103 protein-coding genes (1 of these 103 running past the window's edge) are annotated in these 114,893 nt (G+C 68.0%); 65 read left to right on the plus strand and 38 right to left on the minus strand.

Annotation, left to right across the window (positions count from 1 at the left end):
• From RWN05_RS02980 to RWN05_RS02995, 4 genes are all read right to left on the minus strand, one after another.
• Positions 1-1,549, minus strand: partial view of a DUF6049 family protein gene (locus tag RWN05_RS02980; RefSeq protein WP_314138408.1) — the 5' portion only. Its footprint begins 791 nt before the window's first position; 1,549 of the gene's 2,340 nt are visible here — the first part of the coding sequence; the start codon lies at positions 1,547-1,549; its stop codon lies off the left edge, out of view.
• A 134-nt stretch (positions 1,550-1,683) separates the two neighbouring features.
• A complete protein-coding gene (locus tag RWN05_RS02985; protein WP_314138410.1) occupies positions 1,684-3,363 on the minus strand; it encodes a DHA2 family efflux MFS transporter permease subunit in 1,680 nt (559 codons plus the stop codon).
• A gap of 76 nt (positions 3,364-3,439) precedes the next feature.
• Positions 3,440-4,165: an IclR family transcriptional regulator gene (locus RWN05_RS02990; protein WP_071262006.1), complete on the minus strand. Its 726-nt coding sequence runs from the start codon at positions 4,163-4,165 to the stop codon at positions 3,440-3,442.
• Complete coding sequence (locus tag RWN05_RS02995; RefSeq protein ID WP_314138415.1) at positions 4,162-5,652, minus strand: APC family permease; 1,491 nt, start codon at positions 5,650-5,652, stop codon at positions 4,162-4,164. The genes RWN05_RS02990 and RWN05_RS02995 overlap by 4 nt, the downstream gene beginning before the upstream one ends.
• Positions 5,653-5,864: 212 nt before the next feature.
• Here RWN05_RS02995 and RWN05_RS03000 point away from each other — a divergent pair, with 212 nt between their 5' ends.
• The 3 genes from RWN05_RS03000 to RWN05_RS03010 all read left to right on the plus strand — a co-directional run bounded on the left by RWN05_RS03000 (position 5,865) and on the right by RWN05_RS03010 (position 10,029).
• Complete coding sequence (locus tag RWN05_RS03000) at positions 5,865-7,343, plus strand: APC family permease (RefSeq protein WP_079003754.1); 1,479 nt, start codon at positions 5,865-5,867, stop codon at positions 7,341-7,343.
• Positions 7,344-7,404: 61 nt separating this feature from the next.
• Positions 7,405-9,447: a primary-amine oxidase gene (locus RWN05_RS03005; RefSeq protein ID WP_314138417.1), complete on the plus strand. Its 2,043-nt coding sequence runs from the start codon at positions 7,405-7,407 to the stop codon at positions 9,445-9,447.
• Positions 9,448-9,456: 9 nt separating this feature from the next.
• A complete protein-coding gene (locus RWN05_RS03010) occupies positions 9,457-10,029 on the plus strand; it encodes a hypothetical protein (RefSeq protein ID WP_314138420.1) in 573 nt (190 codons plus the stop codon).
• Positions 10,030-10,048: 19 nt separating this feature from the next.
• Here RWN05_RS03010 and RWN05_RS03015 read toward each other — a convergent pair whose 3' ends face one another.
• Positions 10,049-10,429 carry a hypothetical protein gene (locus RWN05_RS03015; protein ID WP_064294055.1) on the minus strand — a complete coding sequence of 127 codons (381 nt, stop codon included), beginning with the start codon at positions 10,427-10,429 and terminating at the stop codon, positions 10,049-10,051.
• Between the two features lie 255 nt (positions 10,430-10,684).
• Between RWN05_RS03015 and RWN05_RS03020 the strand changes: the two genes are divergently transcribed.
• Both RWN05_RS03020 and RWN05_RS03025 read left to right on the plus strand, forming a co-directional pair.
• The gene (locus RWN05_RS03020; RefSeq protein WP_314138430.1) at positions 10,685-14,275 is read left to right on the plus strand and encodes an efflux RND transporter permease subunit; all 3,591 of its coding nucleotides are present in this window, start codon (positions 10,685-10,687) and stop codon (positions 14,273-14,275) included.
• Complete coding sequence (locus RWN05_RS03025; RefSeq protein WP_399542855.1) at positions 14,238-15,863, plus strand: methyltransferase; 1,626 nt, start codon at positions 14,238-14,240, stop codon at positions 15,861-15,863. Before RWN05_RS03020 ends, RWN05_RS03025 begins: the two co-directional genes overlap by 38 nt.
• Positions 15,864-15,883: 20 nt before the next feature.
• Here RWN05_RS03025 and RWN05_RS03030 read toward each other — a convergent pair whose 3' ends face one another.
• Complete coding sequence (locus RWN05_RS03030; protein WP_314138435.1) at positions 15,884-16,051, minus strand: hypothetical protein; 168 nt, start codon at positions 16,049-16,051, stop codon at positions 15,884-15,886.
• Between the two features lie 5 nt (positions 16,052-16,056).
• On the opposite strand from RWN05_RS03030, the gene RWN05_RS03035 reads away from it, so the two are divergent.
• The 3 genes from RWN05_RS03035 to RWN05_RS03045 all read left to right on the plus strand — a co-directional run bounded on the left by RWN05_RS03035 (position 16,057) and on the right by RWN05_RS03045 (position 18,692).
• Positions 16,057-17,001 (plus strand): DnaJ domain-containing protein, encoded by a 945-nt coding sequence (locus RWN05_RS03035; RefSeq protein ID WP_314138437.1) that lies wholly within the window; start codon positions 16,057-16,059, stop codon positions 16,999-17,001.
• A gap of 88 nt (positions 17,002-17,089) precedes the next feature.
• The gene (locus RWN05_RS03040) at positions 17,090-18,031 is read left to right on the plus strand and encodes a G5 domain-containing protein (protein WP_314138439.1); all 942 of its coding nucleotides are present in this window, start codon (positions 17,090-17,092) and stop codon (positions 18,029-18,031) included.
• A 109-nt stretch (positions 18,032-18,140) separates the two neighbouring features.
• On the plus strand, positions 18,141-18,692 hold the full coding sequence (locus RWN05_RS03045) for a type 1 glutamine amidotransferase domain-containing protein (protein WP_079003748.1): 552 nt from the start codon (positions 18,141-18,143) through the stop codon (positions 18,690-18,692).
• Positions 18,693-18,987: 295 nt separating this feature from the next.
• Here the strand turns inward: RWN05_RS03045 and RWN05_RS03050 are convergent, their stop codons facing one another.
• Positions 18,988-19,251 carry a GlsB/YeaQ/YmgE family stress response membrane protein gene (locus tag RWN05_RS03050; protein WP_079003747.1) on the minus strand — a complete coding sequence of 88 codons (264 nt, stop codon included), beginning with the start codon at positions 19,249-19,251 and terminating at the stop codon, positions 18,988-18,990.
• 96 nt (positions 19,252-19,347) lie between these two features.
• A complete protein-coding gene (locus RWN05_RS03055; protein WP_064294062.1) occupies positions 19,348-19,521 on the minus strand; it encodes a CsbD family protein in 174 nt (57 codons plus the stop codon).
• Between the two features lie 194 nt (positions 19,522-19,715).
• Here RWN05_RS03055 and RWN05_RS03060 point away from each other — a divergent pair, with 194 nt between their 5' ends.
• The gene (locus RWN05_RS03060) at positions 19,716-20,798 is read left to right on the plus strand and encodes an alpha/beta hydrolase (protein ID WP_175116600.1); all 1,083 of its coding nucleotides are present in this window, start codon (positions 19,716-19,718) and stop codon (positions 20,796-20,798) included.
• Positions 20,799-20,808: 10 nt separating this feature from the next.
• Here RWN05_RS03060 and RWN05_RS03065 read toward each other — a convergent pair whose 3' ends face one another.
• Together RWN05_RS03065 and RWN05_RS03070 are read right to left on the minus strand one after the other, a co-directional pair.
• On the minus strand, positions 20,809-21,729 hold the full coding sequence (locus tag RWN05_RS03065; RefSeq protein ID WP_314138443.1) for a hypothetical protein: 921 nt from the start codon (positions 21,727-21,729) through the stop codon (positions 20,809-20,811).
• Between the two features lie 111 nt (positions 21,730-21,840).
• On the minus strand, positions 21,841-22,614 hold the full coding sequence (locus tag RWN05_RS03070) for a 1-acyl-sn-glycerol-3-phosphate acyltransferase (RefSeq protein WP_079003744.1): 774 nt from the start codon (positions 22,612-22,614) through the stop codon (positions 21,841-21,843).
• Positions 22,615-22,708: 94 nt separating this feature from the next.
• On the opposite strand from RWN05_RS03070, the gene RWN05_RS03075 reads away from it, so the two are divergent.
• The 3 genes from RWN05_RS03075 (at position 22,709) to RWN05_RS03085 (ending at position 25,497) form a co-directional block, all read left to right on the plus strand.
• Positions 22,709-23,320, plus strand: coding sequence for a TetR/AcrR family transcriptional regulator (locus RWN05_RS03075; RefSeq protein WP_153303561.1), 612 nt, complete (start codon positions 22,709-22,711; stop codon positions 23,318-23,320).
• A gap of 157 nt (positions 23,321-23,477) precedes the next feature.
• Entirely contained in the window at positions 23,478-23,924 is a 447-nt protein-coding gene (locus tag RWN05_RS03080; RefSeq protein WP_079003742.1) for a Fur family transcriptional regulator, read from the plus strand.
• Positions 23,925-24,039: 115 nt separating this feature from the next.
• On the plus strand, positions 24,040-25,497 hold the full coding sequence (locus RWN05_RS03085; protein ID WP_314138448.1) for a catalase: 1,458 nt from the start codon (positions 24,040-24,042) through the stop codon (positions 25,495-25,497).
• A gap of 72 nt (positions 25,498-25,569) precedes the next feature.
• Here the strand turns inward: RWN05_RS03085 and RWN05_RS03090 are convergent, their stop codons facing one another.
• Both RWN05_RS03090 and RWN05_RS03095 read right to left on the minus strand, forming a co-directional pair.
• Positions 25,570-25,782, minus strand: a complete 213-nt coding sequence (locus RWN05_RS03090; protein ID WP_079003740.1) for a hypothetical protein — start codon at positions 25,780-25,782, stop codon at positions 25,570-25,572.
• A 98-nt stretch (positions 25,783-25,880) separates the two neighbouring features.
• Positions 25,881-26,516, minus strand: coding sequence for a uracil-DNA glycosylase (locus RWN05_RS03095; protein ID WP_158596626.1), 636 nt, complete (start codon positions 26,514-26,516; stop codon positions 25,881-25,883).
• Positions 26,517-26,652: 136 nt separating this feature from the next.
• Between RWN05_RS03095 and RWN05_RS03100 the strand changes: the two genes are divergently transcribed.
• The 3 genes from RWN05_RS03100 (at position 26,653) to RWN05_RS03110 (ending at position 30,013) form a co-directional block, all read left to right on the plus strand.
• The gene (locus tag RWN05_RS03100) at positions 26,653-28,131 is read left to right on the plus strand and encodes an MFS transporter (RefSeq protein ID WP_079003739.1); all 1,479 of its coding nucleotides are present in this window, start codon (positions 26,653-26,655) and stop codon (positions 28,129-28,131) included.
• Positions 28,132-28,194: 63 nt separating this feature from the next.
• Positions 28,195-29,028 (plus strand): siderophore-interacting protein, encoded by an 834-nt coding sequence (locus RWN05_RS03105; protein WP_314138452.1) that lies wholly within the window; start codon positions 28,195-28,197, stop codon positions 29,026-29,028.
• 109 nt (positions 29,029-29,137) lie between these two features.
• Positions 29,138-30,013, plus strand: coding sequence for a hypothetical protein (locus tag RWN05_RS03110; protein WP_079003737.1), 876 nt, complete (start codon positions 29,138-29,140; stop codon positions 30,011-30,013).
• 18 nt (positions 30,014-30,031) lie between these two features.
• On the opposite strand, the gene RWN05_RS03115 is transcribed toward RWN05_RS03110, so the two are convergent.
• On the minus strand, positions 30,032-30,424 hold the full coding sequence (locus RWN05_RS03115) for a (deoxy)nucleoside triphosphate pyrophosphohydrolase (protein ID WP_079004075.1): 393 nt from the start codon (positions 30,422-30,424) through the stop codon (positions 30,032-30,034).
• A gap of 212 nt (positions 30,425-30,636) precedes the next feature.
• Here RWN05_RS03115 and RWN05_RS03120 point away from each other — a divergent pair, with 212 nt between their 5' ends.
• Positions 30,637-34,170 (plus strand): TM0106 family RecB-like putative nuclease, encoded by a 3,534-nt coding sequence (locus RWN05_RS03120; protein ID WP_314138456.1) that lies wholly within the window; start codon positions 30,637-30,639, stop codon positions 34,168-34,170.
• On the opposite strand, the gene RWN05_RS03125 is transcribed toward RWN05_RS03120, so the two are convergent.
• Complete coding sequence (locus tag RWN05_RS03125; RefSeq protein ID WP_314138458.1) at positions 34,145-34,768, minus strand: NAD(P)H-dependent oxidoreductase; 624 nt, start codon at positions 34,766-34,768, stop codon at positions 34,145-34,147. The genes RWN05_RS03120 and RWN05_RS03125 overlap by 26 nt on opposite strands.
• 93 nt (positions 34,769-34,861) lie before the next feature.
• Between RWN05_RS03125 and RWN05_RS03130 the strand changes: the two genes are divergently transcribed.
• The 3 genes from RWN05_RS03130 (at position 34,862) to RWN05_RS03140 (ending at position 38,477) form a co-directional block, all read left to right on the plus strand.
• Positions 34,862-35,443 (plus strand): TetR/AcrR family transcriptional regulator, encoded by a 582-nt coding sequence (locus RWN05_RS03130; RefSeq protein WP_314138460.1) that lies wholly within the window; start codon positions 34,862-34,864, stop codon positions 35,441-35,443.
• Between the two features lie 143 nt (positions 35,444-35,586).
• Positions 35,587-37,134 (plus strand): trypsin-like peptidase domain-containing protein, encoded by a 1,548-nt coding sequence (locus tag RWN05_RS03135; protein WP_314138462.1) that lies wholly within the window; start codon positions 35,587-35,589, stop codon positions 37,132-37,134.
• Between the two features lie 125 nt (positions 37,135-37,259).
• Positions 37,260-38,477: a DUF429 domain-containing protein gene (locus RWN05_RS03140; protein ID WP_314138464.1), complete on the plus strand. Its 1,218-nt coding sequence runs from the start codon at positions 37,260-37,262 to the stop codon at positions 38,475-38,477.
• Positions 38,478-38,485: 8 nt separating this feature from the next.
• On the opposite strand, the gene RWN05_RS03145 is transcribed toward RWN05_RS03140, so the two are convergent.
• Together RWN05_RS03145 and RWN05_RS03150 are read right to left on the minus strand one after the other, a co-directional pair.
• Positions 38,486-38,983: a DUF2809 domain-containing protein gene (locus RWN05_RS03145; RefSeq protein WP_079003732.1), complete on the minus strand. Its 498-nt coding sequence runs from the start codon at positions 38,981-38,983 to the stop codon at positions 38,486-38,488.
• The gene (locus RWN05_RS03150; RefSeq protein ID WP_314138467.1) at positions 38,980-40,344 is read right to left on the minus strand and encodes an LssY C-terminal domain-containing protein; all 1,365 of its coding nucleotides are present in this window, start codon (positions 40,342-40,344) and stop codon (positions 38,980-38,982) included. The genes RWN05_RS03145 and RWN05_RS03150 overlap by 4 nt, the downstream gene beginning before the upstream one ends.
• Positions 40,345-40,407: 63 nt before the next feature.
• On the opposite strand from RWN05_RS03150, the gene RWN05_RS03155 reads away from it, so the two are divergent.
• Positions 40,408-41,691 (plus strand): M18 family aminopeptidase, encoded by a 1,284-nt coding sequence (locus RWN05_RS03155; RefSeq protein ID WP_314138469.1) that lies wholly within the window; start codon positions 40,408-40,410, stop codon positions 41,689-41,691.
• Positions 41,692-41,782: 91 nt separating this feature from the next.
• Here RWN05_RS03155 and RWN05_RS03160 read toward each other — a convergent pair whose 3' ends face one another.
• Positions 41,783-42,865, minus strand: coding sequence for an NYN domain-containing protein (locus RWN05_RS03160; protein WP_314138471.1), 1,083 nt, complete (start codon positions 42,863-42,865; stop codon positions 41,783-41,785).
• Between the two features lie 201 nt (positions 42,866-43,066).
• Between RWN05_RS03160 and RWN05_RS03165 the strand changes: the two genes are divergently transcribed.
• Positions 43,067-43,324, plus strand: coding sequence for a CopG family ribbon-helix-helix protein (locus RWN05_RS03165; RefSeq protein ID WP_079003729.1), 258 nt, complete (start codon positions 43,067-43,069; stop codon positions 43,322-43,324).
• Complete coding sequence (locus RWN05_RS03170) at positions 43,321-43,665, plus strand: type II toxin-antitoxin system PemK/MazF family toxin (protein WP_274498837.1); 345 nt, start codon at positions 43,321-43,323, stop codon at positions 43,663-43,665. The genes RWN05_RS03165 and RWN05_RS03170 overlap by 4 nt, the downstream gene beginning before the upstream one ends.
• A 21-nt stretch (positions 43,666-43,686) precedes the next feature.
• Here the strand turns inward: RWN05_RS03170 and RWN05_RS03175 are convergent, their stop codons facing one another.
• Together RWN05_RS03175 and RWN05_RS03180 are read right to left on the minus strand one after the other, a co-directional pair.
• A complete protein-coding gene (locus RWN05_RS03175; protein ID WP_314138590.1) occupies positions 43,687-45,165 on the minus strand; it encodes a SulP family inorganic anion transporter in 1,479 nt (492 codons plus the stop codon).
• A gap of 131 nt (positions 45,166-45,296) precedes the next feature.
• Positions 45,297-46,715, minus strand: coding sequence for a Xaa-Pro aminopeptidase (locus tag RWN05_RS03180; protein ID WP_314138475.1), 1,419 nt, complete (start codon positions 46,713-46,715; stop codon positions 45,297-45,299).
• 175 nt (positions 46,716-46,890) lie between these two features.
• On the opposite strand from RWN05_RS03180, the gene RWN05_RS03185 reads away from it, so the two are divergent.
• On the plus strand, positions 46,891-47,274 hold the full coding sequence (locus tag RWN05_RS03185; protein ID WP_082915870.1) for a hypothetical protein: 384 nt from the start codon (positions 46,891-46,893) through the stop codon (positions 47,272-47,274).
• A gap of 33 nt (positions 47,275-47,307) precedes the next feature.
• Here the strand turns inward: RWN05_RS03185 and RWN05_RS03190 are convergent, their stop codons facing one another.
• Positions 47,308-47,868, minus strand: a complete 561-nt coding sequence (locus tag RWN05_RS03190) for an Lrp/AsnC family transcriptional regulator (RefSeq protein WP_079003723.1) — start codon at positions 47,866-47,868, stop codon at positions 47,308-47,310.
• 174 nt (positions 47,869-48,042) lie between these two features.
• Between RWN05_RS03190 and RWN05_RS03195 the strand changes: the two genes are divergently transcribed.
• The 5 genes from RWN05_RS03195 to RWN05_RS03215 are packed head-to-tail and all read left to right on the plus strand — an operon-like array spanning position 48,043 to position 53,191.
• The gene (locus tag RWN05_RS03195; protein WP_217635013.1) at positions 48,043-49,626 is read left to right on the plus strand and encodes an ABC transporter substrate-binding protein; all 1,584 of its coding nucleotides are present in this window, start codon (positions 48,043-48,045) and stop codon (positions 49,624-49,626) included.
• Positions 49,610-50,683, plus strand: coding sequence for an ABC transporter permease (locus RWN05_RS03200; RefSeq protein WP_071262045.1), 1,074 nt, complete (start codon positions 49,610-49,612; stop codon positions 50,681-50,683). Before RWN05_RS03195 ends, RWN05_RS03200 begins: the two co-directional genes overlap by 17 nt.
• Positions 50,680-51,561: an ABC transporter permease gene (locus RWN05_RS03205; protein ID WP_314138483.1), complete on the plus strand. Its 882-nt coding sequence runs from the start codon at positions 50,680-50,682 to the stop codon at positions 51,559-51,561. Before RWN05_RS03200 ends, RWN05_RS03205 begins: the two co-directional genes overlap by 4 nt.
• 38 nt (positions 51,562-51,599) lie before the next feature.
• Positions 51,600-52,415, plus strand: a complete 816-nt coding sequence (locus tag RWN05_RS03210; RefSeq protein WP_121293230.1) for an ABC transporter ATP-binding protein — start codon at positions 51,600-51,602, stop codon at positions 52,413-52,415.
• Positions 52,412-53,191: an ABC transporter ATP-binding protein gene (locus tag RWN05_RS03215; RefSeq protein WP_079003721.1), complete on the plus strand. Its 780-nt coding sequence runs from the start codon at positions 52,412-52,414 to the stop codon at positions 53,189-53,191. Before RWN05_RS03210 ends, RWN05_RS03215 begins: the two co-directional genes overlap by 4 nt.
• A gap of 94 nt (positions 53,192-53,285) precedes the next feature.
• Here the strand turns inward: RWN05_RS03215 and RWN05_RS03220 are convergent, their stop codons facing one another.
• A complete protein-coding gene (locus RWN05_RS03220; protein WP_079003720.1) occupies positions 53,286-54,053 on the minus strand; it encodes a DUF1353 domain-containing protein in 768 nt (255 codons plus the stop codon).
• 179 nt (positions 54,054-54,232) lie between these two features.
• Between RWN05_RS03220 and RWN05_RS03225 the strand changes: the two genes are divergently transcribed.
• Positions 54,233-55,171, plus strand: coding sequence for a phosphodiesterase (locus RWN05_RS03225; protein ID WP_240555602.1), 939 nt, complete (start codon positions 54,233-54,235; stop codon positions 55,169-55,171).
• A gap of 130 nt (positions 55,172-55,301) precedes the next feature.
• Positions 55,302-56,381, plus strand: a complete 1,080-nt coding sequence (locus RWN05_RS03230) for an SDR family oxidoreductase (RefSeq protein ID WP_079003717.1) — start codon at positions 55,302-55,304, stop codon at positions 56,379-56,381.
• A 45-nt stretch (positions 56,382-56,426) separates the two neighbouring features.
• Here RWN05_RS03230 and RWN05_RS03235 read toward each other — a convergent pair whose 3' ends face one another.
• Positions 56,427-58,067 (minus strand): stealth family protein, encoded by a 1,641-nt coding sequence (locus tag RWN05_RS03235; protein WP_399542858.1) that lies wholly within the window; start codon positions 58,065-58,067, stop codon positions 56,427-56,429.
• Between the two features lie 188 nt (positions 58,068-58,255).
• Between RWN05_RS03235 and RWN05_RS03240 the strand changes: the two genes are divergently transcribed.
• Both RWN05_RS03240 and RWN05_RS03245 read left to right on the plus strand, forming a co-directional pair.
• Positions 58,256-59,707 carry a CCA tRNA nucleotidyltransferase gene (locus tag RWN05_RS03240; RefSeq protein WP_079003716.1) on the plus strand — a complete coding sequence of 484 codons (1,452 nt, stop codon included), beginning with the start codon at positions 58,256-58,258 and terminating at the stop codon, positions 59,705-59,707.
• A 129-nt stretch (positions 59,708-59,836) separates the two neighbouring features.
• Entirely contained in the window at positions 59,837-61,153 is a 1,317-nt protein-coding gene (locus RWN05_RS03245) for a sugar ABC transporter substrate-binding protein (RefSeq protein WP_064294091.1), read from the plus strand.
• A 65-nt stretch (positions 61,154-61,218) separates the two neighbouring features.
• Here the strand turns inward: RWN05_RS03245 and RWN05_RS03250 are convergent, their stop codons facing one another.
• The gene (locus RWN05_RS03250; protein WP_064294092.1) at positions 61,219-61,917 is read right to left on the minus strand and encodes a GntR family transcriptional regulator; all 699 of its coding nucleotides are present in this window, start codon (positions 61,915-61,917) and stop codon (positions 61,219-61,221) included.
• A gap of 143 nt (positions 61,918-62,060) precedes the next feature.
• On the opposite strand from RWN05_RS03250, the gene RWN05_RS03255 reads away from it, so the two are divergent.
• The 11 genes from RWN05_RS03255 (at position 62,061) to RWN05_RS03305 (ending at position 74,828) form a co-directional block, all read left to right on the plus strand.
• Complete coding sequence (locus RWN05_RS03255; protein ID WP_079003715.1) at positions 62,061-63,686, plus strand: ABC transporter substrate-binding protein; 1,626 nt, start codon at positions 62,061-62,063, stop codon at positions 63,684-63,686.
• A gap of 120 nt (positions 63,687-63,806) precedes the next feature.
• Positions 63,807-64,820, plus strand: a complete 1,014-nt coding sequence (locus RWN05_RS03260) for an ABC transporter ATP-binding protein (protein WP_064294094.1) — start codon at positions 63,807-63,809, stop codon at positions 64,818-64,820.
• Positions 64,817-65,884 carry an ABC transporter ATP-binding protein gene (locus RWN05_RS03265; protein WP_079003714.1) on the plus strand — a complete coding sequence of 356 codons (1,068 nt, stop codon included), beginning with the start codon at positions 64,817-64,819 and terminating at the stop codon, positions 65,882-65,884. Before RWN05_RS03260 ends, RWN05_RS03265 begins: the two co-directional genes overlap by 4 nt.
• Positions 65,881-66,813 carry an ABC transporter permease gene (locus tag RWN05_RS03270; protein ID WP_197478999.1) on the plus strand — a complete coding sequence of 311 codons (933 nt, stop codon included), beginning with the start codon at positions 65,881-65,883 and terminating at the stop codon, positions 66,811-66,813. Before RWN05_RS03265 ends, RWN05_RS03270 begins: the two co-directional genes overlap by 4 nt.
• 3 nt (positions 66,814-66,816) lie before the next feature.
• Positions 66,817-67,752, plus strand: a complete 936-nt coding sequence (locus tag RWN05_RS03275) for an ABC transporter permease (RefSeq protein WP_071262055.1) — start codon at positions 66,817-66,819, stop codon at positions 67,750-67,752.
• A gap of 72 nt (positions 67,753-67,824) precedes the next feature.
• Positions 67,825-68,991: a Gfo/Idh/MocA family protein gene (locus tag RWN05_RS03280; protein WP_064294097.1), complete on the plus strand. Its 1,167-nt coding sequence runs from the start codon at positions 67,825-67,827 to the stop codon at positions 68,989-68,991.
• Entirely contained in the window at positions 68,988-70,514 is a 1,527-nt protein-coding gene (locus tag RWN05_RS03285) for a TldD/PmbA family protein (RefSeq protein ID WP_205847553.1), read from the plus strand. Before RWN05_RS03280 ends, RWN05_RS03285 begins: the two co-directional genes overlap by 4 nt.
• Entirely contained in the window at positions 70,511-71,950 is a 1,440-nt protein-coding gene (locus RWN05_RS03290) for a metallopeptidase TldD-related protein (protein ID WP_314138495.1), read from the plus strand. The genes RWN05_RS03285 and RWN05_RS03290 overlap by 4 nt, the downstream gene beginning before the upstream one ends.
• A complete protein-coding gene (locus RWN05_RS03295; protein WP_079003710.1) occupies positions 71,947-72,855 on the plus strand; it encodes a DUF4438 domain-containing protein in 909 nt (302 codons plus the stop codon). The genes RWN05_RS03290 and RWN05_RS03295 overlap by 4 nt, the downstream gene beginning before the upstream one ends.
• Positions 72,852-73,736, plus strand: coding sequence for a DUF4438 domain-containing protein (locus tag RWN05_RS03300; RefSeq protein ID WP_314138496.1), 885 nt, complete (start codon positions 72,852-72,854; stop codon positions 73,734-73,736). The genes RWN05_RS03295 and RWN05_RS03300 overlap by 4 nt, the downstream gene beginning before the upstream one ends.
• Positions 73,737-73,808: 72 nt before the next feature.
• The gene (locus RWN05_RS03305) at positions 73,809-74,828 is read left to right on the plus strand and encodes a D-2-hydroxyacid dehydrogenase (protein ID WP_314138498.1); all 1,020 of its coding nucleotides are present in this window, start codon (positions 73,809-73,811) and stop codon (positions 74,826-74,828) included.
• A 15-nt stretch (positions 74,829-74,843) separates the two neighbouring features.
• Here RWN05_RS03305 and RWN05_RS03310 read toward each other — a convergent pair whose 3' ends face one another.
• Genes RWN05_RS03310 through RWN05_RS03320 form a run of 3 tightly spaced genes read right to left on the minus strand, consistent with a single transcriptional unit; the run spans position 74,844 to position 76,928 of the window.
• The gene (locus tag RWN05_RS03310) at positions 74,844-75,149 is read right to left on the minus strand and encodes a hypothetical protein (RefSeq protein ID WP_139205474.1); all 306 of its coding nucleotides are present in this window, start codon (positions 75,147-75,149) and stop codon (positions 74,844-74,846) included.
• A gap of 40 nt (positions 75,150-75,189) precedes the next feature.
• Complete coding sequence (locus RWN05_RS03315) at positions 75,190-75,642, minus strand: RidA family protein (RefSeq protein WP_314138499.1); 453 nt, start codon at positions 75,640-75,642, stop codon at positions 75,190-75,192.
• The gene (locus tag RWN05_RS03320) at positions 75,639-76,928 is read right to left on the minus strand and encodes an aminotransferase class I/II-fold pyridoxal phosphate-dependent enzyme (RefSeq protein WP_314138501.1); all 1,290 of its coding nucleotides are present in this window, start codon (positions 76,926-76,928) and stop codon (positions 75,639-75,641) included. Before RWN05_RS03320 ends, RWN05_RS03315 begins: the two co-directional genes overlap by 4 nt.
• 305 nt (positions 76,929-77,233) lie before the next feature.
• Between RWN05_RS03320 and RWN05_RS03325 the strand changes: the two genes are divergently transcribed.
• The 4 genes from RWN05_RS03325 to RWN05_RS03340 all read left to right on the plus strand — a co-directional run bounded on the left by RWN05_RS03325 (position 77,234) and on the right by RWN05_RS03340 (position 82,908).
• Entirely contained in the window at positions 77,234-78,865 is a 1,632-nt protein-coding gene (locus tag RWN05_RS03325) for an ABC transporter substrate-binding protein (RefSeq protein ID WP_064294102.1), read from the plus strand.
• A gap of 124 nt (positions 78,866-78,989) precedes the next feature.
• Positions 78,990-80,063 (plus strand): ABC transporter permease, encoded by a 1,074-nt coding sequence (locus RWN05_RS03330; RefSeq protein WP_314138503.1) that lies wholly within the window; start codon positions 78,990-78,992, stop codon positions 80,061-80,063.
• A gap of 2 nt (positions 80,064-80,065) precedes the next feature.
• The gene (locus RWN05_RS03335; RefSeq protein ID WP_314138504.1) at positions 80,066-81,190 is read left to right on the plus strand and encodes an ABC transporter permease; all 1,125 of its coding nucleotides are present in this window, start codon (positions 80,066-80,068) and stop codon (positions 81,188-81,190) included.
• Positions 81,187-82,908, plus strand: a complete 1,722-nt coding sequence (locus tag RWN05_RS03340; RefSeq protein ID WP_314138506.1) for an ABC transporter ATP-binding protein — start codon at positions 81,187-81,189, stop codon at positions 82,906-82,908. Before RWN05_RS03335 ends, RWN05_RS03340 begins: the two co-directional genes overlap by 4 nt.
• A 91-nt stretch (positions 82,909-82,999) precedes the next feature.
• Here RWN05_RS03340 and RWN05_RS03345 read toward each other — a convergent pair whose 3' ends face one another.
• Entirely contained in the window at positions 83,000-83,314 is a 315-nt protein-coding gene (locus tag RWN05_RS03345; protein ID WP_064294105.1) for a YbjQ family protein, read from the minus strand.
• A gap of 163 nt (positions 83,315-83,477) precedes the next feature.
• Here RWN05_RS03345 and RWN05_RS03350 point away from each other — a divergent pair, with 163 nt between their 5' ends.
• The 3 genes from RWN05_RS03350 to RWN05_RS03360 all read left to right on the plus strand — a co-directional run bounded on the left by RWN05_RS03350 (position 83,478) and on the right by RWN05_RS03360 (position 86,218).
• Entirely contained in the window at positions 83,478-84,119 is a 642-nt protein-coding gene (locus RWN05_RS03350; RefSeq protein WP_314138509.1) for a hypothetical protein, read from the plus strand.
• Positions 84,112-84,324: a hypothetical protein gene (locus RWN05_RS03355; protein ID WP_157583294.1), complete on the plus strand. Its 213-nt coding sequence runs from the start codon at positions 84,112-84,114 to the stop codon at positions 84,322-84,324. The genes RWN05_RS03350 and RWN05_RS03355 overlap by 8 nt, the downstream gene beginning before the upstream one ends.
• Positions 84,325-84,499: 175 nt before the next feature.
• Positions 84,500-86,218 carry a bifunctional 3'-5' exonuclease/DNA polymerase gene (locus tag RWN05_RS03360; RefSeq protein WP_314138513.1) on the plus strand — a complete coding sequence of 573 codons (1,719 nt, stop codon included), beginning with the start codon at positions 84,500-84,502 and terminating at the stop codon, positions 86,216-86,218.
• A gap of 79 nt (positions 86,219-86,297) precedes the next feature.
• Here the strand turns inward: RWN05_RS03360 and RWN05_RS03365 are convergent, their stop codons facing one another.
• Positions 86,298-87,401, minus strand: coding sequence for a hypothetical protein (locus RWN05_RS03365; protein ID WP_314138515.1), 1,104 nt, complete (start codon positions 87,399-87,401; stop codon positions 86,298-86,300).
• Complete coding sequence (locus RWN05_RS03370) at positions 87,398-88,699, minus strand: heparan-alpha-glucosaminide N-acetyltransferase domain-containing protein (protein ID WP_314138517.1); 1,302 nt, start codon at positions 88,697-88,699, stop codon at positions 87,398-87,400. The genes RWN05_RS03365 and RWN05_RS03370 overlap by 4 nt, the downstream gene beginning before the upstream one ends.
• Before the next feature lie 204 nt (positions 88,700-88,903).
• On the opposite strand from RWN05_RS03370, the gene rpsF reads away from it, so the two are divergent.
• The 5 genes from rpsF (at position 88,904) to dnaB (ending at position 92,581) form a co-directional block, all read left to right on the plus strand.
• On the plus strand, positions 88,904-89,311 hold the full coding sequence (gene rpsF / locus RWN05_RS03375) for a 30S ribosomal protein S6 (protein ID WP_217485263.1): 408 nt from the start codon (positions 88,904-88,906) through the stop codon (positions 89,309-89,311).
• A gap of 5 nt (positions 89,312-89,316) precedes the next feature.
• Positions 89,317-89,838 (plus strand): single-stranded DNA-binding protein, encoded by a 522-nt coding sequence (locus RWN05_RS03380; RefSeq protein ID WP_064295656.1) that lies wholly within the window; start codon positions 89,317-89,319, stop codon positions 89,836-89,838.
• A 65-nt stretch (positions 89,839-89,903) separates the two neighbouring features.
• Entirely contained in the window at positions 89,904-90,167 is a 264-nt protein-coding gene (gene rpsR / locus RWN05_RS03385; protein WP_056010351.1) for a 30S ribosomal protein S18, read from the plus strand.
• 12 nt (positions 90,168-90,179) lie between these two features.
• Positions 90,180-90,632, plus strand: coding sequence for a 50S ribosomal protein L9 (rplI, locus tag RWN05_RS03390; RefSeq protein ID WP_056780635.1), 453 nt, complete (start codon positions 90,180-90,182; stop codon positions 90,630-90,632).
• A gap of 575 nt (positions 90,633-91,207) precedes the next feature.
• Positions 91,208-92,581 (plus strand): replicative DNA helicase, encoded by a 1,374-nt coding sequence (gene dnaB, locus RWN05_RS03395; RefSeq protein ID WP_369808454.1) that lies wholly within the window; start codon positions 91,208-91,210, stop codon positions 92,579-92,581.
• Positions 92,582-92,696: 115 nt separating this feature from the next.
• On the opposite strand, the gene RWN05_RS03400 is transcribed toward dnaB, so the two are convergent.
• Both RWN05_RS03400 and RWN05_RS03405 read right to left on the minus strand, forming a co-directional pair.
• Positions 92,697-92,912, minus strand: coding sequence for a hypothetical protein (locus RWN05_RS03400; protein ID WP_085511557.1), 216 nt, complete (start codon positions 92,910-92,912; stop codon positions 92,697-92,699).
• A gap of 236 nt (positions 92,913-93,148) precedes the next feature.
• A complete protein-coding gene (locus tag RWN05_RS03405) occupies positions 93,149-94,219 on the minus strand; it encodes a hypothetical protein (protein WP_314138518.1) in 1,071 nt (356 codons plus the stop codon).
• A gap of 353 nt (positions 94,220-94,572) precedes the next feature.
• On the opposite strand from RWN05_RS03405, the gene RWN05_RS03410 reads away from it, so the two are divergent.
• The 5 genes from RWN05_RS03410 to RWN05_RS03430 are packed head-to-tail and all read left to right on the plus strand — an operon-like array spanning position 94,573 to position 101,473.
• Entirely contained in the window at positions 94,573-95,571 is a 999-nt protein-coding gene (locus RWN05_RS03410; protein ID WP_314138519.1) for a hypothetical protein, read from the plus strand.
• A gap of 53 nt (positions 95,572-95,624) precedes the next feature.
• Positions 95,625-97,733 (plus strand): Mu transposase C-terminal domain-containing protein, encoded by a 2,109-nt coding sequence (locus RWN05_RS03415; protein ID WP_314138520.1) that lies wholly within the window; start codon positions 95,625-95,627, stop codon positions 97,731-97,733.
• The gene (locus RWN05_RS03420; RefSeq protein ID WP_314138521.1) at positions 97,730-98,887 is read left to right on the plus strand and encodes an ATP-binding protein; all 1,158 of its coding nucleotides are present in this window, start codon (positions 97,730-97,732) and stop codon (positions 98,885-98,887) included. The genes RWN05_RS03415 and RWN05_RS03420 overlap by 4 nt, the downstream gene beginning before the upstream one ends.
• Positions 98,884-100,911 carry a TniQ family protein gene (locus tag RWN05_RS03425; RefSeq protein WP_314138523.1) on the plus strand — a complete coding sequence of 676 codons (2,028 nt, stop codon included), beginning with the start codon at positions 98,884-98,886 and terminating at the stop codon, positions 100,909-100,911. The genes RWN05_RS03420 and RWN05_RS03425 overlap by 4 nt, the downstream gene beginning before the upstream one ends.
• A gap of 46 nt (positions 100,912-100,957) precedes the next feature.
• The gene (locus tag RWN05_RS03430) at positions 100,958-101,473 is read left to right on the plus strand and encodes a hypothetical protein (protein ID WP_314138525.1); all 516 of its coding nucleotides are present in this window, start codon (positions 100,958-100,960) and stop codon (positions 101,471-101,473) included.
• Between the two features lie 120 nt (positions 101,474-101,593).
• Here the strand turns inward: RWN05_RS03430 and RWN05_RS03435 are convergent, their stop codons facing one another.
• The 3 genes from RWN05_RS03435 to RWN05_RS03445 all read right to left on the minus strand — a co-directional run bounded on the left by RWN05_RS03435 (position 101,594) and on the right by RWN05_RS03445 (position 105,415).
• Positions 101,594-102,721, minus strand: coding sequence for an XRE family transcriptional regulator (locus RWN05_RS03435; RefSeq protein WP_314138527.1), 1,128 nt, complete (start codon positions 102,719-102,721; stop codon positions 101,594-101,596).
• Positions 102,711-103,427, minus strand: a complete 717-nt coding sequence (locus RWN05_RS03440; RefSeq protein WP_314138531.1) for a hypothetical protein — start codon at positions 103,425-103,427, stop codon at positions 102,711-102,713. The genes RWN05_RS03435 and RWN05_RS03440 overlap by 11 nt, the downstream gene beginning before the upstream one ends.
• Positions 103,428-103,858: 431 nt before the next feature.
• Entirely contained in the window at positions 103,859-105,415 is a 1,557-nt protein-coding gene (locus RWN05_RS03445; protein ID WP_314138533.1) for a dGTP triphosphohydrolase, read from the minus strand.
• 404 nt (positions 105,416-105,819) lie between these two features.
• On the opposite strand from RWN05_RS03445, the gene RWN05_RS03450 reads away from it, so the two are divergent.
• From RWN05_RS03450 to RWN05_RS03465, 4 genes are read left to right on the plus strand one after another with little or no spacing between them, the layout of a single operon-like run.
• Positions 105,820-107,157, plus strand: a complete 1,338-nt coding sequence (locus RWN05_RS03450) for a DNA methyltransferase (protein WP_314138535.1) — start codon at positions 105,820-105,822, stop codon at positions 107,155-107,157.
• Positions 107,154-108,137 carry a hypothetical protein gene (locus RWN05_RS03455; protein ID WP_314138537.1) on the plus strand — a complete coding sequence of 328 codons (984 nt, stop codon included), beginning with the start codon at positions 107,154-107,156 and terminating at the stop codon, positions 108,135-108,137. Before RWN05_RS03450 ends, RWN05_RS03455 begins: the two co-directional genes overlap by 4 nt.
• A 17-nt stretch (positions 108,138-108,154) precedes the next feature.
• A complete protein-coding gene (locus RWN05_RS03460) occupies positions 108,155-110,113 on the plus strand; it encodes a hypothetical protein (RefSeq protein WP_314138538.1) in 1,959 nt (652 codons plus the stop codon).
• A complete protein-coding gene (locus tag RWN05_RS03465) occupies positions 110,113-111,105 on the plus strand; it encodes a hypothetical protein (RefSeq protein WP_314138540.1) in 993 nt (330 codons plus the stop codon). Before RWN05_RS03460 ends, RWN05_RS03465 begins: the two co-directional genes overlap by 1 nt.
• Positions 111,106-111,778: 673 nt before the next feature.
• Here the strand turns inward: RWN05_RS03465 and RWN05_RS03470 are convergent.
• Together RWN05_RS03470 and RWN05_RS03475 are read right to left on the minus strand one after the other, a co-directional pair.
• A complete protein-coding gene (locus RWN05_RS03470) occupies positions 111,779-112,450 on the minus strand; it encodes a type II CAAX endopeptidase family protein (RefSeq protein ID WP_314138542.1) in 672 nt (223 codons plus the stop codon).
• Positions 112,451-112,704: 254 nt separating this feature from the next.
• Positions 112,705-113,532 carry a MerR family transcriptional regulator gene (locus tag RWN05_RS03475; RefSeq protein WP_314138544.1) on the minus strand — a complete coding sequence of 276 codons (828 nt, stop codon included), beginning with the start codon at positions 113,530-113,532 and terminating at the stop codon, positions 112,705-112,707.
• 16 nt (positions 113,533-113,548) lie between these two features.
• Here RWN05_RS03475 and RWN05_RS03480 point away from each other — a divergent pair, with 16 nt between their 5' ends.
• Positions 113,549-113,794 carry a hypothetical protein gene (locus RWN05_RS03480; protein WP_079003685.1) on the plus strand — a complete coding sequence of 82 codons (246 nt, stop codon included), beginning with the start codon at positions 113,549-113,551 and terminating at the stop codon, positions 113,792-113,794.
• A gap of 111 nt (positions 113,795-113,905) precedes the next feature.
• On the opposite strand, the gene RWN05_RS03485 is transcribed toward RWN05_RS03480, so the two are convergent.
• Together RWN05_RS03485 and RWN05_RS03490 are read right to left on the minus strand one after the other, a co-directional pair.
• Positions 113,906-114,355 (minus strand): hypothetical protein, encoded by a 450-nt coding sequence (locus tag RWN05_RS03485; protein WP_079003684.1) that lies wholly within the window; start codon positions 114,353-114,355, stop codon positions 113,906-113,908.
• Entirely contained in the window at positions 114,333-114,830 is a 498-nt protein-coding gene (locus RWN05_RS03490; RefSeq protein WP_314138545.1) for a CGNR zinc finger domain-containing protein, read from the minus strand. The genes RWN05_RS03485 and RWN05_RS03490 overlap by 23 nt, the downstream gene beginning before the upstream one ends.
• Positions 114,831-114,893 lie beyond the last annotated feature (63 nt).

Raw genomic sequence — 114,893 nt, forward strand, 5'->3', positions numbered from 1 at the left:
GCGCCGTGGCCGGCAGGGAGCGGAGCGCGTTCACGGTGTCGGCGAGGGCCGGCAGGGTCGCGTCCACTCCCCGAGGCAGCACGGCGACGACCGTTCCGCCGGACGAACCCTCCGTGCCGATGGCGGCCGCCCGGGCGTTCACGTCGGCGATGGCGCTCTCGAACGCGGCGTCCGTCGTGGCGGCGGCGGCGTCGCCCAGCGACTCGGCGAGGCCGTGGTCGGCCAGCAGCGTCCGCGCTGTGCCGACCGTCGCCGAGGCGCGCACGGACTGTCCGGTGTCGGTCGTGTTCGCGGAGTCGAGCATCGTGACCGTTCCGCCCGACGCGGCGAAGACGGCGAGATCCGCATCGGTCACCGCGCCTCCCGCCCACACGATGCTGGGGAGCGAGTAACTCCACCTGAGGAGTTCGTCCATCGTCGGAACGGTCGGCACCGCCTGGCCGGGCGTCTCGGACGGGCTCGGTGTGGGTGTCGGTTCCTCCGAGGGAGTGGCTGCCGCCGATGAGTCGGAGGACGTGGCCGTCGGGGAGCCGGCCTGCGGCGTCGGCTGGACGTCGTCGGGCCCGGTGGTCGGCGACCCGGTCGGGGTGGGCGTCTCGGTCGGCTGCACGACGGGGAAGTCGGCGACGTTCAGGGCGAAGGAGAACGAGCTCGGGGTCAGTAGTCGATCGAGGCCGGCCTCGGCCTGCACGGCGGGTTCGGCGTCGCCGTACTGGAGCGCGAAGGTCTCGTTGGGTGCGGCCTCGAGGCGGGCGAGCCAGGCGACGGCGCTCTCCGGGGCACGCGTGCCGAGCGCGCGGACGGACGCGATGATGCGAGGGTCGATCCCGAGCGCGATCTGCTCGCCGAAGAGTGCGTCGAGCTGCGTCGTGAGCGCACCGTCGTCGGCCGTGAGCTCGGTGAGTTCGTCCGCATCGAGGAGTCCGCCGTAGCTGAGCGGCACGGTGAGCGGGGCCACGAGCGCGACGGTGGCGGACGTGGGCTGGCCCTGCGCCCGCCAGACGAGCGCCGTCCGACCTCCGGCCGCCGTGTCGCCCGCGACGTAGCCGGCTGAGACGCCGTAGGAGCCCCACGCGTCTGTGTCGTCGAACCCCAACGCCGGAGGAGTGAAGTCGAGCCCGCTGACGACGTACTGCTGTCCGGCGATGAGCTCGGGGATGTCGATCGTCCGCACCACGGTGGTACCGGCGGGGGTCGCGGCCGCGTCCGCCCCGGTCGTGTCGAGCCACGCGTCGAGCGCCGCCGTGCCGGTGATCCTCGCAGTGGTGACCGCCACGGACACGGAGCCGGCGGGGAGATCGGCGTCGGTGCCGTTCGTGAGCGTGATGCCGAACGAGGTGAGGGACGAGGGTTCGACCGCTCCCCCGTCGCTCGGGCTCACCTCGACGGACACGAGGCCGTCGGGAGTCGATGCCGTGTTCGCGCTCAGCTCGGGCGAGGCGATCGCACTGGAACCCGTGGACCAACCGCCGGCGGACACCACGGCGAACGACAGCGCGGCTGCTGCGAGGGCGCTGAGGAGGCGTGGGCGGTGGCGGTGGCGTGTCATGGGCGGTGGGGACGGTCCGCTCGGGCGGAGCCGTCCGGTGACGATTGTACGGGGGCCTCCCAGTCGAACCTGGGTGCTGGTGTCCTGGGAGACGCCGTTGCGCCGCCGGCGGAGGTGTGAGGGGGCCTCGCGCCCTACGCCCGCGGGGCCGGGTCGGACGTCTCGGACGAGTCCGTCCCGCCTGCTCGTGCTCCGGCGTCGCCCGGTCGATCCTCTCGGCGCCCGGACCCGAGCGACAGGGTGGCGAGGAAGCCGACCGCCAGGAATCCTGCGGCGGCGAACGCCGCGGAGCGGGTGCCGCCCGACAGGGCGATCCTGGCGTCCTCGGCCACCGTCGCGGTCGCCGGGTTCGCGTCGAGACCGGCGATGGCGGCGCCCGAGCTGTCGACGACGCTCGTCACGAGGGCGTCGCGCTGTTCGGTCGGTACACCGGCGTCCTCGAGTCGTCCGTCGAGGACCGACGCCGTGCTGACGAAGAGGATGGTCCCGAGGACGGCGATACCGAGTGCCGAGCCGATCTGTCTCGCCGTGCTCTGCGTCCCGGAGCCCTGGCCGCTCTGCTCGACGGGTACGTCCTTCAGGACGACGCCCGTCAGCTGTGCGGTGGCGAGACCGACGCCGAAGCCGTAGACGAACAGGAACGGCACGATCGCGAACCATTCGGTCGCCGGCCCGACGACCAGCCCGATGCCCGCGACGCCGATGATCTCCGCGGCGATGCCGACGCGGACGATGAGGACGGGCGCGACCCGGTTGCCGAACGCGCCGGCGAACCCGCTCGCAACGAAGGAGCCGATCGCGAGGGCCAGGAGGATCAGACCGGTCTGCAGTGCGCTGTAGCCGAGGACGAACTGAAGCCAGATCGGCAGCGAGAGGATGATGCCGAACTCCCCCAGCGAGACGATGAGGGCGGCGATGTTGCCGTTCCGGAACGACGGCAGCGAGAACAGGGAGAACGCGATGATCGTGCTGCGCCCCTGCCGCATCCGGTGGCGTCCCCAGAGGACGAACGCGACGCCTGCGACGACCGTGACCATGAGGGCCACGGGTACCGGGGAGAGCCTGAACGGCCAGGTCCAGTCCCCGATGACGAGCGGGTTCTCCGTGAGCCACCACCCGAGACTCCGGCCCTCGATGAGTCCGTAGACGAGGGACGCGCTCGTCAGGATGGACAGGACGGCACCGACCACGTCGATGCGGTCGGTCGCGGGTTCCCGTGACTCCCCCACGAACAGGAGGAGTCCGACGATGATGAGGACACCGAGCGGCACGTTGATCCCGAACGCCCAGCGCCAGGAGAAGTCGGTGGTGAGCCAGCCGCCGAGGAGCGGACCGACCGCCACCATGCCCCCGATCGTGGAGCCCCACACCGCGAAGGCGATCGCACGGTCGCGGCCTCGGAAGGTCGCGTTGATGATCGAGAGGGTCGTCGGCAGGATCATCGCGCCGCCGACGCCCTGGATGACCCGGGACAGGATCAGGAGGTCGCCCGTCGGCGCGACGGCGGCGAAGACGGAGGCTCCGCCGAAGACCACGACGCCGACGAACAGCATCCGACGACGGCCGAACCGGTCGGCGAGCGTACCGAACACGATGAGCAGGGCGGCGAAGACGAGCGTGTAGGACTCCTGGACCCACTGCACCTGGGTCGAGGAGATCCCGAGGTCGTCGACGATCGACGGGATCGCCACGTTGACGATCGTCGAGTCGACGATGATGAGGGCCACGGCGATGCTGATGACGACGAGGCCGAACCATTTGCGACGGTCCGACGGCGAGCGCTCAGGCTTCGCGGAGGGCGTGGACTCCGTCATGCGCGGAAACGATCAGCTGGCTGCATATTCTGATTATGCGCCTTCTCGAGGCTGATGTCACACGGACGTCCGGCGGTCAGACCAGGAGCGGCTGCAGCTGGCGCGAGCCGTCGATCAAGAGGTCGAGGAGCGCGGCGGGGCGCTCGATCCGCTCACTCGGTGCCGAGAGCGACAGCCCCGCGACGAGACCGCCGCGGTCGTCCCGGATCGGGACCACGAGGCAACCGTGACCTGGCGTCACCTCACCCACCTGTCGTGCGTACCCGAGTCGTTCGACGTCGTGGATCAAGGGCTCGGCGTCTCGGAACGGCCGCTGGACGAGTCCTGACCAGTCGTATCCACCGTGAGCGAGCTCGTGCAGGAGCAGACGCCCGATCGCGGAGGTGTCGAGGCGCCTGACGATCCGCTGCTCGTCACTCAACGGGAAGTCGGGATCCGCATCCGCGATCCTGATGCGTTCGCCCTCGTACCGCACGAGGTGCACCCCGCCTCGCACGCTCGACCGCAATCGTCCGATCACCTCGCGCGCAGCGAGCGGGGGTGGTGCCGGAGCGACGAGGTGGGCGAGCTCGACGACCTTCCGCCCGAGTGCGAATCCGCGCAGGTCGGGCATACGGACGAGGTACTCGTCCTGGACGAGGAGGTTGAGGAGTCGGTACGTGGTCGCCCTCGGCATGTCGAGTCCGGCCGAGACCTCCTGCGCCGTCACACCTGCACCGCATCGCGCGACCTCTTCGAGCACCGTGAGCGCGCTGTGCACGGCCTTCGGCTGTCGGGCGCGGAGCTCGCCCGCGCCGCTCACCGGTGCTCCGCGGACGGTCCGCCGAGCACGTCGGCGCTCACCGTCTCGTCGTAGACCCCCACGGTCGAACTCAGCCACGGTCGGCGTCGATGCCGGATCGCCCAGATCGAGATGCCGAGCGCCATCGTGACGAGGAACACCCAGACGCCGACGCCCCGCTCGCCGGCGCTCTCGACGACCAGGTAGACGACGAGCGCGACGGACAGCAACACCCCGGCCACCACCGCTCGCAGGAGCGGCCAGAGCGTCAGTTCTCCGATCCGCCAGAGGAAGGCCGGGGCTGCGATGCAGACGAGGACGTAGGCGGTGATGTACCCGGCCGCGGCCACGACGATGAGGACCTGCATCGCCGCCCAGGCTCCTCCGGTCAGCACGAGCGCGAGCACCGAGACGGGCGTGACGATCGCCAGAGCCGCGATGATCGCCACATGGGGCGTACGGAACCGGCCGTGCGTGGTCCCGAGGCGCGACGGGAGGACGCCCTCTCGACCCATCGAGAACACGACCCGCGAGAACGCCGTGATGGAGGCGATCGCACAGGCGAGGAACGACGCCGCGACGGACAGGTCGAGCAGCAGCCCCATCCATTCGACGCCGAAGGCCAGCGCCAGATCGTTGATGGGCGTCCGCGTCGCGGTGATGTCCTCCCCCAACGCCGCGAAGCCCGCCAGCTGACTGTATGAGGTGATGAGGAAGAGGAGACCCGCACCGACGACGGTCCAGACCAGGGACCGGGGGATGCTCGCGAACGGCCGACGGGCTTCGACGCCGAGCGTCGAGGAGCTCTCGAATCCGACGAAGGCGGTGACGGCGAGGACCGATCCGACCGCGAGGTGCTCCGGGGAGGCGTCCAGCCCGAGCACGGCCCAATCGGGCGTCGGTCCGAGCTGCGACAGGAGCACGCCCACGAGGATGAGGATGGTCGCGACCGAGGCGCTCTCCACGATCAGGGTCACCCGGGTGGACAGATGGATCCCGCGGACGAGCACGACGACGCAGACGACGGCCATGCACACGAGGAGTGCGGACACGACACCCGTCGAACTCGGCATGCCGGGCCAGAACCGGTGCAGCAGGATCGACAGGTAGTACCCGGCACCGGCCAGGGCGAACATGGCGATGAAGCCGTACCCGATGAGCAGCGCGACGCCCGTGACGAAGGCTGCACCCGTTCCGAGCCCTTTGGAGACGAAGGTGTACAGCGAGCCGGTGGCGGCGATGCGCTTCGCGAACACGTTCACGGTGGTGGCGACGAGCAACGACAGCAGCATCGCGATGGCGAGCGACCACATGGTCGCCCCGCCCGCGGTCACGGTGACGATCAACGGGATCGTCGTCGCAGCGGCGGACGGCGCCACCGCCGAGACGGACTGGGCGAACACGTCGATGAACCCGACACTGCGCCGCTGGAGGCCGTCGACCGGTGACCGGGACTCGAGACCACGGACGCTCGGAGGATTGCTGATCGCGCGTTCCAGAGCCGTCACGTCCCTCACCTCCTCCTCGTCGTTCAGGCTAGGCGCGTCCCGTTGCACCGGCGTGGCGGGCGTGTTTCGGCTTCATGACCGTCAAATGAGACAGCGGTTTCGACCGGTCTCATTCGGTGCCGAGCAGGTGTTACGGCGACGAGACGAGGCGGCAACAGGAGACCGGGATGCTGGCCTCGTCCCGATACCGCCGCATTGCTCGAGGAGTGTCCATGACCGTCACGAAAGGTCCGGCCACCGATGCCGGACAGCCCACCCGGTCCCTGAAGGGATCGCTCGGCGTCACCGCCATCGTCTTCATGGTCGTCGCCGCGGCGTCGCCGTTGACCGTCGTCGGTGGAGCCGCACCGCTCGGCATCCTGCTCGGCAACGGGGTCGGCTTCCCGAGCATGTATGTCGTGTCCGCGGTGATCCTCCTGCTGTTCGCCGTCGGACTCTCGGCCATGACCCGGCATGTGCCCAAGCCGGGTGCCTTCTTCACCTTCGTCGGATACGGGCTCGGCAAACCGGCCGGCCTCGCGTCGGCGTTCCTCGCCCTCCTGACCTACACGACCATCCAGGTGTCGGTGTACGGCTACATCGGCTACCTGTTGAGCGTGACCTTCGCCGGTCTCGGCGCTCCGGAGATCCCCTGGTACCTCTACTCGCTCGCGTCGATCGCCGTGGTCGGTCTGCTCGGCTACCGCCACATCGACCTCAGCTCGAAGGTCCTCGGCGTCCTGCTCGTGGCGGAGGTCGGGATCGTCCTCGTCCTCGCCGGGGCGGTCATCGTGACCGGCGGTGCCGACGGGCTGTCGGCCGAGCCGTTCGTGCCAGAGCAGGTGTTCTCCGGGTCGCCCGGTGTCGGACTGATGTTCGCGATCGCTGCGTTCATCGGGTTCGAGGCGACCGCGATCTTCCGCGACGAGGCGAAGGACCCGTCCCGCACGATCCCACGGGCGACCTACATCGCGGTCATCGGGATCGGCCTGTTCTACACCCTGGCCTCCTGGGCGCTCGTCATGGCCTGGGGCCCGGACGACGTCCTCGCCGTGGCCGGTGAGGATCCCGGCGCGATGATCCTCCGCACCACCCTGCTCTACCTCGGCCCGGTGGGAGAGCTCGTCATCAACGTCCTCCTCATCACGAGCATGTTCGCCTGCGTCCTCTCCTTCCACAACGTCATCACCCGGTACCAGCACACGATGTCGAACGCCGGCGTCCTGCCGGGCCGGCTCGGCGGCGTCCACCCCAGGCACCTCTCGCCGCACACCTCGTCGCTCGTCCAAAGCGCCACCGCGGCGATCCTGATCGTCGTCTTCGCCGTGCTCGGTCTCGACCCCGTCCTGCAGGTGTTCACGTGGTTCGCCGGCGTCGCGACCCTCGCGATCGCGATCCTGATGGCGGTCACGAGCCTCGCGGTGATCGTGTACTTCGCCCGCACGAAGCAGGATCGGCGGGTGTGGAACACGGTCGTCGCACCCGGCCTCGGGTTCATCGGACTCGTCGGTTCGGCCGTCGTGATCGTCGTCTACTTCCCGATGCTCGTCGGAGACGTGGATGCGGGCGGCAACCCCGTGTTCGGAACCGTGAGCGCCGTCCTCCTCGCCCTCATCGTGGTCTGCCCCGTCGTCGGCCTCGTGCAGGCCGCGTACCTGCGTCGTCGTCGCCCGGCCGCCTACGCCGACGTCATGGACGCCATCGGCGGTTGACCATCCGACCCTTCCCCTCGCATTCCGAGACCAGCCGCATCACCGAACCAGGAGCCTCACGATGACCATCACCGACCCCACCACCCTGCGCAGCACCGGCGGCGACACGCCCGTCCAGCACCCGCTCGCCAGCCTGTCCGCGCCGGAGTTCGACCGCATCCGCGACATCGTCACCGGCTTCGACGACTTCACCGAGACGACCCGGTTCGCCTACGTCGGCCTCGAGGAGCCCCACAAGCGGGCGGTGCTCGCCTGGCAGGCCGGCGACGGTCCCCTGCCGGAACGCCTCGCCCGCGTGATGCTGCTCGACATGGCCACGGGTCGATCGACGGACAACGTGGTGTCCATCGACAGCGGGTCCCTGCTCAGCACGGTCGTCCTGGACGGTTCCCGCGGCCAGCTGCCGATCCTCATCGAGGAGTTCGACGCCATCGCGGAGATCGTGGCGGAGGACGAGGGGTGGGTCGCCGCCCTCGCCGCCCGTGGCTGCACGGTCGACGAGGTGAAGGTCGTCCCGCTGTCGGCCGGCTTCTACGACTATCCCGAGGAGGTCGGGCGTCGGATCGTCCGGGTCCTCGCGTTCCGCCAGGACTACCCGGCCGACCACCCGTGGGCCCACCCCGTCGACGGACTGAGCGCCTATGTCGACACCGCGGCACGACGGATCACCCGCCTGATCGACGCGACAGCCCTGGCGATTCCGGCGGAGCCCGGGAACTTCGACGACCCGGCGGTCCAGGGCGCTCCGCTCTCCTCGCTCAAGCCGATCGTCATCACCCAGCCGGAGGGTCCGAGCTTCCAGGTCGACGGCGAGTTCGTCGAGTGGGGCAACTGGCGGTTCCAGGTCGGGTTCGACGTCCGTGAGGGCCTCGTCCTCCGTCAGCTCTCGTTCGACGATGCCGGCGAGGAACGACCGATCATCTACCGGGCGTCGATCAACGAGATGCTGGTGCCCTACGGCGACCCCTCCCCCGTGCGCTTCTGGCAGAACTACTTCGACACCGGCGAGTACCTGTTCGGCCGGTTCACGAACTCCTTGGCGCTCGGGTGCGACTGTGTGGGCGAGATCAAGTACTTCGACGCGGTGCTCGCCGATGAACTCGGCAACCCGTTCACGATCGAGAACGGGATCTGCATGCACGAGGAGGACTTCGGCACCCTCTGGAAGCACTCAGACCTGTACACCGGCTCCAACGAGGTCCGGCGGTCGCGTCGGCTGGTCATCTCCTTCTTCACGACCGTCGGCAACTACGACTACGGGTTCTACTGGTACCTGTACCTCGACGGCACCATCGAGTGCGAGTCGAAGCTGACGGGCATCCTCTTCACCTCCGCGTACCCCGGGCTCGACGCGGAGGGCGCCGACTACCCGTACGCCTCGGAGGTCGCGCCCGGGCTCGGTGGGCCGTACCACCAGCACCTCTTCTCGGCCCGACTGGACATGATGGTCGACGGTCTGTCGAACGCGGTCGAGGAGGTGGACGCGGTCCGGGTGCCGATCGGGCCGGGGAACGAGCACGGCAACGCCTTCACGAAGCGGGTCACGCGGCTCAGCACGGAAGCGGGGTCCGGACGCGTGGCGGACGGCTCGGCCGCTCGAGCCTGGCACATCGTCAACACGGAGAAGACGAACCGGATGGGACGCCCGACGGGGTACGTGCTGTACCCGCAGGAGTCGCCGACGCTCATGGCCGACGCGTCGTCGTCGATCGCCAAGCGGGCGGAGTTCGCGACGAAGCACCTCTTCGTCACGAAGTACGACCCGGCTGAACGATACGCGGCGGGCGACTTCGTCCACCAGAACCCGGGTGGCGACGGGATCACGCGGTTCATCGAGGGCGACGAGTCGATCGACGGCGAGGACATCGTGCTCTGGCACACCTTCGGACCGACGCACTTCCCCCGTCCGGAGGACTGGCCGGTCATGCCGATGGACTACGCCCGGTTCACGCTCAAGCCCTACGGCTTCTTCGGCAAGAACCCGACCCTGAACGTCCCGCCGAACGAAGCGGTCGGGCACTGTTCGCACGACACCGGCGCCGCGCACGTGGGACACGGCGGTCACGACCAGGGTGCCGAGGAGCACTGTGGCCACGGGCACTAGGTCGCGGCGATGAGCGAGGTCCTCCACCTCGGGGCGCTCGTCCCGGCCGCCGTCGGCGCCTGTTGCACCGTCGGCGGCCGACGCGGACCCCTCGACCTCGTGGCCGCGATCGTCATGCTCGCGGCGATGCTCGACCTGGCGACCGGTGCCGGGATGCTGCATCCGTTGCTCTGGGCGGTCGTCCTGATCGTCCTCGCCGTCGCCTCGGCGGTCCGGCTTCGGTCCGTCGCCGGGCTGCCGGCTCCGGTCGAGAACGCTGTGGCGCTCGCCGTCACACACCACCGTGCGGCGATGACCGTGCACACCTCAGGCGGTCTCGTCATCATGGCGGCGCTCGTGTGCACCATGGCGGGTCATGCCACCGGGAGTACATATGCCGGATCGGGCATGCACCCGACAGGACATCAGATCGGAATGGGCGCCCTCCCCGCCGTGCTCCTCGCGGCCGGCATGGCGGTGTTCACGGCCCTGTCCATGCGGCTCGCGGTCGAGACGGCTCGCCGGCGCGAGCGGGTCGTGGTCATCGAGGTGGTGAGCATGACGGTCTCCGTCGTCGCCATGGGGCTCGCCGTGGCGCTGTGACCTGGGCGGCGGCGTCGATCTACTCGGCGTCGTCGCCCTCCCACGGCGGCCGGGCGACCTTGCCGGACATCCGCCATACCGCTCGGGTCAACTCGGGGTGCACGCGGGCGATCTCACGGAGCACCTCGTACTCCAAGTGGTCCGCGTTGTCGCGGTGGTCCTGGGCGTCGTCGAGCGACGAGTACCCGGCGAGCCGCGCCATAGCGTGCTGGGCGGCCAGACCCCGGGCGTGCAGCGCGTCGTCCCGGAGGACGGCGACGACGAGCTCGTCGACCGTCGGCATCGAGGGCAGGAAGTCCCAGGGGTCCTCGCCGTCGCGGGCGCGGTGCTCGATGATGACCTCGCGCTCGAGCTGTGCGTCGCGGCGCAACCTGGGGAGGTCGACGGCCTGCAGATCCACGTACCCTCCTCGCTCCGGCGCACCCGCGGCGCGCACTCGGGTATCAAGGGTACGCCCGGTATCGGAGGACCGTGCCGTCAAGGCGCAGCTCCCTCGCGGTCGAGGCTGGTACCGCGGGACCACCGATGTCGTCCGATCGGCGGATGTCGGTGCCGTTTCAGGTCCATCCTCGTGCGGATGTGATCAGGGGCGTCGCTCCATAGCGTGGAGTGGGGCGGATGGCGCCCACTCCGCGACCGAGAGGCCCGTCCTTCCATGTCATTCCTCACGAGGCTCAGCCTCGCCAATCGACTGATCGTCGGCCTCATCACTGCGGCGATCGTGGCCTTCGGACTCTTCGCGGTCGGTTCCCTGAAGCAGGAGCTGCTGCCGTCCGTGCAGCAGCCGGGTGCCGTCGTTGCCGCGACCTACCCCGGCGCCTCGCCGTCGTCGGTGGAGCGCGAGGTCACGAAGCCCGTCGAGCAGGCGGTGCAGGGGGTCAAGGGCGTCACCGGCGTCACCTCGACGTCGGTCAGCGGTTCCACGTCCGTGCAGGTGAGCTGGGACTTCGGGCAGGACGACGAGAAGATCGTCGGTGACATCCGCAGCGCCCTCGCCGGCTTGAAGAGCACGCTTCCGAACGACACGACCACCGAGGTCTACGCCGGCGGGAGCGACGACATCCCCGTGCTGCAGCTCGCGGTCGCGTCCGAGGACGAGTCCGGTGAGTTCGCGGGCAGGGTCGAGACCACCGTGCTCCCCGAGCTCCGCGGCATCGCCGGTGTGCGCCAGGTCGATCTCGCGGGCGAGAACGCCACGCAGCTCGTCATCACGATGCGTCCGGCCGACCTCGCGGCCAAGAAGGTGACCGCGGAGGAGGTCATGGCGGCTGTCCAGGCGAGTGGTGTCATCACGGCTGCCGGGACGAGTGTCGACGCCGGCAAGGAGCTCTCGATCGAGGTCGGCTCGGCCGTCGGCTCGCTGGCCGAGGTGCAGGCGCTCCCCATCCAGCACGAGGACGGGCCCTTCGCGCTCTCCGCCGTCGCGGACGTGGAGCTCGTGCCCGCAGCCGAGACCTCCATCGCCCGGGCGGACGGTCTCCCGTCGCTGTCGCTCACGATCCTCAAGGACCCGTCGGCCAACGCCGTCCAACTCGCCCACACCATCCGTGACGCCCTCCCCGGGCTGGAGCAGGAGCTCGGCTCGGGTGCGGCCTTCACCGTCGTCTTCGACCAGTCGCCGATGGTCGAGCAGTCCATCCACGACCTCTCCGTCGAGGGCGGGCTCGGGCTGTTGTTCGCGATCATCGTGATCCTGGTGTTCCTGCTGTCGATCCGGTCCACGATCATCACGGCCGTGTCGATCCCGCTCTCGCTCCTCATCGCGATGATCGGTCTGTGGATCGGCGACTACTCGCTCAACATCTTCACGCTCGCGGCGCTGACCGTCGCCGTGGGGCGGGTGGTCGACGACTCCATCGTGGTGATCGAGAACATCAAGCGTCGGCACACCGGGCGGGCGATGACGACCACGAGCGTCGTCGAGGCGGTCCGCGAGGTCGCCGGGGCCGTGACCGCGTCGACGATCACGACCGTGGCCGTGTTCCTCCCGGTCGCCTTCGTCGGCGGGACGGTCGGCGAGCTGTTCCGACCGTTCGCCGTCACCGTGTCGGTCGCGCTCATCGCATCCCTCGTGGTCTCGCTCACGATCGTGCCGGTGCTCGCCTACTGGTTCATGCGAGGCTCCTCCGCCCCGGCTGTCGGCAAGGCCACCGACGATGCGGCCACCGAAGCGGCGTCCGTCGTCGAGGACGAGTCCGAGGCGTACTCGAAGCTCCAGCGCGCCTACCTGCCGGTCCTGCGCACCGCCCTGAAGCGTCCGTTCGTGACCCTGCTCGTGGCGGCGGTCGTGTTCGCGGGGACGATCGTCTCGGCGGGGTTCCTGAAGACCGAATACCTCGGCGACATCGGGGGCGAGAACACCGTCACGGTCACGCAGGAACTCCCGGAGGGGACAAGCCTCGACGTCACCAGCGACGCGGCCGCGGCCGTCGAAGCGGTCCTCGCGAAGACCGCCGGCGTCTCCGGATACCTGACCACCGTCGGTGGGAACGGCTCGAGTAACACGGCACAGATCAGCGTGACCGTCGGTGAGGAGAGTTCACGCGAGGGCGTCGCCGACACCATCCGGGACGCCGTGGCGAAGCTCGACGACGTCGGCGAGGTCACCGTCGGCGACGCCGGGGGCGGATTCACCGGTGGCGGAGGCGGCATGGAGGTCACGCTGCAGGGTGAGGACCCCGCGGCGCTCGCCACGGCGGCGGCCGCGGTACAGGACATGCTCGGCGGTACGGACGGCCTCCGCGATGCGACGAGCGACCTCGCCGACGAGCAGGGCCTGCTCAAGGTGAACGTCGACCGCGCCGCCGCCGCCCGGTACGGCTTCACGCAGGAACAGATCGGCCAGGCCATCGCCAGTGCGCTCCGCGGCACCCCGATGGGTTCGGTCATCCTCGAGGGAGCGTCTCGCGACATCATCGTCCGCTCGCAGCGGGTCGGCACGACGCCGGCCGAGATCGCCGCACTCCCCCTTCCCGTCAGTGCTTTGCAGCAGGCCGCGGCTCAGAAGGCCGCGACCGACGCCCTCACGGCCGAGCAGGACGAGGCCACCCAGCGCGCGAAGGACGAGGCGGCATCCCAGGCCGCGACCCAGCGCTCGGAACTCCAGGACGCCCGCTCGACCGCGGCCTCGCAGCTCGACGCCCTGCGGGCTCAGCTGAGTGCGTTGCAAGCGGCTCCCGTCGAGGTGCCGCCGGTCACGCCCACGACACCGGAGGAGGAGGCGGCACGACAGGCCTACGAGGCACGCGCCGCCCAACTCGCCGGACTGAGCGACGCCATCTCCCAACTCCAAGGCTCGATCACGACCATCGACGAGCAGCTGGAAGCGATGCGGGACGCCGAGAGCGAGGCCGCCGAACAGCAGGCGGAGGCAGACCGCCTCACCCAGGCGCAGAAGGACCTCGCCAACGTCAGCGCCGTCCCGATCCCGGTCAGCGCCGTCGCGCAGGTGGGCGAGGAACGTGCCGCAGCGGCGATCACGCGTATCGACGGCGTCCGGACCGTGACCGTGTCCGCGACGCCGACGGGTGACGACCTCAGCGCGACGACGCTCGCCGTCCGGGAGGGCCTCGACGGCCTGGACCTGCCGAGCGGGGTCACCGCCTCGGTCGGTGGTGTCGCCCAGGAGCAGGAGGAGTCGTTCGCGCAGCTCGGCCTCGCGATGCTCATCGCGATCGTGCTCGTCTTCATCGTCATGGTGGCGACGTTCCGGAGCCTCCTGCAGCCGCTCATCCTGCTGGTCTCCGTGCCCTTCGCGGCGACCGGCGCGATCGCGGCCCTGCTCATCACGGGGACCCCGCTCGGCATCCCGTCGATGATCGGCCTCCTCATGCTCATCGGCATCGTCGTCACGAACGCGATCGTCCTCATCGACCTGGTCAACTCGTACCGGGCTCGGGGCGACGGCATCGACGACGCGGTCCTGCACGGAGCTCGACTCCGCTTGCGGCCGATTATCATGACCGCCTGCGCGACCATCTTCGCGCTCGTGCCCATGTCGCTCGGACTCACCGGCGGTGGGGTGTTCATCTCGCAGTCGCTCGCGATCGTCGTGATCGGTGGCCTGGTGTCGTCGACGCTCCTGACGCTCATCCTCGTGCCCGTGCTGTACCTGCTCTTGGAGCGCCGGACCGAGCGCCGCCTGGAGAAGCGTGAGCGCACGGCGAAGGCCGCGCAGCGTGAGGTCGAGGAGCACGACGAGCAGACCGATGAGGACCTCGACGCGATCCTCACCACGGATCGCTGACGGCGGCTGCAGGGTGGGCGATCCGGCCCACCCCGCAGCTGGCACACTGGTGGGCGTGGACCAGCGACTGATCGACCTCCTCCGTTCCGACCTCGACGCGGCCGGGTACACGGTGGAACGGGTGCGCGGTCTCTGGGGTGAGACGGCCGAGGCCGCCCTGCACCGCTCGAACCGGGTCGTGGCGATCCGTTCGCTCGACGAACGCCGCCGGACGGCCGGCACTGAACCGATCGCGACGCTGGCGACGCTGTTCGTGCTCGGCGTCTCCGTGGGAGCCGATGACGCGGCGCGTGCACTGCCGTCGCTCGGCCTCGACGGCGCGGTGGCGCTCGGTCTCGTCGGCCTGAGCGACGACGGATCGGTCGCCCCGACCATAGACCTGCGTCCGTACGCCTGGGTCGACGCCAACGGGAGCGGTGCGTGGTGGATCGCCTCCGACCTCGGCGAGCTCGCGCTGGGTCACGAGCTCGGCGAAGAGCACGTCCTCGGCGTCGGCGGCGCGTCGATGACCCTGAGCGGCATCGTCCTGCCCGAGCGGATCGGAACGGCACTCGACCTCGGGACCGGGTGCGGCATCCAGGCGCTCCACCTGTCGCGGATCGCGGATCACGTGGTCGCGACGGACATCTCCGAGCGAGCACTCGAGCTCGCCGCACTCAACGCGCGCCTGAACGGCATCGACTCGATCGAATTCCGCCACGGCAGCATGTTCGAACCCGTCGCCGGCGAACGGTTCGACCGCATCGTCTCCAACCCGCCGTTCGTCATCACCCCGCGCGCCGAGGGCGTGCCGAGCTACGAATACCGCGACGGCGGTCTGGTCGGCGATGCGCTCGTGGAGTCGGTGTTCCTCGAGGCCGCCCGGCATCTGACGCCCGGCGGGGTCGCGCAGTTCCTCGGGAACTGGGAGTACCGAGACGGTGCCGACGGGCTCGACCGCGTGGCCGGATGGGTGGAGCGCAGTCCGGAACCGGTCGACGCCTGGGTCATCGAGCGCGAGGTGCAGGATCCGGCCGAATACGCGGAGACGTGGATCCGGGACGGTGGCACCCGCCTCGGGACGCCGGAGTTCGAGCGCCTCGCGGGAGCCTGGCTCGACGACTTCGCGGCTCGGGCTGTGACCGGCGTCGGCTTCGGTTATGTCCTGCTCCGTCGATCGGACCCGTCCACGCCGCTGCGCCGTTTCGAGCGGCTGCACGGGCAGGCGGGTTCGAACGCCGCCGGACTCGGTGCGCACCTCGCCGTGTGTCTCCTCGCACACGACTGGCAGGTCGCGCTCGACGACGAGCAGCTGCTCGGCGAACGCGTCATCCTCGCGGGCGACGTCACCGAGGAGCGCCACTACTGGCCCGGTGACGAGGATCCGACGGCGATGACCCTGCGGCAGGGTGGCGGCCTGGCCCGCTCGGTGGGAATCGACACGGGCCTGGCGGGGCTCGTCGGCGCCTGCGACGGCGAGTTGACCCTGGGAGCCATCATCGACGCGATCGCCCAGCTCGTCGAGGTCGATGCGGCGGAACTCCGCGCCGAACTCCTCCCCCGGGTCCGCGCACTGCTGGACGACGGCATCCTCCTACCGAGCTCCTGAGCCGTTCCGGGTCCCCGGCCCTACTCGTAGTGGAAGCGAGCCTGGGCGATGAGGACGCCGTCGTCCGTGAGGCGGTGCTCGCTGGAGTAGTCCACAGCGCCGACCGGGCGCCGGTTCGGGCGGTCTTCCAGGTGATGGCGATAGTCTGCCGTGTCGGACCGACCGACGCCGCCGACGAAAGCGACCACCCTCCATGCCGGAGAGCCCACTCTCAGCCAGCCCGTACGAGGTGCTCGGTGTGAGCACGACGGCGACGCAGGACGAGCTCCGGAGGGCCTACCGACGGCTCATGCGCGAGACCCACCCCGACCTCGGCGGGAGCGCGCGACAGTTCAACGCCGTCCAGCTCGCCTGGGAGCGCGTCGGAACCGAACAGGACCGGGCCGCCTACGACCGCGGGCGCAACGTGCCGTCCTCCGACGCGGGCGACGACGACGCTCCGACCTGGTCGGCGTCGAGCACGGGTCGGTCGGGTACGCAGCGCGCCGACTCGCGACCCCGCGCTCGCGCCTACGGGCACCCCGGCGGAGACTCGCGCGAGGCCTACCTCGGGCTCATCCGGGAGTGGGTCGGCCGTGGTGTCCCGCTCGACGACCCCTACGATCCGAAGCTCGTCCGTTCGGCTCCGCGCGAGATCCGGCACCAGTTGGCCAACGCGCTCGCCGAGGAGCAGACGGCGCGCACCGTGGCGACGCTCGGCATCGGATACACGGTCTGGCACGACGTCCTGGCGCCGGGCGAAGCGAAGCTCGACCATGTCGTCCTCGGCCCGACCGGCCTGTTCGCGGTCAAGTCGGAGGACTGGGGTGGGCCGGTCCGGGTGCACCGCGGCGAGGTCGTCGGGGAGACGCTCGATCCTCGCGAGGAGCCCGTCCGGTCGATCGTGCGCTCGGCCCGGACCGTCGCGAAGGCGGCCCGGGTGAAGTTCACGGCTTCCGTCATCGTCGTGCCGGACGGCGCCACCCCGGAGTCGGTGGAGTTCATCGGTCGCAAGCATCCGGTGACGGTGCTCGTCGAGCGCTCCCGCCTGGCCGACCTCCTCCGCACCGGTCTCCCGGGCGTCGACCGCATGGGTGGCAACCAGCTGTTCGACATCCGCACGCGCCTGCATCAGACCATCCGCTTCGTCGGCCTCTGACACGCGCCGTGACACGGCGCGGGAGGAATCCCCTCTCGCCCCACTCGGGGACCTTGTGCCGCCCTGCTCCAGGCCCCAGCATCAGGGCATGACTTCTCCCGCAGGCTGGTATCCCGATCCCGAGCAGCCCGGCCAGCAACGATGGTGGACCGGAGTCGGCTGGGGTGGGCAACGCGTGCCGGCGGCCGTGCCCGCTCCCCCGGCCACCGTCCCTCCTGCTGCTGGGGCGTCCCGGACGCGCCACCTCGGTCCGCTCCACATCGTCCTGCTCAGCCTGGTCGGAGTACTGTTGCTCGTCAGCGCCGTCGGTGGCGCGTTCTGGGCGATGCTCGCACTCGTCGCCCTGGTGGCCGTGGTGATCGGTGCGGTCGCGCTCGTCCGTGGTCGCGTCTCCTCCCTCGGGATCCGCAACCGCGGGATGGCGGCCGCGGTGATCGGTGCCGCCCTGTGCCTGGTCGTCGTGGGTGGTGGCGCCAACGCGGCCATCCACCCGGTCGCGCCCCGGCCGGCGGCGCTGTTGTCGGCTCCGGAGGGGACGTCCGCCGCCGAACCGAGTGCCACGCCGACCCCCACCCCGACCGACGTCGTCACCGAGGTGACTGAGGTGGTGGAGATCCCGTTCGCGGTGACCGAGGTCCAGGACCCGGACCTCGACGTCGGTCAGGTCGTCGTGACGACGGCGGGCGTCCCCGGGCAGCAGACGAACACCTACCGCGTCACCACGCGAGCCGGGGTCGAGATCGCTCGAGAGCTCGTCGCGCAGCTCGTGTCGGTCCAACCGATCGCGCAGGTGACGTCCGTCGGGACGCGGCAACCCGCTCCGCCGCCGCCTCCTGCGCCCGTCGCCGAGCCGGCCGGTGGAGGGTGCGACCCGAACTACGAGGGGCAGTGCGTTCCGATCGCCAGCGACGTCGACTGCGCCGGCGGGAGCGGCAACGGCCCGGCGTACACGCCCGGCCCGGTGTACGTCGTCGGGAGCGACGTCTACGACCTCGATCGGGACGGTGACGGCATCGCCTGCGACGCCTGAGCAACCCCGTTCGCGCTCGGCGGAAGCCCGGGTCCGAGCGGTGGGGCCGAGCGTATCGTCGCTGGCGAGGCGCCGGACGGTGTCTCGACGCTGACGGATTGGAGCGACGATGAGCGCAGAACTCAACGGCAAGCAGGTGGCCTTCCTGCTCACGGACGGCTACGAGGACAGTGAACTGACGAGCCCCTGGGAGGCGGTCACCGGAGCCGGAGCGACCGCCCGACTGGTGTCGCCCGCCACCCAGGATGTGACCGGGAAGAACGGACACGTCCAGCCCGTCGACGTCGCGGTCGCCGAGGCCTCCTCCGACGACTACCACGCACTGGTGCTGCCCGGCGGTGTCGTCAATGCGGACGACCTCCGCGTGGACGAGAGCTCGGTCGCCTTCGCGAAGGCCTTCTTCGAGCAGGGCAAGCCGGTCGGGGTGATCTGCCACGGCGCATGGATCCTCATCGAGGCGGACGTCGTCCGCGGTCGCGAACTCACGAGCTACCCGAGCCTGAAGACGGATCTGCGCAACGCGGGTGCATCCTGGGTGGACGAGGAGGTCGTCGTCGACCAGGGACTCGTGTCGAGCCGCACGCCCGATGACCTCCCGGCCTTCAATGCGAAGCTCGTCGAGGAGATCGGCGAAGGCGAGCACGAGGGCCAGCACGCCTGACTCCGGTCGCAGCGTGACGCACGAACGCCCGGTCCTGGTGGACCGGGCGTTCATGCGTGCGGGTCAGAACCAGCCGCAGATCGCGCGCAGCAGCTCGAGCAGCTTCCGGTAGAAGTCCATGAGACCCCCTCCTCTAATATCAGATGCTGATATCAAACATCAGACATTCTGACAGCACTTGGGACGCCGCACAGTCCCCGAAACGGCGGACACCGTGCGGCCGGCGATGACCTCCACACGCACGAACGCCCGGCCCCCTGGAGGGGCCGGGCGTCCGAGTGCTGTGTGGGGGCGGTTACGCCTTCTTGTTGCGGGTCAGCGCACCGTAGATGAGGAGCACGACGATGGATCCGCCGATGGCGAGGAGCCACGTCTGCAGCGAGAAGAACTCCTGCAGGTTCGCGCCGAAGAGGATGCCGCCGAGCCATCCGCCGAGCAGTGCGCCGACGACGCCGAGCAGCAGCGTGATCAACCAACCGCCACCCTGACGGCCCGGAAGGATTGCTTTGGCGATGGCGCCGGCGATGAGGCCGAGCAGCAGGAAGCCGAGAAAACTCATGATGTCTCCAAATGTGATCGCTGGATCGAACGGGGTGCCGGTCGACCGTGTTACCGCCCCCGCCGGTGGGCGGGGGCAGCCACTGTACCGCGAGGACTAGTGCTTGAACGCGTCCTTGACATTCTCGCCGGCCTTCTTGGCGTCGGCCTTCGTCTGGTCGGCCTTGCCCTCTGCGACCTTGCTGTCGTCGCCGGTGACCTTGCCCAGGGCTTCCTTCGCCTTGCCCGCGAGGTCCTCAGCGGCGTTCTGGATCTTGTCCGATGCACTCATGGCGTTCTCCTTCGTCTGCGTTGGAAACCGGTGATGATGTCCGGTCATCGGGTAAGACGCAGCTCAGTGGGTATTCGTCACGAAATCCGTCGAAAAACTTCCGGGGCGCAGTGGGTGTCCGATCGAATGCGAGACTGGACGTTCGTGTTCCGCCAGGCAGCGCCGCCGTCCAGACCCGCCAGGAGGTGAATCGCTTGAGGACAGCACCCCCTCGCTCGGGCTTCGCGCGCTTCCTCCGTGTCGTCCGCAACACGATGTTCTGGATCATCGGCGTGATCCTCGCCATCGCGCTGGTGATCTTCGTCTGGTTGCAGCTGACCCCGTGGCCCGGCTCGATGGTCATCCGCATGGCCTTCGACGAGCGGGCGAAGGTCGTGCAATCGGACCTCGTGAAGTACGTCCCCGACGGTGTCGACGTCCGACAGGACATCCCGTACCGCTCCGGCGACGCGGACGCGCTGCTCGACGTCTACACGCCCGATGGCGTCCGCGGGAGTGGCGCGGCCCTCCCGACGATCGTGTGGGTGCACGGCGGAGCCTGGATCTCCGGCAGCAAGGAACTCATCTCCAACTACATGCGCGTGCTGGCCGGAGAGGGGTACACGGCGGTCGCGGTCGAGTACACGATCGCGCCGGAGGGCCAGTACCCGTTGCCCATCGAGCAGGTCGCCGACTCACTCGGCTACCTCGACGCCAACGCACGCGCGCTCAACGTGGATTCGTCCAAGCTCATCCTCGCCGGCGACTCCGCCGGTGCCCAGATCGCCGCCCAGGTCGCGAACGTGGTCACGAGCTCCGAGTACGCCAGCTCCATCAAGGTCGAATCGCCGATCGAGCCGGAGCAGCTCGCCGGGGTGGTCCTCGCATGCGGGGCGTACGACCTCAGCCTGGTCAACGCCGAGGGCAGCTTCGGGTGGTTCCTCGACACGGTGCTCTGGTCGTATTTCGGTGCGCGCGACTACAAGACCCGACCGGAGGTGGCGTCCGCGTCCGTCGTCGACTACCTGACCGCGAAGTATCCGCCGACGTACATCACGGTGGGCAACTGGGATCCGCTCTACCCGCAGTCGGTCGAGTTCAAGGCGAGGCTCCAGGGCCTCGGTGTGGATGTGCAATCGATGATCTTCAACCCGGACTTCCGGCCAGGGCTCGAGCACGAGTACCAGTTCCTGCTCAACGACCAGGGTCGGTTCAACCTCCAGCGCATGGACGCCTTCATCGACGGCGTCACCGACACGAGCCTGCCGTTCGGCCAGCAGGGTCCGCCCGTCCGCTGAACGACCTGTGTCAGGGGAGGCGGATGCGTTCGCCGTCCTCGATGAGACGACCGTGGAGCACCGCCTGGGCGAGTGTCAGGTCGAGCCAGCGTCGAGCGGTCTCACCGAGGCGACCGTAGCCGAGCACGGACGCCGCCTGCATCGGCAGCTGCTCGCGGTCGACCTCGTGATCGGGGCTCGCGGTGATCACGAGCTCCATGGCGTTGCAGATCTCCGCGGGACTGATGTCGGTGACCGCGCGGTGGTCGCGATGCACGACCCGGCGGACGCCTCGCCACGTGACGACGTCGAGTCCGGTGGGCCAGGCGAAGCCGTTCTGGACGACGAACGCGTCCGTCACCAGCGCCGACAGCTCGGTGCGGGACTCCTCGGACGGTCGGTCGACGCCGAAGCGCCGAGCCACGATGGTCACGAGGCGAGGGACGGCGATCGGGCCCTCGGTCGTGAGGATCGCCGATGCGACCCGGGTCACGGCGGCCTTCGTGAGTTCGAGGTTGTCGAGGACGGATGCCGGGCCGATGACGGAGTCGTCGGCGAGCTCGAAATCGGTGATGGCGACGCTCAGCGGGACGACCGGGGCTGACGCGGTGACGGGGAGGGCGACCGGGTCCACCAGGCGGGTCGTGGACCGCGCGTCTCCTGAGGTCGCCTCGTCGACGTCCGTGCCGGCGACGGGCGTCCGAGGTGCGTGCGCGTCACCGCCGTCCAGTGGCGCCGAGTCGTCGGGCTGCAGCGCCTCGGGCGTCGGCGTCGGCCGAGGCGTGGGATCCGGCGTGCGCTGTGGCGAGTGGTCGGCTGCGGACTCGGCGTCGTTCGTGTCCGGTGCGACCGGCGCCGCGGGGGTCTCCGCCAGCGCGCGTTCAGCGCGTTCGCGCCAGGACTTCGGGAGCCACGTCGACTTCGCGACGAAGCCGTTCCACCCACGACTCACGGTGCCACGCTCCGCTCGGGGCGCGGGCTGGCAGAGCGACGACGCCCTGCGGGGTGGGTCGACGAGGTCAGAGGTGGCACCTCCACAGGATAGACCGCGGCGGACGTCCGCTCAGCTCGTCGTCTGCCGACGCGCCTCGCGTCGGCGCTCGCGTTCGAGGTCGGCGGCTGCAGCCTCGGCAGGCGTCGGAGCCGTCCCGCCCAGAGCGCGAGGTTGCCACCACGCCCCGGTGCCGTCGACGGGATAGTCGCGTTGCAGCTCGTCGATCATGCCCTGGAGGCGGTCGCGGAGCTGCTCGGTGCTCGCGCCAACATCGGCGCCGGGCGCGACGGTGATCGGCTCGCCGAACGAGAAGTGCACGGGGACCCCGAACCGTTCGCGGAAGCCGACCCGGTGGTTCTTCGTCAGGAGGCGATGACCACCCCAGACCGCGACGGGGATGATCGGCACGCCGGCCTCCTGCGCGAGGCGGACCGCGCCCGACTTGAGCTCGCGGACGGTGAACGAGGCGCTGACGCCGGCCTCGGGGAAGACCCCGACCAGCTCGCCGCTGCGGAGCGCTGCGACGGCGTCGGCATAGGCGGCCGCACCGGCACGCATGTCGACGGCGATGTGCCGCATGCTCCGGAGGAGACGGCCCACGATGGGCTGGTCGAAGGCGCCCTGCTTGGCCATGAACCGGATGCGGCGGCGGTTGTGGAGCACGGTCGCCCACTCGACGAGTGCGAACTCGAGGTACCCGAAGTGGGTCATCGCGATCACCGCACCACCCTCGTCGGGCAGGTGCTCGATGCCGCTGGTGTGACGGCGCAGGCGCCAGAAGCCGAAGAGGGAGCGACCGACACCGACGGCGGTGTCGTACACGGGCTCATTGCGGCGTCTCATGGCGACACCGTACGACAGGGACCTGGGGAACTACCGGGCTGGGGGTGCCTCGGGACCCTTCGCCGGCGGACCGCACGCCCGATACGATCGCAGGATGACGGTGACGCAGACGGGCCGCTCCCGCGGCAGCTACGCCAAGACGGCGGCACGACGCCGGGAGATCCTCGAGGCGGGGATGGACGTCTTCGCCGAGCAGGGCTTCCGCAGCGGATCGCTCCGCGAGGTCGCGGAGCGCGTGGGCATGAGCCAGGCCGGCCTCCTCCACCACTTCTCGACCAAGAACGATCTGCTCGCCGCGATCCTCGACTTCCGCGACGACCGGGATCGCGAGGAGTCGGGCATCGAGATCGGGAGCGGCATCGAAGGCATCCGCGGGCTCCTCCGCCTCGTCGAGCACAACATGCGCGTCCCCGGTCTCGTCGAGCTCCACTGCGTCCTGTCCGCCGAGGCGACCTCACCGGACCACCCGGCGCACGAGCACTTCGTCCGGCGGTACAGCTGGTTGATCGACGGGATGACCGTCTCCTTCGAGGTGATGGCGCGCGAGGGTCAGCTGGTGGACGGCATCGAACCCGCGAGCGCAGCGCGCATGCTCATCGCGATGATGGACGGTCTCCAGCTGCAGTGGCTGCTCGATCGTGACTCCGTGGACATGGCCGAGGAGACCCGACGATCGCTTCGACCTCTGCTGACGGTCGAGCTCTAGCCCGGCGCTCGCCCGTCGTGACCGGGAGTTCTCCACATCCGGCGTCACGCATCCGTCCATCACTCATATCTGATATTAGAGTTGGGCTGGCTGCGGGACAACGCGGAGGGGAAGTCCTTATTTTGACTAATTCAAAACAACTCGGTACGGTGGCTGCATGAACGGATCGGAGGTGGAGTCGGCGACGAACGACTTCCACACGAGGATCCGGGCCGCTGGGCTGCGGGTGACCACGGGACGTCTCGCCGTCCTCGAGATCCTCGCCCGGACACCGCACGCCGACGTGGAGCAGGTCGTCGCTTCCCTGAAGCCGCGAGCACCGCAGACCTCCCCACAGGCTGTGTACAGCGTGCTCAACGCCTTCGTCGCAGCCGGCCTTGTGCGCAGGATCGAACCGGACGGCCATCCCGGCCGGTACGAGCTGCGCGTCGACGACAACCACCATCATCTGGTGTGCAGCTCGTGCGGCGCCGTGGTCGACGTCGACTGTACGCAGGGCGCGGCGCCGTGCATGCACCCGGACGACGCGGCGGGGTACCTGATCGATGCGGCCGAGATCACGTTCTGGGGAGTATGCCCCGCGTGCCAGGCGGATGCCGCCTGACACCGTTCCACAGACCACTCGACGGCACCTCCATGCCGATCGTCAGCTGTCACCGCCAGGGTGGCAGTGCTGAATCCATCCGACCGTCCGACCAGCCCCACCCTCGAGGAGAGACATGTCCGAGACCAGCTACACCACCACCAACAGCGGAGCACCCGTCGCGAGCGACGAGCACTCCCAGAGCGTCGGCGCAGACGGAGCGATCGCGCTCCACGACCACTACCTGGTCGAGAAGCTCGCGCAGTTCAACCGCGAACGGGTACCGGAGCGTGTCGTCCACGCCAAGGGCGGTGGTGCGTTCGGACGGTTCGTCACGACCGGCGACGTCTCCCGGTTCACGCGTGCCGCACTGTTCCAGCCGGGCGTCGAGACCGAGATGCTCGCACGCTTCTCCACCGTCGCCGGTGAGCAGGGCAGCCCCGACACCTGGCGCGACCCCCGCGGCTTCGCGCTGAAGTTCTACACGAGCGAGGGCAACTACGACCTCGTCGGCAACAACACGCCGGTGTTCTTCATCCGCGACGGCATCAAGTTCCCCGACTTCATCCGCTCGCAGAAGCGACTCCCGGGCTCGCACCTGCGCGACCACGACATGCAGTGGGACTTCTGGACGCTCTCCCCCGAGAGCGCACACCAGGTCACCTGGCTCATGGGCGACCGCGGTCTTCCGGGCTCCTGGCGGCACATGGACGGGTTCGGGTCGCACACCTACCAGTGGGTCAACGCCGCAGGCGAGCGCTTCTGGGTGAAGTACCACTTCAAGACCGACCAGGGCATCGAGATCCTCACGCAGGACCAGGCCGACCAGATCGCCGGCGAGGACGCCGACTTCCACATCCGCGACCTCTCCGAGGCGATCACCCGCGGCGAGCACCCGAGCTGGACGCTCTCCGTGCAGGTCATGCCGTACGCCGACGCCGCGGGCTACCGCTTCAACCCGTTCGACCTCACCAAGGTCTGGCCGCACAGCGACTACCCGCTCATCGAGGTCGGCAGGATGACCCTTGACCGCAACCCGGAGAACTACTTCGCGCAGATCGAGCAGGCGACCTTCGCGCCGTCGAACTTCGTCCCCGGGATCGCTGCGAGCCCCGACAAGATGCTCCTCGCCCGCATCTTCAGCTACGCGGATGCACACCGCTACCGCGTGGGCACCAACCACGCACAGCTGCCGGTGAACGCCCCGCACGCGCCGGTGCACACGTACTCGAAGGAAGGCGCCATGCGCTACACCTTCAACGACGCGGACGCGCCGGTCTACGCACCGAACTCGGTCGGTGGCGCCCACGCCGACCCTGCGCGTGCCGCTGAGTCCAACGGCTGGCAGTCCGACGGCGAGCTCGTGCGGGCAGCCGCGACGCTGCACGCCGAGGACGACGACTTCGGTCAGGCCGGGACCCTGGTGCGCGAGGTGCTCGACGACGCCGCCCGCGACCGTCTCGTCGGCAACATCATCGGGCACGTCTCGAAGGTGACGCGAGCGGATCTCCGCGAGCGGGTCATCGCCTACTGGACCGCCGTCGACGGCACGCTGGGCGCTCGCGTCGCAGCAGGCCTCCCGCCGCTCGTCTAGAGCCCGGCGCCCAACATGCGGAAACGGTCGCCATCCCTCGCGGGTGGCGACCGTTCCTGTTCGTTGGCGGGGTCAGAACCCCATCGGGCCACCGCCACGACGGGGCACGCCGCCGGTGCCCTCCGCGAGGCCTCTCGCGCGTTCGCGCTCGACCTCCGCGTCGTTGTCGTGCGAGCGGTGTTCGTCGGCCGAGCGCGCGGCGCGGTCTCGCCGTGACACGTACCAGACGGCCGCGACCGCCAGGAGGACGAGCGCGGCGAGGATGACGATGGTGCCGATGTCCATGTGATGCTCCTCTCCTCGTCCATCGACCCTAACGAGGCCTCAGATGCACGCAACCCCCTCACCCGACGGGCGAGGGGGTTGCGAACGGGGGTGTGTGATCAGCCGGCGACCTGTTTGGCGCGGGCGAAGACCTTCTCGATCTCCTCGCGACGACCCGGCTGCTTCAGCGACAACGGCGAGGGGTGCGGAGCGTTGAAGGCGCTGTACGTGTTGCCGAGCAGTGGCTCGACGTGCTTCCACCAACCGTCCTGAGCGTGGGGTCCGCAGAGGACGACGACGCGCAGGTTCTTGAGGAGCGGCAGGAGGGCGCGCAGTTCCATCGCGCCCTGGGCGACCTCGGGCGCGTTCGGCTTCTTCCGCCCGGCGCTCAGGTACCACGGGACGATGTTCCACACCATGACGTCGTCGAAGCCGATGTCGTTCCGCAGATTCCAGAGGCTCTCGGCGATCGGGTCGTCGTTGTCGACCGAGGCGAACCCGGATCCCGGCGCGTCGAGGCTGTCGGGGGCCAGGGTCCCCGGGGCGTCGAGGAGGATCAGTGTCTTCGCGTTGACGGCCGCATCGGCCGGGTCGACGAGCGGGAGGACGAGGTCCGCCTGCCGCCGTCCTCGGCGGGTCATCATCGCGTCCGACCAGTCGCGCAGCGGCGCGAGTGCCGGCGACTCGGCCAGCATGCGGTGTCGTTCGGCCAGTTCGTCGGGGTCCTGCAGCCCGCGAGGGGCATCCATATGCATCTTCCGAGCGTAGCCCGTGACGGCTGCCCCGTCATCGTCTGTGCCGGTTCTGAGGCTGAAGATGCTGCACAGGACGGTGGATCCGCGCCCGTCAAGCCGGGGCGGACCGGGTTGACGCGGGCCTAGGCTGGCCAGGATGACTGACGAGCGAACCGCCCCCGACGACCGGACGAAATGGCGCGCGTTCGCCATCTGCGTGTCGGTCGCCGCCCTCACGATCCTCGACCTCTCGAAGGTCAACGTCGGACTACCGTCGATCGAGCAGGCGCTCGACGCCGGCCCGACCGCCCTGCAGCTGATCGTCGCCGGGTACGCCCTGGCGTTCGGTCTGATCCTCGTGCCCGCCGGGCGCTACGGCGACCTGCACTCCCGGCGTCGCATGTTCATGATCGGCCTGAGCGTGTTCGGAGCGGCCAGTCTCGCCTGCGCCGTCGCTCCGAACGTCGGGATCCTCATCGGCGGTCGGATCCTCCAGGGCATCGCCGCGGGTCTGCTGATGCCGCAGGTCATCGGGCTCATCCAGCAGCTGTTCGTGGGCAAGGAGCGTGGCCGCGCCTTCGGTCTCTTCGGAGCCATCATCGGCCTCTCGACGGCGTTCGGACCGACGCTCGGCGGCCTGCTCATCGCCATCGGCGGCCCGGAGGACGGCTGGCGCCTGCTGTTCTGGATGAACGTCCCGCTCGCGATCATCCTGTTGCCGATCGCCGCTCGACTGCTGCCCAAGCAGCAGCCGCACGAGGCGGGCGCCGGATCGCTCGACCCGGTGGGCATCGTGTTCCTCGGTCTCGCCGTGCTGTCGCTCATGCTGCCGTTCGTCCTGACGACCGGCTCCCCGGGCGACGACCCGGCGCGCTGGTGGCTGCTGGTCGCGTTCGCCGTCTTCGCCGGCCTCTTCGCCTGGTGGGAGGGTCGTTATCAACGCGCCGGGAAGACACCCGTCGTCGACTTCTCCCTGTTCAAGCTCGGCAGCTACCGCAACGGCGTCCTGATCTCCACGACGTACTTCGCGGCGATGCCGGCCACCTTCCTCACGCTCACGCTGTTCGTACAGCAGGGGCTCGGGCTCGAGCCGGTCTTCGCGGGCATGATCACGATCCCCTTCGCCCTCGCCTCGGCCGTCAGCTCGTGGTTGAGCGGTCGGGTCGTCGACCGACTCGGACGGCCCCTGGTCGTCGGTGGGCTCGTGCTGGTCGTGGTGGGGTTCAGTCTCAACTCACTCCTCGCGTTCATCACGCCCCCGGAGATCACGCCGTACGCGATGGGTGCAGCGATGCTCCTCGCCGGCATCGGCGGTGGCGCGGTCATCTCCCCCAACCAGACGCTGATGCTCGCGGACATCCCCGTGGCCTCCGGTGGTGTCGCCGGATCGATCGGCCAGCTCGGCCAGCGCATCGGGACCGCGGTGGGACTCGCCGCCGCGACGGCGACGTTCTACGCGACGGTGTACTCCGAGAACGACGGCGGCGCCTCCGGTGCGTCGCTCGACGTCTATCACGACGCGTATCGCAACAGCACCCTCGTCACGATCGGCTTCGTGGTCGTGGCGCTCGTCTTCGCGTCGCTCGACGCCCGTTCCCGGAAGGTCGCCGCTGCCGAACCCGACGCCTCCAAGTAAGGGTGACCTGAGTTAGGGTAGCCTCAGCCGCGGCTGTCGGAGCCGCCTGAGGAAGGGGCCCGAGTGGCTCGCACGAATGCCGAGACGGCGCGCATCAAACCCGAGGCGGCGACCCTCCTCACGCTGCGGGTCGTCCGCCGCTCGCGCGTCTCACCGAACATCGCCAGGGTCACCCTCGGTGGCGGTGACATCGTCGACTTCACCTTCCTCGGTTACGACCAGTGGTTCCGGTTCTTCATACCGGTCTCCGAGGGCGGTCTCGAGCGGCTGCCGACCAAGCTCGACATGCTGGCCTACGCCAAGTACCTCGCGATCTCCAGGTCCGTGCGACCGGTGCTCAGGAACTACACGGTGCGGGATTTCCGTCGCGACGGCCCCGACGGGCCGGAGTTGGACATCGACTTCGTCATCCACGGGTCGGCCGCCGAGGGGACCGCGGGGCCCGCGGCGAGCTGGGCCCGGTCGTGCGAGGTGGGCGATGCGGTGGGGCTGCTGGACGAGGGGCGCATGTTCAACCTCCCGGCCGACGTGGATCGAGTGCTGTTGGTCGCCGACGAGACCGGGCTCCCCGCCGTCGCAGGCATCCTGACCTCGCTTCCGGCGTCGACCGTCGGGACGGCGATCGTCGAGATCCCCTCCGCGGAGGACGCGCAGGACGTGCGTGTCCCGGACGGGGTCGAGCTGCGATGGGTGGTCCGAGAGGATCCGCACGACGTCCCCGGACGAGCGGCGCTGGCCGCCGCGACGGCCCTCGGGGTGCCGCCCGCCCCGTGCTACGGGTGGGTCGTCGGAGAGCAGTCCCTGGCGGCGAACGTGCGTCGGCTCTGGGTCCGTGGTGGCATGCCCAAGGACCGTGTCATGTTCTGCGGCTACTGGAAGGTCGGCAAGGCGCACTGATCGGCTGACGGTGTCGGCGTTCGGGTCGGCCATGCGGTGAATTGGGTCGATCACCCGAATTCGGGGTGTCACCGACGTGCTGCGCTGACGGCTCCACTAACCTCACGACATGCCCTCTTCCGCCGGTGCGTCCGGAAACACGATCGGTGCGCTGCCGACCGGCGTCGCGACGGGTCTGATCCGGACGGTGACCGGCGGATCGGCCGACCGGGCGTTCGAGGTCGATGTCCCCGAAACGGCCTCGAGCGGTGTGGACACGTCGTCGGACTCGCACGACGCCCTCCGCAGCTGGGACGTCGTCCGCTCCACCTTCGGACCAGGTGAGGCGCTCACCTTCGACGAGCGCTACCGGTACGCCCAGCTCCCCCTGATCGACGCCGACCACCCGCTCGCGCTCGCCGCGAGTCCTGACGGCGTCTACCGTGGCGGGCGATACGCCGAGGCGCGTCTGGCGGTCGTCGTCCCCGTCCCGATCGAACGACTGTTCGTCGATCCGATCTTCCTGAGCTACGAGGCCGATCTCGCCTCGGCACCCTTCGCACCCAAACTCGCCCGAGGCATCGAGCTCCGACGTGCCCACCGCTTGCACGCGACGCTCTCCTCCATCGACGCGGACTCCGGGTTCCTCGACTGGCTGCGGACGAGCGTCGGCGCGTTCACGCCCTTCCGGGTCAGGCTGGCGGGCCCCGTCATCGGTGGCTTCAACCGCGGACGCTGTTACCTCCCCGCCATCGCGGACGCCTTCGCCCCCATCCAGCGGGCGGTCGGCGGGCGTCCAGCACCGCTCGTCGGGGTGGGCCTGCACCACTTCCGCGATGAGCTCGACGCCGCCGAGACCGCGGCGCTCGCCGCATTCCTCGAGCGTTGGCGCGACGTCACCCTGTTCGAGTGGACGGTCACCGAGCTGGCGGTCACCTCGACCAACGACGACCTCGTGCTGAGCGGACGCACGCTCGCCCGCATCCCGCTCCACGCGGTCGAGTGACGCCCTGGGGCTCCGGGGTCAGCTCGCGGTGAGTCGCCTGACCATCGGGAGGTCGGGCGTCGCCCAGTCCAGCCCGAGGAGCCGTTCGCGGGTGACCCAGCGCAGTTCGTCGTGGTCCGTGCTGTGGACCGGGGGCGCGCCGAGGAAGGTGATTTCGTAGCAGGCGAGGTCGATCACGAGCTCGCCCACGGTGACGGTGGAGCGGTCCAGCAGCGCCCCCACAGCGACGTCGGCGTCGAGCTCCTCGCACAGCTCGCGTGCTAGCGCGTCCTGCGGCCGCTCGTCGGCCTCGACCTTGCCGCCGGGGAACTCCCACAGGCCGCCGGACGCCCGCCCGGGTGCCCGCCGGCAGGCGAGCACGGTGTCGTCCTGCGTGGCGACACCCGCGACGACCCGGATCGTGGTGGTCATGATGCGCTCCCGTCCCATGGCGTCGTGGTCCGTCTCCAGGCTAGGGGACGTGGGATCGAGCGCGCCCGACGCCGCTCCACAGACGGCTCCCGCGCGGCTGGCGTCACCCTGCGTCCCGCGGCGGCGCTGCGGTCGGTGGTGCGTGCCAGACTGACAGCGATCGGAGGCGGACCAGCCCCCGGCAGTCGTCTCGAAAGGCACCCACCGCACCGATGTTCCTCCTCGACGGTTCCGCCATCACGAGCGCCAGCGACCTCTCCAACGCCTCCCACTGCGAGTTCGCGTTCCTGCGCACGGTCGACGCGAAGCTCGGTCGGATCGAACCGATCGTCGAGCCGGAGGACGAGATGCTCATACGGACCTCCAAGCTCGGCGACCAGCACGAGCTGCGGGTCCTCGAGTCGTACCGCGCCGAGTTCGGCACCGGCGTCGTCGAGCTCGACCGCCCCGACGTCCGAGACACGGTGGCGCTCGCCGCAGCCGTCGAGTCGACGATCACGGCGTTCCGCGACGGAGCCCCGGTCGTCTTCCAGGCCGCGTTCTTCGACGGATCGTTCATCGGCTTCGCCGACTTCATCGTGCGCCGGCCCGACGGCCGGTATCGCGTGCAGGACACCAAACTCGCGCGCTCGCCGAAGGTCACCGCCCTCCTCCAGCTCGCCGCCTACGTGGAGCAGCTGGAGACGGCCGGGATCCCGGTCGACGACGACGTCGACCTCATCCTGGGAGACGGCACCGTCAGCACCCACGCGGTGGCCGACATCCTGCCGGTGTACCGTCGCCGTCGTGCGCGCCTGCTGCGGATCGTCGCCGAACGGCTCGAAGCCGACGCCCCGGTGGCCTGGGGCGACCAGCGATACAGCGTCTGCGGACGATGCGCGTGGTGCGACGCCGAGATCACGGCCTCACGCGACGTCCTGCTGGTGGCCGGGCTCCGGTTGACGCAGCGCGACCGCCTACTGGCGGCCGGCATCGCCACGATCGACGATCTGGCGTCGCTCACGCTCACCGGATCGACCGAGCGACCAGGGCCGCACGGGCTGTCGGGTGGCGCCCGCGGGACGGTCGACGGCATCGCCGAGAGCACGCTCGCTGCGCTGCGCGAGCAGGCGCATCTGCAGCTCGAGCCGTCACCAGCCGCCGGCGTGCCGGCGTTCCGTGTGCACGACGCCACGGCACTCGGGCTCCTGCCGCAACCCGATCCCGGCGACGTCTTCTTCGACTTCGAGGGCGACCCGCTGTACACCGAGGGCGAGCCGGGTGACGCCCGCCGGGGCGACCGCACGAGGTGGGGCATCGACTACCTGTTCGGCCTGGTCGACACCGACGGCCGGTTCCGATCCTGGTGGGCGCGCGACTTCCATGAGGAGCGGACGGCGCTGATCGACTTCCTCGCCTACCTCACCGCCCGCCGTGCCGAGTTCCCGGGCATGCACGTGTATCACTACGCCGCCTACGAGCGGACGCACCTGCTCTCGCTGGCCGCCCGGCACGGGGTCGGGGAGGACACGATCGACGACCTCCTCCGCGAGGCCGTGCTGTTCGACCTCTACCCGTTCGTCCGCAAGACGGTGCGTGTCGGATCGCGGTCGTACTCGATCAAGAAGCTCGAGCCGCTCTACATGGGTGAGGAGCACCGCGACAGCGACGTCACCGACGCCGCGGCATCCATCACGGCCTACGCGGAGGCGCGCGAGCTCAGTCGGAGCGACGACCCGGAGCTCGTCGCCGAAGGCGAACGGAAGCTCGCCGAGATCGCCGAGTACAACGCGTACGACTGCGAGTCGACCCGTCGGCTGCGGAACTGGTTGCTCGACCTCGGTGCGGAACGGGGCGTGCTGCCGGGCACCTTCGTCACCGACGCACCCGAGCCCCTGGTGGACGAACCGACGCCGCTCCACGACGCGCTGACGGCGTTGGCCGGCGACCCCCTCGACCCCGAACGCTCCGACGACGCCACCGCGTATGCGCTCGCGGCGGCCGCCATCGACTACCACCGGCGCGAGCACAAGTCGTTCTGGCAGGAGCACTTCTCCCGACTCATCGCCGCGCGCGACGAATGGGAGGACACCCGGAACGTCTTCACCGTCACCTCGGGAGTCGTCGAGCGCGACTGGTTCCGCGAGGGACGGCAGCGCAGCGACCGCCGTCACATGCGACTCAGCGGCCGATGGGCCCCCGGCAGCAGTGTGAAGGTCGGCGCCGACCCGTTCGCGGTCTACGACCACCCGGGACCGTACACGCTCCCCCGCGCCGAGCCCGGCTCGCGACCGGCCGGGCAGATCACGGTCCTCGAGGTCGACGACGACTCCCTGCTCATCCAGGAGACGCTCAAGACGGATCGTGAGCCCTACACGGAGCTGCCGGTCGCGCTCACGCCGTCTCCTCCCCCGCGACCCGGAACACAGGTCGATGCGATCGCCGAGTGGGGGCAGGCGGTCCTCGACGCCGCTCCAGGGTGGCCGGACGACGGCGTCGTCGACGTCCTGCGGCGACGGCCGCCCCGCACGAGCTCGGGTGAGCCGCTCCCCCACCGCGGAGACGGGCGGACGATCGAGGACGTGACCGCCGCGTTGCTCGACCTCGACGACTCGGTGCTCGCCGTCCAGGGGCCGCCCGGAACCGGCAAGACCTACGTCGCCTCGCACGTCATCACGGCCCTCGTGCACCAGCACGGCTGGCGGATCGGGGTCGTGGCGCAGTCGCACGACGTCGTCGAGAACCTCCTCGAGCGTGTGGTGAAGGCGGGGCTCTCCCCCGCGCTCGTGGCGAAGACCCTGCGATCCGGTGCCGACCCGGATGCTGAGCGCGGCTACACCGTCCTCCCGGCCAATGGTCATGGCGCGTTCATGGCCGAGCAGACCGGCGGCTTCGTCATCGGCGGGACGGCCTGGGACTTCAGTAATCCCAACCGGTTCGACCGGAGGTCGCTCGACCTGCTCGTCGTCGACGAGGCTGGTCAGTTCTCGCTCGCCTACACGATCGCGGCGAGCGTCGCCGCGCGGAACCTCCTGCTCCTGGGCGACCCGCAGCAGCTGCCGCAGGTGAGCCAGGGGACGCATCCCGAACCGATCGACACCTCGGCCCTCGGATTCGTGGCCGACGGTCGCGACGTCCTCCCTCCGGAACTCGGCTATTTCCTCCACGAGACCTGGCGGATGGACGCCGCGGTCACCGAGCCGGTCTCGCGGTTGTCGTACGGCGGCGAGCTGCGCTCGGCAGCGGCCACGACGAAGCGGCGTCTGGAGGGTCGTGTGCCGGGACTGCACGTCGTCCCGGTCCACCACGTCGGAAACGCGACGAGTTCGCAGGAGGAGGCCGACCGCGTCGCGGAGCTCGTCCGGTCGACCATCGGGCTCCGCTGGACCGATCCGGATGCCGGCCGCATCGACGACCCGGTGAGCGAGGTCGACATCATCGTCGTCTGTCCCTACAACGCCCACGTCGCCGTCGTCCGAGCGACGCTCGACGCGGCCGGGTTCGACGCGGTGCGCGTCGGGACCGTCGACAAGTTCCAGGGTCAGGAGGCCGTCATCGCGATCGTCTCGCTGGCCGCCTCCTCCCCCGCCGACGTCCCGCGGGGCATGTCGTTCCTGTTGATGAAGAACCGACTGAACGTCGGTATCTCCCGCGCCCAGTGGGCGGCGTACCTCGTGCACTCCCCCGCACTCACCGAGTACCTGCCGGTCACGCCGGAGGGCGTCGCCGAGCTCAGTGCCTTCATCCGGTTGGTCGACGGCCACTGACCAGCTCTGCGGCCGCAGCGGAGGAACGAGAACTCCGTCGCGCCGCGTCGGTACGACCGTTCTGTGCCGCCTTCGCGAGCCACCGCCGACGCTGCTCCACGGTCGAATCCTTCACCCGACCGAACCGGTTCACGGCGACGGGCTTGACCCCGCAGAACCTGAGCGTGGTGGTGCGGAGTTGCTTCACCGTCGTGTCGCCGACGAGCGGGAGGTACCACCACGGTGAGTCGGTCGTGACCATCACCCGCCCCGAGCGGCCGGCGAGCAGTCCCTCGGGGAGACCGTTGTCCTTGGTCCGGTAGGCGCGACGGGGAAGCAGCAGGCGATCGAAGAACCCCTTGAGCAGCGCCGGCACCGATCCCCACCAGACCGGCGCCACGATCACGAGGTGGTCCGCGGCGAGGATCTGCTCCCACGCTCGTTCGAGGTCGGGCTCCAGGTCTTGACGGCGGGTGTACCCGAGGCGGAGGTTCGGCTCGAACGCGAGGTCGCGCACGGCGAGGACGGTCGCGTCGCCGTGCGCCTCCGCGTAGCTCGCGGCGAGGGCGGCGCACAGGGACCCGGGGTTCGGGTGTCCGTCGATGACGAGGGTGGGCATCAGTTCTCCATCAGTTGTAGGTCTGGACAGTGCCAAGAATCTGGACACTGTCCACTTCTGGCCGGAACCGACGGTACGGGTACGATGTTGCTTGTGTCAAGATCGACGACGGCGTACCACCACGGCAACCTCGGGCCGGCGCTCGAGGACGCTGCGCTCGAACTCATGCGGACGCACGGCCATGCCACGCTGAGCCTGCGAGAGGTCGCACGTCGCGCCGGAGTCAGTCACAACGCGCCGTACCACCACTTCGGCGACCGGACCGCGCTCCTGAAACGGTTGAGCGAACGCGGCATTGCCGAGCTCTTGGACGCCATGCGCGAGGAGCGGCAGGCGACGGCGGGTCGAGACCCACAGGAGACGGCCGTCCGGATCGGTTCGACCTATGTGCACTACGCGGCGCAGCATCCGGAGCGGTTCCGCCTGATCTACGACCCCGAAGTCTGTGTCCCCGGCTCACCCAGCGAGGCTATGGCGCCACTCATCGGTGGCGTCGAGGCGCTGCTCGCCGAGACGACGGCGTCGCTGGCCCCCGGTGCCGAGCCGCAGGTCATCGCCGCTCTGACCACGGCGGTCTGGGCCGCGGTCCACGGGCTCGCGGAACTCGTCGTCGCCGGACACATCTCCGAGGCTGAGGCCCGACCCGCGCTGGAGGCGTTGCTCACGCGACCCTGAGGTGGTGTCCCGCATGGAGCCTCTACACGATCGTCATCCGGGAAACGGTCGGGAAGCTCAAAGGTCGTTCATGGTCGAACCAGACGATTCACTCGGATTGCGGGAGTCAGATGATCTCAGCACCCCCGCCGAGAGGAATCCCCGTGAACAACACCCCAGACCCGGAACGCCCTGAGCCGCGTCCAACGGACGGCACCCGACCGGCGGAGACGCCGCAGTCGTCCCCCGCTCCCGATCCGTACCAGCCGCCCACCGGCTCGTACCAGCCCCAGCCGGGTGTGGACGTCACTCCCCCGGCCGGCTACCCCGGCAACACGGCCGCGGGTGGTCCGCGACGCGAGCCCACGACGCCCTTCGGTTACGCGACGGCTCCCCACGCGACGAGCGGTCACGCGTGGCCCGGTCATCGCCAGGGCCCACAGGGTCAGTACGGTCCGTACGCCGCCGGCCAGGGCCAGTACGCCCCCTCCGGCACCTGGCAGCCCCGACCGCACGGACAGCAGACGATCCCCCAGCCGCCGTCGACCACCGGCACCCCGGCGAAGAAGCAGCCCATCGGGTGGATCATCGCCGCCGCGACGGCCGCCACGGTCGTGTCCCTCGTGACCGGTGGTCTCGGCCTCGCTTCGCTGGCGGCCGGCGCGTTCCAGAGTGTCGCCGCCTCCTCACAGGTGACGGAGACGGTGCCGGACGAGGGCGGTCAGAGCTTCCGCGCTCCCGGTGGGCCAGGGCCACAGCAGGCGACGCCGGATGCCGCGACGGCGAACACCCGGAGCGCCACCGCCGCGGAGTCCGTGGGTGTCGTCGACATCGACACCGAGCTGGCCTACCAGGGGGCCGCCGCCGCAGGAACCGGGATGATCCTCACCGCGGACGGCCAGATCCTGACCAACAACCACGTCGTCGCGGGAGCGACGAGCATCGTCGTCACCGTCGTGGCGACCGGAGAGCAGTACGACGCGCGCGTCGTCGGGACCGATGCCACGAACGACGTCGCGCTCCTGCAGCTCGACGGCGCCTCGGGGCTGGACACCGTCACGATCGACGACGACGGCGGCGCAGCCGTCGGTGACGCCGTCACCGGGGTCGGGAACGCCGGCGGCACGGGTGGGACCCCCAGCGCTGCGGACGGGTCCGTGACCGCCCTCGAGCAGGACATCACGGTCCAGGATGAGACGACCGGGGCGGGCAAGCAGCTGACCGGATTGATCCAGACGGACGCGGACATCCAGTCCGGCGACTCCGGCGGGCCGCTCTACGACTCGGAGGGCGAGGTCGTCGGCGTCGACACCGCTGCCTCCTCCGGTGGGACCGACATCGACGGATTCGCCATCCCGATCGACGACGCGTTGTCCATCGTCGACCAGATCCGCACCGGCGTCGAGACCGACACCGTCTCGATCGGCTACCCGGCCTTCATCGGGATCGGTCTGGCCGCGTCCGGCGCAGCCCAGACCGTGCCGGGTGCCGTGGTCGGTTCGGTGATCGAGAACACGCCCGCGGCGTCGATCGGCCTCGCAGCCGGCGACGTCATCACCGGCATCAACGGTGCCGCCATCGACTCCGCTCAGACCCTGACGGCGACCATGGCCACGCTCGAACCCGGCCAGACGGTCTCCGTCACCTGGACGACGGCGAATGGGACCTCCCAGACCGCTGACGTGACGCTGATCGAGGGCCCGGTCGGCTGATCGAGCGCTCGGGACGCTCGACGGCTCCTCACTTCCGGCCCGCCGCCGGATCCGAGGAGTCGTCGACGTCTGCCCAGTAGGCTCGGGAGGCGGTGCCTCGCCGCATGCACCGGAAGGAACCGCTCGTGACCCGCTTCCTCGGAGTCGACCTCGCCTGGGGCGAGGGGACCGGCTCCCGCGCGGCGAACGAGTCGGGACTGGTGTGCATCGACGAGACCGGGACGGTCATCGAGGCCGGGTGGGCCGTGGGGATCGACGCCGTCGTCGCCTGGATCGTCGCCACCGCCTCACCGGGCTCCGTGATCGCGGTCGACGCCCCTCTGCTCGTCCAGAACGAGACCGGCATGCGTCTCTGTGAACGTGAGGTCGGGCAGCGGTACGGGCGCTGGCAGGTCTCGGCCTACCCGTCGAACCTCGGCCTGCCCGCGCTCGGTGGTGTCGCGCTCTTCACGGCGCTGGAGGCGGCGGGGTTCCAGTACTTCGACGGACTGAGCACGCCGGCGGCGGATGCCGTCGTGTTCTTCGAGGCCTATCCCCACACCACGTTGGTGGGTGCCGAGGAGTTCGGGTACCCGGATGCGCGGCCCCGGTACAAACGCCTCGACCCCGGTCTCCCCGCCGCCGAGCGACGGCGACGCCGCGCGGAGGTCTGTGACGACCTCGTCTCGCGCCTGCAGGCGCTGACCTCGGCGACTCCGCCACTCGACCTCGACACCCACCCGGTGACGGCGCTCCTCGCCGCGGAACCGTCGCCGCTGAAGGAATCGGCGCACAAGCATCGGGAGGACCTCATCGACGCGGCCATCTGCGCGTGGACGGCGTCCGCCTGGTCCCGTTGGGGCCTGGAACGGTTCCAGGTCCTCGGTGCCTCGGATGCTCCGGACGACCGTGGGCGTGTCCCCACGCTCCTCGCCATGGCGCGGCCTGAACAGCGCCCCAAGCAGGACATTCCCATATCGACATATATCAAATCGGCTCCGCCGCTGGCATCTTCGCCGCCATCGGGGCCCATCGCCCGGCAAGCCACAACAGTCCACGACCCCGATGAAGGACATATGAAGAAGAAGGCATACGCTCAGGACGACATTCCGGCGGAATCGAACACGATCGAGTTCGTCCCCGGCGGAGCGGCGAACGCCGAAGTCCCACCCGCGGCCTCGACGCGAGCGCCCTCCCCCGCTCCGACCACCGTCGAACTCCTGCGCAGTGCCACCTGGCACCTCGAGCATGCCCGGGTGGTGGGCCACCCCGACGACGTCGAGTTCGAAGCGGCGAGGTCGGCGTTGGCCGAGGCCGTCTTCGACCTCGAACACGTCCAGTACGGGGAGACGACTCGCGGCTAGGCCACTGGTCAGGCGGGTCCTGAGTCCGATCGGCGCCGTGTCTCCCGGTCCGCGCGTGCGCGTCGTTCGAGGATGTCGTTGCGAACCCAGCGGATCACCAGCGACATGGCGAGCGACAGGAACAGGAACGCCGCCGCGCCCAGGGCGTAGGAGATGAAGTCCGTCGGGATGAACGTCGTGCCGAGCACGAGCGCCGAGGGCGGCCACTGGTCCGCGAGTGCGGACGGCACGCCCGTGGCCTGGAAGCACTCGATCGCCGCCGAGAAGCCGAACGCGCCGAGGGCGATCTGCCACAGCGGACGCCGTGGGGCGGCGAAGGCCAGCAGGAGCGCGACGAGGACCGTGTAGAGCGCGTTGGTCACGGGGTTCGCCCAGGCCGCTGCCACCGACCAGTGCACCGTCAGCCCGGCGACGATCGTGATGATCGCTGCGCCGAGGAGCAGCGCGCGCTTGAGCGAGGTGGCGGGGCGTGGCCCCTCGTCCGTCTGGTCGGGTGCGTCGGTCATGCTTTCGTCCTCCGGGTGCGTCGTTGTCGCCCACGGGCCCAGTCACGGGCCTCGGTTCCGGAGAGGGCGAGGATGATGGAACAGTCGACCGCGAAGCCGATCAGGTTGGTCTGCAGCGTCAATCCGCCGGCGCCGGCGACATAGCTCGCGGCGAGGGTGGCGATGGACGTCGAGCTGAAGGTCATGGCGAGCAGGCGCGCGAGGTTGCCTCCCCGATGGACCCGCCAGGCGAGGACGAGGTAGCAGAGCGTCACCACGGCCGACAGGGCCAGCACGGCCCCGACGACCCACGGGATGAGGACGACGTCGTCAGCCGTCGCGGCCGTCGCACGGGCCTCCGAGATGACCTGCTTCCAATCGGAGACGAGGAGGACACCGGAGAGCACGGTGGACAGTGCCGCGACGACCATCAGGACCACGCCGACGGTGGTGTCCAGCGGCCGCGGGTCGCCGGCCCGGATGAGGGAGCGCGTCGGGGGAGCGTCGGCGGCCGGCAGGGTCGCCGCCGGCGGGACGACCACCGCGCTGAGATCGATGATCGGCAGGTCGCCGTCGGTGACGATCGCGTCGCCTCCGCCGTTCCGTGAGTGGTAGCCGGTGGAGAAGTTCTCGATCACGGACGTCGTCGCTCCGACCTCCGCTGACGCGATCGACGCGACGATGTGATCGCGCTCGTCGTCGACGTCGTCGGCGATCCGGTGGGTCACCTGCAGCGTGAAGATGCTGATCCCGACCGATCGGTCGTACGTCCCGGCGGCCAACCAATCCGCCTGGTACCCGCCCGGGAGCAGCCAGCCCGCTGGTGTCGGCCAGAACCGGACGTGGTGCCGCTTCCCCGGACTGCCGTCGACCTCCTGCTGGTAGCAGAACGCCTGGCGGCGACCGAACAGGTAGAGCGACGAGACGGGCGCCTCCGAGTAGCTGCGCCTGGTCAGCGTCGAGGTCACGATCCGCAGGTTCGCGCGCAGGCCGAGGTCGTCGGCGAGCGTCCAGCCCGCCGAGAGCATCGCCATGTGGATCTGCTCCTCCCGACCCCGGAGGCCGAGGTTCACGGGATCACCGAGGATGCCCTCGCGCGTGCGAGTGCGTCCGATGAAGTAGTCGGGCAGGTAGACGCGCGACAGCACGGTGTGCAGGCGGGGGAGGATCAGGTAGGCGATGACGAGGTAGATGACGAGGATGAACCAGGCTTGGGCCCACCCGCGGGCGAACGCCTCGGTGAGCAGCACGTACGCCAGGAAGACCGCCGCAGCCGTGCCGAAGGCGAAGAACCAACCGTCGACGATGCGTGCGATCCGTCCGCGACGATCCTCGGACAGGCCGCTTGCGGGCCCGATGAGGTCGCTGCGGGTCTTCGTCACCCGTCCAGGGTAGGGCCTGGTGCATCCACGTGCCGGGTGCGTGGGTGGTGGGAGGATGGTGGGATGGACTCCGTCGCCCACATCACCGACCTCGCCGACTTCATCGTCGCCTCGCCCACCTCGTATCACGCGGTCGCGGAGAGCGCTCGGCGCCTCACGGCGGCCGGCTTCACCCGGCGGCTCGAGACCGAGTCCTGGGACGGTGGCGCCGGCCGGTTCTTCGTCGAACGCGAGGGTGCGGTGATCGCCTGGGTGCAGCCCGAGCAGGCGCACGCCGCGACGCCGTTCCGCATCCTCGGCTCGCACACGGACTCGCCGAGCTTCAAGCTCAAGCCGAAGCCGACGACCGGCGCCCACGGGTGGCTGCAGGCCGGGGTGGAGGTCTACGGCGGACCGCTCCTCAACTCCTGGCTCGACCGCGAACTCGAACTCGCCGGACGCCTGGTGACGCTCGACGGGACCGTGCACCTCGTCCGGACCGGCCCGTTCCTGCGCATCCCGCAGCTCGCCGTGCACCTCGACCGAAGCGCCAACGACGGCCTCGTCCTCGATCGCCAGCGCCACCTGCAGCCGGTGTACGGGGTCGGTGACCTCGGCCACGCCGACGTGCTCGCGCATCTGGCGTCGATCGCAGGCATCGATCCCACCGCGATCGCCGGGTACGACGTGCTCGTGGCCGACACCCAGGAGCCCCGGCGATTCGGTCTCGACGGGCAGCTGTTCGCCGCCGGACGCATGGACAACCTGACCTCGGTCCACGCGGGACTCGCGGCGCTGCTGGCCGCGAGTGACGGGGGAGCGACGGACGACGCCGCACACATCACGGTGTTCGCCGCCTTCGACCACGAGGAGCTCGGTTCGGCCTCGACCTCCGGCGCCAGCGGTCCGTTCCTCGACGACGTCCTCACCCGCATCGGTGCGTCGCTGGGGGCGACGGTGTCCGAACGGCTCCAGGCCTATGCGGCCTCCTGGTGCCTGTCAGCGGACGCCGGCCACGCGATCCACCCGAACTACCCGGAACGCCACGACCCCGCCAACCGGCCGATCGCCGGTGGCGGTCCGCTCCTCAAGATCAATGCAAATCAGCGCTACGCGACCGACGCCCTCGGGGCCGCGCTGTGGGCCCGGAGCTGCGCCGCCGCAGGTGTGCCCTCGCAGGACTTCGTGTCGAACAACACGGTGCCGTGCGGCTCGACCATCGGCCCGCTCACCGCGACGCGACTCGGCATCCGGACGGTCGACGTCGGGACGCCGCTGCTGTCGATGCACTCCGCCCGCGAGCTGTGCCACATCGACGATCCGACCGCTCTGAGCGCGGCGGTCCAGGCGTTCTTCCGGGGCGCCTGAGCACCGCCGCAGCAGGAGATCCTCGCGGGAGCAGGACGCCCGAAGGCGGACGGTCCTGCTGCGAGGCTGATCTCCTGCGGCGGGCCCGGGCTCAACCCAGTTCGCGCAGCCGCAGACGTCGTCCGTCGGGACTCGCGTCCGGGTTCACCTCGACGAGGTCCGAGCGCGAGTTGATGAAGTCGCTGAACGAGCGGTAGCCGAGCGGCTTCTCCTTGAACGCCGGATCCATGCGGATCATCTGGTTCTTCACCTCGGCGTTCAGCAGCCAGTCCTCGTCGTCGTTCTTGGCGTGCACGAGGCGGAGTGCGCGCACCAGGAGCTCGGTCGCCGCGCGCTGTGCGTCGGGACCGGAGGGGTCCGCGGTCTCGTCGTCGGAGTCGTCCAGGTCGTCGGCGTCGCGGTGGCTGAACACCGGCTCGGTGAAGAGGCCGCCGATCCGCGGAGGTGTCTGGGCGGCCGGTGCTTCGGCCGTCGGCGCAGACCCGGACGAGGCGCGACGACGCCCTCCGGACTTGGGTGCGGACTTCGGTGCCTCAGAGGACACCTCCGCCGTGCTCTCGACGGCGGCAGGGGTGCGGGGCGTGCGCGTGACGACCGGGCGGACGATCCCGGGGATGTCGTCGTAGTCGGAGAACTCGTCGCACGCCGCCATGAGCGCACGACTCGTCGCGCCTGCGACACCGATCCCGATGACGTGGCGTCCGAGGCGTCGGCAGCGCTGGGCGAGTGAGATGTAATCCGAATCGCCTGCGACGATCACGATGTGCGTGAGGTCGGGGAGACGGAAGAGGTCCTCGACGACGTCGACGGCGAGGCGGATGTCGGCACCGTTCTTCATCGCCTTCGTCGTGGGGAACATCTGCGTCAGGTCGACCGCGCGGTCCACGAGGTCCTTCTGGTACGCGGAGTTGACCGGCTCGGACCAGTCGGCGTAGGAACGGCTGATGACGATGTTCCCGAACGACGAGGTGTAGTCGAGGATGGCGCCCACGTCGACCCGAGCGGCCTGCAGGCGCTCGGAGATCTCGTCGCCCTCCGGAGCGGCGGACGGCACATGTGAACGGGCGCGATCCCGGCTGAACGCCGCCTTCCCGTAGAGCTGGTTGTAGCGCGAGATGACGATGTTGTCGAAGTCGATGTAGACCGCGACTCTGGGCGTTCCGGTTTCTGCCATGGCTCCATCATCCTCTGGCGGCCTGCGAATCCGCGACTTCAGTCCTACACAGCCCGGCTTGCGGAGGCGCCTTCCCCCACCTCTGCAGCGACACGGCCTGGGACGACGGGGTCCGCGTACCGTGGCCGCATGCTCAGCCACGCACACACCATCAGCGATTCACGGTCGCGCACGGGGTTATACCCAGTTATACTTTCTCCTGTGAAGACCGCCATCTCATTGCCCGATGAACTGTTCACCCGCGTCGAAGCTCGCGCCGCCGAGCTCGGTGTCAACCGGTCCGAGTTCTTCGCGGCGGCGGCGAGTCGGTATCTCGACGAGACCGGAGCCGCCGGCGTCACGGCCGCAGTGGACACCGCGCTGCGGCATGCGGGAGTCGCTTCGGCGGAGGAAGCACGGGTCGTCGCCTCGGCCGGGCGCGACCGCCTTGCCGCAGTCACCGTGGGAGACGATTGGTGATCCGCCGCGGCGACATCCGGTGGGTCGATCTCGGTCCTCGTGAGCGGGGGAGTGCGCCCGCCGGCCGCCGGCCGGTCGTGGTCGTCCAACATGATGCTTACACGCGGAGCGCACTCCGGACCGTGATCGTCGCGGTCGTCACGTCGAACACGGCGCTCGCCGAGCTCCCGGGCAACGTGTTCCTCCCTGCGACGGCTTCCGGCCTGCCGAAGGACTCGGTCGTGAACACCACACAGCTGCTCACCCTCGATGAGGACGACCTCGGTCCGGCCGCCGGAAGGGTGCCCGTCACCCTGTCACTGGATCTGGACGCGGGGCTCCGTCGAGTGCTGCACCTCTGAGGTGGTGCCGGAGCGATCGGCTCAGAGGTGGCCGGTGAGCTTTCCGTGGAAGGCCGAGCTGCGTTCGTCGAGTCCGGTGAAGACGACCTGCTTGCCGTGCGCGGCGTACTTCTCCTGCACGGCGTCGAGGACGGCGACGCTCGAGGCGTCCCAGATCTGCGAGGCGGTGAAGTCGACGACGACGTCCGCAGGATCGGCCGCGTAGTCGAACTGCTCGACCAGGTCGTTGCTGCTGCCGAAGAACAGGGGGCCGATGACGCTGTAGCGGACGGAGGCGGCGTCCTCCGCGAGGACCCGACGGACGCGGATCACGTGGGCCACGCGCCGCGCGAAGAGCACCATCGCGAGGACGGCTCCTGCAGCGACGCCGATCGCGAGGTTGTGCGTGATGACGACCACCGCGACGGTCAACACCATCACGACGGTCTCGGGGACCGGCATCCGTCGCAGGGTCGCCGGGCGCACGCTGTGCCAGTCGACGGTCTTGATGGCGACAATCATCATCACGGCGGCCAGCGCGACCATCGGGATCTGCGCCATCACCGGGCTGAGCGCGGTCACGAGCAGCAGGAGGAAGACGCCGGCGACGAAGGTGGAGATCCTCGTCCGAGCGCGCCCCAATTTGACGTTCACGACCGTCTGACCGATCATCGCGCAGCCGGCGATCCCGCCGTACCACCCGGCCAGGATGTTGGCGACGCCGAGGGCCCACGACTCGCGCCCCTTCGACGACGTCGTGTCGGTGATGTCGTCGACGAGTTTCGCCGTGAGGAGGGTCTCCATGAGCCCGACGAACGCGACGCTCAGCGCGGTCGGCCAGATGATGCCGAGCGTCTCGAGGTTCAGCGGCACGAGCAGCGCGGTCAACCCGGGGAGGCCGCCGGAGACGTCGCCCTGGTCGCCGACGGTCGGCACGGCGGCGTGCGCGATCATCGTGATCGCGGTGACGACGACGATGGCGACGAGCGGCGCCGGCACCGCGGTGGTGAGCTTGGGGAGCAGGAGGACGATCAGGACCGTGATGACGAACAGCGGGTAGACGAGCCACGGGACACCGAGCAGGTGGGGGACCTGGGCGACGAAGATGAGGATGCCGAGCGCGTTGACGAAGCCGATCATCACCGAGCGGGGGATGAACCGCATGAGTCGGGAGAGACCGGTGACGCCGAACACGATCTGGATGAGGCCCGCGAGGATCACCGCGGGGAGCAGGTACTCCACGCCGTGTTCCTTGACGAGCGGCGCGACGACCAGGGCGACGGCGCCCGCGGCGGCCGTGATCATCGCCGGACGCCCGCCGAGGATCGACATCGAGATCGCGAGGACCACGGAGGCGATCAGGCTGACCTTCGGGTCGACGCCGGCGATGATCGAGAAGGAGATGACCTCGGGGATGAGCGCCAGCGTCGTGACGATCCCGGCGAGGATCTCGACGCTGAAGGCCGTGGGGTTCCGCAGGGTCGCGAGGACGCCGGGGCTCGGGCGGACGGCGGTGCGCATGGGGGCGTCGGGCTGACTCACCGTGCAAGCCTAGGCTCGTTCGCAACGCAGGACGCACCGGGCGAGTCGCTGGTAGCACCGAACGGAAGGGCCGCGACACGCGGCGACCGTCCTGAGTCGCGAACCGTCGGTCAGCTCCGCAACCAGGCCTCGAGACCGTCCGCGCTGATCGGGAGTGCCGCGGAGAGGACCTCGTGTCCGGTGGCGGTCACGAGCAGGTCGTCCTCGATGCGGACGCCGATGCCGCGCAGCTCCGGCGGCACGGTGAGGTCGTTCGCGTGGAAGTAGAGACCTGGTTCGACCGTCAGGACGGCGCCCGGCTGCAGCGGCTCGTCGAGGTACCGCTCGTCGCCGATGCGGGCGCAGTCGTGCACGTCGAGTCCGAGGTGGTGGCCGGTGCCGCTCGGCAGGTAGCGGCGGTGCTGCTGGCCGTTCGGCGACATCGCCTCGTCGACCGACACTTGCAGGATGCCGAGGTCGCGAAGGCTCGTGGCGATCTGCTCGTACGCCGTGTTCCGCATGTCGATGAACGAGCGGCCGGGGCCGACCTGCGACATCGCGGCACGGTGGGCCCGCTCGACGTGGTCGTGGACCTCGCGCTGGGCCGCGGAATACGACCCGCTCGCCGGGAAGGTCCTCGTGACGTCGGCGGTGTACAGCGAGCGGGCTTCGACGCCGGCGTCCATGAGGATGAGGTGCTCGGGGAGGACCGGACCGTCGCAGCGCGTCCAGTGCAGCGTGGGAGCGTGTGGCCCGCTGCCGATGATGGTCGAGTACCCGACACCGTTGCCGAACGTGCGGGCGTGGCGCTCGAAGGTCGACTGCAACCAGCGCTCTCCGCCGAACTCGATGGCGGCGGGCAGTTCGCGCACGACCGAGCGGAACCCGCCGACCGTCGCGTCCACGGCGGCGCGGAGCTGCGCGATCTCCCAGTCGTCCTTGACGAGCTTCGCGGCGGACAGGGCGATGAGGAGCGCTCGCGACGCCGCGAATCGACCGTCGACCCGGGGCTCCGGGGCGCCTGCGCGGAGCGCGTCGGCGGGCAGGAGCGCGAGGGACTCGTCCAGCACCTCGAGGGAGCGGACCTCGATGCCGAGTGCCTCCGCCCACTGGGGGAGTCCGGCGGACGGGCCGATCCAGAGCTCGCCGCGCATGGCGTCGGCGTAGAACGCCTCCTCACCGGGACCGACGGGCTCGGCGAGGTACAGCGTCGCGTCGTGCCCACCGGCAGTCGGCCGCATCACCAGGACCGCGCCCTCCGCCTGACAAGAGGTGAGCCACACGAAGTCGCTGTCCGGACGGAACAGGAACTCGGTGTCGTTCGCGCGCGTCACGGCGCGTCCCGCGGTGACCACGAGCCAGTGGCCGGGGAACTGCGCGCTGATGGCGTCGCGGTGACGTCCGGCGGCTGCGCCGGCACCCTCGGCGAGGTCCACGGAGCGGTCCACCGCACCCCAGCCCGTCGCGAGGTACTCGCGGAACGCGTCGTCCCGGGGGAGCGGCTGGGTGCGGGGGTCGCGGAACTGCAGGCTGTCTGGACACATGGACATCAGTAAGCCACCCGCGGTGGACGCCGTCAAGCTGCGACCTCCGGAGCCAGCGGAACATCTCGTCCGTACCGTCTGATCCGTCGTTTCGTCCTGTCCGACCGGCTCAGGTGATGGACGGGATGGACGGATCGTCGGCAGGTTGACACCTGTTCGGACGCCTCCGCAGAATGACGGCATGACAGGAACCGCCGACACCGGCACCAGCGCCACGCTCGACTTCAACCTCGACGCGAAGGTGTTCGACATGGTTTCGTCGTCCGCGAGCGTCGTCGACGCCGACGCGCCCACGCGATTCGTCTACCACGAGACGCACGGCGTGCTGTGGGGCGAATACGTCGGTGACACCGTCTCCGTCGGACGGTTCTGCGGGGTGCGCACCGGCGAACGCATCGACATCTCGTTCGTTCACCGCAACCGTGCCGGCGACCTGACGACGCGCGGCGAAGCGAGCTCGATCATCTCCCGCGCCGAGGACGGCTCGTTCATCCTCACCGAGGACTTCATCGGTCCGGACGGACAGGCTCATGTCAGCATCTGTCGGGAGATCGTCGCCGCCTGAACCGGTCGGGGTCGGCACGCCACCGCCGACGGGTCAGCGTCCGCGTCGCTCCGGCACCCGCTGGGCGCGCTCGTCGCTCGTCCGGACGAACCGGGTCATGCCGAAGCGCTCGCCGGAGTCCTCGACGCTCGTGCGCTCGGACCTCGTCATGCGGAGCGACACGTTCGACCGCTCCTCGTCCATGAGGAAGACGGTCGTCGTCGCCTTGATGGACGGCCACTGTGCGAGCCGGGTGGCGACCAGTTCGTGGATCGCCGCCACGTCGGGGGCCCGGATCAGCATCATCGCGTCGTGCTCGCCGGTCGTGACGGCGAAGTACTCCAGCTCGGGGACCGAGGACAGCCGCGCGCGGAAGTCGGCCCACTGGCTCTGGCGCAGCGTGATGAAGACCATCGCCGCGACGCCGAGCCCGACCGTCGCCGGCTCGATCTCCGCGTGGACCCCCTTCAGGACGCCGGCGCGGAGCATGGCCTCATACCGCGAGTAGGCGTTCGAACGGGAGATCCCGAGCTCTTCGGCGAGTGCGGCGACCGAAGCCCGCCCGTCCTCCCGGAGCAGCTCCAACATGCGGATGTGGGTGTCGTCGAGTTGCATCGATTGCTCCAAACGTCCAGATTCGGCGGTGGTCCTGGCGGTCGATTGAGAGGATATGGCAGATTCGCCGCGAAATCGAGACAATTCTTCTTTGGTAACGGCTTGTGGATTGACGAATGATCGCGTATCGCACTACTTTCAGCTCATCCCTCCAACCAGATAAGGAGCTCCACCTTGTCACGATCCTTCAGCCGCACCAGCCGGCGCGGCATGGCGGCCCTCGGCCTCGCCCTCGCCGCCGGCCTCGCGCTCAGCGCCTGCTCCTCCTCAGGCGGCTCCGATGACAGCGCGGGCAAGTCGCTCGTCGTCGACGCGTCCTTCGACCTCAAGACCGCCGACCCGAACCGCGAGTACGAGACCACCGGCTCGATCGTCGCGAAGGCGCTCTACGAGACCCTCCTCACCTTCAAGGACGACGACGTCACCGCCCCCGTCGACGGCCTCGCGAGCTACGAGATGAACGCCGACAACACGGTGATGACCCTCACGATGAAGGACGGCAAGAAGTTCTCCGACGGCTCCGACGTGACCGTCGACGACGCGGTGTTCTCGCTGCAGCGCGTCCAGGGTGTGAAGGGCAACCCGTCCTTCCTGCTCGACGGCGTCACGATCGAGAAGACCTCGGACACGACGCTCACGCTCACCTCGGCGACGCCGAACCCCGCCCTCCCGTTCATCCTCCCGAACCCGGCCCTCGGCGTCGTGAACAAGAAGGTCGTCGAGGAGAACGGTGGTAGCGCGACCGCCGACGACGCGGCCGAGTCGTTCCTCAACACCACGTCCGCGGGCTCCGGCCCGTACAAGCTCGAGTCCTTCGACGCCGCCTCGCAGGTCGTCTTCACGGCGAACCCCGAGTACACGGGGACCAAGCCCGCGTACGAGCGCGTCGTCCTCCGCAACGTGCAGGGCCCGACGCAGAAGCTCAACGTCGAGGCCGGTGACTCGCAGGTCGCCCTCGACCTGAACCCCGACCAGGTCTCCGAGCTCGACGACTCGAAGGTGAAGATCATCGCGAACCCCTCGCGCTACATGATCTTCCTCATGCTCAACCAGGACCCCGCGATCAGCGACATCACGAGCAACCCGAAGTTCCTCGAGGCCGTCAAGCTCGGCATCGACTACGACAAGATCGTCGACCTCGCGGGCGACGGTTCCGTCCGTCCCGGTGGCTTCATCCCCTCGATCTTCAACGGGGCGCTCGACGCCGCCGACGGCAATCAGTTCGACGCCGATGCGGCGAAGGCTGCGCTCAAGGAGTCCGGGTACGCCGGCGAAGCCGTCACCCTGAACTTCCCGAACGACATCACGGTGCAGGGGCTGTCGCTCCAGAGCATCGCCGAGTCGGTCCAGGCGCAGCTGAAGTCGGTCGGCATCACCATCACGCTGGCCCCGGCTCCGGTCGCCACCGAGCTGGACGCCTACCGCGACGGCAAGGAGACCGTGGGTCTCTGGTACTGGGGCCCGGACTTCCCGGACCCGTCGAACTACCTCGCGTTCACGCCGGGTGAGCTCGTCGGCCTCCGCGCTGGCTGGCCGGCAGGCGCCGACCCGACCGTGACCGACCTCGCGAACGCGGCGCTCGCCGCGACCGACACGGACGCCCGTGCCGCCGCGTACCAGGACCTCCAGAAGGCGCAGAACGCGAGCGGACCGTTCATCCCGCTCCTGCAGCCGGCGCAGAACGTGGTCACCGCGACCACGATCACCGAGGTTCCGCTGAACCCGACGTGGACCGTCGACCTTGCCGGAATCAAGTAGCGTCGCACCGACGACGTCCAGCGCGCGAGCGGGTCTCCACCCGCTCGCGCGCTACCTCGGCATCCGGCTCGGACTCACGGTCCTCCTGATGTTCGGGGTGACGCTCGTCACCTTCACGCTGACCAACCTCGTGCCCGCGGACCCCGTGCAGGCGGCGCTCGGTGAGCAGGCCGCAGCGGACCCGACGATCGTCGCGCAGTTCCGCGAGAACGCCGGCCTCGACAAGCCATTGCCCGTCCAGTACGTCACCTACGTCGCGAACCTGTTCCAGGGTGACCTCGGGACCTCGCAACAGACCCGCGGCGCCGTCGCGGACGAACTCGGTCGCGCCTTCCCGGCCACGGCCGAACTGGCGCTCACCGCCATCGTCATCTCGATCGTCATCGGCGTCGGCCTCGGCATGTGGGCCGCGCTGCGCCGGAAGACGATCACCGACCAGGTCATCCGGGTCGTGAGTCTCATCGGCATCTCGGTGCCGTCGTTCTGGCTCGCACTCGTCGTCTACTTCGTGTTCTTCTCCCAGCTGCACTGGTTCCCGGGCTCCGGGCGACTCTCGCCCGCGGCGATCCCGCCGCCGAAGGTCACCGGGATGTACACGATCGACGCGTTGCTCGCCGGCCAGTGGTCGACCTTCGGCGACGCCATCGCCCACCTGATCCTGCCCGCCTCCGTCCTGGCGCTCTACACGATCGGCCTGCTCACCCGGTTCGCGCGGTCGGCGATCCTGGAGGTGCTCGACCTCGACTACGTCCGGGCAGCGCGGGCGAAAGGCCTTCCCGGCCACGTCGTCGTGACCCGGTACGTGCTCCGCGGTGCGCTCGTCCCCATCATCACCGTGCTCGGCGTCGCCTTCGGGTCGCTGCTGTCCGGGACGGTCCTCGTCGAGAAGGTGTACTCGTGGCACGGCCTCGGCGAGTACGCGTACTCCGCGGCGACCAAACTCGACCTGCCCGCGATCATGGGCGTCGGGCTCATCGTCGGCTTCGTGTACATCGGCCTGAACTTCCTGGTCGACGTGCTGTACGGCTTCATCGACCCGAGAGTGAGGGTGGCATGACCGACGTCCTCGCCGTCCAGACCAAGCGCAGGGGCCGCCTCCGCATCTCGAAGCAGCTGCGCACTCCGCTCGCCGTCGCGGGTGGCGTCATCGTGCTCTTCTGGCTGCTCGTCGCGGTGCTCGCGCCGTGGATCCGGCCGTTCGACCCGCTCGCCCAGGACTTCGACCGGCTGCAGGCCCCGAGTGCCGCGCACTGGTTCGGCACCGACCAGGTGGGCCGCGACGTCCTGTCCCGGGTCGTCAGCGGCGCGCAGGTCTCGATCCCGCTCGCCCTCATGCTCGTGATCTTCGCGATGCTCATCGGTTCGCTCCTCGGGGCGATCGCCGGCTACTTCGGCAAGGCCCTCGACGAGACCATCATGCGGATCGCCGATCTCGTCTTCGCGTTCCCGACGATCATCCTCGCGATGGTCATCGCCGCTGCGCTCGGCCCGAGCCTCACGAACGCCGTCATCGCGATGCTCATCGTGTCGTGGCCGGCGTACGCCCGCGTGACGCGTTCATTCGTCATCGGAGCCAGGGGAGCCGAGTACGTCATCGCCGGTCGTCTGCTCGGCAACGGGCCGTTCACCTCACTCGGCAAGGACATCCTGCCGAACGTCGTGTCGCCGGTCGTCGTGCTCGCCACGCTCGACGTCGGCACGGCCATCCTGCTGCTGTCGGGTCTCTCGTTCCTCGGTCTCGGTGCCGTCCCGCCGACGCCGGACTGGGGCGCGATGGTGTCCGACGGGGTGCAGAACTTCTCGTCCTGGTGGATCGCGGTCTTCCCGGGACTCGCCATCCTCACGGTGGTGCTCGCCTTCAACTTCCTCGGCGACGCCCTTCGCGACGCCCTCGACCCCCGGTCGCAGGAAGCCGTACAGGGGCGCGCGCTGTGAGCGGCGCACGCGGTGCGAGCGACCCGAAAGGACGCGACATGACGCAGGCAGCAGGCGGTGGCGGGATCGTCATCGAGGGGCTCACGCTCGGCTTCGGTCGCGGCGCCGCCACCAAACAGATCCTCCGCGGCATCGACCTTGAGGTCCCCGCCGGTCGCATCACCGGGCTGGCCGGTGAGTCGGGGTCAGGCAAGACCATGACCGGGCTCGCGATCTGCGGGCTCCTGCCGGCCGGAGCGGACCTCGGCGGCAGCATCCGCTTCGACGGTACCGAACTCGTGGGGCTCAAGCAGCGCACCATGAACCGGTACCGCGGCACGGAGATCGCGATGATCTTCCAGGACCCGACCGCGAGCCTGCATCCCATGCTCACGGTCGAGGCCCAACTCGTCGACCACTACCGGCACCACACGGGAGCCTCGAAGGCCGCCGCCCACGCGCGGGCGCTCGAGATGCTCGGTCTCGTCGCCGTCCCGAACCCGGAGGCGGCGTTGCGCAAGTACCCGCACCAGTTCTCGGGCGGACAGCTGCAGCGCATCGCGATCGCCTCGGCGCTCATGTGCGAGCCGTCCGTGCTCATCGCCGACGAACCGACCACGGCCCTCGACGTCACGGTCCAGGCCGGCATCCTCCGCCTGCTGCGGAAGCTGTGCGACGAGCTCGGGATCGCGATCATCCTCGTCACCCACGACCTCGGGGTGATGTCGGCGCTCGCCGACACGATCGCGGTCATGCGGCTCGGCGAGATCGTCGAGCACGGCAGCCGGTACCAGGTCATCACCGCTCCGCAGCACGAGTACACCAAGGCGCTCATCGACGCGCTGCCCGACACGGGAACGGAGGCGGCGTCATGACGCTGCTGCACCTCGACGACGTCCATGTGACGTACAAGCTGCCCGGTCGCGGCACGCTGAACGCGGTCGACGGCGTGAGCTTCGACCTCGAGCCGCGACAGGTGCTCGGCCTGGTGGGGGAGTCGGGCTGCGGCAAGTCGACCCTCGCACGAGCGGTCTGTGGGCTGGAACCGACCTCGGGTGGCGCGATCACGTTCAACGGGACACCCATCGGCAAGCTGGGTCTCCGGAAGCGCGCACCCGAGCTGCTGCGGATCCAGATGGTCTTCCAGAACCCGTACGCCTCGCTGAACCCGCGCCGCACGGTCGGGAGTCAGATCGAGGACGGCCTCCGGGTCAACCCGGTGCGCGACGCGTGGGATGTCGGTCAGCTGCTCGAGCACGTCGAGCTCGACGCAGCCAGCCGCACCCGCTATCCGCACCAGTTCTCGGGCGGCCAGCGGCAGCGCATCGCGATCGCCCGGGCGATCGCGGCGGGTCCCGAGCTGCTCATCGGTGACGAGCCGATCGCGTCGCTCGACGCCTCCCTGCAGGCACGGGTGGCGAAGCTCATGCGGAAGCTCGCGGTCGAGACGGGTGCGGCGCTCCTCTTCATCAGCCACGACCTGTCCGTCGTCCGGGTCATCGCGGACGACGTGGCGGTCATGAGCGCCGGTCGCATCGTCGAGCACGGTCCGGTCGACCGCGTCTGGTCCGACCCGCAGGACGCCTACACGCAGCGGCTGCTCGCGGCGATCCCGGTCGTCGACGGACTCGGCACCCTCCCCGGCGCCTGACCGGACCCCTGCTCCGTCCCTGTCTCAGGAGCGTCTCGGCGTGTCGGGTCCCCCGCGCTCGACACGCCGAGGCGTTCCTGAGACAGGGAACCGGTCAGCGGAGGGTCGGCGGGCCGACGGGGCCGGGGGAGTCGTCGATGAACGGGCGGTCGATGGTCTCCCGCACGAGGAGTTCGATGAGGCGGAACGCCCCGACCGCTGCGAGTTGGACGAGGAGCAGGGGACCGAGGAGCGCACCGGCGTACGGCAGCCAGACGAGGAGTCTCCGTTCCTCCCGCCAGCACACGGCGAGGACCGCGGGTGCCATCGCGAGGCCGAGCCACCCGGGCGTCGGAGCGCCGAGCACGGGCGTGACGAGTCCGATCGTCGCGACCCAGACGGCCAGGACCCCGAGGACCGACTGCCCGATCAGCACGGCGGCGACGCCTGGAGCGTGCCTGACGTACCGCTCGACCGACACGACGGCCCACATGAGCCAGGCCCGGAGGAGCGGCACCCGCTGCTGGCGGAGTCCGACGCGGAACTGTCGATCGTCCTCGAACCGCTGCTCGAGTGCCTGGTCCGCCGGGAGCCCGAGTGCGAGGAGCGCGCGGTGGTCGTGCACGACGGCCGGCGCGGACTGTCGGCCGTAGCTGCCGATGAAGCTCCACAGGACGCCCGGGACGGACGCGAGGTCGGTCCATCCCTCCGCGCGGTCGCCGTCGTGCCCGTCGTCGGACGCCGGTGCCCACACGACGGGACCGTCAGGGGCGTGCTCCTGGAACCCGATCCGCCGCTCGAGTCGGAACCGGCGTCCGGTCGGGGGGATCTGCGCCAGATCGATCCGCTGCAGCGGCTGCTCATCGTCGTCGAGGTAGGGCATGCGGACATCCTCCCGCAGCCCACCGTCAGGTGTGAGTCCCCTGGATGTCGGCTCCTGACCTTGCTCACGAGTTTCCCGCGTCGTAGCGTGGCGTTCCGTCGCCGTTCAACCGAGTCTGGTCAGATGGTCAAACAGCTGCGATGCGGTTCGGAGAGCATCGCTCGAACGAGAGTTGTCACGTGAGTCTTCGCACGGCCGAGTACCCGAGGCCCGATCACTTCCTGCTCCATGTGAGCGACACGCACCTCCTCGCCGGCGGGGGGAGCCTCTACGACAGTGTCGACAGCGAGACGCACCTGCGTCACCTGTTCGCCGAGTTCGAGGCGTCCGGCGGTCGGCCCGAAGCGATCGTCTTCACGGGTGACCTCGCCGACAAGGGCGAACCCGACGCGTACGACCGCATCCGCTCGATCGTCGAGCCGGTCGCCGAGCGCCTCGGATCGCAGATCATCTGGGTGATGGGCAACCACGACGACCGCCAGGCGTTCCGGGCCGGGCTGTTCGGTGAGGTGCCGACCACCCGACCGGTCGACCGCGTCTACGACGTCAACGGCCTCCGCGTCATCACCCTCGACTCGAGCGTCCCCGGGCGCCACCACGGTGAGGTGTCGGACGAGCAGCTCGACTGGCTCGCCGAGGAGCTTTCGACGAAGGCGCCTCACGGCACGATCCTCGCGATGCACCACCCGCCCGTCCCGAGCGTGCTCGACCTCGCCGTGAGCGTCGAGCTGCGCGACCAGGCGAAGCTCGCCGAAGTGCTCGAGGGGTCCGACGTCCGGAGCATCATCGCCGGGCACCTGCACTACTCGTCGACCGCGACCTTCGCGGGCATCCCGGTGTCGGTCGCGTCGGCCACGTGCTACACGCAGGACCTCAACGTGCCCGTCGGCGGGACGCGTGGTCGCGACGGCGCGCGGGCGTTCAACCTCGTCCACGTCTACGGCAAGACGGTCCTGCACTCGGTGGTGCCGCTGGGGGAGACCCCGCCGCTGCACTACATCGACGCCGAGGAGAGTGCGCGCCTGCTCGCTCGCGACGGCATCGAGCTGCCCGTGTCGGACACGGTGCCGGTGCAGCCGGAGCCGCCGCTGACGATGCCGATCGGCGTCCTCGTCTGACGACGACCGATCCCTGAGCTTGCTTCGGGTCCCTGAGCCTGTCGAAGGGCCGCACCGCGGCAGGGTACCGCAACCCGGCGGGTCCGCCGTTCCGGGAGCCTCCCCGGTCGGACGCGCCTATCGTGGACGGATGACCTCCCCAGAAGCACCCCGCACCGCACTCGTCGTCGGCGCCAGCGGCATCACCGGTTCCGCGATCGTGTCGCAGCTCCTCGAGGACGGCGGCTGGCGGATCCTCGCCCTCTCTCGCCGCGCGCCCGCGGCCCACCCGCAGGTCGAACACGTCGCGGCCGACCTCCGGGACGCGGACGACCTCGCGCACGCCCTCGGCGGCACCGGTGTCACCCACGTCTTCTTCACCGCCTGGTCGCGTCAGGACACCGAGGCCGAGAACATCCGGGTCAACGGCGGCATGGTCCGCGACCTGCTCGCCGCCCTCGCCGCCGAGCCCGTTCAGCACGTCGCCCTGGTCACCGGCCTCAAGCACTACCTCGGCCCGTTCGAGGCCTACGCGGCGGGAGAGATGCCCGACACCCCGTTCCACGAGGACGAGGAGCGACTCGACACGCCCAACTTCTACTACGAGCAGGAGGACGAGCTCTTCGCCGCGGCTGCGCGAGCGGGCTTCACCTGGTCGGTGCACCGTTCCCACACCGTGATCGGACATGCGGTGGGCAACGCGATGAACATGGCGTCCACGCTCGCGGTGCAGGCGGCGCTCTGCAAGCGACTCGACCGACCGTTCGTGTTCCCCGGTTCCGAGACCCAGTGGAACGGCCTCACCGACATGACCGACGCCGGACTCCTCGCCGAGCAGATGCTGTGGGCGGCGACTTCACCGGCCGGTGCGGACGAGGCGTTCAACATCGTCAACGGCGACGTCTTCCGCTGGCGCTGGATGTGGCCGCGCCTGGCGGCGCACCTCGGCGTCGAGCCGGAGGGTTTCGACACCGCGCCGCGTCCGCTCGAGCAGCAGATGGCGGGCGTCGAGGGCACCTGGGCCGAGGTGGTGGCCGAACACGGTCTCGTCGAGGCCGACCTCTCCCGCGTGGCGTCGTGGTGGCACACCGACGGCGACCTCGGCCGGGACATCGAGGTCGTCACCGACATGAGCAAGAGTCGACTCGCTGGCTTCACCGGCTACCGGCGGACGCTGGACGCCTTCTCCGCGATCTTCGACCGACTCCGCGCAGAGCGCATCGTCCCGTAGCGGTCTCGGAGCTCCACTCCGGTCCCTGAGCCTGTCGAAGGGCGGTCAGCTGAGCTTGGCGGGCTCGATCTCGAGCGCGTTCGGCACGGCCGCCTCGCGCTCCCATGGCGCCGGGAACGGGAAGTACCGCTCGAGGAAGTCGATCACGGCGGTGGTGCGCTGCTCCACCGAGATCTCCGGCCGGCTACCGTCGTTGAGGCAGAACATGTCCTGGTCGCGTCGCTTGAGGAGTCGCTCCATCTGCCCGAGCGACTGTTTGAGCGTCGTCTCGATGTAGCGGACCTTCGCCTGGGTCTGCTGGACCGCGCGACCCGTCATGAGGCCGTAGTAGTGGTAGAACGAGTTGGTCACCGAGATGTTGTCCGCAGCGCGGAAGGCGCTGTGGGCGGTCGCGCGGAACTCCTCGGCGAACTCCCGCTCCATCTCCGCCATGATGCTCCGGCGGAGGGGGGCGGCGCAGTGCTCGAGGTGGCGGGTGGTGACGCGTCCGAAGCGCTCGTGCAGGAGCCGACGGTTCACGCGGGCCGCGTTCTCGAAGCCGCTGCGCGAGGGGTCGTTCGCCCCGAGGCCGATACGGGTGGTCGCCTCCACGAACTTGCTGATGCCGCCCGGTGAGAAGAACAGTTCGGGACTGATCGGTCGCCCGAGGAACATGTCGTCGTTGGAGTAGAGGAAGTGCTCCGACAGCCCCTCGATGCGGTGGAGCTGGCTCTCGACGGCCATGGAGTTGTGCGTCGGCAGGGCGTCGAGGTCGCGGAAGAACTCCTCGCTGCGCACGATGGTGACCTTCGGGTGCTCCGCCAGCCATTCGGGCGCGGGGGAGTCGGTCGCGATGAAGATGCGTCGGATCCACGGGGCGAAGGTGTGCACGCTGCGGAGGGCGTACTTGAGCTCGTTGATCTGGCGGAAACGGGCGTCGGAGTCGTCGCCGTCGCCGACGACGTAGCTCTGCATCCGCTTGGCGCGGGCGCGCTGGAACTCCTCGGAGGAGCCGTCCACCCACGAGAAGACGAGGTCGATGTCGAAGGTGACGTCGCTCGCGAGCGCGCCGAACATGTGCTCGAGCGTCCGCCAGCTGCGGCCGTAGCGTTCGACGGTCGTCTCGACGGCCTCCGTCCGCGGCATGTACGTCCGCATGAGGACGTTCTCCACGGGCGCGGTGATCTCCTCGTCGCCGAAGCGCCAGAGTTCGAGCTGCAGGGCGGTCTCCATGCCGTAGCGGAGGCGACCGAGCGGTTCGATGCGCGGCCGGTACAGCCGGAACACCTCGGCCTTGCGGGCACCGGTGAGCAGGCCGTCGGAGAGGAGGTGCGGATCGCCGGCCGGCTTCATCGTCGACATGCGTGCTTTGAGCGGCACGCTGTAGAAGGGCTCGTCGGCGAACGCCTCCGCGAGTGCGGTCTGCAGGCGCTTGCGCAGGGAGCGGTCGACGACGATGACCGGGCGGTCGTGCTCGCCCCGGATGAGGAGGTACTCGATCTCGGCCGCATCGAGCACGTCGGCGACGGCGAGCAGGTCCTCCACCATCGACTGCTGTGGGGTCAGGTGACCGTTGATGAGGGTGTAGACGCCCTTGCGCTGCACGACGTCCGGTCGGTCGAAGCGCTGGGACCGTGAACTTCCGGTCACGAGGACGAGTTCAGGGGCGGTGGTGAACGGGAGTTCCGGCGGAATCGGGTCCTTCACGGTACTGGTGAAGGCCGTCGGTGCCTGAGTGCCGACGGTTGGCCGCTGGTCGTCGAGTTCGTTCGTGATCGTGTCCGCCTCTGGTCTGCTGGGGAGTGGGTTCCTCGTTATTGTACGGCCGTCGCCCAGGAGCGCTCGCGGCTTGACGGCGACGGGGTCGCGGGCGGCGTCCGGGTACGATTGACCCCATGGTGAGCGTGGCGGAATCCTTGGTGCGCCTGCAGGACCTGGCCTCGTCGCCCGTGGTCGCTCGGGTGGCGTCGGCGTTCGCCGAAGCCGGGTACGAACTGGCCCTCGTCGGCGGACCGGTCCGCGATGCGATGCTCGGTCGCACGGTGAGCGACCTCGACTTCACGTCGAACGCCTCGCCCGACCAGATCCTCGCGGTCCTCAAGCCGATGGCGAGCGTCTGGTGGGACGTCGGCCGCGACTTCGGCACGATCGGCGCGAAGGTCACCGTCATCGACGACGACGGCGTCGAGCACGCCGACACGGTCGAGATCACCACCTATCGGGCCGATGCCTACGACGGCGTGACCCGCAAGCCGGTCGTCGCGTTCGGCGACACCCTCGAAGACGACCTGCGTCGGCGCGACTTCACCGTCAACTCGATGGCGCTCCGCATCCCCGAGATCACCCTCGTCGACCCGTCCGGCGGCGTCGAGGACCTCGTCGCCCACCTGCTGCGGACGCCGAGCTCGCCCGAGGTGTCCTTCGGCGACGACCCGTTGCGCATGCTCCGGGCCGCGCGGTTCACTTCGCAACTCGGCTTCCGGCCGACCGACGACGTGATCGAGGCGATGGAGGAGCGTCGCGAGACCATCTCGATCGTGAGCCCCGAGCGCGTCCAGGCCGAGCTCGGCAAACTGCTCGCGACCGACCACCCGCGCGCGGGCCTCGAGCTGCTCGTCGACACCGGCATCGCCGACCTCGTGCTGCCCGAGCTGCCGGCACTCCGGCTGGAGCCCGACGAGCACCATCACCACAAGGACGTCTACCAGCACTCGCTCACGGTGCTGGAGCAGGCGATCGGCTACGAGCACTCGCGACACCCCGGTGAGGCGCCCGACCTCGTCCTGCGTTGGGCCGCGTTGCTCCACGACATCGGCAAGCCGGCGACGAAGAAGACCGGACCAGGCGCAGCCGTCACCTTCTACCACCACGACCTCGTGGGGGCGAAGCTGGCCAAGAAGCGCCTCACCGCGCTCCGGTACGACGGCGACACGATCAAGAGCGTCGCGCGGCTCGTCGAACTGCACATGCGGTTCTTCGGCTACTCGGAGGGCGTCTGGGCCGACTCCGCGGTGCGGCGCTACGTCCGCGACGCCGGTCCGCTGCTCGAGCGACTGCACATGCTCGTCCGTGCCGATGTCACGACCCGCAACCGGCGCAAGGCCGACCGCCTCGGCTTCGCCTACGACGACCTCGAGCAGCGCATCGTCGAGCTCCAGGAGCAGGAGGAGCTCGAGTCCGTCCGGCCCGACCTCGACGGCAACCGCATCCAGGAGGTGCTGGGCATCGCACCCGGTCGCGAGGTCGGCGAGGCGTACCGCTGGCTGCTGGAACTGCGTCTCGACGAGGGCCCGCTCGGCGAGGAGGAGGCGACCCGTCGCCTCCTCGACTGGTGGTCCTCCCGGTGACGCCCCCACCTGCCCGCGAACTGTCACGAACGCACAGTCCGACGGCGTCACACTGACCGTTTCTGACAGCTCGCGGGCGTTCAGACTGAACTGCTAGCCTCCCTGAGGTTCACGGAACGAAGGATCCTCATGCTCAAGAGACACGCCGCCCTCGCGATCGCGGCCGCCTCCGCCCTGATGCTGAGCGGTTGCGCAGCCGGATCCACGGAGCGCACGACGGTCACCGTGCGCGTCTGGGATTCCGCCGTCGCCGACGCCTATGAGACCTCGTTCGCCGCCTTCGAGCGCGAGAACCCCGACATCCGCGTCCGCGTCGACGTCGTCGAATGGGCCGACTACTGGACGAAGCTCCGCACCGACGTCGCGGCGGACAGCGCTCCAGACGTCTTCTGGTTGAACAACTCCTATCTCGCCGGGTACGCGGACAGCGGGAGCGTGCTCGACGTCGGGCAGACGCTCGGCAAGGACGCCTCGAAGGACTGGGCACCGAGCGTGGTCAGCCAGTTCACCCGGAACGACAAGCTCTGGGCCGTTCCGCAGCTGTCCGACGCCGGTATCGCGGTCTACTACAACGCCGACCTCCTCGACGCGGCTGGCGTGAAGCCCGCCGAACTCGGGGAGGCGACCTGGTCGCCCGATGCGACGAAGGACACGTTCCTGCCCTTGGCGAAGAAGCTGACGAAGGACGCGGCCGGGGTCTCGGCCGACCAGCCCGGCTTCAACCCCGCGGCGCCCGCGACCTACGGCACCGGCCTCGGGTACGACCTGCAGGCCGTGCTCCTGCCGTTCATCGGCTCGAACGGCGGGAAGTACCAGGACGGCGACGACTTCGCGTTCAACGACCCGAAGACGAGCGAGTCCGTGAGCTACCTCGTGAACGCGATCAACGGCGCCAAGGTCGCCCCGCCGGCCGCCTCCACGAACGCCGACGGTGACTTCGCCCGCGACGCCTTCATCCAGGGCAAGGTCGCGATGTTCCAGTCGGGGCTCTACAGCCTGAAGGCCGTGCACGACGGCGCCGACTTCCGCTGGGGTGTCGCCGAGCTCCCGGCCGGCCCCGCGGGCAAGGTCAGCGTCACGAACGGGATCGCCGCAGCGGGCAACGCGGCCACCAAGCACCCCGACCAGGTGAAGAAGGTGCTCGCCTGGCTGGGCAGTTCCGAGGGCAACGCGCCCGTCGGTGCATCCGGCTCGGCGGTCCCGGCCGTCACCGCCGCTCAGAAGCAGTACTTCGACTACTGGAAGGGCCAGGACGTCGACGTTCAGCCCTTCTTCGACGTGATCGCCGACGACGCGAAGACCATCGCACCGCCGACGGGTGCCGGGTATGCGAAGGGACTCGCCGCCTACGACCCGATCTTCAAGGAGATCTTCGCCGGCACGACGCCCGTCGCCGACGGCCTCAAGAAGGCGCAGGAGGCGGCCAACGCCGCCATCAACGACTGAGTCGGCACCGGGCCGGGCGCACGTCGAGCGCTTCCGAGTCCTGACGGGTCACCGCGCCCGAGGGCTCACACCGGTTCGACGACCGCTCCGTCGCTTGCAGCAGCGCGGGCGTCTCCGGCCAGTCGTTCGCTGACCCGCCCGTACCCGGAACCGATGTGCCGCTCGATGGTCTCGTCGATCGCACCCGAACGCCGTTCGACGAGCAGGTCGAGGAGTTCGGTGTGCTCCTGCACGATGATGCTGTGGTAGTCGTCCACCTTCACACGCCGGGTGAGCAGGAAGAGCGCGACCTGCCACTTGATGGCCTGCCAGGCGGTGTAGAGCCGTGAGTGGTCGGCCAGGAGGAACACCTGGTCGTGGAAGTCGATGTCGAGTCGGACGAGCTTCGCCTTCTGGTCCGTCTCCACGGCGACACGCATCTCCTCGATGATCGCGCGCATGGCCGCGACCTCGTCGTCGCCGGTGCGTTCGATCGCACGCGACCAGGCGAGCCGTTCGAGGGCGGTGCGGAGCGTGGACAGCTCGAGGAAGTCCTGTGGTGACAGCGTGACGACCGACGCTCCCTTGTACGGGAGAGACACGACGAGCCCCTCCTGCTCGAGGTGGAGGAGGGCTTCTCGCACCGGGGCGCGGCTGACGCCGAGGGTGGTCGACAGATTGACCTCGCTGAGGCGTTCACCTTGGACGAGGCGACCCTCGAGAATCGCCTCCCGCAGCTCGTTGACCGCGGCTCCTGTCAACCCGGTTCGTTCGAGAGTTTCCATGCCCGAATCCTAGCCCAAACGAATCGGTGTTGTCGATTGTCGACAGTGTGCAGTCTGTGATATTGTCCACCAACAGCACACGAACGTTCCGTCGGCGGCTCGCTTCCTCAGGAGGTCCGGCACAACCCTGACAGGAGAACTCAGTGAAGAAATCACTGCGAGGCGCGCTGCTCGGAGCAGCGCTCGCGGTCGCTCTGACGGCGTGCAGCGCTGGCGGTGCCGGCGGCGGCAGCACCTCCGCCACTGGTGGCGACCCCAAGTACGGCGGCACGATCACCACCGCCGCGGCGTCCGACCCCGAGACCTTCGACCCGGCCGTCTGCACGGGAGCGACGTGTTGGAACATGATGCGGATGATGTTCGACCGCATGTACGACTACGACCGCGACACCAGCGAGCTGAAGCTCCAGGCGGCCGAGTCGTTCCCGGAGGTCAGCGACGACGGGCTCACCTACACGATGAAGCTCAAGGAGGGGCTCACCTTCAGCAACGGCGACCCGCTCACGGCCAAGGACGTCGCCTACTCCTACGCCCGGGTCCTCGACCCCGCGACGAAGGCGGGTCTCGCCGAGTTCTGGCGCGGTATCGCCGGCGCCGAGGAATACGCCGCGAACCCGACCGGACTCCCGAGCGGCATCGAGGTCGTCGACGATCAGACCCTCAAGATCACGCTGACGACGCCCAACTCCTCGTTCAAGTACATCCTCGCCATGCCCGCGGGCTCGATCATCCCCGAGGGCAGCGGCGGCACCGTCGCGACCGAGCCCGTCGGCTCCGGGCCGTTCACGCTGAACACCTTCAGCGCCGGCAAGGAGATCACGCTCGACCGCAACGCCGACTACTGGGACTCCCCGCGTCCGTACGTCGACCACATCCGCATGATCCTCGGTGTCGACCCCGACAACCAGGTGCTCATGCTGCAGAAGGGCGACATCGACCTGATGGGCAGCCCGATCCCGCCCGCAAAGTTCATCCAGGTGACCTCGGATCCGAAGCTCAAGGATCAGCTCGTCGAGATCGAGAAGCCGAGCACCTACTACCTCACGATGAACGTCAACACCGCCCCCTTCGACAACCCGAAGGTGCGTGAGGCCGTCTCCCTCGCCTTCGACCGGAAGGCGCTGCTCAAGCTCGTCAACGGCCAGGGCTCTGCGGCGACCGAGTTCATCCCACCGAAGGTCCTCGGCTACACGGGCGACGAGATGACCCACGAACAGGACGTCGAGAAGGCCAAGCAGCTGCTGGCGGAGGCCGGGTTCGCGGACGGCATCACGACCGACATGTACGCCTGGAACGTCCCGCCCTTCTCGGCCCTGGCGCCGCAGATGCAGCAGGACCTCAAGGCCATCGGCATCGACGTCAACCTCCAGACGCTGGCCCCGAACACCTTCAGCGAGTTGGCGGGAGCCGGCAAGGCGCCGCTCGCCCTCACCTTCTGGGTGGCCGACTACCCCGAGGGCTCGGACTTCCTGCAGGCGCTCATGTCGTGCGCCTCGGCGGTCCCGCAGGGCCACAACTACGCGTACTACTGCAACCCGGAGATGGACGACCTCGTCGCCCAGGCGCTCGCCGAGACCGACCCGGATGCGGCGACCGCGAAGTACGAGGAGGCGTCGAAGCTCATGCTCGCCGACAACCCGATCGTGCCGCTGTACTTCGGTACCAAGACCGAGCTCCACAGCACCGGCATCGAGGGGTACTTCCCGCAGCCGATCTGGGGCTGGGACATGGCCGAGTACTGGAAGTCCGACGGCACCGCCAAGCGGTAGCCACCGGATACGCATCACCCGGCGCACCGGCGCGCCACCCGCATCACCGCACCACGGAACCCGAACCGCGGGTGGTCCCTCGACGGACCACCCGCGGCGCCCCCACCGAAAGGACGCGACATGAGTGCGCTGCTCGACGTCTCCAACCTCGTGGTCGACTTCCCGACCTCCTCGGGGGACCCCTTCCACGCCGTCGACGGCGTCTCGTTCCAGGTGTCCGCGGGTGAGCGCGTCGGCATCGTGGGGGAGTCGGGTTCCGGCAAGTCCCTGACGTCGCAGGCCGTGATGCGGCTCGTGTCGGACCCCGGTGTGATCGCCGGCGGATCGGTGCGGTTCGGCGGGGAGGACGTCCTCGCCTACTCCGACCGGGCGCTGCAGCAGTGGCGCGGTTCGCAGGTCGCGATGGTCTTCCAGGACCCCATGTCGAGCCTCAACCCGCTCATGCGGGTCGGCCGGCAGATCACGGAGTCGCTCGAGACGCACCTGGGCATGGGCCGCGTCGCCGCTCGCGCCCGCGCCGTCGACCTGCTGCGCCGCGTCGGGATCCCCGACGCGGAGGCGCGCATGAACGACTTCCCCGGGGCGTTCTCCGGCGGGATGCGGCAGCGCGTCTGCATCGCCATCGCGACCGCCTGCTCACCGAAGCTGCTGATCGCGGACGAGCCGACCACGGCGCTCGACGTGACCGTGCAGGCCCAGGTGCTCGACCTGCTCGACGACATGGTCTCCGAGCAGGACACGGGCGTCATCCTCATCAGCCACGACCTCGGTGTCATCTCCAGCTTCTGCGACCGCATCCTCGTCATGTACGCGGGGCGCATCGTGGAGGAGGGCACGGCCGAGCAGATCGTCGGCGACCCGCAGCACCCGTACACGCACGCGCTGCTCGGCTCCATCCTCAAGTTGTCCGAGCCGATCCCGCCGCGGCTCCGCACCATCTCCGGGGCGCCACCGACGGCCGGCCGTCGGCCGAGCGGTTGCGCGTTCGCGCCGCGTTGCCCAGCAGCCGTCGACGCGTGTCTCACGAACGACCCGGCGCTCGTCCAGGCACCGCTCGGCGGTGTCGGGCAGCGGGTCGCGTGCGGCGTCGTCGCACCGGAGGCCTTCGTGGTCGAGCAGGAGTCGGCCGCATGAGCCGGCTCGACGGTTCGGACCTCGTCAACGGTCCCAGCAGCCGCTCGCGGGCCGGCGAGGCGCTGCTCGAGGTGCGGGACCTCGAGGTCACGTTCCGCCGCTCCGGTGGTATCGGTCGTCGGGCGTCCCGCGTCCCCGCCGTGCAGGGCGTCAGTTTCCAGCTCCGTGCCGGCGAGACCCTCGGCATCGCCGGCGAGTCGGGCTCCGGGAAGAGCACCATCGCCAGGACGCTCATGGGCATCAACCAGGCCTCCGCCGGCAGCATGCGGCTGAACGGTGAGAACGTGGGAGCGCTGCGAGGACGTCGGCTCGCGGAGTACCGCCGCACGATGCAGATGATCTTCCAAGACCCCTACGACTCGCTCGACCCGCGGATGAAGGTGGGGGAGACCCTGCTCGAGGCGATCTCGCTCCGGACCACCAAGCCGACCGACCCGAGGCGGGCGGTCGAGGGCATCCTCGACCAGGTGGGCCTGTCGCGGAGCTTCATCGATCGGCGTCCGCGCGAGTTGTCCGGCGGACAGCGGCAACGCGTGTCGATCGCTCGCGCGCTCTGCGTCGATCCGCGCCTCATCCTCTGCGACGAGGCCGTCTCCGCGCTCGACGTCTCGGTCCGGGCGCAGGTGCTCAATCTGCTCAAGGACCTGCAGGAGGAGCTCGGTCTCGCGTACCTCTTCATCTCGCACGATCTGTCCACCCTCCGGTTCATGGCGGACCACGTCGGCATCATGTACCTCGGACGTCTGGTCGAGATCGGGACGCGCGACGAGATCTTCGAGAACCCGCAGCATCCGTACACGAGAGCCCTGCTGTCGGCGGTGCCGGAGCCGATCGTCCGCGATCGTTCGACCCGCCTGCCGCGCGTCCGTCTCACGGGCGAACCGCCGAGCGCCGCGAACCCGCCGAGCGGGTGCAGCTTCCACCCGCGGTGTCCGATGGCCCAGGAGGTCTGCCGGACCGTCGCGCCGCCGCTGCGGACCACGACATCGGGGCAGGACGCGGCGTGCCACTTCGCGGATCCCGTCCTGGTCCCGGAACCCGCTCGGATCGGAGCCGACGCATGAGTGAAGCACTGCCTCCCGTCATCGGCCAGGGTGTCGACCTGGCGGCGACCGACGATGACCGACCGATGCGCGCCCGCGAGGTGCTGCGCAGTCTCCGACGCGACCCCGCGGCGTTCGTGTCGCTCATCGTGCTGCTCCTCATCGCGCTCATCGCGGTGCTGGCTCCGCTCATCACGCCCCACGACCCGTTGCAGACCTACAACGACATCGGACTCGGGCCGCAGGGGCAGCCGCTCCCGCCCGGGACGCCCGGGTTCCTCCTGGGGACCGATGCGCTCGGTCGCGACGTGCTCTCGCGGCTCATCTCGGGCACGCAGGTGTCCCTCGTGATCGGGATCGTGGCCAACGGACTCGCGACGATCGTCGGGGTGACGGTCGGGGTGATCGCCGGCTACTTCGGCGGCATCGTCGAGGCGGTGCTCATGCGCATCACCGACGTCGTCATCTCCTTCCCGATCCTCCTGCTCTGCACGGCCCTCATCGCGGTCACGACCCGGAGTACCACGAACGTCATCATCGTCATCGCCCTCATCTACTGGACGACGCTCGCCCGCATCATCCGCGGCATGGTCATCTCCCTGAAGCACCGCGAGTTCGTCGTCGCGACCAGGACGCTCGGTGTCGGGCACCTCCGCATCATGTGGAAGCACATCATCCCGCACCTGCTGCCGGCGATCATCGTGTACGCCACGCTCGGCGTCGCCTCCTCGATCCTCATCGAGAGCGCCCTGTCGTTCCTCGGCATCGGTGTCCCGATCCCGCAGGCCTCGTGGGGGCAGATGATCTCCGACGGGAGCACCTACTTCCAGATCGCCCCCTGGATGCTCTTCATCCCCGGCATCTGCCTGATCGTGACGGTGATGGCGTTCAACCTCGTCGGCGACTGGTTGTCCGAGATGCTCGACTCAGCTGCACCGATGGCGAGGTAGACCGTGTTCTGGTGGCTTGCACGACGACTCGGCCAGATGGCCCTCGTCCTCTTCGGGGTGGTCAGCCTCGCGTTCCTCCTCGTCTACGCCGTCCCCGCGGACCCGGCGGCGACCCTCGCCGGGCCGAACGCGAGTGCCGAGACGATCGCATCCATCCGCGCACAGCTCGGCCTCGACGCCCCGCTGTGGGAGCAGTACCTCGGGTTCATCGGCCGGCTCCTGAGCGGCGATCTCGGCACCTCGTACGTCCTGCGGGAGACGAGTGTGTTCGAGCGGATCGTCTCCGCTCTGCCGACGACGGTCCTCGTAGCGATCGGCGGGCTCGTCTGGCAGATCATCCTCGGTGTCCCGGCCGGCATCTACGCCGCCTACCGTCGCGGTGGCTGGGTCGACCGCACGGTGACCTTCGTCTCGCTGATCGGACTGTCGGCGCCGTCGTTCTGGCTCGGCCTGCTCCTCATCTACTACTTCGCGTTCAGTTGGGGACTGTTCCCGCTCAACGGGCTCGGTGACCCGATCATCTGGTACCTCGTGCTCCCGACCTTCACGCTCGGGTCGGGCGGCGGTGCCTGGTACGCCCGCATGACGCGGACGAACATGATCGAGACGCTCGACTCGCCGTTCGTCCGGATGGCCAGGGCGAAGGGCATGCCCGAGCGGACCATCCTCTGGCGCCACTGCTTCCGGCACGTCGCGATCCCGCTCGTCACGATGATCGGACTCGACTTCGGATACTTCCTCGGAGGCGTCGTGATCGTCGAGACCGTGTTCGGACTGAACGGCATCGGCCGGCTCGCCTTCGACGCGATCTCCAACCTCGACACCCCGATGATCGTCGGCACCGTGCTCTTCTCGGCCCTCTTCATCGTGGTCGTCAACTTCATCGTCGACCTCCTCTACTCCGTCATCGACCCACGCGTCCGCCTGCAGCGCGCGTGACCTGAACCTCCGACCGATCCCACCACCGTCCGCGCATCGCACGATGCCGGCACCCGCAGAAGGAGAACCACCATGTCCGAGTCCGATCGCAAGCTCCGAGTCGCCGTCGTCGGTGCCGGCCGCTGGGCCGTCCGCTCCCACATCCCCGGCTGGCAGCGCGACCCGCGTGTCGAGGTCGTCGCGCTCGCCGAGATCGACGAGGAGGCGCTCGCGTCGGCGGCCGCGGAGTTCGGCGTCGAGCGTGCCGTGACCGACTACCGCGAACTGATCGACGACCCCGACATCGACGTCATCGACGTCGCGACCGGCAACGCCATGCACTTCGAGATCTCCATGGCGGCCATCGCGGCGGGCAAGCACGTCCTCTGCGAGAAGCCCGTCAACAGCGACTACACCGAGACCCGGCGCGCCGCGGCGCTCGCCGCCGAGCGTGGCGTCAAGACGAAGCTGGGCTTCACCTTCCGCTTCGCCCCCGCCATCCAGTACGCGAAGCACCTCATCGACCAGGGGTTCATCGGCGAGCCCTACATCTTCAACGGCTACGAGCAGAACAGCCAGTGGATCGATCCGAAGACGCCGCTGCGTCAGGTGGACCCGGACGCCGACCCCGAGGTCATCGCCGTCTCCTCCATCGAGGGCTACGGCGCGCCGATCATCGACATCATGCACTGGTGGCTCGACGCGCCCATGACGAGCGTCGTCGGGACGATGCGCAACTTCGTCCCGGAGCGGATGGTCCGCGACACGGGCGCGATGCAGCGGATGAACATCGACGACGGCGACATGTGGATCGCCGAGTTCGAGCAGGGCCGTCTGGCGTCGATCCAGTCGTCCTACGTCACCGTCGGCAACTTCCCCGGCATCGAGGCCCGCATCTACGGTTCGGAGGGCGCGATCATCGTCCGCCTCGTCGAGGAGGCGGGTATCTGCCAGACGATCAAGGTCGCGAAGAAGGACCAGGTCGAATTCGAGGAGCTCGAGATCCCCCAGGAGTTCTTCCCCGAGGGTGGGGCGTCCACCGAGCCCTGGCCGTTCCTCTTCTACTCGAACCTCTGCAAGGACTTCGCCACCGAGATCCTCTCCGGTGAGGACTTCAACCAGGGCAACTTCGACCAGGGCGCGCTCGTCCAGGAGACGATCAACGCGTTCGAGCTGTCCTTCCGCACCCGCGCCTGGTGCGACTTCCCCCTCGCGCTCGCCCCGTCGGACGCGAACGACGCCGAGGCGGCCCGCGCGTGACGAGCGCCGACACGGTCGCGCCGCTCGCCGCGGTGGACGCCGCGGCCCACGCCTGGGGTGAACTCGCGGACGATGGGACCGCGGCGACCATGCTCACCAGGGTGCTCGCCGCCCTGGACGTCCCGGGGGTCGGCTACGCCGATGCGCGACTCATCGAGGCCGAGGAGGTGCGCCTCTACTCCACCCTCGAGTCCGGTCTGGACGAGCGGATCGAGCACAACCTCGGCGTCGGTGTCCGGGTGCTGTTCAACGGCAGTTGGGGGTTCGCCTCCGTGCCGATCGACGACGCCGACGACCTCACGCTCGCCGCGCACCGGGCGCTCGCCAACGCGCGGAACGCCGACCGGGTGTCCGACGCGTACCGCACCGAGCTGCCACCGATGCCGGCGGTGAGCGGTCGGTACGCGACCGACGTCGTGCTCGACCCCTTCGCGGTGTCGGCGTCGACGCGGCAGGCGCTGCTCGGCGACATCCTGAGCGCGGCCAGCGCGCCCGTCGAAGTCGTCATGGCGCAGGCCGGCCTGAATGCGAAACGGCAGCATCGGCACTTCGCCAACACCGAGGGCTCGATGCAGCACCAGCACCTCATCGAGAGCGGGGCTATGGCGCTCGTGAACGCGGTCGGCAACGGCACGATGCAGCGTCGATCCTTCCCGAACTCGTTCCACGGCAACACCGCGCAGGCGGGATGGGAGTACGTGGAGGGGCTCCGGATGGTCGAGGAGGCCGACCGGATCGGACGCGAGGCCGTCGAACTGCTGACCGCGCCGCTCGCGCCGCAGGGCACGGCCGACGTCATCATCGGGCCCGCCCAGATGGCGCTGCAGATCCACGAGTCGACGGGTCACGCCCTGGAACTCGACCGGATCCTCGGTGACGAGGCGAACTACGCCGGCACCTCCTTCATCGGACCCGATGCGGTCGGTTCGCTCCGCTACGGTTCCGAGGCGGTGAACATCACGTCCGACCCGACGGTGCCCGGCACGCGGGGTTCCTTCGCGTTCGACGACGAGGGTGTCCCGGCCTCCCGGCAACCGCTGATCTCGGAGGGGATCATCCGCAACTTCCTCTCCACGCGGGACTCCGCCGCCCGGATCGGGGTGCCGTCGATCGGGGCCGCGCGCTCCGACGGGTGGGGGTACACCCCGGTCTGCTTCGCGACGAACGTGTTCCTCGAGCCCGGCAGCGGGTCGACCGAGGAACTCCAGGAGCGTCTCGGGGACGGGTACTACATCGACGACAACCGCAGCTGGTCGATCGACGAGCGGCGTCACAACTTCCAGTTCGGCACCGAGGTGGCGTACGAGGTGAAGAACGGCCGTCGGGGTCGCCTCCTCCGCGGCTTCTCCTACGGCGGTACGACGCCCGAGTTCTGGCAGTCCGTCGAAGCGGTCGCGGGACCGGAGGAGTTCAAGGCCTTCGGCATGCCCTGCGGCAAGGGCGAACCCAAGCAATGGGGGTTCCTCGGGCACGGCGCCTCGCCGACGCTCGTGCGGAACCTCCGGATCGGAGTGGACCGATGAGTGACACCGACAGCACCACCACGACCGCCTTCGGGCCCGTCGTCGGCGGTGAGCGGGCCGCCGAAGCGCTCGAGGCCGCCCTCCGCGACGCCCCGGCCGACCGCATCGAGGCGTTCCTCACCGGGCGGCGCGGCGACTTCACCCGCTTCGCCGGCCGCCGGGTGCATCAGAGTCAGGCCATCGACGAGGTGCAGATCATGGTCCGCGCCGAGGTCGACGGGCGGGCGTCGCTCGCTGCGGCCAGCTCGATCTCCGGGCTCGGCCGGGCGGTCGCGAACGCCAGCGCCGCCGCGCGCGAACAGGCCAGGCAGGGGCTCCCCGCCGCGCCACCGCGAGCCGAACCGGGCCCTGTCGACGAGCCGGTCGTGTCGGGTCGCACCGCGTCCGGCGCCCTGCTCTGGGGCGAGGACACGGCGGCCTGGGACGTCGGCGAGCACGTCGCCCTCGCCGACCGGGCGATGGCGGAGGCCGATCGCGCCGGTGGTGTGGCCGCAGGCATGTTCGGCCGGGCGGTCACGGAGGTCGCCTTCCACGACCGCGAGCGCGGGACCTCCCGGTACGCCGCGGCGACCGAGGCGCAGGGTTCCCTGACCGTCCGCATCGACGACGGTTCCTCCCACTGGAAGGACCTCTCCCGGTCGTCGGACCGCCTGCTGGCGGCGGAGTCCGTCGAGCGGACGCTCTCGGAGGCGTCCGCCACCCGGGGTCGCGCCCCGCTCGCCCCCGGCGAGTACGACGTCGTGCTCGGGGCGCTCGCCGCCGGAGAGTTCCTCGACTTCTTCGGCGCCTTCGGGTTCACGGGCGGAGCCCTCGCCTCGGGATTCGGCACGGCCGCGACCCGCGCCGGGGAGCAGGCGGCCTCGTCGCTCGTCTCGGTGCACGACGACGCGACGGCCGACCTCGGACTGCCGTTCCCGTTCGACTTCCAGGGCACCACGAAGCGCGACGTCCCGTTCCTCGACCACGGCCGGGTCGCGGAGGTCGTCACCGACCGGGAGACCGCCTTCGCGCTCGGGACGGCATCGACCGGCAACTTCCACATCGCCCGGGAGGAGGCGCCCCATGCGATCCCGATGAACGTCATCCTCCGCGCGGCCGACACGACCGAGCTCGACCTCATCGCGGGCGTCGAGCACGGGGTGTACCTGCAGCGCTTCTGGTACACGCGCACGGTCGATCCGGTCCGCTCCACGATCACGGGGGTCACGCGCGACGCGTGCTTCCTCATCGAGAACGGTCGCATCACGCGGCCGGTCGAGTCGCAGCGTTTCACGGTGAGCGTGCTCGACAGTCTCGCGCGGGTCGACGGCGTCGGATCGGTGTCGCTGAGCCAGCCGCTCATGAACGTGTTCAACGGTGCCGCGACCGCGCCACCGCTCCGCATCCGCGGCTTCGCCCTCGGCACAGCCCCGGCCCCGAAGGGAGCGACGGCATGAGCCTCAGGACCAACGAGGACCGCCTGGTCACGCAGATCCTCACCGGAGAGGTCTGGCCGCCCCAGGCCGACCGTCACGGCTACCGGGTGGATCCCGACGGCCACCCCTTCATCCTGCCCGGCATGGGCGGGGTCACGATGGGCGCGCACGTCGGAGAGGCCGCCACGGGGCACGCGAGCGACCATCTCGAACCCGGGCTGTCGATCCGGCACGCGGGTGCCGAGGCGAACGCCGCACTGCAGTTCCTCAGCTGCGTCGGCAACGTCGTGACCGTGCGCTCGGGGGCGGCGGCAGGGGCCGAGGGTGTCGTCATCGGCCAGCACGCCTACGTCCTCGCCGACTTCGCCGACGGGGCGCTCCGCCAGGTGACGACCGGCGACGCCGTGAGCGTCGAGGCCCGCGGTCAGGGCCTGCGCCTCCTCGACCACCCGGACGTCCGGGTGAAGAACCTGGACCCGCGGCTCCTGCCGCACCTGCCGTTCTCGACGGCGGCCGACGGCACGCTCGAGGTCGGCGTCGCCATGCGCGTCCCGGCCGAGGCGGCGGGTGCAGGAGGCGGCATGCTCTCCGAGTTCGCCAACACCGACCTCATGGGCGCCTACCCGGGCCTCAGCGAGGACCTGTCGCTCGGCCTCGAGTCCCTCCGCATCGGCGACATCGTCGTCCTCGAGGACCAGGACCACTCCTACGGACGCGGCTACCGGCCCGGTTGGATCACCATCGGCGTCATCTCCACGGGGGAGTGCCGCCTCTTCGGGCACGGCCCCGGCCCGTCCACCCTGCTGTCGGGACCGGCGTCGGCGTTCACGGTCGTCGACGACCGGGCCGCCAACCTCGGCACCGCGCTCGCCGGCATGGGCCGGGCGACGACCACCACCACGACCACGACGGAGACGGCCGCATGAGCTCGATCATCGCCAACAACCTGCTCGGCTTCGTCGAGCACGCCGGCCTCACCCCCATGGTGTCCTACCGGATCGACCGCGACGGACACCCCTACGTGCCGATCGGCGACGGCGGGGTCGTCCTCGGCGTGCACCTGGGAGACTCGGTCTTCGCCTCAGACACCGACCACGTCGCACCCGGGGTCACGCTCGTGCACCCGGACGCCGGGTCGCGCTTCGGACTGACGTCCTTCGCCTGCATCGGGAACCGCGCGACCGTCCGGTCCGGCGCGGCGACGGGGGCGACGGGGTCCGTCGTCGGCAAGCGCGGCGAGGCGGGCCGGGTCATCGTCTCCTTCGACGACGAGACGATGGCCGCCCTGCTGCCCGGGGACCGGATCGCGGTGCACGCCATGGGTCAGGGGCTGCGCCGCGAGGACCTGCCCGAGGAGATCGTCCTGCTGAACATCGACCCCGCCCTGCTCGACGCGCTTCCACTGCGCGTCGAGGACGGTGTCGCCGGCTTCGACGTGGTCGGGGTGCTGCCGGGCAAGGTGGCCGGGAACGGTATCGGCCGACCCGCGCACCAGTGGGACGTCGACCTCGCCGTGGTGCCGGAATCGCCCGAACTCGCCGGGGTCGACATGCGGCTCGGGGACCTGTTCGCGGTCGAGCACCTCGACGTCCGCCACAACATGGGGTACCGGCGCTACTGGATCACCGTGGGGATCATCGTCCACGGCGGCTCGCCCATGCCCGGTCACGGTCCCGGATTCGTGCCGATCGCCTGCGGTCCTCGATCGGTCCTCCAGCCCCGGATCGTCAGCGAGGAGGCAGGCGGTGTCCGGCCTGCGCTCACGGCGGAGCGGCTCGCGGCGGTCGCGCCCTGGCCGACCGACTGACCGACCGAAGGAACGCGCGACGCACCGCGCCGCGACCGACGCATCGCCGCACCCGCGGCAGGATGGACCATCATGCAGATCCTCATCGCCAGCCACCTCGAAGCCGAGCACGTCGAGGCGATCCGCGCCTCGCACCCGGACGTCGAGGTGCTCTACGACCCGTCGCTCATCGGCGTCCCGCAGTACGTGGCCGACCACCACGGTCCGACGCCCCGGCTCTCCGCCGCTGAGCAGCAGCGATGGGAGGACATGCTCGCGCGGGCCGAGGTCGCGTTCGACTTCGACTGGCAGGATCCAGCGGCCCTGCCGCAGCGGGCGCCGAACCTGAAGTGGATCCAGGCAACGAGTGCGGGCATCGGCGCGTTCATGCGTCGCACGGGTCTCGACCGGAGCGGCATCGTCGCGACGACGGCCGGTGGCGTGCACGCCGTGCCGCTCGCCGAGTTCGCCCTGACCGGCGCGCTCTTCGTCGTGAAGGGCCTGCCGTACCTGCAGCGTCAGCAGCGCGAGCACCGTTTCGAGCGGTACACCACGAGGCAGCTCGCCGGCATGCGCGTCGCGGTCGTCGGCGTCGGCGGGATGGGCTCGAACGTGGTCCGGACCTTCGACGCGATCGGTGCCCGCGTGACCGCGGTGGGTCGCGTGGGCGGGAGCTACGAGCTGCCGGAGGGCGTCGAGCTGAGCGATGTCGACCGGCTCGACGAGGTGCTGCCGACCACGGACGTGCTGGTGCTCTGCACGGCGCTCACCCCCGAGACCGAGAACCTCATCAGTGCGGACCGGATCGCGCTCCTCCCCGAGGGGGCCGCCGTCGTCAACATCTCGCGCGGTCAGGTGATCGACGAGGACGCCCTCATCGAGGCCCTCCGCTCGGGTCGACTCGGCGGTGCCGCCCTCGACGTGTTCCGTGAGGAGCCCCTGCCCGCCGACTCGCCCCTCTGGGACCTCGACAACGTGCTCATCTCACCGCACTCCGCGTCCACGGTGGAGAGCGAGAACGCGACGCTCACCGCGCTCTTCATCGAGAACCTCGCCCGGTACCGCGCGGGGGAGCCGCTGCTCAACCGCTTCGACGCCGACCGGGGCTACTGACCCGTCGACCCACGGTCACCGCTCGCGGATCGCCCGCCAGTCGTGCCGCGCGGCGAAGCGGCCGTCGATGAACACGTCGATGTAGCGTGCGCCACCGTCGATCGGTTCCTGGATGATCACCCGAATCGACACCATGTGTCGTTCCTGCACCCCGACCTCGACGTCGAAGACGTTCGGCATGATGCGCCCCAGATTGCCCCCGCTGTCGGCCGCCAGCCACCCGTCGACCTCGATCGTCACCCGGTTCCGGATCCCGGCGACCCGCACGGTGACGTGATGGGGCTCGTCGACCCCGACGGTGAAGCTGAATGAGACGGCCATGACCACCATCAGACCACACGCGTCGACCGCTGGGCGCTGATCAGGTGATCGGCCCGCCGGTGCATCGCGCGACGAGCTGGATCTCGACGGGTGCATCGCCGGGAAGCGCGGCGACCCCGAGGGCGGCGCGGACGGGCAGTGAGGCGTCGGGGAACCGTTCGACGACCACGGCGCTCGCCGCGTCGGCGATCTCACTCAGCCGGACGAAGCCGTCGGCCACCGCGAGGTAGACGGTCAGGGAGACCACCTCGGTGAGGACGGCGCCCTCGGGGACGGCACTCGCGGCCGCAGCGAGGGCCCGCTCGGTCGCGATCCGGGTGGCGGACAGCGCCTGGGCGTCGTCGAGTTCGCGACCGATCCGGCCGGTCGCCACGAGCGCGCCGTCGACCCGCGGGGTCATGCCGGCGGTGTGGACGAGCTCGCCGACGAGGCGTGCGACGGAGTATGCGCCGGCCGGCTGGAGCCTCGCGTCGCGAGGCACGCCGTCGGTCACGCGTCGATACCGGCTGCGGTCGCGAGGCCGGTCAGGCACACGACCATCCGCTCGAGCGCCGCAGCCCACTCCGTCTCGTCGCGGGCGTAGCAGATCCGGAAGTGCCCGCTGCCGGAGGGGCCGAACTGGTACCCGGGCGAGACGACGACCTGCGCCTCGCGCTGGAGGGCTCCGGCGACCTCGACGTCCGACACCCCGAACGCCGAGACGTCGAGGAACAGGTATGCGGTCCCGTCCTGCGGCGTCATGCGCAGACCGGGGACCCGCGACAGGCTCTCGACGGTGGTGCGCTTGATCGCCTCCAGGTCGGCGATGCGTTCGTGGAGGAAGTCGTCGTCGTCGACGAGCCACCGGGCGAGCATGCGCTGCGCGTAGGCGGGGGCGCGGAGGGAGGTCATCGCGAGCGTCTGCTCGACCGAGGCGATGACGTCCTCCGGGGCGACCACGACGCCGATCCGGAAGCCGCTCATAGACTCGGTCTTCGACGGGCCGAGCAGGGTGATGGTGCGGTCGGCCATGCCGGGCTCGGAGCGGAGGTGGGGGAACGGGGTGTCCGTGTAGAGCAGGCGACTGTACAGCTCGTCGACGAGGACGCGGAAGCCGCCGGCGACGGCGAGCTCGGCGACGCGGGAGATCATCGTCGCGGGGTAGACGGCGCCGGTCGGGTTGTTCGGGTGCGAGAACATGAGCAGCTTCGGCTGCTCGGGGAGGAACCGCTCCACCGCGTCGAGGTCGAGGCCGGGGTGCTCGCCGTCGAGGATGAGCGAGATGCGCTCGACCCGTGCTCCGAGGAACGCGAGGATCCGCTCGCAGAACAGGTAGTCCGGGTCGGCGAGGAGGACGAGGTCGCCCTCGTCGACGATCGAGGACAGTGTCGTGAACAGGGCGCCCTGCGTCCCGGGGGTCAGGGCGAGGTTGCCGGGACCCACCGGGCTGCCGAGGAAGCCGCTGATCGCCGAGGCGAGGTCGGTGAGCACGCCGGGGTCGCCTCGGTACGGGGTGTACGCCCATTCGCCGGTGGCGACGGCCTCGCGGATGGCCTGGTCGGCCCAGGCCGGTGGCGGGAAGCGGACGGTGTCGAAGTGCGTCGTGTCGAGGAGCCCGTGACCGCCGCCGTCGAGTCTGAGCGACAGGTCCGCTGCACGGACGGAGAGCCCGGGAGCCGCCTCCCGATAGGTGAGGTGCGTCCGCGCCACGCGAGCGCTCTGCGCCGGGCGCAACTCGGGAGCGGCGGGCGTGTCGCCGCCCAGCTGAGCGGTGGTGGCCGCAGGCGGGTGCACAGACATACGAGCTCCTCAGAGTCTTGAGGTCCGCCTCATCCGGACCTGTCATCTGTAGACTGTATACTATCGACAACCGGTGATCCATGATCGGTGCGAGATGGCGAGTTCCACGGAGGGCGGGCCAAACGCGCGGTCCTTGCGCGACAGCTGCCGCATGCGCACGTTTCGTGCTCGTAACGAATCAGCACCGGAAGCCTTCTGGGTTTGAGGGATTTGTTCGGAGCGTGCTGTAATCCTCTACAAGCACGTGCGAAGAACCTGCACACAGCCGTGCCGTCTCTCACACACAGAAAATGAGGTCGACATCAATGTCATCCCCACGTAGCGGATTCCGGAAGAGCGCCGTCGCGCTCGCGGGTCTCTCCATCACCGCCCTCGCCCTCGCCGGCTGCGCCGCCGGCGGCGGGAGCGGATCCAGCAGCGGCGCCAGTGGCACGATCGTCATCGGCACGACCGACAAGGTCACGACGCTCGACCCGGCCGGATCGTACGACAACGGCTCCTTCGCCGTCATGAACCAGGTCTTCCCGTTCCTCCTGAACACGCCGTACAACAGCCCCGACGTCGAGCCCGACATCGCCGAGTCGGCCGAGTTCACCTCGCCGACCGAGTACACGGTGAAGCTCAAGAAGGGCCTCAAGTGGGCCAACGGCAACGACCTCACCTCGTCCGACGTGAAGTTCAGCTTCGACCGTCAACTCGCCATCGCGGACGACAACGGACCGTCCTCGCTCCTCGGCAACCTCGAGAAGACCGACGCGCCCGACGACCTCACCGTCGTCTTCACGCTGAAGACCGAGAACGACCAGACCTTCCCGCAGGTGCTCTCGAGCCCCGTCGGCCCGATCGTCGACGAGGACGTCTTCTCCGCCACCGAGATCACCCCGGACGCCGACATCGTCAAGGGCAAGGCGTTCGCCGGCCAGTACACGATCGACAGCTACAAGTTCAACGAGCTCATCTCGTACAAGAAGTACGCCGACTACCAGGGCCTCCTCGGCGCGGCGAAGAACGACACCGTCAACGTGAAGTACTACACCGACGAGTCCAACCTGAAGCTCGACGTCAAGCAGGGCAACATCGACGTCGCGTCGCGCAGCCTCTCCGCGACCGACATCGAGGACCTGAAGAAGGACAAGAACGTCAAGGTCGTCGACGGCCCCGGTGGCGAGATCCGCTACTTCGTCTTCAACTTCGACACGATGCCCTACGGTGCGACCACCGCTGACGCCGACCCGGCGAAGGCGCTCGCCGTCCGCCAGGCCGCTGCCGACCTGATCGACCGCGCTGCGATCGCCAAGGACGTCTACAAGGACACCTACACCCCGCTCTACTCCTACGTGCCCGCCGGTCTGACCGGTGCCACCGAGTCCCTCAAGGGTCTCTACGGCGACGGCGACGGCGGCCCGGACGCCGCCAAGGCGAAGGAGACCCTCGAGGCTGCCGGTGTGACCGTCCCGGTCGCGCTCAACCTCCAGTACAACGGTGACCACTACGGTTCCGGCTCCGGCGACGAGTACGCGCTCATCAAGGACCAGCTCGAGGCCGACGGCCTGTTCACCGTCAACCTGCAGCAGACCGAGTGGGTCCAGTACGCCAAGGACCGCACGACGGACGTCTACCCGGCCTACCAGCTGGGTTGGTTCCCGGACTACTCCGACGCCGACAACTACCTGTCGCCGTTCTTCGCCACGGACAACTTCCTCGCGAACCACTACGACAACCCGGCTGTCAACGACCTGATCAACGAGCAGCGCTCGACGACGGACGCCGACGCACGGACGAAGCTCATCGAGCAGATCCAGGACACGGAGGCGGCCGACCTGTCGACCATCCCGCTGCTCCAGGGCGCTCAGGTGGCCGTCGTCGGCAAGGATGTCGAGGGAACCGTCCTCGACGCGTCGTTCAAGTTCCGCTACGCGCCCATCACCAAGGGCTGACTAGCCTGACCAACTGATATCCGACTATGGTGAGTCGGACGTCGCGATCGGGGTGGCTCCACAGAGCCGCCCCGATCGTCTGTCCGGGCTCTACCGAGTCGGTGATCGAGGAGGATCCACTGCAATGACGGCAGCTGTCGCAACCCCACCCCCCAAGGCGGCCAGACGTTCCGGAGGTGGCGGACTCTGGCGGTACCTCGTCATCCGCTTCCTGCTGATCATCCCGACGGTGTTCATCCTCGTCACCATGGTCTTCTTCCTGATGCGCCTGACCGGTGATCCGATCACCGCGGCGCTCGGAGGCCGACTCCCGGCCGATCAGCTCGCGGAACGCATCAGTGCCGCCGGCTACGACCGGCCCATCTTCATCCAGTACGTCGAGTTCCTCGGACAGATCGCGGTCGGCAACTTCGGCACGACGATCTCCGACAACCGGCCGGTCATCGAGGTCCTCCTCACGTACGGCTCCGCGACCCTCGAACTCGCGATCTACGCGCTCATCGTCGCCTTCATCGTCGGCATCCCGCTCGGCATGCTCGCCGCCGCCCGCCGTGACCGCTGGCAGGACGCGGGCCTCCGCGTCTTCGCGATCCTCAGCTACGCCACCCCGGTGTTCTTCGCCGGCCTGCTGCTCAAGCTCATCTTCTCCGTCTGGCTCGGGATCCTCCCGGTCGCCGGGCGAGCGAGCACCGGCACCGAGCTGACGCTCCAGACCATCTCGAACCCGTCCGGTATCTACCTGATCGACGCGATCCGTCTCGGCGATCCGACGGCGATGAGTGACGTCCTCGCCCACGCGGTGCTCCCGGCGATCGCCCTCGGCCTGCTCACGGCAGGCGTGTTTCTCCGGCTGGTCCGCACCAACGTCATCGGCACGCTCGGTTCCGGCTACGTCGATGCGGCCCGGTCGCGCGGCGTCAGTGAGTTCCGGCTCGTGACGAAGCACGCCTACCGTCCGGCGCTCATCCCGATCATCACGGTCATCGGCCTCCAGATCGCGCTCCTCCTCGCGGGCGCGGTCCTCACCGAGACGACGTTCGAATGGAAGGGTCTCGGCTTCATGCTGAGCGAGTACCTCAAGGCGCGTGACTTCGTCGCCGTCCAGGGGATCGTCGCGCTGCTGGCCGTCATCGTCGCCCTGACCAACTTCATCGTCGACATCATCGCGGCGATCATCGACCCGAGGGTGAGGTACTGAGCATGAGTGCTCCGACAGCCACCACCACCGTTCAGACCGCGCCGGCGAAGCGACCGTTGCGGGAGCGTCTCCCCGTCGTCAAGCAGTTCCGGCAGTCGGTCGGGCTGCAGCGGGCGATGCTCGTCATCGGTCTCGTCGTCACGGGCGTGTTCGTGCTCATCGCGATCCTCGCGCCGCTCGTCGCGCCCTACCGGTTCAACCAGCTGCGCGGCGACGACGGTTCGTTCGGCACGCAGCAGGCGCCGAACGCGACGAACCTCCTCGGCACGACCGTCGGCGGGTACGACGTCCTGTCCCGGGTGCTCTGGGGAGCCCAGACCGCGCTCTTCGTCATCGTGGCCGCGATCATCCTGTCGATCTTCATCGGCGTCCTGCTCGGGCTCGTCGCCGGATACTTCGGCGGCTGGCTCGACCGCGTGCTCGTGGTCGTCTGCGACGCGGTGTACGCCTTCCCGTCGCTGCTGCTCGCGATCGTCATGTCGATCGTCATCAGCCGCGGCCAGTCGAGCCTCTGGGGCGGCATCCTCGCCGCCGCGATATCGATCACCGTGGTCTTCATCCCGCAGTACTTCCGGGTCATCCGCTCCGAGGTCGTGCGCATCAAGAGCGAGGCGTTCGTCGAGTCGGCGAAGGTCATCGGTGCGTCGAGCTCCCGCATCATGTTCCGCCACGTGCTGCGGAACGCGACCCGGACGCTGCCGCTCATCATCACCCTCAACGCCTCCGAGGCCATCCTCACGCTCGCGGGTCTCGGCTTCCTCGGGTTCGGCATCGAGCCGACCGCGGCCGCCGAGTGGGGCTACGACCTCAACCGGTCCGTCTCCGACGTCACGAGCGGGATCTGGTGGACCGCGCTGTTCCCCGGCCTCGCGATCGTGCTCGTCGTGCTCGGCATCACCCTCGTCGGTGAGAGCCTCAACGACCTGTCCGACCCGCGTCTGCGCAGCCGTCGTCGTGTCGGTGCGTCGAGTGGATCGGTCGCTGCGACGTCGAGCATCACGACCACCGGTGGCACGCCCGACAGCCCCGGTGGCGCCGGGATGATGGACGCCGAATCGCTGGGAGCCGTGAGCGACGCCGCGGCGGACAGCGATCTGGAGAACCGACGAGAGGACGAGCGCTCATGAGCCAGTCGACGCCGACCACCGGTCCACGCGACCTCGGCACCAAGGACATCGTCAGCATCCGCGACCTCGGGGTCTCGTTCTCGACCGACGCCGGCGCGGTGAAGGCGATCAACGACATCTCACTGTCGGTCGCACCGCGCGAGATCGTCGCGATCGTCGGCGAGTCCGGCTCGGGCAAGACGGTCACGGCCAAGACCATCCTCGGCCTGCTCCCGGAGACGGCGACGGCGTCCGGCGCGGTCGTGCTGCGCTCCCGAGACGGTTCGACCGAGCAGGACGTCGTCACGGCGTCGGCTGAGCAGCTGCGGTCCATCCGCGGCAGCGACGCGGCGATGGTGTTCCAGGAACCGTCGACCGCGCTCAACCCCGTCTACAAGGTGGGCTGGCAGATCGCCGAAGGTCTCCGCGCGCACGGTTCGTACACGAAGGCCGAGGCACGGGCCAAGGCCATCGACATCCTGCGTCGCGTCGGCATCCCGGAGCCGGAGGAACGGGTCGACTACTTCCCGCACCAGTTCTCCGGCGGGCAGAAGCAGCGCATCGTCATCGCGATGGCGCTCGTGCTCGACCCCGGACTGATCGTGGCCGACGAGCCCACGACCGCGCTCGACGTCACGGTGCAGGCGGAGATCCTCGACCTCCTGCGTCGGTGCCGCGACGAGTTCGGCACGGCCATCGTCCTCATCACCCACAACATGGGCGTCGTCGCCGACCTCGCCGACCGCGTCGTGGTCATGTACCAGGGCGACATCGTCGAGGAGGCTCCCGTCCAGGCGCTGTTCTCCTCACCGAAGGCCGAGTACACCAAGAAGCTGCTGTCGTCGGTGCCGCACGTCGGCCGCGGCAAGAGCTCCGCGTCGGCCGAGGTCGAGCGTGGGAAGCAGTTGCAGCTCGGTGAACCGGTGGTGGTCGCGAAGGGGCTCGAGATCGAGTACCCGGGTCGCTTCGGCCGTGCCGGGTTCCGCGCGGTCAACGGCGTCGACTTCACGATCCACGCGGGCGAGGTCCTCGGCCTGGTGGGGGAGTCGGGGTCCGGCAAGACCACGATCGGCCGCGCGATCGCCGGACTCACCAAGGTGACCGGCGGTTCGCTGTCGGTGCTCGGTGTGGAGATGAACCGGGTGAAGGAGCGCGAGTTCGCCCCGAAGCGCCGCGAGATCGGGTTCGTGTTCCAGGACCCGGCGACGAGCTTCAACCCACTGCTCACGATCGCCGAGTGCGTGGCGGAGCCGCTCATCGTGCACGGTCGCTTCGGCGACACACGGGCGGCCCGACGCCGGGTGGACGAGCTGCTCGAAGCGGTCCAGCTGCCGAAGGCGTTCGGCGACCGGTTCCCGCACGAGCTCTCCGGTGGGCAACGGCAGCGCGCTTCGCTCGCGCGGGCGTTGGCGCTCGAACCGGCACTGCTGGTCGCCGACGAACCGACCTCGGCACTCGACGTGTCGGTGCAGGCCCGCGTGCTGGAGCTCTTCGCCGAGCTGCAGCGCGAGTTCGGGTTCGCGTCGCTGTTCATCAGCCATGACCTCGCGGTGGTCGACGTGCTCGCCGACCGCATCGTCGTGCTGTACCGCGGCGACATCGTCGAGGAGGGGCCGGGCTCCACCGTGCTCGGTGCGCCGAACGACCACTACACGCGCCGTCTCCTCGCGTCGCTCCCCGTGCCAGACCCGGCCGAGCAGGCCGTCCGTCGTGAGGAGCTCAAGCGCCTCCGCGCCTGACAGCAGGAGATCTGCACGAGGGCAGGATCGAACGTCGCGTTCGGTCCTGCCCTCAGGCGCTTCTCCTGTCGCCAAGCGGTGGTGTGTGACCTCAGCCGAGCTTGACGGCGGTGCCGTACGCGACGACCTCCTGGTAGTTCTGCCCGACCTCGGCCGCGTCGAACCGCATCGCGAGCACCGCGTCGGCACCGAGCGCGGTGGCCGCCTCGATGAGTCGCTGCTTCGCTTCCTCGCGGCTCTCAGCGAGCTGCTTGGTGAGCCCGGAGAGCTCACCGCCCAGCAGTGCCTTGAAGTTGGCGCCGAGTTGCACGCCCGCGTTGCGTGCACGGACCGTGAGTCCGGTCACCTCGCCCAGCACCTCGGTGACCTGGCGGCCGGGGACATCGTTCATCGTCGAGATCAGCATGTTCGCAGTCTGGCACCGCAGCGCCCACCCCCATAGGGGGGATGTCCCGGTAGCGACTGCGGTCGACGCTGAAAGCGCAGTGATCGACGAGCCACGCGACGCAATCGCGGGTCAGCTTCTCCAAACTTCTGCGCTCTCGTTTTTTGACCAGGAATCCTCTTGCATGAAGAGTTTCAGGCGCATATATTTCACCGAGAGGGAGTCCTCTCGTATCGAAATGGAGCAGGGAATGAAATCACAGTGGATGATTCGTGCTGTCCTTGTACTCGTCGTATCGACGGCCGTCGTCGCCGGCGGCGGGGGTGGTGCCGTAGCTGCGCCTGTTCTGAACCAAACGAGCCAGGCAGGCGCTCAGAACGTGGCCGCGGAGTCGGTGAAGCCGGAAACCTTGCCGTCCATCTCTGAGGCTGATGTACGGCAGGCCTTCGTCGAGCTGAAAGCCGCCGCGGTCCCCTTCCAGGAGGAACTCCTGGGCGGTACAGTGACGACCACCTTCAGTCTCGGCGCCGGCCTCGATCTCACGTTCGTCGACCCTCCATCGACGCGAATTGGCGGCGGCATCGATGGCGGCGGCATGTATGTCCTCTTCAACGCGCTCGACCAGAACCTCATCATCGGCGGAAGCGGCTTCGCGATCGGAGCCGCGATTTGCGCGATACCTGGAGTCGGACGAGCAGCATGTCTGGTTGTCGGCGGACTCATCACGATCGCTTTCGCTGTCCTGTCCAACTGGGGCGTCTGCCAGAACGGGAAGGAGATGAAGATCTACTTGAACGGTGTGACGGCAGGGTGTGTACGTGTCTGACCCTCGTAACCTGCATCCACCCTTGCGCAGGCGACGCGCCCTCATCGCCGGCGGTTTCGCCGGCGGCGTTCCGCTGCTGTTAGGTGCGATCGCCCGTGGCGCCCGGCCGTTGGACTACCTAGCGAGCGCGATCTTCCTTGTGGGGCTGCTCGCTACCGCCTGGTGGCTCATCGGCTGGATCAACAAACGGCGACGCGCCAGTTGAATCACGCTGGCGCAGCGGTTTCTCTAGCCAGGTAGTTTGGCCCGACGGGAGCGGTGCGCTGTAGCTGCGTTGACGAGTACGAGACCCGGATGGAACGAGTGATTCCGTCCGGGTCTCGTGTCTCTAGCGAGTGCGCGCGTCGGGCGAGGTCGGCGGGTGACGGCAGACTGGGGTGGTGCACATCGTCCTCCAGCAGCTCGACGGCGCCCGCGTGCGCGTCGTGCACCTCGAGGACCGCCCCACTCCATCCGGCGAGCCACCTCGGGTCTCCGAGACCACCATGCCGCGGGCCGACCTCGCGGCCTTCGTCCGGCGTCTCGAAGCCGAGCCGAACCCGCCGCGCTGGGTGTGGGACGACACCACGCTCTGGTACCCGGCGCTCCTCGCCGCGGGTGTCCGGGTCGCCCGCTGCGTCGACCTCCGGCTCTCCCACAACCTCCTCCGCAACGCCGCCTTCACCGCCGACTCTTCCCTCGCGACGGCTCCGGCCGGCCCGTGGGACGAGGTCCTCGATCCGCGCGTCGCTCAGCGTGCGGAGGCCGTCGGGACCCTCTTCGACCTCGACCTCCCGGGCGGCGAACGCGATCCCGTCGCCGAGTTCACGCTCCAGCGTGACGCCGTCGACGGCGCGACACCGCAGGGACGCTCGCACCTCGGACTCCTCCTCGCGGCCGAGTCCGCCGGTGCCCTCATCGCCACGGAGATGACCTTCGCCGGTCTCCCGTGGGACGCCGAGGCCCACGACCGCATCCTCGCCGACGCCCTCGGCCCCAAGGTGCCGCCCGGTGTCCGTCCGGCGAAGCTGGCCGCGGTCCTCGAGGAGGTCAAGGCCGCCCTCGGGGTGCAGGAGCTCAGCCCCGAGTCACCTGGCGAGCTCCTCAAGGCGCTCCAGCGTGCCGGCATCAACGCGACCTCCACCCGGCAGTGGGAGCTGCAGGAGATCGAGCACCCCGTCATCGAGCCGCTGCTCCGGTACAAGAAGCTGTCCCGTCTCCTCACCGCGAACGGTTGGACGTGGGTCGAGACCTGGGTGAAGAACGGACGGTTCCGCCCCACCTACGTGCCCGGCGGAGTCGTCACGGGCCGCTGGGCATCCGACGGCGGCGGTGCCCTCCAGCTCCCGCACCAGGTCCGCGGCGCCGTCCTCGCGGACGACGGCTGGCGTTTCGTCGTCGCCGACGCCGCGCAGCTCGAACCACGGATCCTCACGGCGATGTCCGGCGACCGCGCGATGGCCGATGCCGGACGCGGCGTCGACCTCTACCAGGGCATGGTCGACGTCGGCGCGGTCGACACCCGACCACATGCGAAGATCGCGATGCTCGGTGCCATGTACGGCGCGACGACGGGGGAGAGCGGGCGCCTCCTGCCCCGGCTCACGAGGGCGTTCCCGCGGGCGATCGAGTTCGTCGAGGCCGCCGCCCGTGCCGGGGAGCGCGGGGAACGGGTCAGCACCCGGCTCGGCCGCACCTCACCGCTGCCCGGCGAGACCTGGCGCGAGATCCAGTCCGCCGCGTCGATGGAGGGCGCGAACGCCGCCGCGACCCAGCGCGCCCGCATGGAGGCACGGAGCTGGGGTCGTTTCACCCGGAACTTCGTCGTGCAGGGCACCGCCGCCGAATGGGCGCTGTGCTGGATGGCCGGCCTCCGGACACGGCTGCAGGCGCTCGCCGCAGAGACGGTCGGACCGGCGGCCGCGCTCACCGAGTCGGCCCACCTCGTCTTCTTCCTCCACGACGAGATCGTCGTCCACTGCCCCGAGCACCAGACCGAGCGGGTCGTCGCCCTCGTGCGCGAGGCGGCGGCCGAGGCCGGTCGCCTGATCTTCGGCACCGCGCCGGTCGAGTTCCCGGTCACCACCGCCGTCGTCACCTCCTACGCCGACGCCAAGTAGCCCGCGAACTGTCACTTGACGCGGGTGCGCGCGGCCCGCACTGTTCCGAAGTGACAGTTCGCGGGCTGGGATGGGGGGTTCAGCCGCCGGTGATCGCCCGGACGGCGTCGGTGATGATGAGGTACCAGCCGTAGACGCCGAGGGCCAGACCGATGAGCCACCACCATTCCGTCCGACGGGACAGGCGCCGTCCCTGCCGTGCCACTCCTCGTGGTGGACGGATCAGTGGAAACGAAGCCGCCATCGACGCCGCGTCGACCGGTTCCAGTCGGCGATCCCGCCAGCGCTCCCATTGCGCGACGCGCTCGGTCAGGATGTCGACGACCGACATCAGCCACGTCCACACCTCGGGGTCGAGGGTCGAGAGGTCTTTGGGTGAGTAGAGGAAGAGGTGGTCGTCGACGATCTCGACATCGAGTTCGGCGACGGTGTCGATGAACCTCGCCATGATGTCGGGCGTGAAGAGGTAGAGGGCGTCCGTCTCGTACCCGCGCGGGCAGTACAGCTCGAAGTGGCGGTCGAAGTCGCCTTCGAGCCGCAGCCGTTGGTCCTTCGTGAACGTGACTGGGAGCCTCGGGTGCAGGAGTGAGTTGTTGCCGACGGCGTCCAGGACGATGTGGGGGAGCGCCACCGGCAGCCGAAGGGCCACGTAACCCCAGCGGTGCACCTTCCGGTTCCGCCCCGAGCCGATGGTCGTCTCCAGGTTCGCGACCGACAGCTGCGACCTGCCGTCGCGCCAGACGAGGTCCCTGGCCACGCTCGTCCCACCCATGGTGAAGATCAGCCCGGGCAGCGCCACGGGAATGGCGATCGGTCGGTAGCCCAGGCCGTTCGCCCGAGCGAATCGGTCCAGCCGGTACTGACGCACGCCGCTGCGTCGTCGGACCGTGCGCACCAGCAGGACGAGCATGCCGACGGGCAGCGCGAGGTAGGGCAGGAGGATCAGGGCCGACCAGTCCAAGGGTTCATCCGGCATCGAGCCGTCTTCGAGTACGAACCACCAGGCGGAGAGGAAGAAGATCGGCAGCACCGCCAGCACGACGGCGGGCCAGATCGCCGCCAGGAGTGGTGGACGGATCTCGCCCGGGAGGCCCCTGCGGTACTCGCGGAGCGCGCGACGGTCGACCCGTTCCGTGAGTGGTCGCGTGTCCGGCGTCGCGGTCCGAGTGGTCGGAGTGGTCATCGGACGTCGGGTGATCCGTGGGGTACGGGCGCCGGCATCATCGGCGTCCGACCAGGGCGGTTCGCGGCGACCGTGAGTGCCCGGCCGGCCGCGTGGACCATGGCCTCGAGCGGACCGCGACGCTTCGTGAGGGCGATGATCCAGCCGAGGAGGAGCGCGCCGGCGACGTGGATGAGCCAGAGCTGCGGGCTCGAGATCAACCACGCCGTGTCCGCATACGTCCCGGCGATCGCGGCGATCAAGGCACCCACCGACGCCATGAACACGTGCGCCGAGTAGACGGTGAGCGGAGCGGCCCCGGCGCCGGTCGCCGGCAGGAGCGCGAGCGACCAGCCGCGGTTCAGGACGGTGCCGAGCGCCAGGCACAGACCGATGACGAGCGCCGCGATCCCGATCGTGAAGACGAGGTCGAGCGTGGTGCCCGAGTGCGGGGCGCGGGCGACGAGCCACCAGAAGGACTCCGTGGGGCTCGTGCCGTACATCCCCTCGGCGAGGGCGTCCTCGACGGCGGTGATCGTCGTCGGATCGGGCTCGAGCCCGCCGGTCCAGGCGCGCGCGATGCCCTGGACGCCGCCGACCGGACCGAGCAGGAGGGCGGCGAGGCGATCCGAGGCGATGGCGACGACGAGTCCGATCGCCGCGAGCTGCAGTGCGAACCGTCGCAGGGTCCCGTCCGCCCGCGCATCCATGAGCAGCCGGCCGACCGCCATCCCGACGAGGACGTAGACGATCCAGGTGAGCGCCGGGTACACCCCGGTGAGCAGCAGCCCTCGGGCGAACCCGCCTTCCGAGACGTCGAGCCAGGACGCACTGCCGATCTCGGGGGAGTCGACGCCGCTGAGCGGCACCCGGAGCGCCTGCGAGCAGATCGGCCAGACCACCGCCCAGACGGCCGCGACGATCAACAGCGTACGCGGACGCCACGTGACGGCCGGGATCGCGAGCCAGAAGGTCACGCCGTAATACGCGATGATCACGTAGATGCCGCCGGGCAGCACGCCGAGGGTGAGGCCGAGGACGAGCAGGGCGAAGCCGCGTCCGAAGAGGTTGAGTCGCGCCGCGGCGGGGGAGCCGGCGGCGAGGTCACGGCGGCTCGTGAGGACGATCCCGATGCCGGCCAGCACGGCGAACAGTGCAGCGGCTTTGCCCGACAACACCTCTGTGATCGGCGTGTGCCCGCCGGTGGCGATGTCGAACGCCCACACGTGCGTGGCCATCATGCCGATGAGGGCGAGGAAGCGCGCGAGGTCGAGACCGATCAGTCGGTCGGCGCGCTGTCGGCTGGCTGGGCTGCTCATCGGGTCCAGCATCCCATGCGTGGCGGCTCCGCGACAGGCCCGCGGTAGCGGTACGGGCTCCCGTCCGGTACGCTGTGAAGGTTGCCCGGGTGCGTCCGCTCTGTTCTCGCCCGATCGCAACGATGCTTACACCCTCCTGCCACAGAAAGTCTGTGGCCGTTCGAGTCCGAAGGAGGTGGGTTAGTGACGCATCAGTACGAACTCATGGTCATCCTCGACCCCGAGATTGACGAGCGCACGGTTGCACCGAGCCTCGACAAGTTCCTCAACGTCATCCGCAACGATGGTGGAACCATCGACAAGGTCGACATCTGGGGCCGTCGTCGTCTCGCTTACGAGATCAACAAGAAGACCGAAGGCATCTACGCCGTCGTGGACTTCACTGCGACGAGCACTGCCACGCAGGAGCTCGACCGTCAGCTGAAGCTCTCCGAGGCCGTCATGCGCACCAAGGTGCTGCGTGCCGAAGAGGCCATCGCTCAGGTCGCCACCGAGACGAAGCGCAGCGAAGAGAAGGCCGCCCGCAAGGCTGCCGCCAAGCCCGCTGCCGCTGTCGCCGCGGCTCCCAAGGCAGACGCGGCTCCGGCTGCGGCTGAGACCAAGGAAGCCTAGGGCTCATGGCCGGCGAGACCGTCATCACCGTGGTGGGCAACCTGACCAGCGATCCGGAACTGCGTTTCACGCAGAACGGCCTGGCTGTCGCCAACTTCACCATCGCTTCCACGCCGCGCAACTTCGATCGCGCGACGAACGAATGGAAGGATGGCGAAGCGCTGTTCCTGCGCGCGAGCGTTTGGCGTGAATTCGCCGAGCACGTGGCCGGATCGCTCACCAAGGGAAGCCGCGTCATCGCGACCGGGCGTCTCAAGCAGCGTTCCTACGAGACGAAGGAAGGCGAGAAGCGGACTTCGATGGAACTCGAAGTCGACGAGATCGGCCCTTCGCTCCGGTACGCGACCGCGACCATCAGCCGTGCACCCTCGGGTGGCGGCGGCGGTGGTCAGCAGCGCGGCGGCGGAGCTCCGCAGGTGCAGCAGAACGAGCCCTGGGCTCAGAGCGCACCCGCAGCTTCCGGCGGCAACGGCGGTGCAGATGCCTGGAACACTCCGGGCAGCTACAGCGACGAGACCCCCTTCTAAACAGATTCGATCGGTCCGGTTCTGCCGGTTAGCCGATCACTCCATTCACACGCAAAGGAACAACCATGGCTGGAAAGTCGAGCGGCGACCGCCGCAAGCCTGCCCGCGGTGCTAAGGGCGGCAAGAACGTCGCTCCCGCGAAGGCGATCCGCGTCGGTGTCATCGATTACAAGGATGTCGCCACGCTTCGCAAGTTCATTTCCGAGCGGGGAAAGATCCGTGCTCGTCGTATCACCGGTGTCAACGTCCAGGAGCAGCGACTCATCGCACGTGCGGTCAAGAACGCACGCGAGATGGCGCTCCTGCCCTACGCCGGCTCTGGCCGCTAGGAGGCGCCGCACATGTCGAAAGTTATTCTGACGCACGAGGTCTCCGGCCTCGGCTCCGCTGGTGACGTCATCGACGTCAAGAACGGCTACGCCCGCAACTTCCTCGTGCCCCAGGGTTTCGCGACCCCGTGGACCCGTGGTGGCGAGAAGCAGGTCGAGCAGATCAAGTCGGCCCGCGCTGCGCGCGAGCACGCCACGATCGAAGAGGCCCAGGACCTGAAGGCTCGCCTCCAGGCCACCAAGGTCAAGCTCACGGTCAAGACGGGTGGCGAAGGCCGTCTGTTCGGTTCCGTGAAGCCTGCCGACATTGCGAAGGCCGTGGCGGAAGCCGGGCTGGGCGAGGTCGACAAGCGCAAGATCGAGATCCACACCCCGATCAAGTACGTCGGCGAGCACGAGGCCACCATCAGCCTCCGCGACGAGATCGTCGCCACGATCACCCTTCAGGTGGTCGCGGCCAAGTAGTACCCGCCGTGCGGTGTCGGGCCCTCGGGTCCGGCGCCTCATGCACGTCGTGATGAGCGCGATGGCGGTGGACCGAGAGGTCTGCCGCCATCGCGTTTTTCTGTGCCCAGAACGGGGGTGGAGTGTCGTCTCGGCGTCTGCGTGTTACACCCGTTTCGCCCTCGGAGTCAAGCAAGTTGTACACAGGTGACCCCCGTTCTCCTCAACGTTCGACACAGGATCGAAAGAACTTTCCACACACAGCCTGTGGAATCAGAATCTCCTGGTCAGGACGGTATTGACTGGCGGAAAAACTTCTCTCTCCACAGGGTTTCCCACAGCTTGTGCACACGACACGCGGCGTTTCCCCCGATCTCTCCACAGAGTTATCCACAGGCAGAGTTGGTTGTGGAGACGAGTGGCCCTATCGTGAGTCATCGGCGTCTCGGAACAGCCGGGCGAGCAGGCTGAGCAGCCCTCGTCCGTAGCCCGTGGGCGCCCCGCAGGGCCCGTGCGTGTCGCACGTTCCTGCTACACCTGAGTCGTCATCACCCGCACCACCCGAGTCAACATCGAGAAGGGATGTCCACTTGTCGATCGCTCACCTCAACCGCTCCGAAGGTGGCGGTTCGTACGACGAGCCGCGCGGCAACGAGCGGGTCCCTCCGCACGACCTCCTCGCCGAGCAGAGTGCACTCGGCGGCATGCTGCTGTCGAAGGACGCGGTCGCCGATGTGGTCGAGACGCTCCGTGGTGTGGACTTCTACATCCCCAAGCACGAGGTCATCTACGACGCCCTGCTGACGCTGTACTCGCACGGTGAGCCCACCGACGTCATCACCGTGACCGACGAGCTCGTCAAGACGGGTGAGCTGTCCCGTGCCGGTGGCGCGGACTACCTCCACACGCTGACGAGTCTCGTGCCGACCGCGGCGAACGCCGGCTACTACGCCCGCATCGTCGCGGAGCGCGCACTGCTGCGTCGTCTCGTCGAGGCCGGCACCCGCATCGTGCAGATGGGGTATGCGGCCGAGGGAGAGGCCGTCGAGCTCGTCAACTCCGCTCAGGCCGAGATCTACGCCGTCTCCGGCAACCAGGAGGTCGAGGACTACGTCCCGCTGACCGACGCGGTGAGTGCGGCGATCGACGAGATCGAGGCCGCCAAGCACACCGACGGTTCCATGACCGGCGTGCCGACGGGCTTCCGCGAGCTCGACGAACTGACGAACGGTCTGCACCCGGGTCAGCTCATCATCGTCGCCGCCCGACCCGCCATCGGTAAGTCCACGCTCGCGCTGGACTTCGCCCGCGCCGCTTCGGTTCACTACAACCAGCCGTCGATCTTCTTCTCGCTCGAGATGGGGCGCAGCGAGATCGCGATGCGCCTCATGAGTGCGGAGGCATCCGTGCCGCTGCAGCTCATGCGGAAGGGGACCGTCGACTCGCAGGACTGGACGAAGATCGCTCAGGTGCGTGGGCGCATCAACGACGCGCCGCTCTACATCGACGACAGCCCGAACATGACGCTCGTCGAGATCCGGGCGAAGTGCCGTCGACTCAAGCAGCGCGTTGGGCTGAAGATGGTCGTCATCGACTACCTGCAGCTGCTCACGTCCGGTAAACGTGTCGAGAGCCGTCAGCAGGAGGTCTCGGAGTTCTCACGTGCGCTGAAGCTCATGGCGAAGGAGCTCCAGGTCCCCGTCATCGCGCTGTCGCAGCTGAACCGTGGTGCTGAGCAGCGTGCCGACAAGATGCCGGCACTGTCCGACCTCCGTGAGTCGGGCTCGATCGAGCAGGACGCCGACATGGTGGTGCTCCTGCACCGCGAATCCGCCTACGAGAAGGACAGCCCGCGAGCCGGCGAGGCCGATCTCATCATCGCCAAGCACCGTAACGGCCCCACCCGCACGATCACCGTCGGCTTCCACGGCCACTTCTCGCGCTTCGCCGACATGGCGCCGGGTATGTAGCTGTGAACGCGCCACGCAAAGTGTCGCTTGCTCAAATAACTTGTCGTTTCGTGGCCGCGGCGACACTTTGGGTGACAACTGGGTCGTGAGACTCGTGGGTCCGAGTGTCTCGGACTCAGTCTTCGTCGAGAGGTCCGATCCACTCGTGGATGGTGGACACCGGTTGGTCGACTGCCCTGGCGATGTCCTCCACGGGGACGCCATTCAGGTGAGCGATGCGGGTGAGGTTGTTGCGTTTATTCACCCACCGCTGTGTGCGCTGTTCGGCGTCTCGCACCACTTCATTGGCGCCCAGCACTCCTTCCAGGAGTGCGTCATACAGCCTGGTCATTGCTCGTCCCTTTCTGTCGTTGCCTTCCCGCGGTGGGCATGGCAAGCTTTCAGCAGGGACGAGCCTGGGTCGTGTTGTTTGCAAACAAGACCTGTTATCTGCCTGGCGTCTGAGAAACGCCTTGCCGAGACCGAACATGAGCGGCGGGAACCGCAGCGTTCGGTGCACTGTGCAGTAACACCTTGGGAGCAGCGTAACGCTGCGCCCGTGGAATGGCTACTGATCGCGCCTGGAGTTCAGTGTGTCTCCCAGTAGCTCTTGGCCCACTTCCGGAGCGATTCCACCTCCGCTGGGTTCTGTTGCGGTCCGTGGGTCAGCTCCCACGCGGTGATCAGCGGATCTGTCCGATGCCCGTTGTCCCACTGGGCGGCGGTTGTGAGGATGGTCGGATCGGCCGGTTGCACGAGCTGCACGGTCGCATCCGCGGGAGCGCATCGAACGTAGGGCAGGCTCCGCAGACGCAAATTGATGAAGGCGCTGTAGAGGATGACTGGTCCGTGGATATCGAACCGGTGTTGCTCCTCATATCGGTTTCTCGGGGTGGTGTCTTTGAGGGGGGCCTCGATGCCGTCGTGACCGGACCGCAGGATCCTTGCAGCCTTGCGGTCACCGACGTGGACGACCGCGGCGTCGCCGATGAGTTTGGTCAGCTCCCTCAGCTGTGTGCTGCGCGTTCGGTCACTGCGCCATGAGAATCGCATGCCGCCCGGCCCCGGGTAGTTCGTCAGATGCCAGTCCCACAAGTCGTCGAAGTCGTCGACGACCCACCCGGCTGACTCTCGTTTCACACATCCGGCCGGAAGAAGGCCGAGCAATTTGCTGACTCGGGATTGGCTGATGCCTAGACCCACGCCAGAACCCATCAGGGGTGGTTCGTCACCAGAGGGCGCGGGTGCCGCGAAATCCCCTTGCCGGAACGGTGTCGATGTCACCATGAGATGACGCACCAGCGGAAGCAGTGACCGGTGTTTCGTCGTCACCTCGACCTGGGGCGGCGGCCACAGGGCACCACCGACACAGCACACGCGATCGCGGAGACCGACGTAGGCGATGCGGCCATCGGCAGCGATCTCCTCAAGCGCAGGCGTGACACGGTCGACCAGGTACAGCACGTGGGTCGCAGCCCCAGTGAGGCCGCCGAGATCGTCGAGGATCCGCTTAACCGTGTTGATCCGAGCTGCGGTGAAAATCTGGTAGCAGGCCGTCTCCCGCCAGGTATTGAGCCACACGGTGTCTCCGAGGCTCGCCATCACGTCCACCCACGCCGCATCGAGGATGTCGTACGCGATCTGTCTGTTCGCCGCCATGTCCGCAGCCTAGAACCCAAGCGGTCGTTTTCGGTACTCGGGGTTCTGCGCCAACAGTGATCTTCTGCTGCGATTCGGCAGACCGCCATGCCATTTCGACGGATCGCTTTCGACTCGTTTACGAGTTGATGTTCGGAGCCAATTGACTCGTCAGCCCTCTCGTGGAGCCGGTCAGAGTCGCTCCTTGGTGGATCAATTTCTCACGAGAACTGTGCGCAGGCAGCTGCTGCGGCCTACGGTTTCGAACAACGACCACGCCGCGATCAGAGCGCGCGGTTCGTTCATCTCGTCGCCCCTCGTCCGAGTATCCCCGGGGCAGCTTCGTCATGCCCGGATGCGGCAGAAAGGTCATCATGAGCGCCCGCACTCTTCGCGCGTCACAGCACAACATTCCTCAGTCCCGCACTGAGCCGTCCAGCTCTCCGGCGCACGCCCCGGCCGAGCTGCCGGCGCCGTCATCGTGGGAGTCAGCGCTGCCCCCCAGTGAGCACCCCGACACGGTTCCGCCAGAGCTGCAGTCAGCATTGGAGAAGTTCCGGCTGGCCGGCATGCTCGGGGAGGGCACGCGTGTGCGACTGTTCAGGCCGATCCGTGGACCCCGTCGACTTCGGCTGCCGAAACGGTCTCCGGGTGACGTCGGGGTGAGGGTCTTACTTTCCCGCGACGGGCGCACAGGCTACGCTCGCCGCCTCAACCAGGTCAGCCTGGCCGACCTGGTGCACAGCCACCCGATGCGCGACTTTTCCAGACGCCGGGCACAGAGCAACAAGCCGGTCGCGTTCTTTAGCCGGACCGTCGGTGACATGATCGCTTGCGAATCCCAACACGAGCGCCGCTTCGCGCTGATCGCCGACTGGCATTCGAGCGTGGCGTTCATCGCCGCGCAACCATTCACCATCGACTTCCCCGCCGGCAACGACATTGACAGCCACACACCGGACTTCGCGCTCATCACCACCAGCGGAACCGTGGTCGTCGTGGATGTGAAGTGGCCATCCCACGCCGTCGACCCCGACACGGTCCGTCGCCACGAGCTGATCGAGCGCACCCTCGCGCGTGCGGGAATGCAGCACGCAGTGTGGACCGGCGCCCCCATGTCGCTCACGCAGAACCTCGCCAACTTCGCGGCCGCCCGGGTACCGGAACACAAGATGCGTGAGCTGGAACCAAAGCTCCTCGCCGCCCACCGGCCCGGACGCACCGTCTCCCAGGTGCTGGAGGACGCCGCTGACACCTGTCAGGTGCCCTGGCTGGAAGGACTCGTCGTGGTGCGCCGGATGCTTTGGGACCACCGCCTCACCGTCGACATGGCGGTCCCCTTCACGGTCGATTCCGAACTGTTCCGATCGTGAGCGACATTCGATGGATTCGGCCAGGGATCGAACTCGACTGGCACAGCACTCGCATGATCATCCAGCACGTCGGCGCCTATGTCGTCCTCACCCGGCTCGATGGCACCCAACCCACTGAAGTGCCCGTGACCGACATCGCACGCGCGCTGCGTGGCAACAAGGCACCCCAGGATCTCGCGCATCTGCATGACATCGAAGACCGTCTCACGGAACGCTCCAAGGCGCGGCTGGATCACGACTCCGACCTGCTCCACATCATGCTCACCGGCCGGCGCGCACACCAACCCGACACGGATGCTCCCGCACCCAACCTCGATCCAGCCCGCGTCCCCGAAGGGCTTCGCCGGCGCAGACTCGCCAAACTGCTCGCGGAACAGACACGCGACCGCGGCTCAATGAAGGGATTCAACGTGCTCCACAAGAGCGAGATGCGAAGACTGCAGCGGATCATGAAGCGGTGGCGCGACGGACAGAACCTCCTCGACGGCAGGTACCGCAAACCCCGAGCCTGGCGAACCGATGATGAGGTCATGGACGCCCTGCTGAGCTTCATGAACGACCAAGCCGTGCGCTCGACGAAGTCCGACAGTGCACTCGTTCGGGCATTCCAGATCCACGCGACCACAGCCCACCCGACGTTGCAACTGCCCTCAACTGCAACCCTTCGTCGGAGGGTGCAGGAGCGGCGCGGCGCCTGGTCACACCTCGGGGCGACCGCGAAGAACCGCATCTCCCAGACCAACGTTCCGAAAGCCTCGGGAGTGACGCGCCTGGCGACGCGTCCCGGGGAGCTGGTGTTGTTCGACACCACGAAGTCGAATGTCTGGGTGAAAGACCCCAGAACCGGTCGCGTCGTCCGCCTCGATGTCACGCTCGCCATCGATCTCGCCACCCGATGTGTGGTGGGACTGGCTATCACGTACAACACGACGAAGTACGCGATCGGACTGTGCCTGGCCGATGTGCTGCGACCCAAGACCGCGGCCCTGGCATCCGAGTGGGCAGAGGATGAAACCTCCATCGCCGACCAACCGTTCATCGGCAGACCCGGCGCGTTCGTGTCGTTCCACTCGACCGCGTTCCACCCCGAGGGTGTCGTCGTCGACAACGGCAAACAGTATGTGTCCACGTACATGACGGCGCAGATGGCGCGGCTCGGGATCCACTACGAACCGCAACGCTCTTACAACCCGACCGACAAGGCGCAAGTCGAGCGCGTGTTCCGCACGATCAAGGACATGTTCGAAGCACTAATGCCGGGCTTCACGGGCGGATCTGTCCACGAACGAGGCACCGCACCAGAAGCCGAAGACCTGATGACACCAGGCGAATACGAACGACGGCTGCGCCAGTGCATCGACCTGTACAACCACCGCACACATGAGGGCCTGGTCCTGCCCGAGGACCCGTTCGTGCGGTTGAGCCCCTACGTGATGTTCAGCATCCTGGCCGAGAAGATCGGAGCTTTCGCAGACGTCGAGTACCAGTACGACTGGGTGCGGTTCCTTCCCTCGATCACGGCGAAGATCGAGCCGAGCCGAGTTCGCGTGCGACTGCTGAACTACAAGAGCCCGATCTTGCGAGAGCTCCAGGGCGACCCGGTCGTGATGAAGACCGGAAAGCTGCGGGTGTTCTACGACCCGTTCGACCTCCGCATCGCCTGGTGCTTTGACGCCGATGGCACGCTGCACCCGCTGCGGTGGCACTACTTGAACGAACACACTCCCCGGTTCGGGGAGATGCACACCACCCACGTCGTCGAGAAATACGCCGGCAAGAAGGTCAGCCGAAACGACGTCGAACGCATCCTGCTCGAGATCTTCGCAGGCAAACACGACCAGGGTATGCCGGAAGGGATCCGACACGACGAACTCGCCAACAACCTCATGCAAGCACGAACGGACCGACTCACCGAACCCCAACGAGATGCAGCCCTCCAGGAAGAACCCGACGCAATACACGAACAGCGCCCGCCTGCGTCCGAACCTCGACCCCACGATCGCGGCGTCGGCGACAGTGCCAACACGTATGAACCGCCGCCCGTCGAACCATTCGAGCCCGATGACACTTCCGAAGCGCAGGACGAGCAGGGCCCGCAGCGCTCCGCGCGACGTCCGCGAGGTCTGCGCCCGTGGTGGCACCGTGACCGGCCCGAATCGTGAACGCCTCCCGGTTCTCTGTCACCCCAGACGACGACCCCAACGAGTTACTCACCGCCGAGGACCGCGCCTGGATCAGTGACGTGTACGCCGACGATGTCCTCGACCCTGGGCGCGTTACTCCCGCACAACTGGCGGCGATGAACGCTCGCGACCGAGAACGCTACCGGATGCAGCGCACCCGGTATCTGCGCATGGTGCCGTTGCTGGAGACCAGCGTCGTCAGGGACGTCATGGGCAAGCTGCGCCTCATCGCCAACTCCGCCATCCGCTCGGACCTGCACCAGCAAGACATCCCGATCCTGAACGGAGAGCCCGGTGTCGGGAAGACGATGATGCTGAAAACGCACGCGGCGGAGGAGATGATGCGCCTGGCGTTGCACCGCAGCATTGAACTCGAGGACGGCACCGCCAGGGCGCTCACCACGTTCCGGCCTGTCATCTACGCCCACCTGAAGAGCACCATGACCCGCTACGACGTCATCCGGCTGTTGTGTGATGAACTCGGCTGGCCCTCTGACCGGAACCCGCAACGTGCGTTCGAACGAGCCGTCGCGCGGTGCGGTGTCCAGCTGGTCATCATCGACGAGATTCAGCACGTCAACTTCGATGGCAAGACCGGGCGACATGTGCACAACATCATCCGTTGGATGTCGAACTTCGGCCTCCGGGTCGTCCTCGGCGGCACCGACGCCGATGGGGTGCTGAGCGGGGTGGGGGCTCCTGCTGTTGAGGTCGCCGCACGAAACTCCCGCGGCCGTTGGATCCGTGTCGACGTCCCGAAGATGGAGATCGGAGGACGACGGGAACTCACCGCTTGGGTTGACCTGATCTTCTCCTTCGAATCCAGGCTCCGGTTAACGCAGGCTCCGCTGGAGGAGGGCTGGCTGGCCGACAACTTCGCCGAGTACATGTGGGCCAGAACCCAGGGATACCTGAATTCTCTCGTGTTGCTGATCAATCTTGCCGCCGCGACAGCCATCGAGACCGGTGCTGAGACCATCGATCGGAAGATCCTCGACAGCGTCGAACTGGAAGACGAAGTCGAACGTCAACGCCCGCAACGCATGGCGAAGTTCGAAGCGGACAATCCTGCACCACGGCGTGCTGAAGGTGACGATGACGGGCCGGATCTGCAGGACCGTCAAGCATCGTGACCGTCGTACTGGATACGCCGATGCGACTTGGTACGCCCGTGCGGCTGCTCGAGGGGGAATGGTTGCATAGCGCCATCAGCCGGTGGGCTCACTCGTTCCGTGTTTCGCGAGCGGCCATGTTCGACGCGTTCGGGTTGCAGAACCTGCTCGCAGCTGCGGTCACCAACATCGGAACCCAGTTGCACCCGGCGATCGCCGCGAATATCTCCTACGCCACCGGCATCGAGGAGGCGCGACTTCGTGCGGCGACGATGGAGGTGTTCGACGGCAGCCTGCTCGTGCTCCGCGATCGGAGGAAGGGACAGCCGGCAGCGGGGATATCGAAACGTGGACCGTGGTCATGGCAGGCCGGCACGAGGTACTGCCCCGACTGTCTGCGAGACGAACCGGGAGTGTTCCGCAGCCTCTGGCGCAGCCCCTGGACATACGCGTGTGTCGCACACCGCCGCATCCTCCTCGATGCCTGCCCCACCTGCCAAGGGGAGGTCGTTGAGATGCGCGGACGGAACACTGACCTGTTCAACCCCTCCAGCTGCCGGGCCCACATCGGACTGCGCGGCGCAACGCGACGAACCTACTGTCGGGCGCCGCTCGAGGACACCTGGGAGCACCTGCGTCTTGCGCCAGGATCAGCGCCATTGGCTGCGCAAGAAGCGATCTTCGCTCACCTTCGAGCAGGCACCGGCGAGCACATCGTCACGCTCCTCCAACCCGTCGCAACGGCGCTTCGCGGCGCCGGTGCATTCGATGACGTCAGCTCGTTGAGTGGCCTCGATGAGCAAGAACTGCGTGGTCTGTTCGACGAGGAGAAACACGTCGGCATCAGCGCGCCGAAGAATGCCTACGCGATGGCCGGGCTCATCGGCGCGGCATGGGCCCTCGTGAATATGGGCGAGTTCGTCAGTGCCCCGGTGGTTCGACGGACCACGTTCGCCCGGCCGCCCGCCCACGTGCCCAGGGGCGCCGGATATGGGCCGGGAAGCCCCACCGAGCTCCTCACCCGCTGGCCGGGTGCGTCGGATGAGCTCCGAGGGTGGGTGCTTCGCGCTCACGACCAGGACCTCACACTCACCCAGCGCATCCTCTGGGACACCGCCATCACCCCGGCAACCATGGACGCCCACCGAGCTCGGACCGTGTATTTCCAGACGCGGAGGGACCGCATCCCGGAACTGCTCTGGCCGGCCTGGTGCAGCCGCTTCGACCTTGGTGGCAACGTCGACGCCACGACACTGGCGCACGCGCTCACCATCGCTGTGCGCGCGGTCGGGTTGAACGATCAAGCACGCGACCACGAAGAGAGCAACCTCGCGGCCGTCCTGCGAGCGAACATGCTGGGCACGCCCGCGCAGACAACTGCGCTCCTCGCCGGCATCAGCGAGCTTGCGCGCACGATCGATGACGGTCCCAACCCCATCAACTATCGCCGCCGATTGGAACTGCCCACGGCGGAAATGTTGCCACGGACACACTGGGAGACGCTCGCCGACAGCGTCCACACCGACCCTGGCGGAGCACCGCGACTGCGGCACGCCCGCCGCTACCTGTGGCAGCGCCTCAGCGCGACGTCCTCGGACCAGTTGCCCGCAGAGCTGCAGCTCGGGTTCACCCACGATGACGTCGCCCAGTACACCGACTTCCGAACGCGGATGACGCTCGAACTCCAAGAAGAAATTGACCGATACGGGCAAGCATTCCTCCAAGCGCACCAGATCTGGGAGCCCGTGACGGCAACCCCAGCAGTGAGCGCCCACCTCAACTGGCCAGGCACGGAAATCCTCGACCTCAACATCGAACTTCTGCACGCAATGTTGGACGACGGCATCCGCACCCACAGAACCTTCGCCCAGGCACTCGGCGTTTCGACCCGTCAGGTAGTTCGAGCAATCGATGCCTGTCCCCCATCGACAAGCAGAGCCGTCACCTCTGTGGAGTGGGAACAGCTACTCGTACCGGTCCCGCCCAACCCGCTTTCCTCGTTCTTCGTCAGCGAACCCGAATCAACGTGGAGCGAGCCATGCTGAACCTCCCTGTCGTTCCCCGAGCCCATCGGCTGCCGCTGGTGCGATCATGACCCGCGAAGCGGATCCAGGTGATGGTGCCCTGTCCGCGGTACAGATCGCGTTCCTCATCGAATCAGGTACGTTCACGGCCGAACGTCTCGCCGAGGTCTCAGAGAGGGTCGCTCGAGGTGACCTCGAAGCACGCGAGCGAAAGACCCGCCAGGACACGATCGACGCGTCGCTGAGCGCAAACGTGGTGGCCGAACGGCTCGGTCTCGATATAGCCGAGCTGCGACGACGGACAGCTGAGGGTCAGCTCTACGCGTTCTCCGCACAGGACGAGGAGCATTACCCGACCTGGCAATTTACGGACGACCCGGCAGCCCCAGTCCTCTCCGGGCTCGCGGCGGTGATCGTGGCGTTCCCTAGCGACATGCATCCCGCGACGATCCGGGGGTTTATGAGCACGCCACAGCGACAAACGCGTATCGATGACGTCCGAGTCACGCCCGTGGACTGGCTCCGGCACGACGGCGACCCTCAGGTCCTCAGGGACATCCTCGACGGGTTCCTGCTGTCGTGACTCTCTGAACCGGACTGTGAGGTGCCGAAGACGAGTCCGGCCTACGGGTCTGAAGGCTGCGCGCTCTTGACATCCGGCGGGTTTTCAACGGGTCGGATGACGGTCGGTTTCCGCGATGCGTTACACGACCACCGTCAGTCGTTGCTCGCTCCCGGCGGCGGTCACCTCTTCAAGCACGCTCCGCGGCAGCCTGCTACTTGCGGCCAGTTCGTCGAAGTCGTAGCCGATTTGCTGCAGCATCGCGACGGCGCGCCCGATGGCAACGGGTTGTTCGCGGGGGCCGAGTGGGCCGCGTTCAGGGTTGCCCTCTGCTGAGAGCTGTTTGTTCGCGCGAAGATAGACGGTGTCTGACCATAGGCCGACACGGTGCGCGCGAAAGGCGAGAGCCCGAAGACTGATCTTCCACTTTTGCTTCGCACTCAGGAGCGCATCCCAATCCAGTTTGGTCGGTAGATCGGGGATCAGCTGATCGTCGGGCGCGAGGAACTGTGCGGCGAACGTCTGGGCTTGGTCCTCGACGATCTTCGACCCTGGTTCGACGTCTGGGTGCATCACAAGATGCCCGAGCTCGTGTGCGGCGTCGAATCGACTACGTGCCCGGTCGTTCTTGCTGGACGATAGAAGCACCAATGGTCGGCGACCGGTGTCGGTTGAAAACGCATCAACGTCACCCGAGTCAATGTGTTTGGGCATAGTGAGTGCGATCGCCCCAGCCGCTTCCAACGATCGAACCATGTGCGGCACCGGGCCTGGGCCTACACCGAGTGCCTTGCGTGATGATCCCGCTATCTCAGCGATGCCCGCTGGCGTGATTTCGCCATCGACAAGATGTGTCGGGATGGTTATCTCCGGGAAGTCTACGTACTCCTCAAGCATGTTCACGACTGCTGAGCTGAGTTCGGCAAACGCGAGCGCGCGGTCCCTGCTGATGGCCGGGGTGGATCGGAGGGATCTGAAGTGCGCGGCCTCAGTGGGAATCTTCGGAATGTCGGCTCCGCGCTGGAAAAACTCCAGAGGCATGCCGAGACTCAACGCGAGCTGAGCCGCCACTGCGCTTGTTGGTCGGCTCTGACTGCGCTCGAACTGCGTGATGGCAGCGGGGGAAACGCCGACGTCAGATGCGAGCTGCGTGCGGCGAACACGGCGAAGTCGCCGTGCGAGCGATAAGCGCGATCCATCAAAGTCCTGCGTGACACCGCCGGAGCGGCGCGCGCGAGCGCGCCGGAGGGCGTCAGAGTCACTTGCCACGCTGGGCCTCGCGAAGATTCTTCTTGAGGGTGATACTCACGGTCGGCTCGGCGGCGCTTTCATGCGGGGCGTCACTGACTGATGGAACGCGGACGCCTCCCGTTGAGGGCGCGTCGCGCCACAGCTCCTTGACGCCGATGACAAGGTCCTCATGCAGGGACGGAATCGTCAACCAGCCGGCAGTCAGAGGGAGTTCCCCCCGAAGCCCGTTCCAGATGATGAAGAACTGATTCAATTGGCCGGCATTGCCGGTGCCGGACGCGTCGATCAGTGGCTCGATGCCAGGTACTCGTTTCGGAGCTCGATACGTCTGGTCGTTGAGAAGCGCGGCTTCCTGACGAACGTGGCTGTTCCACGAGAAGCCATCCGACCAGTCGGGCTGCAGCTCACTCTCGACCGGGGCCTTCACGAAACGCAGGGTCGCGTCCTCGAAGGTACAGAAGGTCGTCTTGTTCGACTGGCGCACCACAAGGCCGGTCCCGGTCAAATCTGAGTCTTGACGGCGGCGGTAGAGCTGGGATGCGAGGTTCTCGGAGCACTGGATCCCAAGAGACAAAGCGGTGTCTCCGAGCCCACTGTCGAATCGAGCCACATTTGCAGCCCACATGGTCGAGATCAGGGAATGGAGGAGGGCCACTGCGCCGCTCTCCTGGAGGCGAAGCGCCACCTCCGCAACGCGGGTGTCAGCTTGGGTGTCGAAGTCCATGATTCCAAACCTACATCAAGTGTAATCCTCGTTCTGGGGACACGCCGTAAAGTAGTTTTCCGCCCTTCCTGTCCAAAAGTTAAGTGCGAGTCCGTCCAGTCGTGGTCAGTCTGGCGGGCCGTGAGCACGAGCTGAGGGGTAATGCTCTCCGTCGACCAAGATTCAGATATCGTCTCGGCACAATCAGCGCCTTCACCAATGCGCGCCCTGCAAGGTCAGATCGGAGCCCTCGAGACCATCCTCACACTGGGTAGATGCGATACGCCGTCGTAGACGTATCCAGGATGGCGTCGCGATGCGCAGCCGTATCAAACTGAACGGACGCCGGAGCTGGACCTCCCGACATCGCGATCGAGGGCCGACGAGAACCTATCGCTCATTCGACTGCCGATGTTGCGGCTAGGCGGGGTGTTGGCTCGGCCGACGGACGTCTAAGACAGAGCCAGGCGGAAGGACCCCGGCACCTCACTGCCGGCCAACCATTGTGAGCGCATCAACGCTTCCGAATCGGACATCGTGCACACGTAGTCAGACAGGGCGCGGTAGTGCCTAGGCCCGAGTACCTTCCGGTGCGACTTCTTCTTCGGGTTAAGAGGCAGGGTCACTTCGTTCTGCGCGAAGATGCCCAGAAGTGCTGGTGGGAGCGAATGCTCCTTTGGCTCTGTGCAGATCCAGTCAGCAAGACCGTCCATAAGGATCTCGATTGTTCGCGTTTGAGCGCGCTGCATGGAACCCATGCGAGGTCGCGAGACCAGATAGTGGCGAGTGATCGACTTCAGTACCTGCATCTGATGCCAAGCTTCGGATGTAAGGAAAACCGAGGGACCGTCGTCGTATGGAGGGGTGTCGGACAGTTCGATGGCCTTGAAGAAGTCGCTGACGAATACTCGGAGGAGCAGCCGCAGGTTCATTCCATAGTCCTGCGTGTCTGGGTCCCCCAGCTGTTTCAAGAAGTTGTCGACGTCATTCAGTGCTGCCGCGTAGTCGACGTCGCTGAAAAAGGAGGCGTAACCCTTGCGGTGTTTCTCGGTCGACTTCACGAACACCGGCGGTGGAGTGAAAGTGTTGCTCTTCGTTGTAAAGTCCGCGCTCATGAAATCGCCTGATTCTCGCTGCTCAGGAGAAATCTTCGCGTGGCTGAGAGAGGTATTGAGGTCCTGCATAACGAGTCCCACATTGATGAGTCCCGCGGCGAGGAAGTCTTCTAGATCGTGAATCGCGTACGCGATGTCGTCTGCGAGATCCATAATTGATGCTTCGAGAGTCTGGCGCCCCGGGTCATCTTCGTCCTTAGCTAGATTGAGCACGCTCGCCCGTACTTGTTCGAGTCGCTTTGCGTCATCAAGGTACGCACCGAACTTTCGGTGGTCCGGATCGTCATAGGGGAGCTTTTTCGGGTATGGATATTTAAGAATAGCGGCCAAGGTTACATCTGTCAGGTTTAGACCGACCTCCGAGGTGCCCTTGATGCGATCTAGTCGCGTCACAGTCCGAAACGTTTGAGCATTTCCCTCGAAGCCGTCCGCGACTCCGTGTCTGACCAAGTAGTTGTCGAGCGCATCTTCGCCTGCGTGACCGAACGGCGGATGTCCGATGTCGTGCGCAAGTCCAGCCGCTTCGCACGCAGCGATGTCGAGACCACCATTGAGGGCGACTACCTCGCGCCATCCCTCGTTGTAGGGGATGGAGCGAACGATATGATCCGCGATTTCCCGCGCAATCATCGCCACCTTGTGGGTGTGAGAGGAGCGACTATGCATCTGTGCCGATGCAAGCTCCGGCGACACGACCTGCGTGACACCTGCGAGCCGCCGTAGATACTCCGAGTACCCCAGCCGCCCACGGTCTCGTTCCGCAGAGGTGCGGTAGTCCTTCTCACCTTGCGGTGACTTTTCGCCGCGGTTGTGGCGTTGCGCTTCCCTAGCGGGATCGACCACTGATCCGTCAGCGAGCGTCTTCAGCGGCGTGGCAGGACTATCTTCGGGCACCCATTCAGCGTACTAGTTCAAGCATCCCTGAACGCAGGTCTGCCGTAATCCGGTGATCGGCGACAGCAGAATTCACTACATAAGGGACATCTGACAGAGGCAAGCCGGTCTGGCTGGCAACGGAGCGAACCGCCTCGCTTTGGGTCATGGACCCACCATTCGCGTCCACGATCTTGACAAGATCCTCAATAAGGTTCCGCAGCTGCTGTGCGCGTGATTCCATGGTCGCCGAAACAGTGCTCATCAGTATCCCTCCAGGCAGACTTAACGTCGAACTACAGTCTAGCGTTTGTGAGGCGCGGGCCATACCCCATGGGAGCACAACCTTGGCCATCCGACTCGCCGTGGCCAGGGACGTCGCCTGACAGTGTATCGTGAGCGGACACTGGGGGAAGGGGGCGGTGATGGTCAGCGCGCTAGAGCCGATCTCGCACATGGCGGGCTTCGATGCCCCGCACAACCCCATGAGGCGCCCACCGTCGGCGCACTACGCACGTGAGTACGCGGCGCTCGTCCGCAGGTACGAAGGCGTGCCTGTTGACATCAGCTTTCGTCAGTTAGTGGGTCCGCTCCCGGCGAGCGAGTACACGCACGGACTGTACCCCTACCCCGCCAGACTGCTTCGTCATATTCCCCGGTTTCTACTGTCAACAGAAGCCGTCACCTCCGACATCGATGTGGTTTTCGATCCATTCGTTGGTTCGGGGACGGTGCTTCTGGAAGCGCAACTGCGGGGGCTCGCCTCGATTGGTGTCGAGCAGAACCCTGTCGCGGCGTTGGTCAGCCGGGTTAAGGTGTCGCGAGGTTCACATGCCCACTCAGCGACTGTTCTGAACGAAGCGCTGGCCGTCGCTAAACGCCGGCGTCGTGTCCCCGATCTGTCACCGCTACTCAGTCGCTGGTACTCAAACGAAGCGATGTCGGCCCTCGGGCGACTGGCCGCTGTGGCGGAGGACAGCGAGGAGCGGGATCGAGATCTCGTGCAACTGTGTCTCGCTCTCACTGCGAGGCGGATGGCTACCACTGACCCCCGGATTCCCGTGCCGGTGAAAGGCACCCGTAACGAGACTGCGTCCTGCTCGGATGTCTGGCGTCAGTGGGCATTGGAGGGAGCATCAATCGTGGCCAAGCTGGAGACTCTGCCACCCGGGCGGCCGATTGCCGAGGTGCGCGCTGGCGATGCCAGGGACGTCACGATGTGGCCAAGCTCTGAGCAGGCGGTCAAAACGCTGCTGCTAACCAGCCCGCCGTATGGTGCAGCCCAAAAGTACGTCCGCAGCACCAGCTTGGAAGCTGCGTGGTTAGGTCACGCCCCGACGGGTAAGACCGTTCACCTCGAGCACAGCAGCATCGGTCGGGAGCATCTCTCGCCTCAGGACCTGATGCTGAAGTTGTCGAGCGTAACGAGCTCGCAGCTCCAGCTAGCTCTCGCTTCGATCGCCAAGAAGGACGCGCGCCGAGGCGCCATTTATCTGGCCTACTTCACCGATATGCAACGAACTTTCCTGAACGCGCACAGCGTGGGAGTGAAAAGGATCGCACTCGTGTCAGGTGACAACCATGTCGCAGGGGGCGTGCTCAGGACGAGTCAGCATCTCGCGGACATAATCCAGTCGTTGGGATACAAGCGAACCCTGTCCGTGCGCGACCCCATCCGTGGGCGGACGCTCCTGACATCCAGGAAGAACGGGGCTCCAGCCCCCGCGGAGTACATCGAGATCTTCGAGATGGCGAACCTTTGATTGAGCTGGGCGGACTGGACGAAGACGAGGCGACCATCCGGAAACGCATCCGGTTGCTGTCGGACGCTCTTTGGGAGGGGAACGGCAGTGTTCAGGATGTGAACCTCTGGCTGGAGAACTTCACCGGGAAATCAGACGAATACACCGCCGAGGTCGAGCGACTACACGCGGCACACCTGCTGTCACATTTCACGTACTTTGGTCTCCGTGAGGTCCGCGAACTGCTCAAAGCGCTTTACCGGGATCTCTTTCGCTACGAGGTCATCCAGGAGATCCGCGAACAAGCCGATGGGAGTGCTGACCCAGCTCTCTTGCGGGCTGGCTTTGAGGCGGCACTCTCGCAGACGCGGTTCCTGGGGGTGGGGAACCCTGCCGAGAGCGGTACACATCTTCTCTACTACTTTCGACAGGAAAACCGTCTTCACAAGGCACTCTTCCCGAACCCCTATGAGTTACTTGATGCTTCGCATCAGGATGGGCGGTTCCGCATTGCTGATCCTGAGATACGGCGTCTCGTTTTCATCGACGATGTCGTCGGCACAGGACGGCAGGCAGCGGAACACAACGTAGTCTTCATCGATCACGTCCGCCAGGCTGCCCTTCTGAGCGAGCAACCCGTCGAGATCTGGTACCTCACCCTGTTCGCGAACCCGAGCGGGATGGACGGTGTCCGCCGGCTGGGCTTCGACCGTGTTGCGGCCGTTCATGAGCTGAACGCATCCCAATTAGCCTTCAGCGAGGAGTCGCACGTGTACGCCGCGCCGCCCCCCGGGATTAGTCGAGAGGTCGGCATGGCCGTTGCGGAACGCTATGGCGCAGACCTCGCTCCCGGCAACACGATGGGCTATGGCGAGGGTCAGCTGACGCTGGGGCTACACCACAACGTCCCGGATCACACGTTGCCGATCTTCTGGGTGCAGGACACCTACGGCCCTTGGAATCCAATGTTCCGCCGCTATCCCAAGGAGCTGAACGGCTAGTGCGAAGTCCATTCGACGTGACGAAAGCAGTCGATCTCAACGACCCACAGATCGAACGAACTTATGTCTCCTTTGGCGGCAGAGACAGATCCATAGTTGACCCAGCCAGCGCCATGCCACAGTTCCTGACCGGCCTGAAAGGCGGCGGGCGCACGCATCTTATGCGCCACTACTCCTACCCGCTGCAGAAAACACGAAACGAACGCCCTCTGCGCCAAGTGCAGGTAGACGGATACATCGGGATCTACTTCCGATGCGGGGGCCTCAATGGAAGTCGGTTCCGAGACAAGGGTCAGTCGAGGGAGCTCTGGGCTACCACGTTCGCCTATTACATGGACCTGTGGATCACGGAGCTGCTCGTCGCGACCGTGGCCGAGGTGAACGAATCTGAGCAGTGGCGCGAGGAGGAGATCGCCGACGTATACCGGGCCGTGGCGCAGGCGCTGCAGGCTCCCGTCTCCGACGTCGATGATTTCGCGATGTCCTTGTCCAGCATCTTGGCGTACCTCACCCAACTTCGGCGTGAGATCGACTGGGCGGTGAACAACGCAGCGCACACGGGCCGACTCGATGTACAGGTGAGATCGAATCCCGGCGAGCTCATTTTTGCCACCGCGAAATCGGTATCCAAGCTCCCCGGGTTCGAAGACGTGAAAATCACCTTCCTCGCCGACGAATATGAGAACTTGACCGAAGATCAGCAGATCTATTTCAATACCCTCATCCGAGAGAAGGAGGCGCCTGCGACATTCCTCGTCGGTGGCAGGAGCTGGGGGATTCGGACGCAGGAGACGTTGAGCGCAGGCGAGGTGAACAGGAAAGGGAGCGAGTACGAAATCTACCCGATTGAAGATGCCTACGCCCGCGATCCGAATGAGTATCAGAAGTTCTGCCGGGACCTCATCACGCGTCGACTTGCTGCCTTTGATCTAGATGAAGATGAAGCAGCGGGCTGGATCTCGAGACTGTCGTTTGAGTCTGACGACCGCTTGCAGACCAGGCGACTTCACGCGGTGCTGAAGCGCTACGCCGCGCTGGAGCGGCCGTACTTTGTCAATCTGCGTAGCGCGCTGAGCGGGGCGAAGGGACCGCGAGTCGCGTCTGACGTCGCGCGCGCCTTGAGCTTCCCCGAATACCCTCTCGTCGAAAAACTCGCCATTCTGCGCTTCTATCAGCTGTGGGCGGGAGGGCAGGAGCCGTCATCTGGAAGCGCGGCGGCGGCGCACGACTTCGTGGCTCCATTGGTCGACGGAAACGAAGATTCCGAGTTGATGAACTTCTTCAAACATCGCAAAAGCGACGCGATCGCGCAGATCTATTCTGAAGCGGGCAGGCAGACGCCGTACGCCGGTTTTGCTGAGTTGGTAAGCCTGTCAGGTTTTCTGCCGCGCAACCTTCTTATGATTCTCAAGTACGTTTCGCACTGGGCTGAATTCCACGGTGAGAATGTTTTCCGTGGCTCAATTCAGATATCGGAGCGCGCACTCAGCGAGGGCGTTCTCGACGCCTCCAACTGGTACCTTTCGGACGCGAAGCCCCTTGGAACCCAAGGGGAAGAGTGCGAGATCGCCATCCGCAGGCTCGGACGGTATCTGCACTCCATTCGCTACGCTAACAAGCCCAACGAGATTGACGTCGCTACGTTCTCAACCAGTCTGAGCCAGGTATCGCCGGATGCGCACGCTGTGCTCGAACGATGCGTGAGTCATGGCCTGCTCATCGAGATTCGAGGCGGACGGTCGGCCAGAAATCATGGCGCACGGCATCGGAAGTTCCAGCTTCATCCGATGCTCACGCCACTGTGGGGACTTCGGCCAGGGCGGCGTGGGGACGCTACTTTGGATCGGGGGACGGTTGAAGCGATCTTCAATCCGAAGGTGCAGGATCTCGCGTTCCAGCGGGTCAGGGAAACGCTGGACACGTCGCTTAATGCGCCCTTCCACGTCACTGCAAACACAACGGATCTGTTGTTCTGATGGCAGTCGAATACGCTGCGTTCAAGCGAAATAGTCTTAGCCACGCGGACGTCAGCTCCCGTCACTACGACTTGTTCCTCACGGCCCTGAACGATTCGGCACGCGTGCGTACCCTGGCCGAAGCGGTGAGTGCGACCCGAAAAGTGTGGCTCGTCCATGACGAATACGACTACACCGCTGAGGAACTCCCCGACGGGGAGGTAGTTCACGCCTCTCTCAGCTCGAGCCCGGCAGAGTCTTGGAAGCAGGTCCTGAGCCAGCTCGAGGTCTCAGTTCCGCTTCGGGCCATATCTATCGCGATTGACATTACCGGGATGATGCGCCCTCACATCGCAATGCTGCCGTTCGCGCTAAAAGCCGCGGGGGTCACTCGGGTCGCGGTCTACTATTCGGACCCGGATTCGTACAGGTTGGGTGAACGAACCAATTTCACGCGAGGACCTGTGGATCGGGTGGGCCTTGTTCCGGGGATGGAAGGCACGCACTCGAACAAACCGAGTCCTCGCGATGCTCTGATCGTGGGAGCGGGGTATGACCACAATCTGGTGACTGCCGTCGTCGACGACAAACCGAACGCGGAGCATGTGATTATGGTTGGCCTTCCAGGGCTTCAACCGCACATGTATCAGGAGAGCATTCTCATGCTGGAGAACTCCAGCAGCTCGATTCGCTACTACCGGCCTGCGTCGCGCATCTTCGCGCCCGCGAACGATCCGTTCGCCACGGCGCATGAACTCTCGGCCAAAGTGCACTCGTTGGGTGAACTAGACCACCTTTACCTCAGCGCCGTCGGAGCAAAACCGCATGTTCTGGGATTTGCTTGGTACTACTGGTGTGAAGGAATTGCGCATAACGCGAGCTTCCTTGTCCCTTTCGCGGAGAGGTACGAGCGCGAGACTTCGAAAGGGGTGGCTGCTGTCCACGAGTACATTCTTGAACTCGACTTCGTGCGCACTGCGGAGCCTCCGGCCGCCGCGGTTCTTGGTCAGTGACGAAAAATCGACGGTCGTGCCGATGAGTGCTCCGCTGAACCAAGATCCGTTGGAAACGGCGAGCGACTCCCGACGATGTTAGAGCTATGACTCGAGACCAAAGCCGCCGCGATGGCGGCTGCCACTGCTCCAGGCGCGCCAGTTCGACTGCTGCGTGCCCCGGGCGAACATCGTCGACATCCTGCGCGCACAGCTCGCAAAGGAACCGGATGTGGCCTCCGACCAGTCTTAGTTTCGCTCGTGCGTGCGCAGCTCGATCTTCGACTTCGCCCTCTAATCTGCACTGCCACTGAGCACTTCATGTTTGATGGCTCGTCGCCTCAGACTGCGCGCATCGGCGCGAAGCGCCACCAGATGATCCCATCCGCGCCCCCAGATCCGCGGAATCACGCGGACTTGTGCAGAGCGACACTTTATTTGGACAACCGCGGCGACACTTTATTTGGCAACCCGCTCGATCACTGAGCGTGGGGCGACACTTGGAGTGGTCGTTCACAGTAGCCCTCGGGCTCACTCGGAGTGGCAACCGGCTCTCTCTGCGCCTCCCAGGAAGCGGAAGGCGAGCGGGAGATGATGAGCCCGCGACCGATTCGGCGTGTATCGCCGGTCAGGACGCTCTGGTATTCCACGCCGGGGGAAATCGCGCGATGGTGCCTTCCTATTTGTCTCCGTTTTACAGTCCGAAGCCTTTGGCGATGAGGGCGGCGGAGTTGTAGGTGATGTGGACGATCACACTCGTCCAGATCGATCCGGTCCGCCAATAGAGGTAGGTGCTCACGACCGACATGAAGACGGCTGAGAAGAAGACGACGTTGATGCCGTGGGCGAGTGCGAACACCAGGGTCGATCCGACGATCATCACCCATGGCCCCCAACGCTTCAGGAAGCTCGCGAGGACACCGCGGAAGAGGAGCTCCTCGCCGAACGGTTCGATGACTCCGCCCATGGCGAGCGTTCCGAGGAAGAATGCGATGCCTGCGGTCGCGGCGGTGTCGTAGTCCGCCTGCGTGTTGTCCTCGGGGAAGAGGGGATCGAGGACGAAGATCGACAGCAGCGACGCGAGGCCCATCGCGACGAGGCCCAGCAACGCCGCGAGGAGCAACCACCTCGGGGCGACCCGGCGGAACCCGAATGCACTCAGCGATCGCCGACGAGTGAGGACCGCGGCGACGAACGCGAGCACGGGGACGGCGGCAGAGAGTGCGAACTGCGCGACTCCCGATGCTGCGGCTGGGAGCTCGAGCAGGTAGAGGCCAAGCCCGCCGCCGAGGTACAGCACGACAGCGGTGATCGCCGCGACGGCGAGTTCGGGCCAGCCGACGCTGCGAGAACGATCTGTCGGCATGGTGTCGGTGTTCACAGAAAAGCCCTCCTGTCGGTGTCGCGCACTTCACGACACGGACAGTCGACAACCTGCCCTTGGGGCCGAGTCAAGCCTCGCCGATTCGAATGATCACGCGCCCTCTCGGCGAATCGGGTGATCGCTTGAGCGCGGATACAGCCGTCAGGCCACCGAGAATATGTTGTTCTTCATGGGTGTCATCGGACACCGTGCCCCGACGACAGGGTCAACTCCGTGGCGCCCGTGACGCGGATCGTTCACAGCGTTTCATCGTTCACCGTGTCAGCCTTGCGGACGATCTCGTTCGCGCGCGCGAGAGCACGCAGCTGGCCGTGATTGAAGGCATCGACCACCGCGGAGGAGAGTGCCTCCTGCGCGAGATTCCCCTTCGTCCGCTGAGCCGATCGCAGATCGGAAGCCCACGGGAACCGTTCGCGGTGGGCCGCCATCGACACCGCGAGGAGCTGTGCGACATCATCGATGGCCCTGTCGTCCGATTCGTCGGTGAGGGATTCGAACGGTTCGCTCGCCTCATCCGGCTCGTTCAGGAGATCGCTCGTGTCGTGGAGCGCCGGTTCGTTCAGAACGCGGGAGTACACGGTGAGCAGCCCGCGGTACTTCTCCGGGAGGCCGTCGGCGGAGTGCGCGAACGGTGTGGGCGTGTCGAGAGGCGCGCGGTATCGCAGGAGGAGGGCGAGTTCCGCGCGCACGCGCTGCAGTCGTTCGATGCTCGCCTCGAGTTCGGCATCGAGGACGGCGATGGAGGCGTCCGTGTCGAGCGTGCTCGTGGCCAGCGCGCGGATCTGCGCGAGGGAGATGCCGAGATCGCTCATCCTCTTGACCTGCAGGAGTCGCACCAGGTGGGAGGTCTGATACTGCTTGTAGCCATTGCGCGCGCGCTCCGGCTCATCGAGGAGCCCGACCTGATGGTAGTGCCGGACCGTTTTCACCGTCGTGCCGGCGAGGTCGGCCAGCTGTTGCGTGCTCCACGCCATACGTTTCTCCCCGTCTTCGATCTCAATACCAGCAGATGCCCCAGGGGCAGAGTCAAGCGAACGGATGACTTGACTCGGCCCCAAGGGCACGGTGTCCTCTCATTCCATGAAGAAATTGAGTGCCGCCCTCGCCGTCCTCGCGGGTCTCGGAATCCTGATCGCCGTCTCCTTCACTCTGCACAACAGCAACCCGAACGTGCTGCGGTTCCTCCCCGACCCGATCACGAACTTCATGACCGACCACGGTTGGGTGTCCTGGATCGGGACCGCGGTGGGCGCGATCGCGATTCTGTCTCGGCTGTATGTCGCAGGTCGAGTCGAGAAGGCGCAATCGCGTCGTTCCGCTCAGTAGCGTGCTTGCCCCGCTCGGCAGAGGAACCCCAGTGAGATCGAGACGACGATTGAGCGCACGCACCGCATGCGAGCTCCGGCCCCACTCGTCCCGGTCCGCGCGCCGCTGCGGTCAGCGGCGCGACGACCGCCGTGCGGTCGTCGACGTGGCACGACGGTCGGCTCGTCGCCTGCGGTCGGCGCGGATCGCGACCGCGGTCAGCAGAACCATGATCCCGACGGCGCCGAACAGCCATCCGCCGACCGCTCCGGCGTCGAGTTGGCGATCGTCGTCAGCGCCCACGGCTCCGCGATAGAGGGCGACCGCGGTGACGATGACGAGCAGGGTGATGGAGAACGTCTCCGCGGTCGGAGCGAACGCCCGTCGAGTCGGCACGGGGAGCAGCGCCACCGTGACGCCAGCCAGCAAGGCGACCACCGTGGCCGGCCCGGCGACCGCCACCGCCGTCATCGCGTCGAGGTACTGGTTCCGGCGGCCCGGGGGTCCCATCATCGCCGCCGAGACCAACGTCGAGGCGAGGAAGCGTGTGCCGGGCCGCTCAGCTCTGAGCGCGGCGCGCATGCGTGCGCGCCTTCATCCGGTTGCCGCAGACCGCCATCGAACACCACTTCGCGGTGCCAGGTCGACTGTGGTCGACGAGGAACTGCGTGCACTCGTGGTTCGCGCAGGCGCGGAGGCGCCCGGGGAACTCCGTGATCACGCTCGACCACGCCAGCACGACCCCCGCCACCAAGCGATCGTCGTCAGGGACCTGAAGCTCCCAGACCACGCCATCCGGGGTGATACGCGGCGTGCGCACGGCATCGTCGAGGATGCCCGCGAGGTCTCTGATCGCTCCTCCGTCATCGCCGCGGACCATGGTCTGCAGCGCCTGCCTCGCACGACGAAGGCGAGCCACCTCGTCCGTGGATCCGGTGCCACCCCAGCTGCGTACGAGGTCTCGCCCGGCCACCCCCTCGAGCTGATCGGTCGGGGTGCCCTCGACGACCGGCGCACTGTTCAACAGGCCCAGCAGCAGCTCCTCGTCGCGAAGCATCGTTCTCCGTTCTGTCGCGCCGACCGGCGCCCTGGATCCATGCTACCGTCTGGCTAACCAGTA

The organism is uncultured Plantibacter sp. (genome assembly GCF_963518075.1).
Lineage (GTDB): Bacteria > Actinomycetota > Actinomycetes > Actinomycetales > Microbacteriaceae > Plantibacter > Plantibacter flavus_A.

Coding starts and splice junctions, on each gene's coding strand:
- RWN05_RS03345 (WP_064294105.1), bottom strand. CDS start 83,314: ATGCTGATCTCGACGATGAACGATGTCCCCGGCCGCCAGGTCACCGAG.
- rplI (WP_056780635.1), top strand. CDS start 90,180: ATGTCGAAAGTTATTCTGACGCACGAGGTCTCCGGCCTCGGCTCCGCT.
- RWN05_RS03250 (WP_064294092.1), bottom strand. CDS start 61,917: ATGGAAACTCTCGAACGAACCGGGTTGACAGGAGCCGCGGTCAACGAG.
- RWN05_RS03110 (WP_079003737.1), top strand. CDS start 29,138: ATGCCCTCTTCCGCCGGTGCGTCCGGAAACACGATCGGTGCGCTGCCG.
- RWN05_RS03180 (WP_314138475.1), bottom strand. CDS start 46,715: ATGTCCATGTGTCCAGACAGCCTGCAGTTCCGCGACCCCCGCACCCAG.
- RWN05_RS03160 (WP_314138471.1), bottom strand. CDS start 42,865: ATGGCAGAAACCGGAACGCCCAGAGTCGCGGTCTACATCGACTTCGAC.
- RWN05_RS03185 (WP_082915870.1), top strand. CDS start 46,891: ATGACAGGAACCGCCGACACCGGCACCAGCGCCACGCTCGACTTCAAC.
- RWN05_RS03265 (WP_079003714.1), top strand. CDS start 64,817: ATGAGCCGGCTCGACGGTTCGGACCTCGTCAACGGTCCCAGCAGCCGC.
- RWN05_RS03090 (WP_079003740.1), bottom strand. CDS start 25,782: ATGGACATCGGCACCATCGTCATCCTCGCCGCGCTCGTCCTCCTGGCG.
- RWN05_RS03205 (WP_314138483.1), top strand. CDS start 50,680: ATGACCGACGTCCTCGCCGTCCAGACCAAGCGCAGGGGCCGCCTCCGC.
- RWN05_RS03430 (WP_314138525.1), top strand. CDS start 100,958: ATGACCCGCGAAGCGGATCCAGGTGATGGTGCCCTGTCCGCGGTACAG.
- RWN05_RS03350 (WP_314138509.1), top strand. CDS start 83,478: ATGAAGAGTTTCAGGCGCATATATTTCACCGAGAGGGAGTCCTCTCGT.
- RWN05_RS03320 (WP_314138501.1), bottom strand. CDS start 76,928: ATGTCTGTGCACCCGCCTGCGGCCACCACCGCTCAGCTGGGCGGCGAC.
- RWN05_RS03270 (WP_197478999.1), top strand. CDS start 65,881: ATGAGTGAAGCACTGCCTCCCGTCATCGGCCAGGGTGTCGACCTGGCG.
- RWN05_RS02985 (WP_314138410.1), bottom strand. CDS start 3,363: ATGACGGAGTCCACGCCCTCCGCGAAGCCTGAGCGCTCGCCGTCGGAC.
- rpsR (WP_056010351.1), top strand. CDS start 89,904: ATGGCTGGAAAGTCGAGCGGCGACCGCCGCAAGCCTGCCCGCGGTGCT.
- RWN05_RS03325 (WP_064294102.1), top strand. CDS start 77,234: ATGTCATCCCCACGTAGCGGATTCCGGAAGAGCGCCGTCGCGCTCGCG.
- RWN05_RS03210 (WP_121293230.1), top strand. CDS start 51,600: ATGACGCAGGCAGCAGGCGGTGGCGGGATCGTCATCGAGGGGCTCACG.
- RWN05_RS03290 (WP_314138495.1), top strand. CDS start 70,511: ATGAGTGACACCGACAGCACCACCACGACCGCCTTCGGGCCCGTCGTC.
- RWN05_RS03120 (WP_314138456.1), top strand. CDS start 30,637: ATGTTCCTCCTCGACGGTTCCGCCATCACGAGCGCCAGCGACCTCTCC.
- RWN05_RS03240 (WP_079003716.1), top strand. CDS start 58,256: ATGGTGAGCGTGGCGGAATCCTTGGTGCGCCTGCAGGACCTGGCCTCG.
- RWN05_RS03330 (WP_314138503.1), top strand. CDS start 78,990: ATGACGGCAGCTGTCGCAACCCCACCCCCCAAGGCGGCCAGACGTTCC.
- RWN05_RS03155 (WP_314138469.1), top strand. CDS start 40,408: ATGGACTCCGTCGCCCACATCACCGACCTCGCCGACTTCATCGTCGCC.
- RWN05_RS03295 (WP_079003710.1), top strand. CDS start 71,947: ATGAGCCTCAGGACCAACGAGGACCGCCTGGTCACGCAGATCCTCACC.
- rpsF (WP_217485263.1), top strand. CDS start 88,904: ATGGTCATCCTCGACCCCGAGATTGACGAGCGCACGGTTGCACCGAGC.
- RWN05_RS03080 (WP_079003742.1), top strand. CDS start 23,478: ATGAACGGATCGGAGGTGGAGTCGGCGACGAACGACTTCCACACGAGG.
- RWN05_RS03470 (WP_314138542.1), bottom strand. CDS start 112,450: ATGCCGACAGATCGTTCTCGCAGCGTCGGCTGGCCCGAACTCGCCGTC.
- RWN05_RS03145 (WP_079003732.1), bottom strand. CDS start 38,983: ATGACCGACGCACCCGACCAGACGGACGAGGGGCCACGCCCCGCCACC.
- RWN05_RS03485 (WP_079003684.1), bottom strand. CDS start 114,355: ATGCGCGCCGCGCTCAGAGCTGAGCGGCCCGGCACACGCTTCCTCGCC.
- RWN05_RS03115 (WP_079004075.1), bottom strand. CDS start 30,424: ATGACCACCACGATCCGGGTCGTCGCGGGTGTCGCCACGCAGGACGAC.
- RWN05_RS03035 (WP_314138437.1), top strand. CDS start 16,057: ATGCCGGAGAGCCCACTCTCAGCCAGCCCGTACGAGGTGCTCGGTGTG.
- RWN05_RS03020 (WP_314138430.1), top strand. CDS start 10,685: ATGTCATTCCTCACGAGGCTCAGCCTCGCCAATCGACTGATCGTCGGC.
- RWN05_RS03125 (WP_314138458.1), bottom strand. CDS start 34,768: ATGCCCACCCTCGTCATCGACGGACACCCGAACCCCGGGTCCCTGTGC.
- RWN05_RS03075 (WP_153303561.1), top strand. CDS start 22,709: ATGACGGTGACGCAGACGGGCCGCTCCCGCGGCAGCTACGCCAAGACG.
- RWN05_RS03490 (WP_314138545.1), bottom strand. CDS start 114,830: ATGCTTCGCGACGAGGAGCTGCTGCTGGGCCTGTTGAACAGTGCGCCG.
- RWN05_RS03450 (WP_314138535.1), top strand. CDS start 105,820: ATGGTCAGCGCGCTAGAGCCGATCTCGCACATGGCGGGCTTCGATGCC.
- RWN05_RS03055 (WP_064294062.1), bottom strand. CDS start 19,521: ATGAGTGCATCGGACAAGATCCAGAACGCCGCTGAGGACCTCGCGGGC.
- RWN05_RS03050 (WP_079003747.1), bottom strand. CDS start 19,251: ATGAGTTTTCTCGGCTTCCTGCTGCTCGGCCTCATCGCCGGCGCCATC.
- RWN05_RS03400 (WP_085511557.1), bottom strand. CDS start 92,912: ATGACCAGGCTGTATGACGCACTCCTGGAAGGAGTGCTGGGCGCCAAT.
- RWN05_RS03340 (WP_314138506.1), top strand. CDS start 81,187: ATGAGCCAGTCGACGCCGACCACCGGTCCACGCGACCTCGGCACCAAG.
- RWN05_RS03365 (WP_314138515.1), bottom strand. CDS start 87,401: ATGACCACTCCGACCACTCGGACCGCGACGCCGGACACGCGACCACTC.
- RWN05_RS03100 (WP_079003739.1), top strand. CDS start 26,653: ATGACTGACGAGCGAACCGCCCCCGACGACCGGACGAAATGGCGCGCG.
- RWN05_RS03410 (WP_314138519.1), top strand. CDS start 94,573: ATGAGCGCCCGCACTCTTCGCGCGTCACAGCACAACATTCCTCAGTCC.
- RWN05_RS03070 (WP_079003744.1), bottom strand. CDS start 22,614: ATGAGACGCCGCAATGAGCCCGTGTACGACACCGCCGTCGGTGTCGGT.
- RWN05_RS03000 (WP_079003754.1), top strand. CDS start 5,865: ATGACCGTCACGAAAGGTCCGGCCACCGATGCCGGACAGCCCACCCGG.
- RWN05_RS03040 (WP_314138439.1), top strand. CDS start 17,090: ATGACTTCTCCCGCAGGCTGGTATCCCGATCCCGAGCAGCCCGGCCAG.
- RWN05_RS03045 (WP_079003748.1), top strand. CDS start 18,141: ATGAGCGCAGAACTCAACGGCAAGCAGGTGGCCTTCCTGCTCACGGAC.
- RWN05_RS03220 (WP_079003720.1), bottom strand. CDS start 54,053: ATGCCCTACCTCGACGACGATGAGCAGCCGCTGCAGCGGATCGATCTG.
- RWN05_RS03215 (WP_079003721.1), top strand. CDS start 52,412: ATGACGCTGCTGCACCTCGACGACGTCCATGTGACGTACAAGCTGCCC.
- RWN05_RS03405 (WP_314138518.1), bottom strand. CDS start 94,219: ATGGCGGCGAACAGACAGATCGCGTACGACATCCTCGATGCGGCGTGG.
- RWN05_RS03335 (WP_314138504.1), top strand. CDS start 80,066: ATGAGTGCTCCGACAGCCACCACCACCGTTCAGACCGCGCCGGCGAAG.
- RWN05_RS03300 (WP_314138496.1), top strand. CDS start 72,852: ATGAGCTCGATCATCGCCAACAACCTGCTCGGCTTCGTCGAGCACGCC.
- RWN05_RS03010 (WP_314138420.1), top strand. CDS start 9,457: ATGAGCGAGGTCCTCCACCTCGGGGCGCTCGTCCCGGCCGCCGTCGGC.
- RWN05_RS03190 (WP_079003723.1), bottom strand. CDS start 47,868: ATGCAACTCGACGACACCCACATCCGCATGTTGGAGCTGCTCCGGGAG.
- RWN05_RS03085 (WP_314138448.1), top strand. CDS start 24,040: ATGTCCGAGACCAGCTACACCACCACCAACAGCGGAGCACCCGTCGCG.
- RWN05_RS03175 (WP_314138590.1), bottom strand. CDS start 45,165: ATGCGCACCGCCGTCCGCCCGAGCCCCGGCGTCCTCGCGACCCTGCGG.
- RWN05_RS03380 (WP_064295656.1), top strand. CDS start 89,317: ATGGCCGGCGAGACCGTCATCACCGTGGTGGGCAACCTGACCAGCGAT.
- RWN05_RS03370 (WP_314138517.1), bottom strand. CDS start 88,699: ATGAGCAGCCCAGCCAGCCGACAGCGCGCCGACCGACTGATCGGTCTC.
- RWN05_RS03310 (WP_139205474.1), bottom strand. CDS start 75,149: ATGGCCGTCTCATTCAGCTTCACCGTCGGGGTCGACGAGCCCCATCAC.
- RWN05_RS03415 (WP_314138520.1), top strand. CDS start 95,625: ATGATCATCCAGCACGTCGGCGCCTATGTCGTCCTCACCCGGCTCGAT.
- RWN05_RS03465 (WP_314138540.1), top strand. CDS start 110,113: ATGGCAGTCGAATACGCTGCGTTCAAGCGAAATAGTCTTAGCCACGCG.
- RWN05_RS03095 (WP_158596626.1), bottom strand. CDS start 26,516: ATGCATATGGATGCCCCTCGCGGGCTGCAGGACCCCGACGAACTGGCC.
- RWN05_RS03440 (WP_314138531.1), bottom strand. CDS start 103,427: ATGGACTTCGACACCCAAGCTGACACCCGCGTTGCGGAGGTGGCGCTT.
- RWN05_RS03305 (WP_314138498.1), top strand. CDS start 73,809: ATGCAGATCCTCATCGCCAGCCACCTCGAAGCCGAGCACGTCGAGGCG.
- RWN05_RS03025 (WP_399542855.1), top strand. CDS start 14,238: ATGAGGACCTCGACGCGATCCTCACCACGGATCGCTGACGGCGGCTGC.
- RWN05_RS03480 (WP_079003685.1), top strand. CDS start 113,549: ATGAAGAAATTGAGTGCCGCCCTCGCCGTCCTCGCGGGTCTCGGAATC.
- RWN05_RS03245 (WP_064294091.1), top strand. CDS start 59,837: ATGCTCAAGAGACACGCCGCCCTCGCGATCGCGGCCGCCTCCGCCCTG.
- RWN05_RS03280 (WP_064294097.1), top strand. CDS start 67,825: ATGTCCGAGTCCGATCGCAAGCTCCGAGTCGCCGTCGTCGGTGCCGGC.
- RWN05_RS03230 (WP_079003717.1), top strand. CDS start 55,302: ATGACCTCCCCAGAAGCACCCCGCACCGCACTCGTCGTCGGCGCCAGC.
- RWN05_RS03005 (WP_314138417.1), top strand. CDS start 7,405: ATGACCATCACCGACCCCACCACCCTGCGCAGCACCGGCGGCGACACG.
- RWN05_RS03260 (WP_064294094.1), top strand. CDS start 63,807: ATGAGTGCGCTGCTCGACGTCTCCAACCTCGTGGTCGACTTCCCGACC.